We start from the raw sequence: 115,343 nt of genomic DNA, 5'->3' as shown, positions 1-115,343 counted from the left end.
CCGAGGCGGTGATCACGTCCAGATCGCCGGTCTGGCTACCGGCATATGTCGCCAGATAATCGCCGGCCGGATCGTTGACCACGCTGGCATTTGCTGGCGCCGCACCGAACAACATCATGGCGGCAAATAGTGTTTGGGTAATGTTTAATCTCATACTTCTATCCTCTGTCGATAAGATCAATAAGGTGCAGCTAAGCAGCGGCAAGCCGTTGATTAGCTGCTGTTTTAGTTCGCTTAGGAACGTTTTGCTGTTGCGTAGGCATTGACCGAATGCCTAGCGTGAATGCGGCTGCGTCCTGAGCCAACTTAGGGGAGTGGATCAAGGCAAACTGCATTCAATTGTGAATTCCGCTAAACGGCCGCAAGGTTCAATGCGTTTGCAATTAATTTTGCCGCAGGGCTAAAAACCGGTCGACTAGGGGCTGTTGCCGTTTTACATGGGCAACCAAATGAAAGCGCAGGCCAAAGCGACGACACTTTCAAAATTGCGTTTCAATTTGTCATATCGCGTCGCGATGGCTCTGAAATGTTTCAGTCGCGCAAATACATTTTCAACGAGGTGGCGATACTTGTAGAGGCACCAGTCCATTTCGTCATTCCCAATGGTTGAGTTCTGTTTTCTAGGAATGATAGGCACACTCCCTTTGTCTCGAATTTGAATACGTAAAGACTCACTGTCATAGCCTTTATCAGCAATCATGTGGGCAGCCAAAGGGAGTTTAGCCACCAATTCCGGCGCTTCTTTACAGTCGTGCACCTCGCCCCCCGTCACCGAGAAATGAATGGGCAGCCCGCAAGCATCAACGGCCATATGGATTTTGGTGGTGTTGCCCGCGACGGATTTTCCAATGGCTGTTTCCTGCTCATGGGCCGCGCCACTACTATGTTGATGAGCCTTCACAATACTGCCGTCGATAAATGCCCATTCCAAATCCGGTTCCACCACCAGTCCCCGAAAGATACCCATCAATTTTTCCTGAAGCGACCACGCGTTGAATCGTTTATACACGGCATTCCATTTGCCAAACGTTATAGGCAAGTCTCGCCAGGGGCAGCCTACTCGCAAGCGATAAAAAATCCCCTCTACCGTTTGTCGTAGCGAAGGCTTGTCATAAATCCCCAGGCTCAACATGATGGCTTTGAATTTATTCCAGTATTCATCCGTAAACAACTGTCGTGGCATCGCTTGAGTATAGGTTGATTGAAAAACTCAAGCATTTGGGCTATTCAGTTCGATTTCAAGGCTATCATCCCAAAACGGCAACAGCCTCTAGTTCTACTTTGTCAGATTACAAAAAAGGTTCGTCATACCCGCTGGGAAGCGGGTATCCAGTGCCATGGATGGTAAGCTTCGATCCGTCCATGGCGTCTGGATTTCGGCAATCCCTGCCGAAACGACGGACTTAGAGATGTAGTTCGAGTAATCTGACAAAGTAGAACTAGGTGCTCTGTGAAATTAGCGGTGCAGCACGATCAGATATTCGCTAAACCTGGTGGAACGCAGTTGTAGAGAGATTTCCAGCGCGGCCAGCACCGACAGGGCTTGATCGGTACGAAACACGCCATTGACGCGGCGCTGAGCAAGTTCGGCATCGTTGATAAGCAAAAAACCGCGATGATAGCGGTTCAGCTCGGCAACCACTTCACCCAAAGGCCGATTCTCGAACACTAGTTTGCCGCGCTGCCACGCGGTAACGGTTTGGCTATCGATGCTTTGCAAATCACCTAGCCCGGATTCCGCGCTATAGGCTAATTGCTGGCCCTCGGCGACCACGGCGTGTAGCGCTTTGCCATCGGCTTGTTCCAAATCTACCGCCACGCTGTGTTGTGTGACGCTAACCTCGGCTTTACCGTCACGCAGCCGCACATTAAAAGCCGTACCCAGCGCGGTGACTCTGCCGTGTTCGCTATCTACCCGGAATGGCCGGGCTTTATCGGGGCTGACTTCAAACCAGGCTTCGCCTTGCAGTAAAGTCAATTGCCGCTGTTCGCCGTCGATATGCACTTCCAAGGCGCTATTGCCGTTGAGGTGCACCGTCGAGCCGTCGCTAAGATGCACGTCGCGCATCTCGCCGAAACCGGTATGAAAATCGGCGCGCACTATAATCCATAAGGGATTGAGCAACCACAAGGCTAGACAGCCGCCCGCCAATGTTGGCAGCGCCCATTGCCATCGCCACAAAGCCGGCTTGGGTTTACTTGTGGCTGGTATGGCTATTTTCGGTGCGATAGCATCCAGCGCGCCCCATAATTCGCCCAGCTGATCGTAAGCTTGGCGATGCATGGGATCGGCGGCTAACCAAGTGTTGAATTCCGCTTGTTCATCCGGACTACAGTTGCCGCTATCCAGCCTGACCCACCAAGCGCGGGCTACAGCTTTAATCTCGGCAGAAATTTTCATTGCGTATGTCCGTTTCGCAGCAACATGCAGCAAGGCATTCTGCTACTTAGCGGTAAACGATAAAGCCTAAGGATTTTCATCGGGCGCGATTCAGGGTTGGTGGCTTGCCATTATAGGACGCATAACCCGGTGAAAACAGGAGCGAATCGTTTAAAGATCGTCGAATTCTTGCAGCGCCGCTAAAGCATTGCGCAGATGTTTTTCCACCATATTGCGGGATATGCCCAATCGCTGGGCAATTTCGGCGTGACTAAGCTCCTCGAATTTGCGCAGCACGAAAACCATTCGGCATTTGGCCGGCAGGCTATCGATTGCAGAGACCAACAAGTCCAAACGTTCGCGGGCCAGGTTGATTTGTTCGGGATCGATACCGTCGCTTACTTGCAAGGATGCGTCAGCGGTATCGCCGGTTTCCAGGTGCTGGTTGCGGGTGTTACGGCGGCGCTCGTAATCGGTAGCCAGATTGGCAGCGATGCGGTGCAGCAAAGCGCGCGGGTTATCGGCCTGTTGCCACAAATTGCCGGTAAACATGCGCTGGTAGGTTTCCTGCACAATGTCGGCGGCAGTATCCAGGCAACCACAGCGTCTGAACATCACCCGGCGCAATTCCTCGTCGTAAGTTTCAATCAGGCGGGAGATATGAAGAGCATTGCTCATGGTCAGGATGTGCGGAATTTGGCGTCGATAATTGAGCGAGCAACCACAATTCATGCCAGAACGGTTGCAATGGCTATTTTTGCGGTAGTTGGCTATCAATCGAACGTTTTTTGACCGCACATACCAGCCTTAAAACTGCGGGATATGGCTTACTGGAATCATTTATTTAACATAGTTATATTTAAGTTTTACGCCCCTTATTTGCTCAGTAATTGCCGTCCCCGACGTTTTTGTAGCCAGCGAATCACCCCAGTGATAAACAACACAGGGCAAGCCAGACCGGTGATAAACACCAAAATTCGTCCGGTCATGCCGAAAGCCTGGCCGGAGTGCAGTGGCCATTGCCAATGGGTAAACACTTCACCGGCAGTCGCGGTTGGCAGACTGGGATCGTCCAAGTCCAGAATCTTGCCGCTATAGCGGTCAATCACCGTGCAACGCCTTTGCAGGATACTTCCGGGCGCGTCGACGCCGTCCTGGCACACCGTGTAAGTCTGGCTGGGATTCGGCGCGCCGTAAATCCAGTGCGGCCGGCCCGTTGGGTATTGTTTCAACGCCATCGCCACGGCTTCATCCATGCCAATGGTCGGGGCGTTTGGCGCGGGCGAGGTGGATTGAAACCAATAGCGGTAAGTCACCGGCGAAAAGACTTCCAGTACCGGCACCACGTTATGCGGCAATACCATGTATATCCCGGAAAACAGCACCGGCAGCATCACCAGCAAGGTGTAAAAGCCGCTGGTTTTATGCAGGTCGTAATTGAAGCGCGCCTTGCCGGCGCCGGCCTTGAAAACCAGCGCCTGGCGCCATTTGCCGGTCAGCGGCCACCAGACGATCAGGCCGGTCAAGGTCGAAATAATCAGCAGTGCCGCCGAGATGCCGACAATCGCCGCGCTGATTTCCTCGGACGGAATCAGCAGAGCGTAATGGAGTTCGAACATCAGGCCGATAAAGGTGTTGGGCAGCCAGTTGTCGGATCGGCCCTGCAACTGCTTGCCGGTGACCCGCGCCGTGTAAGGGTCGACTGCCACCAGCCAGCGTTCAACGCTGTCCGCGCTTGGAACGGTAAAGTTCAACTTGAACGTTGCCTCCGAGTTGCGCGGATAGGTAGAGAAGGTATGCTTCGCGGCTGGCGGCATCGCCTGCTTGCCGACCGCGAAAATTTCCGCCAAGGGCCGATATTCTGCATGCTCCGGTGGCTTCACCGTCAACATGTGAGGATGCAAGCATTCGTCGATTTCGGCATGAAACACCAAGATGCTACCGGTGATGCCGTAAATCGACAAAAGCAAGCCCAGCGTCAGCCCCAGCCACAAATGCACTTGCAGCCACAGCTTGCGGCGGGATTTAAGTTTCATCAACACGAAATTTACGATCATGCTCAATTTTTTCAGTAAGTTGCTTGGCAACATCCAGATCGTTGTTACGTTTCGTAAAACGGAATCGGGCGAATTTAAAGCCCTCAAACCGCCGAACACGCTTTGCTATTTATTAATATTCCAATCTGATCGAACCCATTGCAAACAACGGACTGCCCGGATAAACGCCTGTACGCGGTGAAGTATTCAAATTGGGGTCGGTCGATTCGTAATAGGTTTTGTCCAACAAGTTACGAATATTAAATTGTGCGGTCAATTTCGAATCGCCTACTTTCCATTGGTACGCGGTAAAGGCATCGAGGCGCACATAGCCGGGCAGTTGAAAGGAGTTTTCGTTATCGCCTTCCCGCTGACCCGCCGCATAGGCGCCGATACCGAAACTCAAACCTCTGAATAGCGGATTTCGCTTAATATCGTATTTCAACCAAATACTCCCAGCATGCTCGGGTACATTGGGCATGCGTTTACCTTCATAACCATTCAATTGATCATTTAGAGTCCGGTTATCCGCAATAATTCTTGCATCGGTATACGCGTAATTACCGATCATGCTCAATTCTTCGGTGAGTTGTCCGGCAACATCCAGTTCAATGCCTTGACTTCTTTGTTTGCCTATTGCCACGCTATCATTCAAGTCCGGTGTCGTCAGGTCAGGTGTTAACAGGTTTTCTTTGCTCAAATGGTAGTAGGCGACGGTGGTAGACAGGCGTTTATCAAACCACTCGGTCTTGAAACCTGCCTCGAATTGCTCGCCAATTTGCGGGGCAAAGGCAGCACCGGTAGACGATACGCCATTATTCGCGCCGAATGAATTGGTCCAATTTCCATAAAGGCTTAGCCAATTCAAAGGCTGATATAGAAGGCCGACCCGAGGGCTAAAACCTTCGTTTTTACGTATCAGAGTCGGTGAAGAGTTTTTCAGGGCATTATCGGCTGCCGCGAAAGACTCTCTATAGGCATTGCCGCTTTCCGTCCAGTCATAACGACCGCCGCCCAAGATATGCAATGTATCCCAAAGCGTAATATGGTCCTGAAAGTAAGCGCCGTGCCATTCATCCTTAAAAACAGCAAAATTGCTGCCCTCATCAAAAGGATCAATACTCAAAAGCGCATTACTGAATACCGCTGGATCGATGCCGTAACTGGGACCCGGATTATAGATATTGATATCCAGACTCGGATTTGCAACGCTGTAAAAACCTTGCGTGTGATATTTGGTGAATGATCGCAGATAGTCATAGCCAACCAGTATTTCATGGTTAGTAGAGCCCAGTTGGAACTTGCCGGTTAAATCGAGATTGGTGGCATAAGATTCGGTATCCTGGCTCTGAAAGTAGATATTGCGTTGCAGCATTCCGGTTGCTTCATTCAGTGCAGTTGCGTTAGGTGCCGGATTGATGAAAGTTTCGCGCGAATTTGTATTTTGCATCAAAAAACGGTTGTGGATAATCCACGATTCATTAAGGCGATGCGTCAACTCGGTATTCAAATTGACTTTCGAGGCATGGTCCACCGGATCGTTGGGATCACGGAGAGACCGGCTGACCGGGATGGCGGCGGGGCGCGTACCGACTACCGGAACCCCCAAGTCCGCTTGATAATCCTGATCGAGACCTTCCACTTCGACGGTAAAGTCGGTGGCATCGGTTGGTCGCCAAGTCATGCTGCCATCGGCCATGGTGCGGTCTTTAAAAACAAAGTCGCGGAAAGAATTACTGCTCAGATGTGAGCCGTTGAATCGGTACAGCAGATCGCCTTCTTTAGTCACCGGTCCGGTGGCATCCCACTGGGTACGATAGAAATCGTAGGAACCGAATTGCTGTTCCAAGGAATAATACGGCGTGTCGAGCGGTTTTTTTGTGGTCAGGTTGATCAAGCCGCCAGGTTCAATGCGTCCGAATAAAATGGAGGCAGGGCCTTTCAACACTTCCAGGCGCTCAAGATTGGCGGTATCGAAAAAGCTGGGAAAATTGGCATTTGTGCCGTTGGCAACCAAGCCGTTGCGAAAAAATTTGGGCTGTCTAAACCCTCTAACAAGAAATCCAACATCATTTCCCAAGGTAGGTTGCGGTCTTACACTGCTGACATTTTCCAACGCATCCTTAATCGTCACGGATTTTTGGTCATTCATCACAGCCCGCGGCACCACTTGAATCGACACCGGCGTCTCCATAATCGGCGTATCGGTCTTGGTAGCTGTGCTACTGTTGGGTAGCGCGTAATTTGTATCGAAAGGGTTGTTGGGATCATAACTTGTTTTACCAGTCACCGTTACACTCGGCAAGGTAGTCGTACCTGTCGCCGTCTGAGGTTCCAGCGCAGCGGCTTTTTCCAAAGTGACGGTGTTACCATTGCTGAACCGGTAGTGCAGCCCGGAACCGCGCAGCAAGTTCTGCAAAGCCTGTTCCGCTGTATAGCTACCTTTCACCTCCGGCGCGGAAATTCGTTCGGCAATGTCGCCTTCATACAGCACTTGCAAGCCGGTGAGCGCGGAAAAACGCGTCAATGCGGAGGACAGCGCTTGGGAGCGAATATCAAAGGTTTGCGCGGCTTGCTCAGCGGCTATGGCCACAGCGGAAGTCAACAGGCCGGCAGCAAGTGCTGCGTAGAGCGGGGCACGGCAAGCGGGTGCGGGATATTTCATGCGTCTATCTCCTTCGTCGATGAATGGTATTACCGACAAAGACGACGCGGGTTCGGGCTTACCCTTAGTGGCGAGAAAAATATTTTTATAATCGCAGGCTAACGGCGCAAGGTGCACCCATCTATTACGTCAATACAACAACACCCAATCGCCCGGCATCCGCAAGGCCTTGGCTTGAAGCGTGGTTGTCAACGCGGCCAGCACGGCATCGGGGTCGGCGTTGTTGAAGACACCGTTGACCACCCGTTCGGCCAACCGCGGATTGACCGCGACAATCCGGCCTTGCCGATAGCGGTTAACTTCCTCCAACACTTGCGTCAAAGGCTGGCGGTGAAACACGGTTTGGCGTCGCCGCCAGGCCAGCGCATCGTCGTTGTCGAGCCGGGCAACGGCTTGCAGCCGGCCTTGCCGATACTCGGCTTGCTCGGTGGCGTGCACCAACGCCTTGGCGCTATCGGCGCCGACCTCCACGGTGCCTTCGCTGACGACGACGCGTAGCTCGCCGGCTTGTTTGCGAACGCTGTAGGCGGTGCCGACGGCGCGCGCGGTCGCATGGCCGCCGTCGACGACAAAAGGCCGTTGCTTATTAGGCGCGACTTCGAAATAGGCTTCGCCGCGCAGCAATTCGATCTCCCGCAAGTTGTCGCTGTAACGGACCGCCAATGCCGTATCGGTATTCAAGGTCAGCCGCGAGCCGTCTTCCAGATCGATGCTGAGTTGTTGGCCAGCTACGGTATGGTAATCGCTACGCCAGTTTTGCCAGTGCTCCGGCAGTCGCCAGCCGGCCACCAGCAATAACAACCCAAGACAGCCCAAGGCAACCCGGTGCAGGTTTCGGCCGCTAGCCGGCGGCGGCAAACACCCCTCACCCTGCCCTCTCGGCAACTGTTCCAGACGTTGCCCTACCTCCTGCATCCATGCAGTCGTCCCAGCGGGAGAGGGTTCCGCTTCAGTTTTAGCGGCCTCCGCTTGTAGCCGTAGCTGAACCCGCTCCGCCGGTTGTTGCAGCAAGTCCCATAGATTGCAGGATTTGTCGTAGGCTGCGGCGTGCCGGGGATCGGCGTGATACCAAGTTTCAAATTGGCGACGCGCTTCGTCGCTGACGTCATCCGCTTGCAAGCGCGCAAACCAGGCGAGTGCCTGGTCAGAAAGCGAATCGGAAGACGCGGATTGGAACTTATCGGACATGGTTAGCTGAACGAAGAGGTGAGCCGAGACGGGCATGATGCCATGTTTTCAGAACAGGGTTAATTTGCATGATACGAGCCACTTGGAGCATCAAAGGAAATCGATGCGGTCTTTGAAATGCTTCAAGGCCTTATGCATATGACTTTCCACAGTGCGCGCCGATATGCCCAACTCGGCGGCGATTTCTGAGTAACGCTTGCCTTCCACTCGGCATAACAAGAACACCTTGCGGCATTGCGGCGGCAACTCGTAGATGAGTGTTTCGAACAATTCCATTTGTTGCTGCCCCTCCAGCGTATTGTCCGGTTGCGGTTGGCCGCAAGCAATGTCCTCGCCCACCAGACCGCCGTCGCGTCGTTCTTGCCGAGCCCGACTGCGCAAGTGGTCCAAAGCAAGATTGTCGGCGACGCGAAACACGAACGCCCGCTGATTGGCGATCTCGCCGGCAGCGGAATAGTGGGCGATGCGTAAATAGGTTTCTTGAATCAAATCCGCCGCGGTTTCGGCACAATTGACCTTATGCGTCAAAAATTGCTGGAGATCCTTCTGGTAGAGCAGAAAGCTAGCAAGTAAATCGGAATCGGTGATTGCATCCATGAACACATAGTCGACAGTGAAACGTCTTCTGCTACCGCAAATTTTAAGCCACTAGCCTGTGACGCCAGCGTTATGAAGGGATTGCGCCATCAGTTGGCGGCATTGACGGCAAAAATCCTGGAAGCGCAGCGCGCAAAATGCGGCATATGCCACACTTTTAAATTCGTGCTTCCAGCTTCAACTCGCGGCTGGAACAGCGGCAAATTCATACACCAAACATCCACCCACTGTTAAGCCCTGGTGGTTATCAGCAGCTAAAAACTAGTCGTTTTCAGCGCTGGCGACTTTGCTGGACTGTGGCTTTCTGCCGCCAGCGAATCACCCCGGTCACGAACAACACCGGGCAGGCCAGTCCGGTGATAAACACCAAAATCCGCCCGGTCATGCCGAAGGCCTGGCCGGAATGCAAAGGCCATTGCCAGTGCGTGAAGATTTCGCCGGCCGTGGCAGTCGGCAGACTGGGATCGTCCAAGTCCAGAATCTTGCCGCTGTAGCGGTCGATCACCGTGCAACGGCGTTGCAAGAGGCTGCCGGGTGCGTCGACGCCGTCCTGGCAAACCGTGTAGGTTTGAGTCGGCTCCGCCGCGCCGTAAATCCAGTGCGGACGACCTTGGGGGTATTGTTTAAAGGCAATCGCCACCGCGTCATCCATGCCGATGGCCGGGGCATTTGGATAAGGCGGTTGGGATTGAAACCAGTAGCGGTAAGTCACGGGCGAGAACAGTTCCAGCACCGGCACCACGTTGTGCGGCAGCACCATGTAAATCCCGGAAAACAGTACCGGCACCATCACCAACAGCGTGTAAAAGCCGCTGGTTTTATGCAGGTCGTAATTGAAGCGGACTTTGCCGGCCTTGGCCTTAAAAGTCAGGGCATTGCGCCAATGCCCGGTCAGCGGCCACCAGACGATCAGGCCGGTCAGCGTCGAGATGTTCAGCAAGGCCGCCGAGACACCGACGATCACCGTGCTGACTTCTTCGGACGGAATCAGCAGCGCGTAATGCAATTCAAACATCAGGCCGATAAAGGTGGCCGGTAACCAGTCTGCCGATCTGCTTTGCAGTTGCTTGCCGGTGACCCGCGCCGTGTAAGGATTAACCGCCACCAGCCAGCGTTCCGTTCCAGCGGGCGTATCGACCGAAAAGTAGAGTTTAAATGCCGCGAACTCATTGCGCGGGTAAGTCGCAAAAACAGGCTTGGCCCGCGTCGGCATCGCATCCCGGCCCGCCGAAAAAACCTCGGACAACGGCCGATAGGCTGCCTGAGACGGCATCTTCACCAGCAACACATCAGCTTGCAGCCACTCGGCAATTTCAGTTTGAAATACCAGGATACTACCCGTGACACCATAGATCGACAGTAGCAGCCCCAGACTCAAACCCAAGTAAAGATGCACGCCCAGCCAGCGTTTTCGGCGCCTTTTCAGCTTGGTTAGCGTCAGGCTTGATGGCGAGGCGTGATCGATCAAGTCGCTTTGATTTGTCTCGGTGTTCATCGTTACCCGACGAATACTGGATAGATGGCTTTTGCCGCGCATATCTCGGTTTGGCATATGGCTATTCGCTCCTTGTTCACCCGTTTATCCGCCTAAAACTCCAGCCGCACCGTTCCCATTGCGGTGAGCGGCGCGCCAGGGTAAATACCGACACGCGGCGGGGCATTTTGGAAAGGATCGGTGGATTCGTAATAGGTTTTATCCAGCAGATTGCGGACATTAAATTGGGTGATCAACCGAGATTTGCCAAGATGATAGGTATAGCTGGCAAAGGCATCCAATCTGGCATAGCCGGGTAATACAAAGGTATTGTCGTTATCGCCTTGCCGTTGTCCGGCTGCAAACATGCCCAAGCCAAAACTCAAACCGTTCAACGGTTCGTAGTGATGAATATCGTATTTGAGCCACAGACTGCCGGAATGCTCTGGCACATTGTTCAGACGGTTGCCCTGCAGACCGGAAAAGTCTTTGGTAATACGAGCATCGGTAAAGGCATAGTTGCCGATGATACTGAACTCGTCGGTAAGCCGTCCGGCTATATCCAGTTCGATACCTCGGCTGCGAGCTTTGCCGATAGCCGCACTGGCGAACGGGTCCGGGCTGTTGAAATCGCGGGTCATCAAGTTTTCTTTGGTCAAATGGTAATACGCCAAGGTCGTGGACAAGCGCTGATCGAAAAACTCGGTTTTAAACCCGGCTTCGAATTGTTCGCCGATTTCCGGGTTGATCGTTGCGCCGGAGGCTGTTATGCCATTGTTGGCACCGAATGAAGTGGTCCAATTGCCGTAGATACTGGCCCAGGCCCAGGGTTGATAGAGAACCCCCACCCTTGGGCTAAAGCCTTCATCCCGGCGCGAAGGTAAGGCGGCATCGGCGGCGCTAGCCGAATCACCTATGCCCAAGCCGGTTCTTGCCCAATCGTAGCGACCACCGCCCAGGATATGCACTTTATCCCACAGGGTGATGTGATCCTGAAAATACGCGCCATACCAGTCGTCCCGGAACAGGTAATGGTTGGCGCCGTCGTCGGAAGGCGTTGCCAGCGCGTTGGCGTAATAGGCTGGATCGATACCGTATTGGGGATTATAAATATCGATATCCAAACCCGGCACCGGATCCATGTAGTTGCCGAAGAACTCGTAGGTACCGACCGCACGCAAATAATCAACGCCGATCAAGGTCTGATGGCTGAATCCCCATAAGTTGAATTTCCCGGTCAAGTCCAGATTGGTCGTATACGTTTCACTGTCGGAGGTTTGAGAAAATATATTCCGCGCATAACGGCGATTACCCGAATTCGGATCAAAAAACTGTTCGACAGTAAAGCCGTTGGCGGGTTTGACCGAGGTATTTTTGTCATATACAAATGAGGCCAGGAAGCGATTGCGCAAGGTCCAGTTTTCATTGAAGGCGTGCGTTAGGTTGAAGCCTAGGTTCACCTTGGAGTTAGTATCGACCGGATCGTTGGGGTCGATGAAAGAGCGGCTAATGGGAATAGCCGCCGGGCGATTGCCGATAGCAAATAGCCCCCTGTCAACCTGAGTGTCCTCGTGCAAGGCTTCCAAATCTAATGATAGCTCTGTGGCATCGCTGGGCCGCCAGGTCACGGATGGATTGACCAGAATCCTGTCATTGAAATTAAAATCCCGAAACGATTTGTTGTTTTGATAAGCACCGGAAAAACGATAGCTCAATGATTTATTGCCGGGGATCGGGCCGGTGGCATCCCATTCGGTACGATAAAAATCGTAAGCGCCGAAACGTTGCTCCACTGAGTAATAAGCCTCGTCCCGAGGTTTTTTGGTGACCAGGTTGATTAAGCCGCCGGGCTCGATACGGCCAAACAACACCGCTGCCGGGCCTTTCAGTACCTCGACGCTCTCAAGATTCGCTGTTTCGTATTGAGCGCCTTCCCCGATATTCAAGCCGCTGGATATTAGGCCATTGCGATAAACCCGGCCATTCCTAAAGCCACGGACGATGTAGGCATTACTCAGGCCCAAGGACGATTGCGGACGTATGCTGCTGACGTTTTCGAGCGCGTCTTTAATGGTCGTGGTTTTTTGATCGTTCATCACCGCCCTAGGCACTACCTGAATCGATACCGGGGTTTCCATGATCGGCGTATCTGTTTTGGTCGCGGCGCTGGCGCTGGTGCGGTTGTAGTCGGGATTATAAGGATCGCTGTCGGCATAGCTGGATTTACCTGTTACCGTCACAGCCGGCATAGTCGTAGCCGTTAGCGGTTCAGTTACCACGATTTTTTCCAATTTCACGGTATTGCCATTATTGAATTGGTAGCTTATCCCGGAACCCTTTAGTAAGCGTGTCAACGCGGCTTCTAATGAATACTGTCCGCTAACGCCCGGCGAACCGATACCCTTGACCAGCTCCGAGTTGTAAACAAACTGCACCCCGGATTGCTCAGCCAAAGCACTGAGTGCGGAATACAAGGGCTGCGCAGGAATGTTGTAGTTGATATTGTTGCTGCTGGCTGTTGGGTTTTCGGCCAGGGCGATCAGCGGTGCGGCGATGGTGATTAACCCCAAACAAAGCAGCAATGTGCCTAGGGTGGATGCGCTTTTGCTTGGGGCCTTGCTCGTCCTGGATGGGGTTCCGGTTTTTCTCATGATGCGTCCTCAGTAAAGGTCTGTTTTAGCTGAGAACGATTGATGGGTGGCGATGCCGTACTCACTCATGCGCGACAAATTGTCGCAACCCCTAAAAGCCGCTTATCCGGACTGCAAAAACACAAACGGCCCCGCTTCCACCACTTTGACGGGCAAAGTTTGTTGTAACGCCGCGAGCCAGGCATCGATCTCCCGGATGTCGAGCGCAATATTGACTTCCCGTTCGCCCAGCTTGTCATCCAGCAGGCGGATTTGGCTGCGCCGGTAGCGATTAATTTCCGCAATGACTTGTTTCAGCGGCACGAAATTCATCAATAAACGGCCACGGCGCCAGGCATCGGCATTTTGCAATTCCACGGTTTGCACGCTCCCGAGCTCTTCGGCGCTAAAGCTTATTTGCTGGCCCGGCTGGAGCGTGACACTGTCGATATGAGCGCCTTGCGCGGATGGCTGGCTGCTGCGTACCTTGCCTTGCAGCAGCGTCACCGAGCCGGCTTGGCCGTCGTATCGAACGACAAAGCGGGTACCCAAGGCTTCGGTAGTGGTGCCGCCGGCTGTGACGCGAAACGGCTTGCTGGTATCGTGTGCGACATCAAATTCGGCTTCGCCGCGCAGCAATAAGACGCGGCGTTCGTTGCCACTGATTGTCACATCCATAGCGGTGTCGGTATTCAGATGCGCGACGCTACCGTCGGCCAGCGTGATAGAGGTCTGCTCGCCGATGCGTGTACGGTAGTCGGCCAGCGGATGTTGCAGATAATCCGGATAAAAACCGTTCATCAAAGCCAACAGCACTGAAGCGGCTGCGGCAAAGCCCAATCCGCGCCGTGCCCAGGCAGCCCGTCGACGCTTGGCAGCCAGCTCGCGGCGTCTCTGCCGGTCAGCCAGCAGGGGCTGCGGCAGTTGTTGCCAAAGATTTTCGACGTCGCGATAGGCTTGCTCATGCTCAGGGCCTTGCCGCCGCCAACGCGCGAATTCGGCCAACACAGTCTCGTCGGCGGCAGCGGAGGTCAGGCGCAAATGCCAGGCAACGGCTTGCTGTTGCAAGGTTTCGCGGGGGACTGAGGGCTGTTCGTTCATCGGGGCCATGACTTTGAAGACGGGATATTTACTATAACGATCCGCAGGGCTTAAAGCCATACTATGCACCCTCGCTACCGACGGCCTGCCGGCATTGCAGCAACGCTTTAGCCAACTGCTTTTCCACCCAGCTGGTGGATATTTTTAATTGTTTGGCTATTTCGGCGTGGCTTAAACCCTCGATTCGGCTTAAATACAAAATCTCCGCGCATTGATCAGGTAGTTCCGCCAAAGCGATTTGAATCTGTTGCAATTGGTCCCGAGCTTGTACGGCCCGTTCAGGCGCAGCGGAATCGTCGATGTCGGATTCATCGCCCAGATATTGGCCCAATAACTCGCCACGGCGCTTTTGGGTGCGCAGATGATCGAGCGATAAATTGGAGGCCACGGTAAACAGCCAGGCTCGCACTTCTATCTCGCTGGCGGGCGGCGGTTTAAGCAACGTCAGCCTCAGGAAGAGATCCTGAATCAAATCGGCGGCGGTGTCCTGACAGCGTATGCGTTGCTGCAAAAAGCGCTGGATTTGCGGACGGCTGTTTAGAAAAATCCGGTAAATATCGTGATCTGAAAATGCCATGCGCGGAAGATTGGGCCATGATCGCGTTAATCGTGGCAATCGGCGCAGCAGAGTTTGTGCCAGAACCGCGTCTTTATATCCGTACGACGGACTAAGCCTTGGTTTTACTCAGAGTTTTTCTTGATGGTCGGCCGGAAGTAGCCGGGATAACCGAATAAACTGTGTGATATGCCACATCAATTAGGCATATCACCTGCTTTTTAGTCGCGTAAAAGAGTGCAGGCCGGGCTAAAAAGCCATGGGTGAAAAGAAGGATGTTTTTCGTGAAAACCCGGTTAAATCAAACCCTCGCGGTAGCGACAGCTTATTTTGCAGAACATCAAATCCGCGTGGGCACAAAAACCGTGCCCACCCTACGAAACTGGGTTGTATTCGAGCGACGACGAGCTTTCCTCCCATATGCCGCGCCGAGCACCGGAGCTTTTATCGAGAACAGCCCGAAGGGGCTCCGCAGGGATGCGGTGCGTCGGCGGAGGGGCTGGGAAGCCCCTTCTGCCGACCCTCGATAAAAGCTCCGGAGCGCAGGACTAAAGCGGCATCCGGGCCGCCTTTTCTTTGGATACTTTCTTTTGGCGGAGCAAAAGAAAGTATCTCGGTTGTCGGTCCGAGAACCGACATTAAATCTAGCCGTCGCGCCAGCGACTCATTATTTTGTAAGACGCCAAATCGGCATGGGCACAAAAACTGCACCCATCTTACAAAACTAGCAAACCAGTGATTAGCCGGATGGCTCCGAATTTTCATTCCCAAAAACGAACCGATTTCGATAGTCGAGTAGCCTTTGCCCTCGGTCTCGGCATACGTCAAGCATTTCATCATCTTCGATAGTAAATACAATGGAGAAGGTTGATAGCTCTTTATACAACGGCTTAGAGTAAGGCAACGATTGCCCGAACTCGCCGTCAATCTGAAAATGCACTGATGTCCTTGATAGATTCACAACCATATCCATCGAGCGAATAAGAAAAGTCGAGTGCCCGGAGTTGTCACTTTCTACTGCTGCGTAACCACGGAGACAATCCACCGATCCCAGGTGACTCCCTTGACAACTCAAACGGTATTCTGGTTGCTTGTGGACGTCGTAGAGCCATTGTTCCAGGACCCCGGAATTGAACAGCTCGAATCGAAATATAGCACCGTATGGGCTGGTATCGCCGTAAGGCCGAGAGATCGCGAAATTTGTCGGAAATAAGTGAACACTGGGGCTCTCGTAGGATAATTCCGGATGTTGATCGACAATGACTTGGCCAGTCACAATAGTTGACATTGTTTCTTCTCCATAAGAGTAGTTAGCAAGTCGCCTGGATGAAGCAAAGCGTAATCCAGGGCTTAGGCCATTAATCCCGGATTGCATCCGGGCTACACATACTCACCCACAAACCTCCACCTCAAACACCGTCCCCTTCACCGCCACCACCTTAACTTTCACCCCCATCGGACTATCTTCGCCGTGTACTTTCCAAACCGTATCATCGACCTTAATCTTGCCCTGGCCGTTTTCGATAGGCGCGATCAGAAAAAAGGTGCGGCCGATATATTGAGCACCACGCTGATTTAATAACGGATGATCCGTAACGGCGACCGCCCGGTTCCGGGCATATTTGCGCCAGGCCAGCACCGACAACACCGCTAGCAAGGAAAACATCAGTAACTGCACGTTGAACGGTGTAGCCGGCACTAACAGCACCACCGCGCCGACGATAAACGCCGATACCGCCAACCAAAGAAAAAAGAAGCCGGTGACGACGATTTCCAAACCCAGAAAACCGACCGCCAGCACCCACCAATACCAAAACACCACATCTTGCTCTGACATCATCAAGCCTTTTTATTCAGTGCTTCTTTAGCCAGTTCGCCGATGCCGCCCAGTGCACCGATCACGCTGGAAGCTTCCAGCGGCATGAAGATCAGCTTGCTGTTGTTGGCTGAGGCCACTTCTTTTAAAGACTCGATATATTTTTGCGCCACGAAGTAATTGATGGCTTGCACGTCACCCTTGGAGATGGCCTCGGAAACCACCATCGTCGCCTTGGCTTCGGCTTCCGCCAGACGCTCTCTAGCTTCCGCGTCGCGGAACGCGGCTTCCTTCCGCCCTTCGGCGTCAAGGATCGCGCCTTGTTTCAGGCCTTCGGCTTTAAGAATTTCCGCTTGCCGCATGCCTTCCGCTTCCAGAATCTGCGCGCGTTTTTCTCGTTCGGCTTTCATTTGTCTGGCCATGGAATCGACCAAATCTTTGGGCGGCGCGATGTCCTTGATTTCGATGCGGGTGACTTTAATCCCCCATGGCGAAGTAGCTTCGTCGACCACGTTTAACAACCGGGCGTTGATTTCATCACGGCGCGACAGCAGTTCGTCCAAGTCCATCGAGCCCATCACGGTACGGATGTTGGTCATCACCAGATTAATGATCGCCATATCCAGATAAGTAATCTCATAGGCAGCCTTGGCGGCGTCCATGATCTGGTAAAACACCACGCCGTCGACTCGGACCATGGCGTTATCCTTAGTGATAACTTCCTGCGAAGGCACGTCCAGTACCTGTTCCATCACATTCAGCTTACGGCCGATCCGGTCGATGATCGGCATGATGATATTTAAGCCGGGCGTCAAAGTCGCGGTATATTTACCGAAGCGCTCGACGGTGTACTCCATGCCTTGCGGCACGGACTTGACGCTCATGAACACCATTAAAATGGCGAACACCAACAACACTGTTACGAATAAACCAAAGCCGCCCATAGCGCCTCCTAACTGGTGAAAATGAATTGTTTATTGCCAACGGTCACGCAGCTAATAATAATGTATGTCTCTTTAACTTGCTGGAAACAGGGTTCCGATTCATGAATACTTTGATCTACTACAGTTTTAACGTAATGATATTGGCGGTGGTTATATTGATTGTCGGCCTGATCAAACCCAAGTGGATACTGCTGTGGATGGACAAACCCGGCCGCCTGCCTATCATGGCCATCGCCGGCGCAATCTTCATGGCCGGTGCGGTCATGTTTGGCGAAGGCAATAAACAGAAACAGCAGGAACAAGCCGCCGCTGCCGCCGCACAACCCGCAAAAAATGCCGTGGAAGAAGTGCCGGATTTGCATTAACCCCCCGCTTACACGCGGATACTGCCGACCAGGTTTTTTAGCGCCTGCAAATCGTCCGCATCCGCCTTAGCTTCATAACGTAATCGAATAAAAATAGCGGTAATTCCTTCTATCTGCTCCGCCAAATCCGGGCGGGCGCTTTTGCCCCGCGCCGCAATGGTTTGCGGGCCGTCGCCAATGTCCACGTCAACCCCGGCTTTACTTAACTTGTTACAAAACTGCCGATACAGCACTAGCGCCGGATCTTGGCGGCGACGGCTGGTTCGCAAAAGTCGCCACGACAATACACCACCGACCACAGCAACGCTACTCAGCAGCCAGTAAGCCAGCTTGATGAAATTATCGATACCTAAGCTCTGTAAAAACGCCTGCTGATTGGCCGTGTCGTAATTGATGATCCAGCGTTGCCAGTTGTAGTCGACGCTTTGCCACAGCTGTTGGCTACGTTGCAGCCACGACAGGGTCCGGGCATCGAACTGCACCGGACTGAAATTGACCATGCCGCTGGCGATTTGTAAATCGACATCCACGCCGCGTTCTATCCGTTCCGGGGCAACAGCCGCCGTTGGGTCGAATCTGACCCAGCCGCGCCCTTCCAGCCAGGCTTCCGCCCAGGCATGCGCATCAGCTTGCCTGATCTCCAGAAAGCCGCCGACGGCATTCATCTGCCCGCCTTGATAGCCGCCCACCACCCGCGCCGGAATCTCCGCTACTCGCAGCAAATACACAAAGGCCGTGGCGTAATGGCTGCAAAACCCGGCGCGGCGCTCAAATAAAAAAGTCTCGATGGGCTTATCCGGCATCGCCTCCGGGCTAAGGGTGTAATGAAAGTTTTCCTGGCGAAAATGCTGCAACAAATTGGCGATAAACAACTCGGGGCCTGCTGGCCGGCCTTGCAACTGCTTAACCAATTCGACGATTTTTTCCGAAGGTTTGCCGGGTAGTTGCAAATTTTCCCGGCGCTCGGATTTGCTGATGCCGCCGGAGTTAAAAGTAGGCGAGGAACTAATCCGATATTCGGCGCGGTCGCCGGGGTTTTTATTGCTGATCAACTGATATAAACCGTTGCGGCGCAAACCGTTTGCAAACTGCGCGGGCATCTCCAGCGCAAACACCCAATGCTGTTTTTGCGGCTCCATCATCAGCGTGTAATCGTATGTCGGACCGCTAAATACGGGTTGATCCGGGGTATTTTCCCGGCCCAACACCGGCGGCACCGTCCAGCGTACGCCATCGGTATTGGCATAAACCGGCCCCCGCCAATAGCGTTGGGAAGCCGGCGGCAATTCGCCGTCGAATTTGACCCGGAATACCAGTTCCGGCGACAAACTTAATTCGGCAATGGAGCCGGGCTCCAAGGTATCGCTCAAACCGCTTTTGGCTTGGGCGTCGTCGTCCAGCCAGCTCCAGCGCGGTGCTTCCAAACGCGGAAACAACACAAATAACACCAAGGCCAGCGGCAGGCTTTGCAGAATAATTGCCGCAGCCGCTTTTAAGGCCGGCAGGGTTTGCGGCGCCTGGCTGTTTTGGGTAATCAAGGTTGCCAGTAACACCCCGCATACCAGCAGGATGTAAAACGCCATCAAGATGCTTTCTTCGTATAAAAACTGGGTAACCGCGACGATGAAAGCCAGATACACGATCACATACACATCGCGCTTGCCGTGAATTTCCAGCAATTTCAAACCCAAGGCCACCACGAACAAGCCGGTGCCGGCATCGCGGCCGAATACCGAATGTTGCTGACTATAGAGCAGTCCGATACCCACCAACATCAGCAAAAATACCGCAAACCGGTTCGGTAAATAGTGTGGCCGCCACACGGCAAGCAAGCGCCATAGCAGCATAAGCATGAAAAATCCGAATAAGATCGGCGGAATATGCCAGGCATGCGGCAGTGTGATCAGCCCTATCGAGCCAAGCATAAACAACATCAATCGCGTAGACGGCAGAAACGGCATAGTCAAAACAACGCCAGCGCTTGCAGACATTTTCGGTAATGCGCGACACCGTTGTCCGGCGGCACACGCAGTCCGGGCAGCACCAAGCCGTAACGCAAACCGGCCTGTTCGGCATCCACCAGCCAGCGGCATAATTGGCTGAGGCGTTCTTCCGTGTGGTGTCCGGGCGCGTGTTGATAATCCAACCACAATTCGCTGGAACTGGCGCCGCTGTATTGCTTGCTGTGCACGCCCTGGCCCTTGGCAAAGGCTTTCCAATGGATTTGCCGAATCGCGTCGCCCTGTTGATAGGCTCTTACGCCATCAAACTCGTCGCCATTTCGGCGATGCTGGCCGGGCCGCTCCTGTCCACCGTCGCTATCCGGAAATGGCAGTTGCCGACTGGCTGGCTGTGGATACACCAGCAAAGGACTATCGAAACGTAAGGGCGCCCAGGCCCGAAATAAGCCTAAGGGATAGGTGCTGGAAAGTGTGAGCGTGCCCGGTAACTGCCAGCCGCGTTGCTGGGTGGCTTGATACAAGGTGACGGTTTGGCATTGCTCTGCGGCCAAACTCAGGGATAACTCGGACTGCAATGCCAGGTCCACCGCAAAACGCGGCTGCGAACCGGGATTACTGATCTGGAAACTAAACGGCCCGGCTTGGCCGGCAAACACCGCTTGTTGCCGGGCAGGTTGAATCGCCAATCCGGCCAGCGATTTGAAGCTGTGCAGGATGGTCACGAAAAAGATGCTGGCCAGTAAAAACCCGAGCAAATAGGCCAGATTGTTGTTGTAGACAAAGCCGATCAGTACTAGCAACAGAATCAACAGCACAAAAGCCAAGCCGCGTTGTGTCGGCAAAATAAACACCCGCCGCTGCGTCAACACAATCGGCCCGGCGGTCGGTGCCTCGCCGTTAAAAAAACGCGACAGTTTAAAGCGCTGTTTTAAGGATAATGCCGCCTCGCTCAAAGCACGGACACATGCTTTAGAATGGGCGCGACGGTGGCCGCAGAATCGTTGGCACCCGCATTCAAGCGATGGCCGGCCACCGCCGGCAATACCGCTTGCAGGTCTTCCGGCAACACCGCATAGCGCTTATCGATATAAGCCCAGGCCTTGGCGGCGGCCACCAAGCCCAAGCCGGCACGCGGCGACAGGCCGCTGGCAAAATCATTGGATTGCCGGCTGAAGGCCAGTATGGCTTGCAGATAATCCAGCAAGGCCGGCGACACATGCACTTCATCTGTCTCCTGTTGCAAGCCGGCCAATTGTTCCGGCAGTAACGCAACCGGCAGTTTATCGATCAACACATGCCGGGGTTGGCCGCTCAACAACTCGCGTTCGGCCTGACGGTTGGGATAGCCTAACTCGATACGCATTAAAAAGCGGTCGACTTGCGATTCCGGTAGGGGAAAGGTGCCGATCTGATGCGCCGGATTTTGGGTGGCGATGACAAAAAACGGTTGCGGTAAGGGATAGGTGCGGCCTTCGACGGTCACTTGCCGTTCTTCCATCGCCTCCAACAACGCGCTTTGCGCCTTGGGCGTGGCCCGGTTGATTTCGTCGGCCAAAATCATTTGTTTGAAAATCGGCCCCGGATGAAAACTGAATAGCTGTTGATGCGCGTCGAACACCGAGGAGCCGACGATGTCGGCCGGTAAAATATCGCTAGTGAATTGTATCCGCTGATATTCCAAACCGAATAAACGCGCCAAGGTGTGCGCTAAGGTGGTTTTGCCGACGCCGGGAATATCCTCAATCAACAAATGACCTCTGGCCAACAGGCAGCAAACCGCTAGGCGAATTTGTGGTTGTTTACCGAGAATGATTTGATTGGCTGCGGCGAGTAAGCGATCGAGAGCAAGGTCCATTGTGCAAAAGGTAAGAAATGTCGATGTCTGGAGTATAGATCAGCTTAGTTGCACCTGCCATCGGCTTCATTGTATAAACCAGCGATTAAGTGCCCGGTCCGATACGGCCGGTTAACCGACCATGCAGCCCCGCTGCGGAGAGTGCCATGAAAGAATATGACGAAGTTCGCGACCAGTTGTTAAATATGCTGGAAGAACTGGACGATAGACTAGGGAAAATTACCAACGATGTCAGACACACCGACCAGCCGCTGGCTCAGGATTTTTCCGAACAGGCTACCGAAACCGAAAACGACGAGGTATTGGATGCGCTGGGCAATGCAGCCCGCGACGAAGTTGAGAAAATCAGACAAGCCATTTCCCGCATTGATGCCGGTACTTACGGGATTTGCCTGGGCTGTGGCGAACCGATCAAAAAAGAACGCTTGGCGGTACTGCCTTATGCCAAGCTCTGCATGCATTGTGCGGAACACAACCCGCAGTCTTGATCTATTTTTCCGCAAAGCAAGTGCCCAACCCGTTTCATGCTATCGCCCAAAACGCAAAAAAAAGCCCGGTGCGAGACCGGACTTTTTTATCGTCTCGGCGGTATGCAAAACCACCGATTAAGCGCACCCTAGGCTTTGTTGCGACGCAAACCTAACATGCCCAACAAAGCGCTACCGAACAGCCAGACTGCGCCGGGCACAGGTACTGCGGCAACTTGTTGCAATTGCAAGGAGCTGCCAGCCAAATCGGCATCGGTAAAGCCGAATACGAAGAACTTGTTCGGTCCGGCGACACCGGCGACAAAATCGTTGTCGTTGGCTATCCACAAGGTATGTAGTTTTTGGCCCAAGCCATTGATGACATCGTCACCAAAACTAGCGCCTTCCAGTTTAGCGGGGATGGCGGTGACAGCAATGCCCTGACTGACCAGCTCCGCCTTGATGTCCAGGAACAGAGACTTGCCCACCGCATAACTCAATAGATTTGATTCGCCACTGATGCTCAGCGGGCCAATATCGGTGGCGCTACCCAAATCGATCTTGAACAGTTTTTTCTCCGCGGCAGACGTGCCGTCGCCCAAGCCCTTGCCGTCCCGTTCCAGAACCAGAAACTCGTGATCGTTAATAGCCAGAATTTCGCTGCTGTTGTAGCTCTTGGAACCGTCCTTATTGTCGTAAACATATTGATGGGTGGTGTTGCCCGTCGCAATGTCTATGGTAACAATGCGATTGGCTCGACCGCCATCACCGCCATCCTGTATCAATGGACTTTGCTCGAAACCGACCAGGGTTTTACCGTCCGGCGTAATCGCCAAACCTTCCATGCCTTTGTTGGCAACACGGCCGCTGGTATTGCTGCTGATTTCGGTAGCACCTTGCGACGAAAGATTGCCGACGGCAAAAGATGCCGGCAAGTTGAAGGTGCGAGTACGTTGTCCCGTGGCGCGGTCGAACTCATAAACATAAGGACCGTATTCGTCGGAAATATAGACTTTGGTACCGTCATTGGAAACCCGAATGCCCTCCGGATCCAATCGAGCGTTATCCGGATTGGTGGAGATGCCGGCGGCGAAATTGTCCGAGCGACCGTCGAAATAATATTTATTGCTGCTGTTGATCGACGGCGTCACTGCACCGTAATTCAATGCGGTCGGGCTATACAACAGGGTGGTTTGCGTCAGGGTGGGCGTCAACGTAAAAGCTGAAGTCCCAGGCGTCGCCACCAAATTCATGGCAACTGTTTGGAAGCGGGAAATATAGGACGTGGTATTGTCGACACTGGTGCCGCCGGCCCAAGCCGTGGCATTCGGTCCACGATCCGGCAAAGCCAGGAAGGTATTATTGCCGGCATAAGCTAAACCTGAACCAATGCCGCCCAGAATATTCGCTGGGTCGCCGGTTTCCACCGTGCCGCTCAAGCCTGACAAATCGGTTGGATTACTTAAGGTACCGACAGCCAATAATGTGGGTGCGGCCTGAGCCGAAGCCCCCGTCATACAAGCTAATATGAATGAAGAAAGAAGTGTTTTTTTCATGATTGCGTCAAAAATCTTTGTGAAAAATAGAAACTGTGGTTTTGAACAAAATGCTGTAGATCAGCCAAGTTCTGCGTATTGACTCCGACAATTCATCGGCTGCGTTTGAATATTAAATGTGATTTGTTACACAGTTCTTACAGTCGCCACTGACCGCGGCGGGTAAAGACCAGGCAGGCATCGTTTTAACGGCCGTTAATGGGCGTCCAAACCAGATAACGAGCCGGCGAATAACTCAGTCTGTTTAATCATTGTGTACTATCCTTGCCGACGATCATTCCTTTTATTGCTGGGACATAAATCATGGATATCGCCGAACTATTGACCTTTTCCGTCAAAAACAAAGCCTCCGACTTGCATCTTTCCGCCGGCCTGCCGCCGATGATCCGGGTGGACGGCGACATCCGCCGCATCAATATTCCGTCCTTGAGCCACAAGGAAGTTCACGCGCTGATTTATGACATCATGAACGACAAACAGCGCCGCGATTACGAAGAGTTTCTGGAAACCGACTTTTCCTTCGCGCTGCCCGGCGTAGCCCGCTTCCGGGTCAACGCCTTCAATCAGGATAGAGGCGCCGCAGCGGTGTTCAGGACCATTCCTTCTAAAGTATTAACTCTGGAAGACCTGGACGCCCCGAAGTTCTTCGCGGAGCTTTGTACTAGACCGCGCGGCCTGATTTTGGTAACCGGCCCAACCGGCTCCGGTAAATCCACTACGCTGGCGGCGATGGTGAACCATATTAATTCCAACGATTACGCACACATCCTGACGGTCGAAGACCCCATCGAGTTTGTCCACGAAAGCCAAAAATGCTTGATCAACCAACGCGAGGTCCACCGCGATACGCTAGGTTTTAACGAAGCCTTACGCTCGGCCTTGCGGGAAGACCCGGACATCATCCTAGTTGGTGAGATGCGGGACTTGGAAACCATCCGCTTAGCCTTGACCGCCTCGGAAACCGGTCACTTGGTATTCGGCACGCTGCATACCACCTCCGCCGCGAAAACCATAGACCGGATTATCGACGTGTTCCCCGCCGCAGAAAAAGACATGATTCGAGCTATGTTATCCGAATCCTTGCAGGCGGTTATCTCGCAAACGCTGTTGAAAAAAGTCGGCGGCGGCCGGATTGCCGCGCACGAAATCATGGTCGGCACCCCGGCGATCCGCAATCTGATACGCGAAGCCAAGGTGGCGCAGATGTATTCCGCCATCCAAACCGGCCGTAAGGACGGTATGCAGACACTGGATCAAAACTTGAAGGAAATGGTTGATAAAGGCTTGATTACCGCGAAAGGTGCGATGGTTAAAGCCGTAAACAAAGATATGTTCCGTTAATTTTAAGGAGGCGTCATGGACTTTAAAGCCCTATTGGCCCTAATGGTTGAAAAGAAAGCGTCCGACCTGTTCATTACCGCCGGCCGGCCGCCATCGATGAAAGTTAACGGCAAAGTCGTCGAAGTATCCAAGAGCATACTAAACAGCGAGCAGACCATGATGCTGGTACTCAGCATAATGTCGCAGCGCCAGCGCGATGAATTTGAAAACACCCACGAATGCCAGTTTGCATTAAGCGCCCACAGCCTGGGGCGGTTCCGGGTCAGCGCCTTCACCCAACGCGATTCGGCCGGCATGGTGTTGCGCCGTATCGAAACCACCATCCCCAGTGCAGAGGACTTGCATCTACCGCCGGTGTTGAAAGAACTGATCATGTACAAACGTGGTCTGGTGATGTTCGTTGGTGCCACCGGCACCGGTAAATCCACCTCGCTGGCAGCCCTGATTCGGCACCGTAATGAAAACAGCAGCGGCCATATCATTTCCATCGAAGACCCTATCGAGTTTATCCACCCGCATAAAGGCTGCATCATCACCCAGCGCGAAGTGGGGCTGGATACCGAATCCTTCGAAGTGGCGCTAAAAAACACCCTGCGGCAAGCGCCGGATGTGATTCTGATCGGCGAGGTCAGAAGCAGGGATACCATGCAACACGCCATCACCTTCGCGGAAACCGGACATTTGTGCGTTTGCACCCTGCATGCCAACAACGCCAACCAGGCTATAGATAGGATTCTGCATTTCTTCCCGGAAGAAATGCACAGCCAACTGTTCATGGATTTGTCGCTGAACCTGCGCGGTATCGTCGCCCAACAATTGATTCAACGCGCCGACGGCAAGGGTCGCTATCCGGCTATCGAGATTTTGCTGAATACCCCGCTGGCATCCGACATGATCCGCAAGGGCGAAGTGCATAAATTAAAAGAACTGATGAAAGGCTCACGTGAGCACGGCATGCAAACTTTCGATCAAGCGCTTTACGATCTGTATACAGCGGGTAAAATTGGTTACGATGACGCCTTGCACGCTGCCGACTCCCGTAACGAGGTGCGCCTGATGATCAAATTGGGCGCCGAGAACGTCAATTTCGAAATCGCCGGCATGAGCCTGGCCGAAAATGACGACGAGGGAGGCAGTCTTTTTAAATAACCCTGGATAAAGCTCGCTTGTTTACTATTAACACCCGTAAAGTTTCGCTACAAAACACCGGTTCGGCACTGTTAATTACATTGCTGACCGGCTGCACCTCGCAGCCGCCGGCCGGCGACAAAACCAACAATCGCGTCCGAACACCCACCCAACAAACAGCCCCCAACCAATCGCGCCAAGCCACGCCGGACTTGCGACCATTCGCCAGCGTCGGCGGCTACCATGCCGCATCAGTCAGCGGCGATTACGCCGGTTACCCCGCCTTGAATCAGTTCATCGAGCAGATGGTGCAGAAACACGGTTTCAATCGCGAGTATCTGCAAGGCCTGTTCTCACAAGCCAAACGCAAGCAATGGACCCTGGATTATTTGGCCAAATCCGATCAGGGCATGAAAGGCAAACCCAGCAAAGGCGGCTGGACCCGCTATCGCGCGCAATTTCTGGACGACCGGCATATCAACGCCGGCATCAGCTTCTGGCAACAACATCACGCAACGCTGCAACGCGCCAGCCAACAATACGGCGTGCCGGCCGAATACATCCTGGGCATCATGGCGGTGGAAACCACCTTTGGCAGCTTCGTCGGCAACCATAGAATCATCGACGCGCTAACTACCTTGGGCTTTGATTACCAGCGGCGTGGCGAGTATTTCCGCACTGAATTGGAAAATTTTCTGGTGATGAGCCGTAGCGAAGGTCTGGACCCCGGCAAGCCGGTCGGCTCGTTCGCCGGCGCAATGGGCTTGGGCCAGTTCATGCCCAGTAGCTTTCTGCAGTGGGCGGTGGACTTTAACGGCGACGGTCGCCGCGACCTGTGGAACCCGGAAGACGTGATCGGCAGCGTCGCCAATTATTTTGCCCAACACGGCTGGCAAGCCGGCCAACCCATCGTTTCGGCCACGCGCGGCAGCTTCATCGGCATCAACAGCCTGGAACCCGGCGCCGATCATGCTTATCCCTTGGATACCTTGGTTAAAGCAGGTGTGGAACCGGCTGACACATGTGCTTGTGATTATCCGTTGCGGCTGTTATTGCTCCGGCATCAAAGTAAGGATGAGTATTTGTTGGGCCACCCTAACTTTTACGCGATTACCCGGTATAACCAGAGTACGCATTATGCGATGGCAGTTCATGAGTTGGCGTTGGCGATTAAGCGGGGGTATCAGAGGGTGGCTGTTAATCGGTCTGATGCTGGGTAGGGATTTGGTATTGTGTCGCTGGCGCGACGGCTTGATTTAATGTCGGGTCTCGGCCCGACAGCCGAGATACTTTTCTTTGCTTGTCCAAAGAAAAGTATCCAAAAGAAAAGACACCCGGATGCCGCTTTTTCCCTGCGCTCCTCGCTTTTGAACGGGGTTGCCGAAAGGGGCTTCCTGCCCCTTCGGCAACGCGCCGCATCCATGCGGCGCCCCTAACGGGCTAATCCGTTCAAAAGCTCCGGTGCTCGGCGCGGCATACGGGAGAAAACCAGTCCCCGGCTATCGGACAAAAAACAATTCGGCGTTACCTACAAAACTGGCGCTGGATTCGATGCCTTAATGAAGGCCACTAATTTACTAAGTTGTACGCGAAGGTCCAGAACAGATAAGTCTGGTTGGAACTCTGAAACAATATGTCTCGCTATTTCAACCTTTGGTGCCTGCGCTTCTCGCCCTTTCTTCGATTTTATCTTTAGGACATTGTCATACGTGCCAAAGCTGGACATCGGAGTCACATTTGGATTAACAGCAGATAATGCAGCTTGAATTTGTGAGCTCGGCAAATAATTTTCAATTTCGCGCCCCTTAGTAATCCATGCATGACCGGGTCCCTTATCAAACTCGTCTTGTAACCGACGTTTTGTTTCATTTATTCTCGCACCGCGCTTATCTCGGTCACTGTCGAGAATCATCACGCCGCGTCTATTCAATCGCCGGAGTGAAATAAATTCGCTCACTAATGTTTCGTCATCATCGTTCGATAAATGAGATGCTAAGCGACCACCATAAAACATTATTGAGTAATGAATTCCTTCCGCGAAATTTGGCTCAAGCGAATTTATCCAATAATTCAGATATACCCTATCCGACGGCCCTTCGACCCATATGACACAATTTGCTTGGAGTAAGTCAGAGGGATGAAACCCGAGATCTTCGCAAATAGCAGACTTCTGATTGTTAGAAGTTGCCCTTTCGACAATGGAGCAGCCGTTATCAAGCCGAATATGGTAAATCTCGGCGTCTGGGGTATCCATTAGTGCTGCCGAATGCGTGCTGATGATGTATTGGTTACTTGTAAACTCGGACAAATAACGCATCAACTTTCGTTGAAGTATCGGGTTGGAGGGCATCCCGAATTTTGTGTAAACGGGTTTAAGTTATCGGTTAGGGATTCGGTCTTCGAACTGAATACTAAACCGGTTTAATGCGGCTTTCCAGTCATAGACGGGCATGGTCCACTTTTGGCTGATATTCTTCAATGCCAGATAGAGCAACTTGGATAATGCGTCATCGCTGGGGAAGATCGCGCGATTTTTTATGATTTTTCTCAGGCTTCGGTTCACCGATTCGATGGTATTAGTGGTGTAGATCACCTTGCGAATCTCGGGCGGATAGTCGAAAAACGGGATGATACGGTCCCAGTTTCGTCGCCAGATCGGGGCAATGGTGGGATAGGCTTCGTGCCAGTTGGCCTCGAATTCGGCCAGTTTTTGTTCGGCTTCCCTGACGGTAGCGGCTTGATAGATACGCTTGAGGTCGTCGGCGACCGACTGGCGCCTTTTGTAGCTGACGTAGTTAAGGCTGTTACGGACCAAGTGCACGATGCACAACTGCACAGTGGCTTTGGGAAACACGGTTTCGATCGCTTCCGGAAACCCCTTTAGACCGTCGACACAGGCGATAAAAATGTCGTTGACGCCACGGTTCTTGAGCTCGGTGACCACTTGCAGCCAAAATTTGGCGCCTTCGCTTTGGGCAATCCATAGCCCCAGCACCTCTTTGTGTCCGTCCAGATTGACACCAATAGCCAGATAGACCGCCTTGATCCGCACACTGCCACTGTCCCGCACTTTGGTGTGTAGGCAGTCGAGGTAGACGATGGGGTAAATCGGATCCAGCGGACGGGTTTGCCAGGCGCTCACCTCCTCAAGGACCGCGTCGGTCACCGAGGAAATCAAGGTGGGCGACACCTCCGTGTGATAGATCTCCAATAGATGGGCCTGGATTTCCCGTACCGTCAGGCCGCGGGCGTACAACGAGATGATCTTGTCGTCGAAGCCCGTCCAGCGCCGTTGATGCTTGGCGATAATCTGGGGTTCGAATTCGCCATGACGGTCACGGGGAATCTCGATGGGTAAGTCGCCGAAGTCGCCTTTGAGCGTTTTCCGGCTCTTGCCGTTACGGGCATTGCTATTGGCGTTGGTCACCGCCTCATGCTTGCCGTGGCCCAAATGCGCGGTCATTTCCGCTTCCAGGGCGCGTTCGACAATGGCTTTGGTCAACTGCTTTAACAGTCCATTGGCACCGATCAGGTCTTCGGGTGTTTGATAGTTCGACATCAAGGCATCGAGTAATTCATCAGGAATGGCTTTGGGTGATACGGTCATTTTTTCATCCTCTTCAGGATCGGTAGTTTCCTACCTCATGGCCGTTTACACAAAAATTCTTACACCCTCTCGGGTTGAGGTGAATTTCCGGCTCTTCAATACAGATAATGTGTTCCGAAAGTACCGTTGCGGCAGCAGCAAGAATTATCACTTCATGGATACCGGAGCCTAACGAACTAAGAGGTAAAGTCTTGCCATCCATGTGGACAAGAATTGTCTCGCGATCATGGGGAACTTCGATTGATGCAGTCGGATTGTCAATCACATTACCAACGAACCTTGTAATTTCGTCAAACTTGATGCGGTCAGGCTGGCTATGTACATCCGGGTTTTGCAAGCGCGCCAATCTTTCTATAATTCCCGCCCCATTAAACCCATCAGACTCAGAGCCTTTTGCGCCAATTTCCCTAACTGCGGGAATCAAAGCCATTTGAATATTTGGAAAATTGGGCGCAAGCATGGCAAGTACATCGGGTTCCCACGTATTGATCCGGTCACCCCCAGACATTCTGGCCAATACGTTCCAGATTGCATAGAACTCCTGATTTGCCAAAGACTTGGCCGCTTCCTTCCATAATTCAAGCTCACCGCGACGATTAGAGGGGCGAACAAAACTCCATGCCAGCTCAGTACCGTCTAATTTTTGTTTCTCGGAAAACAGTTTTGAAAGCGCTAACTTAACATTGATATGTTGAAGGGTGTCATTCAATCCCGCGAACAGGTTGTGACTACTTCGTAATTTCTGAATTCCGTCTGTTCCTGTTTCGAGTTCTTCTCCCCATCCGATTAGTAGCTCTGCAAAGTCTGGGAGATGAGTGTCCAATGGATTAGCCGCAGGAGCTTTAGGCTGAGGTCCCTTCGGGTAAATTTCCATCAAAAACCTTATAACGTTTGATTTACCAGCGTTATTTCTACCTATCAGCAGATTAATCTTGCTTAACCTATCAAAGTATTGAGGCTGCTCACCAAAACTCCTATACCCGGCGAGCGCAAAGTTTTTCAGGACTAATGTCATATATTTGATTAGACAGGCATTAAATGGCAGATTTTAGCAATTAGCTGAAGTGAACGCAGCGGAAGCCAAGAGGTTTATCTCGTTCCCACGCGCCGCGTGGGAATGCAAGCCTGCCGCGCTGCGGTCAGCTAAAACCAATATCGATAAACCGGTAGCAATCCATCCCGCCCAGCATAATTCCAGGCACTCGAATAACGCCAATGCTCCGGTAGATCAACATAACCGCGTTTGACCGGATTCAGGTGGATATAGTCCAATTTCTGCCTCAAAACGTCGGGGTTATCGATCAACTGCGGATGACTTCCTTCCTCCCACAACTGATATTCCCTGTCAGCTTTGTGCGCTTTGCGGAACCAGCGTAACTGCTGCAATAAGCGTTCGGCATTGATAGATTCCAGATAATCGATCAACTGCCGGGCAGTGTATGATTTGAAGTGGGCCAATTGTTCGGTTAAATCGTCCGTTTGTACCAGCAGGTGCAAATGGTTTTCCAGAATGACGTAGCCGTATATTCGCCAATTGTACTGTTGTTGGCGGTAAATCAAGGCGTTCAGAACGATTTGCACGGTAGCCGGACGCGTGAATAACGGAATCCAGTTCAGTACGGTACAGGTTAAGAAATGCGGCTGCTGGGATTGAAGAATGCGGTAACGGCTGCGGCCCATGGGTTTGACCTCTTTTGGTAGCTTGGTCTAATGTTACCGCTGGCGCGGATAGTCTGCATTCCCACGCGGCGCGTGGGAACGAGAGACCTGTTTGTCATCAACCGACTTTCAATTCCGGGACGGTTTTCTCCCGTATGCCGCGCCGAGCACCGGAGCTTTTGGCAAGAATAGCCCGAAGGGGTGCGGCATGGATGCCGCACGTCGGCGGAGGGGCAGGAAGCCCCTTCTGCCGACCCTCGTCAAAAGCGAGGAGCACAGGGAATAAGCGGCATCCGGGCCGCCTTTTCTTTGGATACTTTCTTTTGGCGGAGCAAAAGAAAGTATCTCGGCCGTCGGGCCGAGACCCGACATTAAAACCATCCGTCGCACCAGCGACACAAAAACAACGTCGGAACTAACTTATTCAGTAACCCCAGGGTTATCCAACAACTCAAACTCCTCCCCCTCCCGAGCCAAACAAACCGAAACCTCACCAGATTGCAATAGCGATGCAAAAATCGCTTCCAAATCCGCATCACTCCGCGTCGGTTCATGATGCGTCAAAAATAAGCGTTTAGCTCCCGCTTGCGCCGCAAAATTCATCGCCGAACGATAGGTGCCATGGCCCCAGCCATGCCGGTTGGCATATTCGACATCGGTGTAAGAACTATCCGTGATCAAGGCATCGACCCCTGCCATTGCCGCAATCACTTCTTCTTGTTTTTGTTCGATCAATTCCTGCATGGCCGGATAACCAGGATGATCGGGAGCATAGGGATTAAGTTGCGGCTCGTAATCCCCGGTAAAAAACAAAGAACTGCCATCGACGTCGTCCAGACGATAGCCAAAGTTATATACCGGATGATTCAGCACAGTCGGGGTTACCCGCACACTGCCGACAGTAATCGGTGCGCCGGCCTTCAGTGTGAAATAGTGGATTTGGGCGTTTAACTGCGCTTCGCTAATGGGAAAATAGCTGTGCTGCAGTTGTACCCGCATGGCGCGTTCTATGCCTTGATGAGTCAATGGCTCTAGGCCGCCGTATATGTTGACTATGTTGCCGGCGTTGAACATGGGCAGAAAAAACGGCAAGCCCTGGATATGATCCCAATGGGTATGGGTAATCAAAATATGCGCAGTCAAGGCTTGATTGGTTAGGCTTTGTGCTAAGGCGTGAATACCAGTACCGGCATCCAAAATAATTAAATCGCCGGCACTGCTGGTCACTTCTATACAGGTGGTGTTGCCACCATATTTGACCGTGCTTGGCCCCGGCGTAGGGATTGAGCCACGCACGCCCCAAAACTTGAATTTCATGTTTTATCCGCCTCTGCAACACTCAATGGGCTTCGTCCCAATTCTCGCCGCTGCCCACTTCCACCAGCAAGGGTACATACAGCGCGGCAGCGCTGGACATGATGCCGCGGATGGTTTCCATATGTTCGGTCAAGCGCACTTCGGCTACCTCGAACACCAGTTCGTCGTGTACTTGCATTATCATTTTCACGTCCGGATTATCGGCGCCTATCCAGGCGTCGCAAGCCAGCATCGCCCGCTTGATGATGTCGGCGGCCGTGCCTTGCATCGGTGCGTTGATCGCGGTGCGCTCGGCATATTGGCGCATCGCGGCGTTGCGAGAGTTGATCTCCGGAAGATACAAGCGCCGGCCGAAGATGGTTTCCACGTAGCCTTGCTGCTTAGCCAGTTCCCGGGTGTTGTCCATGTATTGTTTCACGCCGGGATAACGGCTGAAGTACAGATCGATATAGGCCTGGGCTTGATTGCGCGGCAAGCCCAATTGCTGCGCCAAACCAAACGCCGACATGCCGTAGATCAAACCAAAATTGATGGCTTTGGCCGAGCGGCGCAAATCGTGAGTAACTTGCTCCAGCTCCACTTCAAACACTTCCGCCGCCGTGGCGCTATGCACGTCCACACCTTGCGAAAACGCCGCCAGCAGGCCGGCATCGCCGGACAAATGCGCCATGATCCGCAGTTCGATCTGTGAATAGTCGGCAGCGACTATCTTATAGCCGGGAGGAGCAATAAAGGCCTGGCGGATCTTCCGGCCTTCTTCGCTACGGATGGGAATGTTTTGCAGATTAGGGTCGGACGAGGACAAGCGCCCGGTCGCCGCTACCGCCTGATGATAAGAGGTATGCACCCGGCCGGTGCGGTCGTTGACCTGCTGCGGCAATTTGTCTGTGTAAGTGGATTTGAGCTTGCTCATGCTACGAAAATCCAGAATTAGCTTGGGTAAGGCGTAATCCACCGCCAGTTCCTGCAGCACCGATTCGTCGGTAGACGGCTGGCCTTTCGGGGTTTTTTTCAATACCGGCAGGTTTAAGCGGTCGTACAAGATTTCCTGTATCTGCTTGGGCGAACCAAGATTAAATGCCGAGCCGGCCAGATCGTGGGCTTGCTGTTCGATACCTATCATCCGGTTTGCGAGCTCCAAGCTTTGTTGGTCCAGCATCGCGCTGTCGATCAACACGCCGTTTTCCTCGATGCGCGCCAACACGCTGATCAGCGGCACCTCAATTTCCTTATATAAGGCCCACAAGCGCGGATGCTGTTGCAATTGTTTGGACAAGGTTTGGTGCAATCGCAAGGTGATGTCGGCATCCTCCGCGGCGTATTCGCTGGCTTGTTCGATAGCCACTTCGGCAAAGCCGATCTGCTTGGCGCCCTTGCCGGCCACGTCTTCGAAATGAATGGTATCCTCGCCCAGGTAATGCTTGGCCAGATCGTCCATATTATGTTTAGTCGCGGTGCTGTTCAACACATACGATTCCAGCATGGTGTCCTGTTGGATGCCGCGCAGCGCGATGCCGTGATTGGCCAGCACATGGGCATCGTACTTCAGGTTTTGGCCCAGCTTGGCTTTGTTGGGGTCTTCCAGTAAGGGTTTTAAGGCAGCCAATACGGCTTGCCGATCAAGTTGGGTTGGTACGCCAGGATAATCGTGCGCGACAGGCAAATAGGCGGCCTGGCCGGCGTCTACCGCGAAAGACACGCCGACGATGTGTGCATCGCTGTAATTCAGGCTGGTGGTTTCGGTGTCGAAGGCAAACAGCTCGGCTTGCTTAAGTTTAGCCCGCCAGATATCAAAATCGGCTTGGCTGAGGATAGTTTGATAATCCCTAGCTAGCGTAGCGTTTGGCTCATTCTCTCCAGCAGGAGAAGGCTGGATTGAGGATTCCGAAGAATCGTTTTTTGCCTTTCCCCTCACCCCTCCCTCTCCCGCTGGAGAGGGGGTTGAGCTGTCGCCGTTCAAAGTTTTCAGCCAACTGCTAAAGCCCAAATGCCCCAACTGGTTTTTCAGCGCGGCAATGTCGGGCTGTTTGCGTTTTAAATCTTCCAGGCTGTAATGCAAAGCTACATCGCAGCGGATGGTGGTCAGTTCCCGAGACAGCGGCAACTGGCCCAAGGCCTCGCGTAAATTGTCGCCGATTTTGCCTTTGATCTCGTCGGCACGGGCGATCAGATTGTCCAGTGTGTCGTATTCCTGCAGCCACTTGGCAGCGGTTTTCGGCCCCACTTTTGGTACGCCGGGGATGTTGTCCACCGCGTCACCCATTAGCGCCAGATAATCGATGATTTGCTCCGGCTTCACGCCAAACTTATCCTGCACACCCTGAATATCCATGCGGGTGTTGGTCATGGTGTTTTCCAAGGTGATTTGCTCGTTCACCAACTGCGCCATGTCCTTATCGCCGGTGGAAATGATCACTTCAAAGCCCTGGCGCGCGGCGTTCTGCGCCAGACTGCCCAACACGTCGTCGGCTTCCACGCCGTGTTCGATAATCAGAGGCAAACCCAGCGAGCGGATTAAGTCGTGCAAGGGGGCAATTTGTACGCGCAAATCGTCCGGCATCGGCGGCCGATGGGCTTTGTATTGGTCGTACAGGTCATTCCGAAAAGTTTTACCGGGCGCGTCGAATACCACCGTGACATAAGGCGTGTCGTAATCGTTGATCAGCTTGCGCAACATATTGGAAACGCCGTAAACAGCGTTAGTCGGTTCGCCCTGGGCATTGGTCAAGGGCGGCACTGCGTGAAAGGCGCGAAACAGAAACGACGAGCCGTCGACCAGGATCAGTTTGTTAGGAGCGGAATCGGACATGGAGAGTGAACAAGCAACAGTAAGGTTCCTGCAACGATACAGGGCCGCGCTGATGGCTGCAAGTGTGGTATTACCAGTTGGCGCCGGGATGCTTGACTGGCAGGCCGGCTATCGACTATGTTGCATCACACCGTTTTAAAACCGTTTTCCTCGTGAGTTCAGCCATGGCATTACCAACTCAGCGCCGCATCAGCCCGGAAGAATATCTACAAAGCGAGCGGGTTTCTAATATCAAGCATCAACTAATCGATGGCATGCCGCATCAAATGCCGGACGTCAGTTCCAATCACAATTTACTGACTGGCAATATTGCGTGCGAACTCAAACAGCAGCTAAAAGACACGTCATGTAGAACGCTAGTATCCGACATGAAACTACGCGTGGCCGACGATTTTTTCTACCCCGATGTGATGGTGGTTTGCAGCGAGGATAACCTCGATCCTTATTATAAAACCGCGCCTACTATCATCATCGAGGTACTGTCCAAGACCACCCGCAAATTCGATCAAACCGCCAAACGCCTGCGCTGCCAGAACATCCCCAGCCTGCAAGAATATGTCTTGATAGAACAAGACAAAGGCGAGATCCAACTGTTCAGCCTCGCGCACCACTGGCAGTCGTTTTACTATTACCTGGGCGACCGGATTAGCTTTGCATCCTTAGGTATCAGCATCGCTGTCGAAGACATTTACGAGCGCGTCGACAACGAAGACGTCCTGAGTTTCTTGCAGCAAAAACAGCAAGACGCCTCGCAATCTGCCTCTTAGGCTTAATCCTGCAACACCGCTTTTTGCAGTCTGGCCCGGCGCTTTTTCAGCCAAATGACTACGCCTGTCACCGAGAGCATCACTATCGTCAAACCCAGTACGCAGACGAAAATCCGGTACGGCATGCCAAACACGTTGGCCATGTGCAAGGCCGCCAACCAGTTGGTCACTGTATTGCCGGCATATTGGCCGCTGGGCAGTATCAGCAATTTTTCAGCACCGGTAGTGGCGTCGATTACCATTCGGGTAGTGCCATGCTTGTCCTGTATATCCAGACTACTGCGCACCTGATAAACATAAAACCCTTTGGCCGTGTTATATCGAAAGCCTGACGGAGACTGAATCACAAATCCTTGATCACGCGACGCTTTTTCCATCTGTTCGACGGCTATCCGGTAAGCGTCAGACCAAGCAATTGCTGGCTGCTTCAAAGGTGTGTCGAGATCAGGAAAATCGATCCACGGCTCATGATAATCGGTAAATACCGCTCGGGTGATCGGCGCGTAAACAGTATCGGCCAGATTCATGTAAACGCTGGACCAGGCGAACACCAACAGCATTGCCCACACCCACAAACCACCGGCCCGATGCAAGTCAAAGTTTATTCGGAAGCTGGAACCGCGCGATTTGATTTTCCAGGCTGGCGCCCAGCGTTGCCAAAAAGAACGCGGATTTCCGTGAGTAGCGGGCGACGCGTTTCGTTTTGCTGCCGGCAGCGTCAGATAAAACCCCACAAAGCTATCCAGCGTCCACACCAGAGCGGTAATGCCTAAAATCCAGCCGCCGACTTCATCCAAGGCCAATGCGTAATGCAGCTTGTAAACAAACGGCATCAGGTTGATCCAGCCTTCGGAAATTGCTCCCCAAGTACGGCGGCCCAGTTCTTCGCCGGTGTAAGGGTTGAGAATCAGCTGGGTAAAACCGAGTTGGTAAGGCTGACTGGTGGTCGGATCGGTGAGCGGCGCCACATCGACATGCACGGCATCGTGTTCCAACCAGATCGAATTAATCCTGCCTTGCGGCACCAAAAGTTCCGCCTTGGCTTTTAGCAAAGGCGGACTCAAGCGTGGTAAAGCCGATGCGGGCGCAGACAACTGCGGACTGATCAACTGCTCCAATTCGCCATAAAACGCCAGCAAACTGCCGGTCAGACCGACGATAATCAAGAACACCGTCATCGCCAAACCGGCGTAACGGTGCACCAATACCCAAAAGGGACGAACTTTCATAACGGCTCCAGGATGTCAAATAGCATGCGGCAATCGTTGCCGTCATGATGTAAGACGTATGAAGCGCGCAAAAACCCCACCGCAAATTGCAATTCGTTATTCCAGCGGGTGCGTGATGGCTTAACCCTGTTTACGCACGCTCCGGTTCCGGCTCATCGACCAAGGCTGCGATGACCAAATCGCCGCTAACATTTAACGTAGTGCGGCACATGTCCAGGAAACGGTCCACACCCAAAATCAAACCCATGCCCTCTGGCGGAATGCCGACCTGTTGCGTCAAAATCATGATCAAGGGCAAGGAGCCGCCCGGCACGCCGGCGGTGCCGATACCGGCCAGGATAGACATCAACACCACTTGCACCTGTTGCGCCAGCGATAAATCGACGCCGTAAACTTGCGCCAGGAACAGCACGGTAATGCCTTCGAACAAGGCCGTGCCGTTCTGGTTGGCGGTAGAGCCTATCGTCAACACGAAGCGCGCCACTTCCGGCCGCAGTTTTAAATCCTGTTCCGCCAATTCCAGCGAGCGTGGCAAGGTGGCGTTAGAAGAGGCGGTGGCGAAGGCGTAAAGATAAACATCCCGGCATTGCCGAAAAAAGTTCAAGGGCTTGATGCGGGTAAAAAAACGCAGCAGCATGCTGTAAACCACGGCTTGTTGCACCAGTAAGCCGGTCACCACCACCAGCACATAAAACCCCAGCGAGAATAAAATGTGGTGACCAAATTTAAATGTCGATTGAAACACCAGCGCAAACACCGCAATCGGTGCCAGTTTCATCGCGGTATCGACTACCAACAAGCAAGCGGCGTAGGTTTCTTCCAATAATTCCACCCAGCGCGACGGCTTGCCGCCATTGGTCGCCGCCAGTGCCGCGCCGAAAGCCAAGGAAAAAAACATCAAAGACAGCATCTCGCCTTCCAAAGCCTGGGTAGCGCTGGCGAAGGGGTTTTTGGGGATGATCTCCAACAAGGATTGCACCACCGGCTTGGCTTGCGCCACGTTTTGCTGGATTTTGTTTACGCCGCTGCTATCGCCCAACATCTGCGAAATATCCAAACCAACACCAGGCTGCGCCAGATTAACCAAAGAAATCCCCACCGCCACCGATGCCGAACTGGCCAGCAAGGTAAAAAACAAGGTGCGCTGGGCCACCCGCGCCAATCCATGATGATTGCTCAGCTGATACACACCCAGCATCAAACCGCTCATCACCATCGGCACCACGATCATGAAAATCAGCCGCAAAAATATCTGGCCGATGGGTTCCATCAAGTAACGGTTAAATATTTGCAATGCCTCGCTGTCGGCATAGCCATGACAGATCAAACCGGCGCAAGCGCCCAGCACTAAACTCAGCAGTAATCGGTGGTGGTTTTTCATGACGGATTAAGAAAAGTTAGCGGGGATGCTTTGATCTTAGGGGTTTTGCGGGTGCTTTGCTTGATTTCTCGCCGCTAGGCTCTATCCATCGGTGCATAGGGTGCAATAGGCGACAGCCGTATTGCACCGGGGGTTAGCCTTAGAGTCGGTGCAATACGCTGCGCAATTGCACCCTATGTAAATAGTTACAGGCCTAACGCCATCCTTCATCGACATCCAGGAAATCCGAATCATTCGACCAATTGCTTGGATACAGTCCACGCGCCACGTAAAGGTGAAATGTCGAATACGGCCAATCGGCGACTTGTTTAACCAAGCCATGTTTTAACGGGTTGATGTGGCAATAGTCGATATGGTTTGCGTAATCGGCTTCATCGAGAATCATATGCTCCCAAAATCGGCGTTGCCAAATGCCACGTTCGCCTCTGGCAACACGCACCGCAGACCGTTTTTCCGTGGCCGGCAAAGCTTTGGAAAATGCTTGTTTGATGACTCGCCAACGGTTAGCGTTATCTTCATCACCATCGGGCAGAGTCCAAACGCAATGCAAATGGTCCGGCAAAACCACCCAGGCATCGATGTGAAACGGCCAACGTTTACGAGTTTGCTTAACAGCCTCTCGAAGCAGGTCGATATGCCGAATCAATAGATCGTTAGACTGCCGTTCCAACAGATTGACGGTAAAAAAATAAGTCCCACCAGGAATACGGTAACGGCGATAGTTGGACATAAATGATCCATATCCGACGAAAAGGTAGAGGACTACAGCGTAATACGCTTTTTATATTACCGGGTAGGATCGTATAAGGTGCAATAGCGTCAGCGTATTGCACCAATTCGCAAACCAACACTCGGTGCAATACGGCTAACGCCTATTGCACCCTATTATTGCGGCTTATCGTGTTGTGGCCGGCAAAGCTTTTGAAAATGCTTGTTTGATGACTCGCCAGCGGTTAGCGTTATCTTCATCACCATCGGGCAGCGTCCAAACACAATGCAAATGGTCCGGCAACACCACCCAGGCATCGATGTGAAACGGCCAACGTTTACGGGTTTGCTTAACAGCCTCTCGAAGCGTATCGATATGCCGAATCAATAGATCGTTAGACTGCCGTTCCAACAGATTGACGGTAAAAAAATAAGTCCCGCCAGGAATACGGTAACGGCGATAGTTGGACATAAGTGATCCATATCCGACGAAAAGGTAGAGGGCTACAGCGTAATCCGCTTTTTATATTACCAGCTCGGATTGTATAGGGTGCAATAGCGTCAGCGTATTGCACCAATTCGAAAGCCAACACTCGGTGCAATGAGGCTAACGCCTATTGCACCCTATTATTGCGGCTTATCGTGTTGGTTATTGCGCCTTACGGCCTTATGAGTGTGGCTTATCGGGTTGACGCAATCCCGTCACCCCGATCCGATCAGCCTTGTTCATCGGTTGATATGACGTACGGTGCGATAATGCCTTCACCTTGTACCCCATAAATTCGGCTTATCGGCTTGAAGGAAGTCGTTGACTATTTATCTCAATAGTTTATAAATAACTCAAGCAACAAGTGGTTTGGAGTGCCATTAATGAGAAATACTTTAAAGTATCTGAGTGTTTATTTTGCCCTTAGCTCATACGGATTATGTGATAGCGAAACCCCGGAACAGTTTTGCGAAAAGTATATTGATTCCCTTAGAAATGAGGGTTTGATGGCCGCCCCGAGATTTATACATTCAGAAGAGCTTCAGCGGTTCAAATCCATGTTTATAACTATTTTTGACCCTAACCATGAATTTTTGAATCAGAAAGATATACTTAAATTTTTTTTTGGAGCTGATGCTACATACGATACGGTTGCTTCTACTACTCCTTATAATTTGCTGAGCAGAGTAATCTATTTATCTACCCCCCATACAAAAGGATTTATTTTATCGCCTAAAATTCTCGGCTCAGTTACAAGAAACGAAGACAATTCCGCATATGTGGTTATACAAATAGATTCAAATATTGCGAAACCTGAAGTAGAGATTCTCAGCCTAAGGCGCGAGGGAGCAGACTGGAAGCTACTGTTATCAAGTGAATTTGAATCAATGCTAAAAAATAAATTATTTATTAACTCGAAGGAACGATCTTAAAAATAAATCACTTGAATTTGGTTATCTTCGTTCCTTTAGTCAAGTAAAACCATGCATAAAACAATTAACTAATGTTAAGATTTATAAAAAGAAATAGCGTTATAATACAGTGGCTTTCCGGACTCGGAATTCCTGTTGCACTTATTGTATCCAGCTGGTTAGTAACTACATCAATTGAACAATCAAAAGTCGATTCAGATTATGTTCGCATTGCGCTCAACATTTTATCCACCGAACAAAAGCCAGACGATAAACTCGGTAATTTAAATAATAACCCAGGTAGAAGCGACCAATTAGCTCTTAGAGAATGGGCCATAAGGCTGTTGAATAAAAAGTCTCCAGAAAAATTTACAGATGAGGAACAAAAAGCTCTTTTAATGGGCCAACTAAGTTCTTCACGAATTATGAATAAGACAATCCAGTCCCTCGGGCTCGGCAAATTTTTGGTGCCCGATGCTACAGAAAATGAATAGGTCGTAAGTCGAAACACGCTAGCGGTTTCGCATAATGAAACCGGCGGGCCGTCTAACGGCTCCGCCCTACTTAACACTAATCCGCCCCGCCAAACTATTCCCCTGCACCGCCTCGTTATACATATCAATACCGCTGGCCGGCGGGATTGAAGCGTTGCCGGCTCGGGCGACGCGCCAGACTTGGTACAAGGTCAATTCGCCGCCTGCTCGCAGTTTGGCGACGCGGACGATGCGGTCCGGGTAGCGTTGGGTTTCTTTGATGTTGGCCCAGTAGCTGTCGTCCTTGGCTTGGATTTTGGCGTCGGCCAGGTAGGTTTCGTCGTTTTCCTGACCTTCCGCCAGACTAGGGATGCCGTCTTCGATCACAACATACTCGCTGCCGGGTGCCGGCCGGCCGGCGCCGGCGCTGCGTTTGACGCGCACTTCGCTGACCACCACATCGCCGGGTTTCAAGGCCTGGCTCATATCGATCAACTCGCTGCCCTTGGCGGTGATGCGGCGGAAGTTGCGCTGCACCTCCAGGCCGGCGACACGGGCGGCAACAGCCGGATACGGCACTTCAACACCGACTGTGGCACTGGCGACTTCGTCGGCACTCAGCTCGGCAAGCTGGATTTCACTGAGGTCCGGGGTATCGCCAAAGCGGTTAAAGCTGCCCAGATAGCCGCTGGGGATACGCTGCAAGCTGCCCAGCACAAAGCCGTCTTTGCTACTAACCGTGATGTTACGCGCGCTCTGCTTGGCGGCTGCCGCCGCTTCCTTGCTCAGCAGTTCGCGACTGTTGAAAATCACCTGCGCGGTATCATAAGTGGATTGCCAATAGCCGTTTTGCTGGGTTTGCAGCAGCAGGCGTTTCAGCTTGGCTTCCAACGCCGGCGGCAAGGCCTGCACATCGTTTAACACGCCCAAGCCAGACGAGACCAAGCTGGGCAGCCCAAAGCCAAAACCCAAGCTGTTATACAAAGCGCCATCTTGACGCTGATAACTAGCCGGGTCGATGGCATCCAACGCTAGTTGTAAGCGTTTGACCAAGTCGTTTTTCAGCTGTGGCCGGTCTTTGAACTGTTGATTAAAACTGTGCCAGTTTTGATTTTCGTAAGCCTTGACCATGCGCAGCGCGGCGACCAAGTCGTCGGCCCCGGCGTGCGCATTAGCCAGAACTTTTTCGACAAAATCGGCTTGCTGTTGCCAGGGCGCGTTGTAGGAGTAACCCACCGTCGCGAAACCGCTCAACACAAAACCATCCAGCAGGGTATTGCCTTCGCCGTGCAGATTTAGCCATTCCATGCCTTTGTAGTAGGCGTTATTCACCCCCTCCAGTTGCAGTTCGTTGGCGTATTTCAAGGCTTGCAGCGCGATCAAAGTCACTGGCACCGTGGCTTCACTGTCGCTAGTCCACAAGGCAAAACCGCCGTCGGATTTTTGATTTTGAATCAATTTGCGCACACCCAGCGCCGCATTCTGTTTGGCACGTTGCAAAGTCTTTTCCAGCGGTCCCAATTGCTCGGGCTGCAGGCCGGCGCGGGCGATTAAATCCAGCAACACCAGATTCGGCACGGTGCTGTGCGCCAGCTGCTCGGTGCAGCCGTAAGGATATTGCACCAGCATGGCCGCGGCTTGCAGCGCGGCGCCCAACAGACCGGAATTGACCCGCACCGTCACTTGCCGCGGCTCGGCTTGCGCGGGCAAAGCTATGCGCAACAGATTGTCCTGTTGCACGCTGCTAAACACCTGCGGCAGCGCGGCGGCTTTCAACGGAATCTCAAATTCCTCGGCACCGCCTACCCGCACGCCGGCCGGCGCCGTCAAGCCCACCTTCAGCGCTGGCGCACCTTGCCGGTCGTTAGCGCTTAAGCGTAGCGGCCACAGTTGCTCGGCTTTTGCAGCCAGTTCGGCTTGCGGCGCGGTTTCGCCGCTTTGCAAAGGCAGGGTGTCCGGCAGGCTGATGCTGCCGGACAGTTTCACCGGCTGGGCCAAGTGGTTGGTCAGTTTCACCGCCACGTCCACTTCATCGCCCTGTCGCAAAAACTGCGGGCCGACCATATCCACTGCCACATCGGTGACGCTGCGGAACTGGCCGGTGGCTTCGCCGATGCGGCCGTCTTTGTCGCTGGCGACCGCTGTGACCAGCCATTCGGTAACGTTGGCCGGCATGTCCACATCAATCGTCGCAGTGCCTTTGGCATCGGTAATTACATGTGGAAACCAGCCGGCGGTGTCGCGCATGGCTTTTTTCGCCAACTTGCTTTGGCTTTTCAAGGCGCTGAGCGAGAAATTGGGTTTGCGCAGCAAATCGGCGTAGCCGTAGCCTTGCAGATCGTCGGAATAGAAAGTCGCTAAATTGCTGCGTTGCAGCGGGTAGAAAAAGTCGAAAATGCCGGGCCGGAACTCGGCTTGCACCGCATACACGGCGCGATCGACGATGGACACTGCGATTTCGGTATTCGCTGCCGGGCTGCCGTCCGCGCGTTTGACTTGCAACTTGATTTGGGTGGGTTTCAGCGGCTCGGTTTCGGCTTTTTCCGGCTCGATGGCAATCTGCAGACGCTTTTCCCAAGGCACAATTCTAAAACCCAGGGTTTGTTCCTTGTATTTGCCGCCAGCTACCGGCACGGTCACGGTGTGGTAAAAGCCGGTGCCGTATTCGGGTTTGGCAGTCACCTCAAACCAGCGGCTGCGGCCTTGGGCTTGGGCGCTACGGCTATCGAACAAACGCGCGCCGGCCACGGTTTCCCAGATCTCGCCGCTTTCGTTGTTACCCCAGGCCTTGGGCAATAAGGCAAACACCTTGGCTTGCTCGCCGGGGCTGAGGATGGTGGTGGGTGTGTACAATTCCAGTTCTGGATTGTCCGCCACCGCCTCGCCGCCATTGCCGGCCACGATTAAAGTGCTGGGTTGTGAGCTGGCTGGATGGCTAAGATTTTTGCCATCCAGGCTTTCCAAGCGGGCCACGGCGGTCAGCCGGCCGAATTCCTTTAGGGCCGGGATGGTGAGCTTTTGCTGGCCGCGCTCGTCGGTGGCAAAATCCAATTTCACCAAGCTGCGCTTGCCGCTGCCGGGTTGTTCCAACATCACGTCGACCACACCACCGGCTTTGGCCGCTGGCTTGCCGTCGGCATAGCTGGATTGCAATAGCAGCTGCAAATCCTGATCGCCCACCGCCGCCACGGTTTTATTAAAACGTACCGCCGGTTGCGCTTCCGACAGTGTGGCGTAGATGCTATCGGTCAAAATCGCATTGCCGCCGACCGCATCCTGGGCGCGCACCATCAAGGAATAAATCCATTCCTGATCCGGCGTTTCTTTGTCTGAGGTGGGCACGGTAAATTCAAAGCTGCCGTCGCCACTTTCGTCCAGCTTGGCGGCGGTTTCCCAGGGGTTGCTGGCATCGACTGCCTGCCGCTCTTCAATAGAGCTGTACAAGCGTTGCGGTTGGGTCAACGGCGCGGCGGATTTAACCTGGCCGAAATAATCGTTGCCGGCCGATAAACCCGCGCCGGCCTCGGTGACAAACTGCGGTGCTTCAAACTTTTTCCGGTACAGAAACACTTCGAATTTGACGTTCTGCGGCACGCCGCCGCTGTAGCGTTTGGCGCGGAATTTTAACTTGAACGGTTGGCCAGCCTGCACCAGCGGGCTGCGATCCAGCCATTCCAGGTAAAAGGTGGGTTTGATGTAATCGCGCACCCGAAATTCGCCGCCGTAAGCTTTGTGATCGATCTCCGCCAACAAACGATACAAGCCCGGCGTCTGGCTGGCATCGAGATCGAAACTGCCGGAAAACGAACCGAAGTCGGTCAACTGCGTTTGAGCTTGCAAGCCGGTGGCGTTGCCGTCGGCACGAATCAGCGACACATCGGTTTGTTTGGATTGAAAGGCCGGAATCCGCAACTGGCCGTCCTGCAAATTGCGGACGATGCCTTTGTAATAAAACGTCTCGCCAGGCTTGAAGATCGGCCGGTCAGTCATCACGAATACCGCGTCGTCCTTGGCTTGCGTCGGCAAAAAGTCGGTAGCGGTCAACGCGGTACGCGCCGCTTCGCCGGGTTTAGCGGCCGGCGCATCGACCCGTACCAGCAATTTGCCATCCAACACGCCATCGGGATTATTAGAGCTCAGCTCGCCGGCAGCGTTGGTACTGGCCGGCAAGGTTTGCCAGCGGCCGCGACCATCGCGATAACTGACTTTGGCACCAGCCAGCGGCTGCAAGTCGCGGTTCATGGCCCGCACCAGCAGCTGCTCGCTGGATTGCTTGACCTGCACCGCCAGACTGCTGACCTGAATCAGACACTGCGCTTCGTTCTTGCCTTGCACCGCTTGCAACAAATAAATGCCGTCCGGCAATGGGTCGAGCGCGACTTGCCGCACTTTATAACGATGCTCGCTCCAGGTGTCTTCGTTAAACCACCAACCCAAATCATGGGTTTGCTGGCCGTTGCGCAGCAAATCCAGATAGTTTTCCTTCACGACGCTAAACCCTTTCGGCGGCGCCACTAAAACCTGCTGCGGCACCGCCACCAAAGGCTTTTCGGTGACAGTCAGCACCGAGCCGCTGAAGTTGGTTTCTTTTAAAGACTTGCGAAACTCGACATCCAGCATGCCGCGCAACAACTTTAACGGCGATTGCGCATTGTTCAGACCCTTGGCGAAGTAATGCCCGGGATTAAGCTCGCTAACCGGCTGCTCGTAACTGCGGCTGACGTTGAATTGGCCGTCCAGGAAGGATTCCAGATTATTGGCTTTCAGCACCCGCAATAGCATGGGCTGGTCAGTAAGGGTGTAGTCCAGGCGGATATTGGGCGCTTCGCTGTTGGTGAAGCTGCGTTCGGCGGTTAAGTAGAATGGGCTGCCGGCCCATGAAGCGGTAGCGGTTAGTAATGTTACTAGCCGCAAGAAATGGCTGATGGCTTTAAGTAGCGCGCTGGGATTTTGTGTCGCTGTCGCGACGGGTATTTTGATGTCAGTTCGCGGACCGACAGCCGCGATACTTTTCTTTGCTTCTCCAAAGAAAAGTATCCAAAAGAAAGGCCACCCGGATGCCGCTTTGATCCTGCGCGCCGCAGCTTTTGCCGAGGGTTTTCGGAAGGGGCTTCCCAACCCCTCCGAAAACGAGCTGCATCCCTGCCGCTCCCCTAGCGGGCTATTTTCGCCAAAAGCCTCGGTGCTCGGCGCGGCATGCGGGTTTAAGCCAACTCGAATTGGAAAGCGCTTATTAATTTCGTAGGCTTTTATAGTAAAATTTGAATCGGAGTTTCTTTTAGTCATATGGTGTCTATTTATTCTTTAAATAAAAGTGCTCGCACAACCAGCAATAAAAACGCAGGAATAAAGCAATCAAATAAAATAACCCAAAAATAATTTAAAATTACATACCCTATAAAAGATTGGCCATACACTCTTAAATCAAGAAAATGATCTATTAGCGTAGGGATTGGCGAAATAAGCAAAGAAATACCAACTGACGCCCAAGCCATTCTCTGAGTTTTAGACGTTAACACCAAAGGAATTAAACATAAAAATGCGATATATTTTGGAGCATCAATAGGGCTTGGCAAAAAATAAGTCCAATTTGGAAGGTGAACAGTTTTTGAAAATAGGAATAAGTCAGACCAAAACCAAATTTCATAACTGAGTGTTACGGTACTAAAAGTGAAACCCGCTATATGAGCTTGAATTGACATATAAATCAAAGCAATCTAACAGGTAATAACATTTATTTTAAAGCTCTGCTTTAAGCAATACCTTTGAAAGTCAGAAGGGATATCTATCCCGTATGCCGCGCCGAGCACCGGAGCTTTTGGTGGGAATAGCCCGCAGGGGCGATGCACGGATGCATCGCGTTGCCGAAGGGGCAGGAAGCCCCTTTCGGCAACCCCCGCCAAAAGCGAGGAGCGCAGGGAATAAGCGGCATTCGGGTCGCCTTTTCTTTGGATACTTTCTTTTGGCGATGCAAAAGAAAGTATCTCGGCTGTCGGGCCGAGAACCGACATTAAAACACCCGTCGCGCTAGCGACACCTCTCCCGAACAACTCAAAAACACGTAAAAACCAACTCATTTCCCACCTTCCTGAGCTACCAACCTACCTTCCAAAACAGCACCAGCATCCCCCTCAACCCGCCCCGTATAACTCAAAATCGGCAAGCTATAAAACAACTTATCCCCCTCCTGCCGCATTGCCGCCTTGGCGGCTTCATAGTCTTGTTGCCAGCGCGGCGCAAACTCGTTGGCTTCTTGGGCAACGCCCGCGCCGCCGGCCAGAAACAGTTCGCGCGCGGCCGCGCCGGGATTGACGAAGGCTGTCAGTTGCGCGGCTTGCATGCGCTGTTTCTCGATGCCGCGTTGCCAATCTAAAGGGCTCAAAGACTGTTTGTTACAGGCGTCTTTCATCCGAATCAGCAGGCTCTCCGAGCTGGCGGCCAGGAACAAGCTGCCACCGGCACATTCCGCGCCGAAATCCGGATTTTTTAAATATTGTGCATAAGCAGCGCTGGCTTGCGGCTGCTGGGGATTGGCGACGATAACGCCGACCGCGCCGGTCGGGCTGTCGGCGGTGAAATCCCAAACAAAGCCCACGCCGGCCGACGCGGTACCGGGGGGCGTCGCAGACGGGCCGTTTGCTGCCAATGCTTGCCAGTCTTTGGTAGTCAGATCGGGTGACAGCGCCAAGCTGGCGGCGACGCCGGCAAAGGCATCGTGCGGGATGCTGGCTAATACGCCTTCAAACAACTGGCTGTGCAATTGGGATTGCCAGGCGGCGGCCGGAAGCGTCATCGAACCCAATTGGCCGTCTTTTAGCGCAAAATCCCATTGCAGCGGATAGCTTGCCGAGCCGGTCAGCACCGGCAGCAAATTCTCGATAAAGGCTTCGCTGCGTAAGGTCAAACTGAGCGGCGCTTCGCTGCGGCGGCTTTGCGGGGAGATGCTGTCGATGACGTTGAGCAAGGCTTCCAGGCTTTGCGCCAGATAAATCCGTTCCCGGAATTGGGTGAAGAACAGTTTTTGCAAACCAATGCGGGTTTCCAGGATCGGTTCCGGCAATTTGTTAAGGCGGTAACCACTAGTTGCCAACACGCCGGCCAAGGCCGGCATGGCTTGATCGGCAAACTGGCTATCGCTACGCGAGTAACTGATCACCCAGCCCTGGCTGGCGTGGGCCATGTCGTAATGCAGCTCGGCATTGGCGGCGATGGCGTCGCGCAGCAGTTGCGCCAGAAACTCGCCTTGCAGACCTTCCAGATTGAGTTGCTCGGCTTTGACTTTCAGGCTTTGCAACAAGCCAAAAAACAGGCCTTGCACAAAGCGATTGCCGACCAAGCTTTGCACGCGCGGCTGCGCATCCCACCAGTTTAAAAACGCTTCGCCCTGATTGAAATTCAGGGTAAAAGCCACCGGATGTTTCTTTACATACCAAGTTGCCTGCTTTGGACAATCGGCCGGGCGCTGCACAGTCACGTCCATCGTAGTACCGGAGCCAACATCGCCGCCGGTCAAGGCCGGGCAATGCTCGTCGCCGGCCGGCACTTCGTCATTACTGCCCACCAGCGAAGTACCGGCATCCAAATCATTGTTGGCGGAATCGCGCAATTTTACGGTCAAATCCAACAGCGGTAGACCGGCGCGCATCAAGCGGCTTATTGGTTGCCGGGAATAATCCTGGTAGCCAACGATGCCGGCGGTAACAGTCAGCACCGCCGCCGAGGCAATCACGGTCAGGCGTTTTGCGGGGCTAAGCGGTTCCATTCGTACACTCCAAGGAAATAGGGGTTTTCCGGGCGGGGGATCCACACCGGATCGGGCGATTGCAATAATTCGGCGACGCTGACTACTCGCACTTGGGCTGCTTCGCCTTGCGCACCGTTGTGGTACACCGCCAGATTCTGAGGGTGGCCGGCGGCGAACAGCATCAAGTGGTATGGCTCGTCGTTGACCAAGGGTTTTTGGTAGACCAGCAAATCCCCGCTTCGCGCCGCCGCCAAGTCCCTGGATTTCAAGCGAAAGTTGTAGCCGATCAGCGTTTCGGCGTCGGCGAAGTGGCCGTAACGCGGTTGACCGTTAGTCAGACCGGTTTGCCAGATTTGCGGGTAGTCCGGGATGGCTTTGCGGGCCTGTTCGGATAAAGGCGGCAATTTTAGTTTGGCCGGCACGCCGAGTTTGGCGGTGCGAGCCGCGTCGCGCGGCTCCAGAGCGGTGCGATAGGCAAAACGTACCAGGCCGGCGCAATCGCGTTGTTTGGGTTCCCAGAGTGGGCTGAGTTTGCGGGCTTGCAGCAAGGCAACGTCGGTGACGACTTGGCGCAGGGCGTCGGCGTCTTGCGGCGGCAAATAGCTCAATTCTTCTGCGCTGTCCTCAGCCTCGCCTTCGCGCTTAGGTTCGTGTTTGATGTATTCCTTTACTTCTACTGGCATGTCACGCTCGGCATCTTGGCCGGGGACGTAGATTTTTGCTGGTTGGCGGTTGCCTTGGATCACTACGTAAGCCAGGGTTTTGGTTTCGCCGGGCCGGGCCAGCGGTTTTTGCACGCGGCGCCGACTTTCTGTGGGCAAGCCTTCGTCCAGGATAATATCCAGATTGGCTAGGGTATGTTGCACCGCGCCACCGGGCCAATAATTGGTGTCGATGCGGAACACGCCGAGCGGCGGGGCTGGATGCACGTAAAGATAAGGCCCGTAGCCGGGCTGATCGAAGTTGTCGCCGTTTTGGTTTAAGAAGAAGATGCCGCCGCTGTTGGAATTGGTGTCAGCCCAATACACATGGCTATTGTCCGGCTCGTAAATATGCAAATCGGTATAAACGCCGTCGCTGTCGCTGGTAAGGACCACTTTTAAACCAATCGAAGAAATTACCGCATCGACCGTGGTTGACGCCTTGGCGACGCCGGCGCTGTTGGCGCATTCGGCGATGACGGTATTTTTGCCTTTGGCGGCCGGAAAGGCGCGGGAGAAGCTGCCGTTGCTGTTACGCACGTAATAGCGCACGCCGTTGATGTTCACCACAATCGGATCGGCGCTGGGGTCTGAGCAGGTGCCGGCTACGGTGATTTGCAAACCGCTGGTCCAGCCGCCAGCTGGTGTACTCAGAGTCAGTGTTGGTGCTGTGGCTGGCTCGGTAGTGACTGGATGCTGTTGCCCTCGGCGGGCCAGAATCTCGGGGTCGTCGCTGGGTGCCGCGTGGCTTTGAGTCGATAAGACCATGAGCAAGGCGGCAATCCCGCCCAGCCAGCGAATATCGAACAAGTGAGGTATCCGCATCAAGGCCTCCATCGCGCTACCGGATTTAGTAAGTGCTGGAAATGTAGCAAGCAAATCGGCTAACGGCAAATCTGCTGGACAGCTTTCTTAAAAAGCTGATTGGTAAAGGCCCAAAATTTTACGCCTCCACGCTACCTTGCAAGCGTGTAATCGAGGCGTCCTTGGCCTGCGGGTCGACGTGAAACGCCAGCGCCACCGGTTTGTGCAGCAAGCCTGCTTCGCCGGACGCGTTGGGATTGAGTTGGCGCTTTTCCACAAAATCGATCATGCGTCTTAGGTGATAAACCAGTAGTACGCGATTGGTTTCACTGCCTTTGTAGATTAAATAGCCCACATTGTCTTCGCTCAAGTCCGGGTTGCGCACGATGAGTGCTGTCAAACTCTGTTCACAGTCACCCGCCAGGCTTTTCAGCACCGAATCCGGGTGGAGGCGGATCAATTCCAATAGATGCGGTACCAGGGCGCTAGCGAGCTGCTGTTGCTGCAATTGCTCCAGCTCGGCATCGCTGAGCAAAACACTTTCCGCCACCAAATAATGCCTGTCGCGCTCGCCGTCGTTGGCAAACAGCGAAATTTTTGCCACTGCGGTGTCCTCCAAGGCGTTCAGGAACTCTTGCGGGGAACGGATGTGCTTGTCGATGGTAACCACCCAGGGCAAAGCCCGACCGGTGGCCTCAAAACGCGATTTGACGCTGCCGATAACGCCGGAACGCGACAGCTCTTGCTCTCGGCCGACCGGCTTTACCAGAAAGGCATCGACGCCGACAATCTGGGTGCGAAAGCCGGCGGCCTGAAAGCGTTTGATGGCGGTTGAATAGCGTGGATAGTAAGGAATGCCGGTGCCGTCGTACAGAATATTGATTCTTAGTTCCAGCGCTCGCTGCGCCACCAGGTCGCGCAGCCGGTTGGCGAACGGTTCGACGTAAACATAATCGTCGCTGTGGTGGTTGGCCGCCGTCAGCAGTCGGTACAAATCGCTGAGTTTTCTAAATTCGTCCAAGGAGGCGATGACAAAATTGTCGCCACATAGCGCGGTGGCGATTTCCTCCACTGCCGTTTTTCCCGCGCCGGCACCGCCCATGCTCATCAGAAACTGCGGTCGGTCTGCCGGGGTTTTGCCGGCAAAAATCGCATCCCTGGCCGCCAATAAAATACGGGTGATCTTGGCCAAGCGCTCGTAGGCAATTTCCACAGTGCGGCGCAAACGGGTTTCGCTGTGGGCGGCGATCAGCATTTTCTGTTTTAAGGCGGAGTTGTCGGCTAATAAAAACAGATTGGCCTGCTCACCGCCGCATTGTTTTAGTAAATCCATCAGCTCGGCCTGGCTGGGCGAGCGCAATCCGGTCAGCATGTTCACGTCCAAGCAAAATAAGGGCGCGACGCCGTCTTCGCGGATCGGAATGGCGTCGATCTCGGTTTTACCGGGTGCGCGTAAGTCTTCGGTACCCGGCAAGTAGCCGATGATGTGCGCGGAAACGCTTAAGGGATTGTCGGCAAAATGTTGGCCGGCGATCAGTTGTTCGGCGGTAATACTGCTCAGCGGCACCAGGCCGCCGGTCACCGTCATCAGGCATTCGACGCCATCGGCCGTGGTATGCGACAGAAACGGAATGCCTAGCAGAAAGCGTTTATTCTCCGGCCATTTGCCATAACGGTTGGCGTGGTTGTGCAGATTTTTGATCCGCCTGGGATCGAGCGCATGGGCAAAGGCACGGGCTAGTGCCCGGTGTTGGCTGCTCGGGTCATGTAATACCAATGCGTCTTCGGCGGTTAGTCGCCGAAAATCAATGCCTTGTTCGTAGACGGCCTTGAAGGCAGGCAGATTTCCCAATGCGGTGATGAAAAAATCCAGCGTCATGCGATTGCCATAACCGTACGGCCGAATCACCCGCAAGGACTGATAAAAACTGGCTAATCGTTCGGCGATGTCGTCGCTATGGATGACAAAGCCGTTGTTATCGAAAATCGCGCTGTCACTATTGCTGTCGCCGTCCAACACCAATCTTTCGATAGCGACACGGAACTGCTTGCGCTTGTCGGCATCCGGCATCGTGCCGGGCCTATGGATGACGGTCGGCTGCTCCTTCCAATCGCTGAACATCTCGCGATGAATGCGCGAGTACAAGCTGGTCATATAAGTCACCCGCTTGGTCTGATCGTGTGAGACGGTGATTTCCAGTTCTTGCAGCAAAGTCGACAATAAACCGGCGCCTTGGGCGATGGCCAGCGCGGTACGCAGGCGTTTTAGCGGTCTGTAACCCGGAATGTTCCGGCTGGGGTTTTGCATAATCCACCCTCTTATTTTTTATAGTTATTGTTTTATGGGGTGATCTTAACTGGATATTGAGGGAGAGGGAATTTTGGTTGTATACGTTTTGCTGTCGCGACGGGTGTTTATATGTCGGTGCAGGGAGCGACGGGCGAGATATTTGGATTGGAGCTAGGTAAGCCGAAAAGCTAGGGTTGCAGCTTTTGCGGCCTAACAAATGGATTGGGATGAAGCGGGGAGAATGAAAGTGGAAACCGCGATTGGTTTCCACTCTATCTAACAAAAAGCCGTAGTCGCTAGTAGGCTGCTACGGCTTAATTCTTTAGATTATGGTTACTTCTTCGGCTTGTGGGCCTTTAGGGCCGCGGCCCAATTTGAATTGTACGTGCTGACCTTCATCCAGCGTTCTATAGCTGTTGTTTGGGTTCAGAATGTTTTTGAAATGTACGAAAACGTCAGGGCCTTGTTTTTGTTCGATAAAGCCGAAGCCTTTGTCAGAGTTAAACCATTTTACGACGCCAGTTGTCATTGTAGACATAATAAGTCCTATTAAAAATTTTTAGATAATGCCCTAGCTAAAGTAAGGCGGGTAACGCTGGTAAATGTGGAAATTACTTAATGAAAAACAAGGACGAAGAGCTACTGAAGAGACATCGAGCTGGTAAACAAAGGGTAAATCGTATTTTCTAGCTGGAGTGCATTCTAAGCTGATTCGACTGATTGTCAATTTAAATCGTAAAATCGGTTATTTGGCAATTTGCAGGATCGACCATGCATAGCGTAAACCCTTAGCTCCCAATGGATCTGTTATTGAAACGATGCCGCAGAAGGCTGTATTTACTTGATGTCGGTGCCGCAATTCTGTTCTTCGGTGCATTTACGCAGCAAACTGAATTGCGACAAACCGCGACAGTTGCCGTTAGCCAACTAGCGGCGCAAGGCTACCGGATACCTAGCGAAGACGATCCGCTGCGCGTGTTTCCTGCATTGACCAGCGGAGCGTTCAGCGGCAGTCACGCCGGCGGCTGGCGGCCGGGCAGCATTTATCTACGACAACAACCGCAAGGTGGGCTGAGCGAGATGGTTTATCTGCGTCATGAGCTGTTTCACGAAGTTAGTCATCGCAGTTGTGGTGGCCGGACGCCCTCTTGGGCGGAAGAGGCGGCGGCAATGCATTTCAGCGGTGAGTTGTTGGGCATTGAACCCGGAAATTGGCCCAGTGAACTTGAGCTGCAAAGCCTCAAAAACCGCGTACGGCAGGATGCCGAATTAGATGGCAACGACCGCGCGGTGCTGGCTCGCCTGGTGGTTAATGCCGGCTGGCCCAGTGAGCCATGTGCTGTGTCGGCAAAGTTAAGCGAAATACTAGGCGCGGCGTTCGACGGAGCTGGTGACAGCTCTTATCTGTTGATGAGCTTACTGTCCGGGCGAACATTGGACAGCGGCGGGGATCAAGTTAGTCGTTTACCTCCTGGGTCGTTGTTGAAAATTCCGTATGCTGCGGCATTAGCACAAGCCGATCCAGAGCTGCTGGCTGCAGAGTTGGCGGCCAGCGATACCGACAAGTTGTTGCAGCGTAGCGAGCAATTTCAAATCGAGCGTTATCGTTTGTTACTGTCGCCGATACGAGAGCAAAAATCTCCAGTGCTAGCTGCTCCATTTGACCGACAAGCCTGGCGATCTTATTTAGGCGAACGTAACGCTGACGGCAATTTTGCCTTGCAAGCCAGTTTGCCGGAGCTGGCCTTGACCATGCGGGCGGCCCTGCTTTCCAAGCCCGATTATTTCCGTGGCTTGAGCCAAAACGGCATCTTGCCCAATTCAACCTTGGCAGGGCAAAGCCAGACGGATAAAAAGTTATTGCGCCAACTGCAAGTTTTAGCAAAAACCGGCACGGTTTCTAATGTTGATGGTCAGCCCTTAGTCGGTCACTTGTTACTGGTCTGGCCGGCAGCCCATCCGGTGTTTCTGGCGATTTTTCGGCAACGCGGCGTCAGTGGCGCCGCAGTGTTGAGCAAAGCCGCAACCTTGCTAAAAATTTGGCAGCGAGCCTATCCGGCCCGTTTTGCTGCGGTCAAAGTTAGCTTGTTAACGCCTACAGATCCAGATAGTTGGGATGCAGAACCGGACTGCCCATTAGTGGACTCCCAATACGGACGCTTTACAACTTGCGGTGGATTTAAGATCGTTTCCACCGCGCGTGGCAGCAGATCCGAGCGGGTAGTAAAAGGCATTCTGCGGCCAACAGGCAAGCATGGGCCGACCGTGTTGGAAACCGATGTCGATAGTTATGTCGATGGTGTATTGGCGGCCGAGGCCCAAAATCTGAATGGCAGCGCCCGCGAAGCGATGCGGGCAGTGATTGCCTGGAACGGTAGTCACGGTAGCCATAGGCATAACGAGTCAAGCTCGCTATGCGACACCACGCATTGCATGGTCTTTCTCGGCGAACTACCCGGCGATAAACCGCGCCGTAGCGGTCATATCGATATTGAACTAATGCAACTTTTGGATCAGCTGGCGGCGGAGTCAGGACTAAATTGGTTGCCGTTTGCCAACGGCGGCGATCAGCACTGGCAACGACAACTCTCAACCGACGAGTTACGACGGGTATTTGCGGAAAATCAAATTCTGGATATTCGCCGCGAACGGCGCAAGGACGGCGAAATATTGATCAGATTGTTTTATTCGGCCAGCGAAGAAATGCTGGGTTGCGAGATTTTTCGTAACACATTGAAGCTTCCTTCTTGTCCTGATTCGGTAAAAGCGCTGGATAGCCAGACTTGGCAATTTGCAGGCATAGGAGCCGGACACGGGCAGGGCTTATCCATCGCCAGAGCTCACGCTTTGGCGACGGGCGGTCGAACTGCGGAGCAGATTTTACGGGATGCTTATGGGCAGAGCCGTTAGGTCGGGCAGTTAAGGCCAGACCTAACGCTTTATTTCGTTAGTGTCGATCAAGTGACAACGTCAGGCTCGGCTCTACCGGTGCGTTTTTTCACTTCGCACAGCTGTTCGGCGATGGTTATTAATTCCACCAACGCCACTTGCGCGTCTTGATCGTGCTTTCTGACATCACGCTCGTAGCGTTCCAAATAAATACGCAAAGTCGCGCCAACCGTGCCGGTACCGGACAGACGGAACACGATGCGCGAGCCGTTCACAAAGCCGATGCGGATGCCTTGGTTACTGCTGACACTACCGTCGACCGGATCGGTGTAACTGAATTCGTCGGCAAATTTGACTTCGTAATCGCCCCAGCTTTTACCGGGTAAGCTACTTAACAGACTACGCAAATGTTCGACTATGCCGTTGGCAATGTCGGAATCGACCGCTTCGTAATCGTGACGACAGTATATGTCACGGCCGTATTTTTGCCAGTGTTCATGGACAATGTCTTCCACCGATTCGCGTTTGCGCGCGATCAAATTCAACCAAAACAACACAGCCCATAAGCCGTCTTTCTCGCGGACATGATTGGAGCCGGAACCGAAACTTTCCTCGCCGCAGATGGTGATTTTGTCGGCATCCAGCAAGTTGCCGAAGAATTTCCAACCGGTCGGCGTCTCGTAGCAAGGCAGGCTCAGCTTATCGGCAACACGGTCAACCGCCTGACTGGTCGGCATCGAGCGCGCCACGCCGCTAATGCCTTTGGCATAAGCCGGAATTAGTTTGGCGTTGGCCGCCATGATCGCCAGGCTGTCGCTGGGAGTGACGAAGATATTGGCTCCCATCACCATATTCCGATCGCCATCGCCGTCCGAGGCGGCGCCGAAAGTAGGCGCGTCAGCACCGAACATGATTTCACAGAGTTCGTGGGCATGGGCCATGTTGGGGTCGGGATGACCGCCGCCGAAATCTTCCAGCGGTACCGCATTAAACACCGAGCCGGGCGCCGCACCCAGAGTATCTTCGAGAATATGCTTGGCATAAGGACCGGTGATCGCGTGCATCGCATCGAAGCGTAGCGTGATAAAGCCGTTATGGATGCTTTGTTTGAGGAGATCGAAATCGAATATCTTGGCCATTAACTCGGCGTAATCGGCCACCGAATCGATAATCCGAATGTTTACACCGTTCTTTTCAACATTACCGATTTTGTCCAGATCGACATCGCCGAAACGGGCTTTTTTATAGCCGGTAATGGTTTTGGTGTTCTCGTAAAGCTTGTCTGTGAACTTTTCCGGGGCCGGACCACCGTTGCCGACATTATATTTGATGCCGAAATCTTCTTCTGGACCGCCGGGATTGTGACTAGCTGATAGAACAATGCCTCCGAAAGCATTGTATTTCCTGATAATATTCGATGCGGCAGGAGTAGACAACAGGCCTCCTTGGCCTATAATGAGCTCACCGAAACCGTTGGCCGCCGCCATTTTAATAATAATCTGAATGGCTTTGCGGTTAAAGTAGCGGCCATCGCCGCCAATCACCAGAGTTTGACCTTGAAAATCTTCAAGGCAGTCGAAGATTGATTGGACGAAGTTTTCCAGATATTTGGGTTGTTGGAATACTTTGACTTTCTTGCGTAAGCCCGATGTGCCGGGCTTTTGATCGTCGTAGGGGGTGGTTTTGGTGATTGTTGTTGTCATATGCTACCCTTTGTAATACCACGGTTCGAAAGGGTTAAATTACACCAAAACTTTGATTATTTACAGATTGCCATGCTAAAGAAAAAATTATTCGGTGTTTTGATTGTGATGGGCTGTACGGTATCGACACACGGCTTTGCCAGCGAGAATGTTTGGTTACTGGTCGATACACAGACACAGAGCATGGAAGTCAGAAAGGGCGACAAGACTGTTGCCGTGCTGGAAAATATCGCCATTGGCCGTAACGGAGCGGGCGAAAAAAATCACCGCGGCGACGACATCACGCCGCTCGGTAACTATCGGATTGGTTGGATCAACGACAAAAGCGCTTTTCGCAAGTTCTTCGGCCTGACCTATCCTAATGTAGACAATGCGGATAACGCCTTGAAAAAAGGCAAAATCGATCTCGATACTTACGAATCAATTGCCAGAGCGCATTCTGCCGGACAAATTCCGCCGCAAAATACCGATCTCGGTGGGCAAATCGGTATTCATGGTTTGGGCAGCGGTAGTCTGTCCATCCACAGATCCATGAATTGGACACACGGATGTATCGCGTTGACTAACGATCAAATCGATCAGTTGAGCCAATGGGTAGAAAAAGGGACACTCGTAACGGTGAAATAATGTTGGTATAATCCAAAAAAATGTTGGACAATTACCACCGTTTTTCATTTTTTATTTTTTGAAACCACAATCAAGGGGAAAACCATGATGAGAGCTATTAAATTATCAGCAGTTGTTGCAATTGCAGCTTTGGCAACCGGTTGCGCAAGCACTTCAGACCTGGAAGCTTTGGACGCAAGAGTAGGCAGCTTGGAAGGTAAAGTTGCCACTGCATCTGCTGACGCTGCTTCTGCAAAAGCTGCTGCTGCTGAAGCTGCTGCAAAAGCTGCTGCTGCTGAAGCTGCTGCTAACCGTGCGGCCCAATATGCTCAAGACACCAACAGCAAATTGGACCGTATGTTCAAAAAATCACAACACAAATAAGCTTTATTGCTGTTGTTGATTTTAAAAAGCCCGTGAGCCGCAAGGCCACGGGCTTTTTTATTGCCTCTAACTTTTAGTTTGGCACGGCTTGGCTTTGCACGGAGGGCGGTGTTTGGGTCGGACGCTCATAAATAGCCACAGGGATACCCGTTGCCTTTTCGACCGCCGCTTTCAATACCGATCCTTTGACCACCGGCATTTGACCGCCATTAGCCTGCTCGATCAGATTCAGCGCAGAATGTAAGCGTTGCTCATAAGTAGCTGGCGTCTCTTCCATCTCCGGATACACTTCCATGTATAAAGTATCGTGATACCAACCGACCTTGATCGGCTGATTGACGATATTCACTGTTGCGCCAACTTTGACCATCGGGAAAAATTGCTCGATGTCGGCGGGATACATACGCATACAACCGTGGCTGACACGCATCCCAACACCATTAACGACATTGGTGCTATGAATTAAATAACCGGGTATTCCAAGACGAAAAGCAAATAAGCCTAGAGGATTGTTCGGACCCGGCGGGTAGTAAGGGTCCAGCACATCGCCGTCGGCCAAGTGTTCGGCAACAATGGATGGCGGCGGCGTCCAGGAGGGGTTCTCGGTTTTTCCGGTGATACGCGTTTTGCCCAACGGCGTTTTCCAGTTATCTTCCCTGCCGATACCAATGGCGTAAGTCTCAATTCTGCGCGGATCCGCGAAATAGTAAATCCGCATTTCCGGCAGATTAACGACTATGCCTTCCCGCGGCGCATTCGGCAGCAAAAAGCTACTGGGTATTCGCACCTTTGTACCGCCACGCGGCAGCCAACGATCCACATAAGGGTTGGCCAGGACTATCTCGTCCTGACCCAACCGGAAGTTGACCGCAATATCAATCAGCGTATCCTCCTCTTTGGCCGCGACATATTTGACTTCGTGCGGTGGGTTGCCGATCAAACTGTCGCCTGGTTTGTCAGGCGGCGCCAAAGTCAGCGCCGATGCCGCTGTACTGGCAGTCAGCAACAAGCAGGATAACAAACGGGTTTTCATCAGGCGTTACCTTCGGCAGTAAATAATTCAAGCAGACGCGGCAAGAATTGCGCAAGTTCCGCAGTCATAATGGAGAAATCGGCATCAAATTGTTCGACGTCGTCGAATGCTTCGATATCGGCGGCTTGCTCCTGGATCAGATCGAGAAACTTCAGACGCTTCACCGCCAAACTTTCGTCCAGCACAAACGAAATGCGTTCGGCCCAGCTCATAGCCAGCTTAATCACTTGTTTGCCGCTATCCAGATGGTTTTTAATTTCCGGCAAGGCCAGGTCGTGTCGCTTACAGCGAATAATCGAGCCTTCTTCTTCCGGCGAACGCAGCTCGCATTCGTCTTCAATCAAAATATCTTTTGGCGAAGTGTTGTCGATCAACCATTGCGTCATCACGCTGGCCGGCTTAGCGGTGGCGGTGATTGGCACTATCGGCAGGGTCCCCAGACATTTGCGCAACTGGCTGAGCATGTCTTCGGCTTTTTTAGCCGATGCGGCATCCACCACCAACCAGCCGCCCTGGCAATCAATATAAGCATAAGTTTTGCGGGAAAATGAAAACGCGCGCGGCAGCAGTTCGAATATCAATTCGTCCTTGATCCGACTGCGCTCCTTCCCTGGTAATTTACGGGCTTCGCGTTCTTCTATTTCGTTGATTCGCTCTTGCAGCATCTCGTTGATCACCGACGCCGGCACAACTTTTTCTTCCTTTTTGCCGCAAAGCATCAAGAAGCCGTTATTGGCATGAACCAACATATCCGAGGCCCTACCTAGCGGCGAAGTCCAGCCGAAACTAAACTCGTCGTGGCTACCGCAGGAATGAAACGGTTGCTGTTGCAGTTGTTGCTCCAAGGCAGTGGCATCCAAGGTAAAGGGCTCGGTAAAACGGTAGACAGCAAGATTTTTAAACCACATGAAACGACTCTTTTTTAAAAACCATCCATTATCGCAAATTTGAGCAGTCCATAGAACCTGCTCCGCGTAAAGCCTAGGCAAAAATCCAGTTTGGCAGCAAATTTGCACAACGTGTAAACGAGTTATGCACATTAATTTGTTTACGACAAGCGCATAAAAACACTTGACAAAATAACTTGTTGAAAAACAAGACATATTGCTATCATATTGATTTTTATGAATAAATTATGATGAGCTAATGTTGTACAATTTGACAGCACCCCAGTGTTACCGGGGAATGACAAGGGCTTTCGACATTTTATACACAGAGTTATCCACAGCTTCTGTGAATAACTGGTTTTTTCCTGTCACAATAGTCACTTAGCGGCCAATCCCAAGAAAAACTTTTAAATTGCCGCGAGAAGCAATGCCTTGTTGCATGGCAAGGTTTGTTAGAATGCCCCATGGGCGAGTCGATAGCGGCTTCCATCTCACTCAAACAAAGCGGTCAATCATGCTGTCAACCCGGGAAAACCTGATACTCGGCGCCTTGGCGCTTCTGCTTTTGTTCTGGATGCAGCCCGGCATCAAAGCCGCACTGGCGCGCAGCAAACAAACACCGTCCGACTGGCCCAGCGTTATCGTGCCGATATTGATGGTGGTGATGTTCGTGCTTTTCTTAATAGCAATGGTTTGACATGAACGACGAAGATTACCAAGAAGAATACGAAGAAGAGTATTACGACGAAACCGAGGGCGAAAGCGAAGATGCAGAAGCCGAGCATTATGCGGTACGCCCCAACAAGACCCGGATCAAAAAAGAAATTGCCGAAGTGCTTGTGATGGCTGAGGAAATTTGCGCGCTATCCCCAACGCATATCGCCGAATTCGAATTGCCGGAGAGCATAGAACAAGCCCTGCGCGACGCCGGCAAGATGGGGCAAAACTCCGCCAGAAAGCGCTTGTTGAAATATATCACCGCGCAACTCAGAAAGCTGGATACCGCCGCGATTCATGAAAAACTGGCGCGGATGAAAAACCGCAGCGCCCATGCGGTCAGAGAACATCATCAGGCCGAACGCTGGCGCGATTTGCTGCTGGCAGCCAATGGTAATCAGCAACTGACCCAATTTATGGAAGAATTTCCGGGCGCGGATAGCCAACATTTGCGCCAATTGCAACGCAACGCACAGAAAGAAGCCAAGGAAGCCAAGCCGCCGAAGTCTGCGCGCTTGTTATACAAGTATCTGAAAGAACTGATTGCCGACGCTTCCGGCCTGCCGCAGGATGAAGAGGACGAGCGGGATAATGAGGACGCAGAAGATTAACGTAGAAGGGCTTGGCGGTGCGAAGCGGTGCTAACTCCCCAACGCCCGCATTTGGCCCAAGATCCAGCCTTGGCGCTTATAGACATAAGCGCTGGGCTGATCGGCTTTTAGCAATATCGGATTCGGTAAAGTAGCGGCCAACAGCGCCGCTTGATTGGACGACAATTGTTGCGCGGAAATGCCGAAATAACGGCGACTGGCCGCTTCGATACCAAACAAATGATCGCCGAATTCGGCAATATTCAAGTACATTTCCAGAATTCGCTGTTTGTCCCAAACCGCTTCTATCAACAGCGTAAACCATATCTCCAAAGCTTTGCGGCCGAAGTTTTTGGCCGGACTCAAAAATAAATTCTTCGCTACTTGCTGGCTAATCGTGCTGGCCCCGCGTAATTTGCCGCCGCGCAAATATTGGTTAAAGGCTTTACCGATGGCATCGACATCAAAGCCGTTGTGCTGATAAAACAATTGATCTTCGGACGCGACCACTGCAGCAAAAGCGTGCGGAGAAATATGCCGGCGGCTGACCCAGCGTTGATCAATACCTTTATAACGACGGCCTTCCGCTAGATCGTCGATATGCTGATGCAGCATAAATGCCGACGTCGGTGCCGGCAGAAACCGCAATGCGCCTACCAGCACTAGCGAGCTGAGGATAAAAAACAGCAAGGCATAAGCCAGGCCGCGTTTGCAAAGTTGTGGCAATGACAAAGCCGTTCTGGATTGGCGCCAAAGTTGGCGATAGCGGGCCGGGTGGCGGAAGTGCTTCACGGGCGATTCGGGCGTTGTGGCAGGGATCATCATTATCCATGATTGAACGCGGAATTGATCAACTGTGGTTTTTAGGGGAAATAACACAAAGCAAAGCCTTAATTGCGGTAAATAACATAGAAATTAAATTGCCTACTATTGGTTTTATCTTAAACGCCTTGAAATATAAGGCTCGCACAATTTGGCACAAATATTGTTATATTAATGGCGGTGTCAAGGATGTTAAGTTCTCTCCCCCGTGAACATGGAAAACAAGACGCCAGGGATTACCTGGATAAAAGCGCGGAAAAAACGCTTTTATCCGGGCAGGGACGATTAGTATATTGCTCATATTCTTCTTTTCTTCGCTTTCCCCAAGCAATCTTAAAGCGATCTTTGCTGCTGTAAGCCAGCATTGCCCCGGCCCGAATGCTTTTTGTTGCCATACGCTTTATCACTATTCGCGGTCAGGCCATATGATTTCTGGTCGCGGTTAAACGCGCAAAATGGCGGTCAAACTCAATTTAAATGAATTCTATAGTCCGGCGGCGATGCCTTGATGGCTTTGCTGTAAGCGTTCGAAGTGAGGCCAGGAGTGCAAATCCCGACCTACACTGGACCTGCCTAGATTGTGTTAATACTCGATTTTTATAGCACCCATGAATGTACGGGGTGCCCCATAGTAGGTAGGACCATAACTGTATATTGACGCCGTATAGGTCTTATCGAGCAGGTTATCGACATTAAGCTGAGCAGTAATTTTGGACTTCCCTACTTTCCAGGCTTGGCTTCCCATCAGATTGAGAGTGGCATAGCCCGGTGCCTGGGCGCTTTCGTCGTAGCCAATTTCCCGCTGACTCAACGCTTTTACGCCGGCACCGACTTTCAAGCCTTGCAAGTCGCCGCCTTGGATTTCATAGGTCGTCCATAAGCTGCCGTTATGTTTAGGAGCGTTGTTCAAGCGCAATCCGGTATTGCCTGCGTCCGAACCATCAAAGGAGTCCTTGGTGGTTTTGGCAAACGGCGTATAAGCATAGCCGCCTATCACATTCCATCCCGGCAATATCTCTCCGCTTACATCAAACTCGATACCTCTGCTTTCTGCAGCTCCAATGGCTTTGGTCGTTAAGGGGTCAACTTGCATCGGCACATTTTGTTTTTTTAGATCAAAATAAGCCACGGATGCCATGAATCGACCGTCAAACAATTCGGTTTTGACGCCGGTTTCCCACTGCTGAGCGGTTTGTGGAGGAAGTGGCTTATTCCACATAAATGCATTGGATTGACCAAAGTTTTCGGTATAACTACCGTAAAAAGATAGTTCAGGTAAGGGTTGCCAAACTATCCCGCCACGCGGTGATACGCGATCTTCACTGGTACTTTGAATCGGACCACCCCATAGTCCGCTACTGGTGCCAGTGGTTTCGGCACTGTCATAACGTAAACCACCCATGACATGAACGTGGTAAGGCAGTTCAATTTGATCCTGGGCATACAGTCCAAACCACGGCAAACTGTAATTTGAGTAAGAAATAGCATCAGCCGGAATGACTGGAGGAGCAGCCCTATGGATAGGATTATAGATATTGCTAGTATCAAATTGATTCGGCCCATCGCCAAATCCGGACGAACTTGCCCGATAATCAGTTCGATAATAATCGCCGCCAACCAACAGGGTATGCTTCAGCGCTCCGGTATCGAATTTTCCGGTCAATTCCAAGGCGTTGAAAAAATTATGTTGGTAATCGCCACCATCGGTATTTTGTGCAAAAAATATTCGTCTCACATCACCATTCGGTTGTACGCTCGGCGTTCCCGCAAAAATGCCTGACATTGTTAATTCGTGATTACTGAAATTAAACCGATGCCGTAATTTCCAGTCATCATTAAATGCATGCTCGGTATTCAGCGACAACATCACATATTCATCTTCCTGAAAATTCCAGGGATCGCCGAGATTCAGTGCGCGAGAAATGGAAGCTGGTCGATTACCTTGGAGTGGTACCTTTCCGAGCCCCATTTCTTTAATATCACTATATTCCAGTTTCAAAGTCGAGGTTGTCCTGTCACTGATATTCCAACGTAAACTTGGGGCTACCAACAGTCGTTCGTTGCCGCCAAATTCCTGGAAGCTATGATTGCTTTGGTAACCCAGGTTAAAACGATAAGCCAAGTCTTTGTTGGCGGTGAGCGGACCGGTGGCATCAACACTGGTGCGATACATGTCGAAGGAGCCAAACTGCTGGCGCAGACTGTAATACGGTGTATCCAAAGGCTGTTTGGTGACAAAATTGACCAAGCCGCCCGGTTCGGAACGGCCATAAAGCAATGAGCCAGGGCCTTTTAATACTTCCACTCGTTCGATGTTAGCCAAATCCTCGGTATGCGCCCACTGACTTTGATTTAAAAAACCATCCCGATAAACATTGTAGTTGCCAAAACCACGCATAAAAAACATGCCCGAACCGCCAAGACCACTGGTTACACCACTGACATTGCTGAGGGCTTGGTCGACGGTAATAGCCTGCTGGTCTTTTAATACCTGTTGCGGCACAACCTTGACCGACATCGGCGTTTGCATCAGCGGCGTGTCGGTCTTGGTTGCTGTTATCGCATTGGGGCGCATGTAGTCTTTGTTGTATGGGTCTTCGCCGTCAAAGCTGCTGGGGGTTTTGCCGACCACATTTACCGCCGGCAAAGCCGTAGGTTCCTGCTTGTAATTCAATTGCTGCCTTTCTATCAGCACGTTGCCGTTCTCGGCGACGCGGTAACTCAGGCCGCTGTTGCTCAGTAACTGTTTCAATGCCGCTTCCGGCGTGTAATTGCCGCTGATACCCTTGCTTTGCAAGCCCTCGGCGATAGCGGCGTCGTAGACCAATTGCAAGCCGCCGGATTCCGCCAAACGGTTTAGCGCGGTTGACAAGGAGCCGGCAGGGATGTTGAAAGCTCGACTGGCACTATCTGCCACTGCTGCGCCGGAAACCGCCAGTAGCGCGCCAAAAACCAGTACCGAAGCATGTCCTGGCAAGCCGCCGTTAAATGTGTTTTTTAACGTCATGAATTTCCCTCGATGTTGTTAAATGATGACTATCGTTGTTTTGACGCACGACAGGCATAAAACAGGAGGTGAGGGATGAAAAATCTTTGCAACTATTTAGCAAATCTTTAGATTCAATGCCGCCATCATTCCCAGGTCGGCCATAAGCCTTTGGACCACTTTATTCGGTTATCGACTCTTGAATTGCTGTACAAGCAATGCGAATAAAAAATAGGCGAGATGACTCAGAGAGTGCGGCATTTAACCTATTTATTGCCATCAAAGTATTGGCTCCAGGCTTGGCGAGGAACAGATCAATCACTAGCAAGCTGAGCCAACGGCACGAGTGGCCTGGCTTTTGCCGCACTCGCGGCGGTTAAGGTTTTACCTGGCATGAATCTGGCGTTACTTTTTGATTCAAAACTCTCCGATTCTGGCAATTCCCACAACATGGATTTGGATATTAGTTCGCTTTACCGCCTGTATTGCAAGGAGCTGCTGCACCATTTGCTGCGGATAGTCAAATGCCCGGAAACCGCGGAAGATTTGCTGCAAGAAAGCTATCTGATTTTGGCCCGCACCGCCAACGATACGCCCATAGACCACCCGCGCGGATTTTTATACCGCACCGCCAGCAATCTGGCGATGGATCACCTGCGCCACCATAAAGTCGTCGAGCGTCATCAGGAAGCGGCGCGGCATCTGGATGAGCCGCAACTGGCCGGAGTGGAAAACGAATTAGCCGATCAGCAATGGCGCGCCTTGTTGCACCAAACCATTCACGAATTGCCGCCGCGCTGCCGCGATGCATTTATCCTGCATAAAATTCATGGATTGAGTTATCGGGAAGTGGCTAATTTTCTGAATATTTCCGAGAGCGCCGTGGAGAAACACATCCTCAAAGGCTTGCTGTATTGCCGCAAACAGCTAGGTAATCATTTTGGCCGCCCCTATCGGACCGACTGAGGTTTTAGCCGCCTTAACCGTCTTACCGATATTCCAAAGCATACGCCTACCCTAGCGCCTTATAATGCAGCCATGACCGAAAACCAGTCCTCTCCAGACTCTGACAACCCCGACACCATTAGCGAGCAGGCGATGGCGTGGTTTGTGCGGCTGCGTGCCGAGTCGGTGGCGGTAGACGAACGCAGGCTATTTCAAATCTGGCATCAAGCCGACCCGGCTCACCGCCAGGCCTACGCCGAAATCTCTGCGTTTTGGGAGGATGCCGATTTCCGCGCAACGCTGGACACTGCAACATTGTCGCCACAGTTTTCGCCGCGCAATAATCCCCCCAAAAACCTTCGGCGGCGGTCCGGCATCCGCCCCGACGCCAAACTGCTGCTAGCCGCAGCTGCCAGCTTGATCATCGCTGCGATTGTTTATCAACCGGCTTTAAGCTGTTGGCGGGCGGACTACTGCACCACCGTCGGCGAAATAAAAACCGTACAGCTCAGCGACGGCAGCCAAGTCACCTTAAATTCCGGCACCGCTCTTAACGTTAACATGCGTAATGGTCAGCGCCATGTCCAGCTCGACCGGGGCGAAGCATTTTTTGACGTGCAACCCGACCCCCAACATCCTTTTCAAGTGGACGGCCGCTACAGCAATACGCGGGTACTGGGCACACGTTTTGTGGTTAGAGAAGACGCCGACAACGACATTATCAGCGTGGTGAGCGGGGTGGTGGAAGTCAGTCGGGATCGACAAAATCCGGCCACCTTAAAAGTCAATGACAGCATCGCGGTCGACGCTCGCCACCAAAGCGAAGTCAGCCACCAGCCAACCGGCAACGCCACGGCGTGGTTAAAAGGCAGCGCCTCGTTCGACAACGCTCCGCTCAAGGCGGTGATTGCGGAAATTGGCCGCTATCGGCGTGGCAGCCTGATAATCCGCAATCAGGCATTGCAGGATCTTAAAGTCAGCGGCCGCTTCGATATTCGCGACACCGATAAGACCCTGGAATCGTTGCAACAAACCCTACCTATCCGAATTTACCGATTAACACCGTGGCTGGTAGTGATCGCTTAAACCTCAAAAAGCCTATCGCCTAGCCAAAACAGCCGACAAAGCCCTCCGTTTTTCAGCCGCCGTCTTTGACACGAAAAATAGTTTTACCGTCAAGCTGAGGAAAAACTCGCTTCGCCCGTCTCCATTGCAACCCCAAACTTTGGGGGGATCAATTCATTCGCTTAGGGAGAATCAAATGGCATCTTATCCGTTCCATGCCTCCGGCATGGGCAAACCGACCCGATACAACCTTTGGCCTTTGTCGCTGACAATCGCCGCCGCGCTCAGCGCCCCGACCGTGATTGCCGCCGAACAAAACATCGCTTTCGACATTCCTGCGCAAAGCTTAAGCGGCGCATTAAATGCCTTTGCCGACACCGCCAATGTACAGCTCAGTTATCCCGCAGAAATGGCGGCAGGCTTGAAATCGCCCGGTGTTAGCGGCCAATTGACGGTCCGGCAAGCTTTACAAAAACTGCTGGCCGGCACCGGCGTGGTAGCCGGTGCCACCGGTAACGGCACCATTACGCTGCAAAAAGCACCGGATTCACACAACGATGTGTCAACTTTGTCGGCGGTCACCGTGTCCGGCAATCGCCAGTATGCCAACGCAGCCGACCCTTACAGCAAGGATTACGCAGTAACCAACGCCTTTGCCGCCACCAAGACCGACACCCCGCTGATAGAAACACCTATTTCGATTCAGGTCGTACCGAGATCGGTGATGGACGACCAGAAATCCGGCAAGGTTAAAGACGTGTTGGAAAACGTTAGCGGCGTGCGTCCCCAGCCGTCATTAGGCGGTGGCGTCGGCTTCATTGTCCGCGGTTTTAATACTAATAACGTTTATCGGAACGGCCTGTTACAAGACGGTGGCTATTTCGGCGACATGGACTCTGGAAATTTGGAGAACATCGAGGTCATTAAAGGCCCATCACAACTCTACGGTCGGACTGAACCGGGCGGCATGATCAACCTGACGACCAAAAAACCCTTGGACCACCCCTATTACTCCTTGGAGCAACAGTTTGGGTCCTACGATTTGTATCGCACCCAATGGGATGCCGGTGGGCCGATTAACGGCGATAAATCACTGCTGTACCGCTTTTCCGGCGCGTACCAAAGCAACGGCTCGTTCCGTGATTTTGTGTCCGTGGACAGAATGCTGTTCAATCCCAGCATCACCTGGCGCCCCAGCGACGCTACCGACATTACTGTCGACATTGAAGGCAGCGAAAAAAACGCACCGGCGGATTTCGGTATCCCAGCTATAGGCAAACGCCCGGCCAACATCCCGATCAGTCGCAACTTGGGCGATCCGAATACCCCGACGGGTGACCAATCCAGCATCAAAATCGGCAGCGAAGTTAACCACCGCTTTAACGATGACTGGGCGATACATAACCGTTTTCTGGCCAGCCTATCCGACAGCACGACCACCTTCGTCAATCCGGCGCCGGCTTTCGACCCTGGATTGGCGTTGAATCAAGCCACCGGCATTCTGCAGCGCAACATCTTTCGGCAGACCACAGAACAGGAACATTACGCAACTAACCTGGATGTTACCGGCAAATTCGCTATCGGCGAAACCAAACACGACGTATTGTTCGGTTTCGATTTTTACCGCACCTTTAACCGATATGGCACCTCAGGACAATGGGTTGACGCGAATCCGGCCCTGGCAATCGACATCAATAACCCATTTCCCAGTTACGGCATCTCGCCGGCGACGTTCGACGCCGCTTACTTGAGCGATACCGAGCCGGGCTTGAATCGCAGCGTGATATACAACAATTGGTACGGCGCCTATTTCCAAGACCAAATCACGCTTTGGGACAGACTGCATATCATGGGCGGTGGCCGTTACGACTGGGCGGAAACCGGACGCGGCAATGCCGCCAGCTTTGCGGACGCCGACGTACTGGTGAAGCCTAACACCCGTAAAGACGAGGGGTTCAGCCCGCGAGTGGGCATACTCTACGAAGCATTCGACCAATTGAGCGTATACGGCAATTGGATAACTTCGCTCGGCGCCAATAATGCACCAGCTTCCAACGGCACCCGCTTCGATCCGCAAATCGGCGAGCAATTCGAAGCAGGCATAAAGACCCAATTGTTTGATCAACGCCTGGTGGCCACCTTGGCGTACTACCATTTGACCAAGGATAACATCCTGGTCAACGATCTGAGCACGGCCAATCTCTACGACAAAATTGCCAATCTACAACGCAGTCAAGGTATCGAGCTGGACATGACCGGGTATCTGAGCAATAACGTCAGCCTGATCGGCAGCTACGCCTTTACCGATGCCCGTATCATCAAGGACTACAACGGCGGCACCCAGGGCAACCGCTTGAACAATGTACCCGAACATTCCGGCAGCCTATGGCTCAAGTACGACATGAACGGCTATGCGGCGCGGGATGGCTTTAGCGCCGGTCTGGGCGGCGTGGCCGCCGGCACGCGCGAAGGCGATAACGCCAATAGCTTCCAGATGCCGGGTTATGTCAGGATGGACGCCTTCATCGCTTATAAGCAAAAAGTCGGTGGCTCGCGCATAAGTGCACAGTTTAATATTCGCAACCTACTCGACAAACGCTACTACGAATCCACCGACCCCGACTCCAACGTCGCGCCGGGGCTGGGGGTTTATCCGGGCGCGCCGCTGACCGCAATCGGCTCAATTCGAGTGGAATATTGAGTTCAAACCCGCTAAATTGCTCAGCTAACTCAATCTTGTCGAGAAGCGCGCCATGTCCAAAATAATTTTAAAGTCCGTCGCCGGCTTTTTACTGTATTGCGGCATCTGCCAGGGTGTGTCGGCAAAGCCGTTGCCGTTCCGTGAGCTGGAGTTGCCGGTGTCGGGCTTTAGCCAGCAGCATCACCTGGAAAAAACGGCGGATGGGCGGTTACTGCTCAGTTGGGTGGAAACCGATATGGGGACCAGTACGGCGAAATTTGCCGTTTTGGAAGAGCAAGGTTGGAGCATGCCGTTAACGGTGGTCAAGGTCGAGGGTAAATTGGCTGACCCGCCGGTAGTACTAGGCCTGAGCGACGGCAGCCTAGCGGCGGCCTGGATGCCGTATGTTGCAAATTCCACGGACCGTTACGCGGCAGACATTTACCTGGCTAGATCGATAGATGGCGGCTTAAGCTGGAGCCCACAGCTAAAACCTTACGGAGATGCTGCACGTATCTACGATGCGCAAATGTCTTTGGCCGCGCTACCCGATGCACGACTGGCGCTGGTCTGGACCGATATGCGCCACGCCAGCCACGACCCTACCGCCGATAAGAAAACCAACCGCTACCAACTGATGGCGAGCGTGATCGACAAAAATTGGCGGGCCGGCCCCGAGCTAACGCTGGATGACGATGTTTGCTCCTGCTGCCGCAGCTTTACCGACGCACAGGGTGAGCAATTGGTCACGGTCTACCGTGATCATGCCGTCGGCGAAATTCGCGACATCAGCGCGGTGCGCTGGCAAGCCGGCGGCAATCCGCAAATCGCTAACGTGCATGCAGACGGCTGGGTGATCGGCGGTTGCCCCAGTAATGGGCCATCCATTGATCTGACTCCCACCGCCGGCGTGGCGGCTTGGTTCACTGCCGCCGACGGCAAAGGCCGGGTGAAGCTGGCCTTCTCCACCGACAACGGCGTACATTTTAATCAGCCTATCGAGCTGGATGCGGACGCCAGCGGCTATGCCAACGCCTTGCTGCTGGACGATGGCTCGGCCCTGGTCAGCTGGCGCGGCCGCAATGGACCAGAGGATGAGCTAAAGGTTGCTAAAGTGACGCCTGACGGCAAAATCAGCCGGCAAATCACCGTGTATGGTGGCGGTTTTCCGAAATGGCCGAGCAAATATCCGGGCATGACTCGCGTCGGTAAACAAGCATTTGTAAGCTGGACCGATCCGGTTCAGAAGAAAGTGCGGCTGGTCACTTTATCCGTCGACTAAAGAAAACCCTAAAAATAGCAGCGTAACCTTGAGAAATTCCGTTCTCCCTGAACCCTTCGGCTGCGCTCGACACGGGCTTGTTCAAGTAGCAACGGAATTTTTCGGCATTATGCTGGGAAAACCGCTGTTCAAACGTCTTATCTGTAAAGCCATTCGTTTACAGGCCAATAGCGATGAACAGCGTTGCTTCCAACACCCGATTAAACAATCTCCCAAACTGCAAAACCCAAAGCCTGCACCGTCTAAAAAGTCCGCCGCAAATTCTGGCTGCAAGTGCATTTGTGGTTGGGTTTGGGTCTGGGGTTTATTTCAATCTGCCGGATCAATTCAGTTGGCTGGTGGAATGCTTTTCACCGCTAACGCCGGAGCCAATTGTACAAGCCACACCCAATGCGACAAACCCGGTATCGTTGGACTTAGCCTTGCAACAGGCGCGACAAACTTATCCGGGCGGCACAGCCTAATACTTCTCACTTGGCGGCGCCGAACAAAGCCCATTCACCGCCTGCTTTCAGAATGTGCCGGACCTTAGGCCTTATCTGCTCTCCGAACGCTGTCTGCTGCTTGATCGTCGCGATGGCAAGCTGCTGCAAATCAAGGACGCTGCGCACGGCAGCAGCGGCGATTTGTTCAAGCAATGGCAATAGCCGCTGCATTCCGGGCAGGCTTTTGGTTGGACCGGGCTGATTTGTCGATTGCTGTTCGTGACCGGCTTAATCCCTTGGTTGCAAAAACGTTGGTCCGCTCAATTCAAACGACCGTTCCTGACCGTGTGAAATGACACAGTTTATGAAGTTGTAAGCCTGAGTATTGCTCACCAACTTTTCCCAATAGCCCTTAGCGGTTTTCACCATCCCTCAATCCCTGCGGGCTTTCCGGATAGACTTACGCTAAAAACCTGTCCCCTTCTATGTTCGGGCGTAAATATTGCTTGATTAAACGCTACATTTGGCCGCCTATATAATCTGTCCCATGCTCGAATTGACTGCCGCCGACATTGCCGACCTGATGCACAAGCACCGCCACGAACTATTGCGGTTTTTATCTCAACGCATTAGTTGTACGGATACGGCGCAGGATATTTTTCAAGAAACCTTCATTCGCTATGCCGGTTACGGTGACAAAGATAGCGTGGAAAATCCCCGCGCCTTCATTTTCCGAATCGCTGCCAATCTGGCTACCGATTATCTGCGCAGCCACAGCCGAGATGTGGAAGCCGCCGCGAATGAAGAGGCTGAAGTAGGCGTACAATCTTCGCTATCCGCCGAACGGACCGTCATGTCGCAGCAACAACTAGAGCAACTGATCACTGCCTTGGATGATCTATCGCCCAAATGCCGGGAAGTGTTTGTCCTGCTCAAACTCAAGCATTGCAGTTACGCGGAAGTGGAACAAAGGCTGGGCATATCGCAAACCATGATCTTCAAATATCTAACCCAGGCCATGCGCCATTGCCGGGAGAAGGTCGGCGATTTGGATTGACCGGGTTTATTTATTAAGCCGTCCATTACAACTCCCGGCACTTCGTTGGCCCTGAGTCCTTCAGCACACCTAGGGCCAGCGGCATTTGGGGCCTGGGTAATAGTTTGCCAATCGGACCTGAGTTTATCCAACGAGCGTTTTATAATCCGAATACCGAGCTGACCGCACCGCCAATTTTGATATGAACCATGCCTTCCCACCTTTTCCCGACGCCAGCGCCGATGAGCAAGCCGAATATTGGCTAGCCTTGCGCGAATCGCCGTTCTACGACAGCGAGCAGGAAAAATTGTGGCAGGCCTGGTTGGCGGCCAGCCGGGAGAACCTGGAAGCCTGGCAACAGACGCAGCGTTTTTTTCGGCGGGTGGAGACCTTGAACCCGGCCCACCTAAGCCGGATCGAGCGACGAGTGCAAAAAGCCAGCGGAACAGCGGCTGCCAAAGCCGGACGGGGTCTATGGGCCTGGCCAATTGCCGCGTGCCTGATGCTGGCATTGTGTTTGGGCTGGGCGTTTAACGCCGGCTACTTTGCCGACTTCCGCACCGGCACCGGCGAACTGCGCAAGATTCAATTGAGCGACGGCTCGACGGTGATCTTGAATACCGCTTCCTCGCTGTCGGTGGCGTTTTCCGAGCGGCAGCGCGTCATTCACCTGCACGGCGGCGAAGCCTATTTCAAGGTGGCTGCCGACGCAGCCAGACCGTTCGAAGTGCTTAGTAGCGGCGGTCGCGTCAGGGCCTTGGGCACGGCTTTCGACATCAAACAGTGGCAGGGCAACCTGGCAGTGACGGTCTACGAACACAGCGTCCGCGTCGCCTTCAGTGGAGGCGAAACCCTGGAACGCTTGGCGGAAGGCCAGCGCGTCGTCTCCGCTGGCGGTAAAACCGGTGTGCCGGAAGCCGTGAATCTGAAACAAGCCGCCGCCTGGCAGGAGCGGCGCCTGGTGTTTAAGGAAAAACCGCTGCAACAAGTCATCGACGATCTAAACCGCTACCGCCCCGGAAAAATCCTGATCGCCGATTCGGCCCTCGCCGGGCATTTGGTGACCGGCGTGTTCGACGCCAACGAACCGGAAGCCGCGCTGAGTGTGATCGAGAAAACCTTGTCCGTCAGCGAAACCCGTTTGACCGACGCGCTGGTGGTTTTGCGCCGAAATCAACTCTAGGCCACGACCAACGCCGATTTCATCTCGAGACCGGCATCACGGCAAAGCACAGCTGTCTAACTGATCACTAAAATATTTTCTCACCCAGGTTGTAAAACCTATCCCTCCCTTCGTCTTTGCTTACGAACCCATGTGGATACGACGTCGGAACACCTTCCTTCGCCAACCGCCATTTTCGTAGTCAAAACGCCAGGAGGCCAAATGAGTCAGCGCACAGCAACGCCCTTTAACCCGTTCTGTTTAACCGTTTTTGCCGTAGCGATGAGCGTCAGCCCATGGTGCGCAGCAGAAAGCACCATCGATTTCGCTATTCCGTCTGCACCATTGGCCGACGCCCTGCTGCAATTTTCCGAAATCAGCGGTATCAAGGTGTTTTTCAGTACCGATGTTGCAAAAGATTTGCGCAGCAGCGAAGTCAAAGGCAATTACAGTGCCGACCAAGCCTTGCAAAAACTTCTGAGCGGAAGCGGCTTGCGCTATCGCTTTAGCGATGCCAACACCATTACCTTGGAGCACGATCCAACCGGCATACAAAAACCCGGTAGCGACGGTTCTTCGACATTACCGGCAGTGTCAGTAGTGGGGAAAGTCGCTTACGATGCCACCGATCCCTATAACCCGGATTACAGCTTGCCCAACGCTATTACGGCGACTAAAACCGATACGCCGATTATGAAAACGCCCATGAATATTCAAGTCGTGCCTAAAGCTTTAATGAACGACCAGCAGAATATTAACATTATCGATGCTATCACCAAGAATGTCAGTGGTATTCAGGCGAATCACGACTCAGGCAATATTTACGAAAATTTTACTGTTCGAGGCTTTGGTAGTGGTGACATTTACCGTAATGGCTTGCTGCGCGGTTTTGGGACTTATGATCTGGCTAATATCGAACAATTTGAAGTCATCAAAGGTCCCGCGTCTATGCTGTACGGTCGAGGCCAACCCGGTGGTTTGGTCAATTATGTCACTAAAAAGGGGCTAAACACGCCTTACTATTCTTTGCAGCAACAATTTGGTTCGTATGACCAATATCGCACCACTGCCGATGCCACAGGCTCTATCGATAAGAATGGTGAATTACGCTATCGCGTCAATTTTTCTTATCAGGATATTGGTTCATTTAAACAGTTCATCAACGATGAACGCTACTTCATCGCACCAACATTAAGCTGGCGACCCAATGATCGTTTTGAGGCGAATCTTGAAGTGGAACATAAACACGAAAGAAGAGTAGATGATTGGGGAATCCCCGCCATCGGCAATCGCCCCGCCCCCGTCCCTTTAAGTCGTAGTTACCAAGATAGTGCTAAAAAAGTTGAAATGGATACGACGTTGGTCGCTTATGACTGGGCATTTAAGTTTGATGACAATTGGAAAGTAAAAAATCGTTTTCTTTGGGAGAACTGGGATACCTTATATAACGAAGTTGGTACTGAAAGCTTGCAAGCGGATAACCGCACTCTGGATAGATTTTATAGAAAAGGCCCCGCGACCCAGGAAACTTATTCAACTAACTTAGATTTAACAGGAAAATTCAATCTGTTCGGCTCTGAACATGAAGTCCTTTTAGGTGGCGATTATTACCACAACACCTTTGCTACCTTGGGTGTCCGCTACCTTAATGCGCCAATAGCACCAAGCATTGATATTTTTAACCCTGTTTATCACGTCGTTGATGAAGGGGCCGCCAATGCAATGGCTCCTGGTAGACACTTTGCTCGCAAAGAGGAACGATTTGGCGTTTACTTCCAAGATTCGATCGCCTTGTTTGAAAAGCTGCATATTATGGGAGGGGGGCGCTATGATTGGGTTACCTATGGCACGGGTTTCAGTCCCACGTCTTTTGCCTTGGCAAAGGCTAATTTCAGTGATCAAGAAGATCAAAAATTTAGCCCACGCGTTGGCATCCTGTACCAACCTTGGAACTGGCTGTCTTTGTACAGTAGTTACTCGGAATCGTTGGGCTTTGCAAACCAAGGACAAGCATTTTCCGGCCAAAGTTTTAAACCGGAAGAGGCAGAACAATACGAAACGGGCTTCAAAACTGAATTCTTCGATCAGCGGCTCTCCAGTACAGTATCGTTTTACCACTTAACGAAAACGAATACGATAACTAATGACCCAGCTCACCCCGGATATGTCATTGCCGCCGGTAAGGCAAGGGGACGAGGGATTGAGGTCGATATAAAAGGCCAAATAACCGAATATCTAAATTTGCTTACTACTTATGCCTTTACGGATATTCGTTACGTTAACGCCGATGCACCATTGTTAGGCCAGCGTCCAATCAATGTTCCAGAGCATCAAGCCAGTTTATGGGGAACGTATCAGTTTACAAATCACTTTAAAGCGGGACTCGGCGGTGTCTTGGTAGGGAAACGCAATGGCGACAATTACAATCCCGTTGATTTGCCGGGATATATCACAATGGATGCCATGGCAGCTTATACGTTACCCGTAGGCAAAACGCACCTGACGACCCAATTGAACATTAACAATCTGTTGGATAAAGGCTATTACACGGGGACGGGTGGGGGGCGCGACTCAATCACGACCGGCAACCCACTTTCGGTGATGGGATCGATAAGACTGCAGTATTGACCGATAAGCCGTCGTGCATATTCTGTTCAATATCCTCTTGCACTAAGTACGTAGATTGGGTTGCTTTCCGCAACCCAACAATTAGCTAATCACCATAGCTATTAATCGTTAAAAACCCCCATGGTTCTATCCCTACAATCGCGCCGCAAATTTTGGCTTAAGGTTCATTTTTACCTTGGCTTATTTGCCGGCGCTATCTTCGTTTTGATTGGCCTTAGCGGTAGCTTGCTGGCTTTTGAATATCCGCTGGACGAATGGCTGAATCCCGGGTTGATGACTGCGCCGACAACCGAGGAACATAAAAACCTGTTGCCGCTGGACGAGATTGTCAGGGCGGGTTTGAATGCCTTGCCCGCCGACGGTAAAGCCGGCGCCATCGGCTTTCCCAGATATTCCGACTTGACTTATGAACTGTGGTTTGAACAGCCTTCCCCTAATGCCCAGCACTTTGAAAGCCATCAATTGTTTATCAATCCCTATACCGGCAAAGTTAACGGCCAACGCCTGAAAGTGGATTTCCAGCGCGGCTGGCGAGGACCATTGATGGATGTAATCCTACGTTTGCATTACAGTCTGGCTCTAGGTTCGCTGGGCATGAATGCCGTTGGCTTTATAGGCCTGGGGTTGCTGTTTTCACTATTGAGCGGTTTGATTTTATGGTGGCCGCTTTCTGGGAAATATCGAAAAGCGCTGACGATCAAACGCAACGCCAGCGCAGAACGGCGTAATTTCGATTTGCACAAAACCTTTGGCTTTTACTCCGCCATTATCCTGTTGTTTTTGACGCTGTCCGGCGTGTTTCTGATTTTTCCAGATTATGGCCGAATCTTGGTGAACATTTTCTCGCCCGTATCGGAAGCTTACCCAAGCTACCAAAGCGATACGGATCAAGGAGGCAAGACTCCGCTCAGTCTTGCCCAAGTCATCGCGATCACCGATGCGCTGTTTCCCGATGGCGAATATCGCTGGATCGGTTTTCCGATGGATCAGCGGGGTGTGTACCATGTCGGCAAGCGCGCCGCTGACGCAATCAACTCAAGGCAGCCCTACCGCCAACTTTGGATAGATCAATACAGCGGCAAAATCATCCATACCCGCGAAGCGGTCACTCGTTCGTCGGGCGACATCTTTATCGAATGGCTTTATCCGCTGCATACCGGCGAAGCATTCGGCTTGATCGGACAATCGATGATTTTCCTTATGGGCTTACTGCCATTACTGCTATATGTCACCGGAGTTATTCGCTGGCGGCAAAAGCGGAGAGCTGGCCAAAATATCCGCAAAGATTCTACTGTGTGATATGCCACGACTTTTCAAAAACTGCGGTATATCACGCATCACTCAAGAAGTCGGTTAAACCAAGCGCCAAAGCAAGGTATCCCTGCGGGCGGCGCAATCCCGCCCAATCCGCTGCATCAGCTTATTGTTTCAGCATGATGGCGTGAACATTGCTGGTTTCGCGCCAGCCGTTCCACCCCAAACAATCGCTAATGCCCAAAGACCTTTCCGGATTCCTGCACACGCTGTTTCTGCAACACGCGCACGAAATAGGCAGCTTTGTGCGTGGGCGCTGGCCGCGAGAGCCCGATGTAAGCGACATTGTGCAGGAAACTTTTCTGCGCTTATCGCAATATCCCGAGCCGCAAACCATCCAAAATCCGCGGGCGTTTTTATTTCAGACCGCCGCCAATCTGACTGTCGACCGCCATCGCCGCCGCGAAACGCGCGAGCGTTTCGATGAGCCCGACGCCGACATCGAGCATGTTGCCGACCAGCGCCTATCGCCGGAGCATTATTGGCAAACTCATCAACAATTGGAGAAATTCTCCAGCTGGCTGGACGAATTGCCGGAATTGCGCCGCCATGCCTTTGTGTTATACCGGATAGAAGGCTGTTCACATGCCGAAATTGCCCAGCGCTTGGGCATTTCGGTACGTTGCTCTGAACGTTATGTGATGCTGGCGATGCAACATATCAGCGCCAAACTCAGCGCTGAACCGGAGCATGCTTGGCGGTAATTGCCGTCTAGCCCGTCTATGACAATGTCCGGTAAACTGTTCTTTTGACAAACACATTTCAGCCACTCAGCGTGTCAGACAGCGAATCTACCAGCCAAACCCTGCGCGACCAAGCGATAGCCTGGCTGCTACGCTTGCGCGATGCGCCGGAAGACGCAGCAAGCCAACGCGAATTTGCAGACTGGCTGGCCGCCAACCCCGCTCACGAAGCGGCCTATCGGCAGGTGCAAGCGCAATGGGCCTGGCTGGAGCCTTTCAAGCAGCACAGCTTTCCGGCGCGCGACGCAGCCTTGCGTTATCGGCCAGCTACGCGTCCGTCTGTCAGGCGAAAATGGCTGGCTTACGCTGCGGCGGCGACCGTGTTGTTGACGCTCGGTTTGGCGATATTTTCCCCGCAAGGCTGGTACGGCCTGCCGCACAGCTACAGCACCGGCAAAGGCCAACGGCAGATCTTAGCGTTGTCGGATGGCACCGAGCTGGAATTGAATACCGACACGGAAGTACGAGTCCATTTCAACCATGCACAGCGCCAGGTGGACATGATTCGCGGCGAAGCCTTCTTTAAGGTGGCTCACGATGCCGAAAGGCCGTTTCGTGTGCAGGCGGGCAATCTCAGCGTGCGCGACATAGGCACGGCTTTTGATGTGTATAAGCAAGCCGACCGGGTCAGCGTGGCGGTACAAGAAGGCATAGTGGAAATGCTCAGCGAGGACGATCGCCGCGAACTGCATGCCGGGCAGCAATTAGCTTATAGCGACGACCAACGTTTTGTCGCAGCCGCGCCTGGCGATATTGCCGCAGCGACGGCCTGGCGCCAAGGGCAGCTGATTTTTAACGGCCGACGCCTGGCCGAAGTATTGGCTGAAATCGCTCGTTATCACGACGTCCAAATCCGCCTGCCCGACCCTAAACTGGCGGATCTTCGCGTCAACGGCAGTTTTCGCACCGAGCAACTGGACAGTATGTTGAATGCAGTGGCCACGCTATTGCCGATCAGTGTCAAACGAGTCGGCGAGCGCGAGATCGTGCTGGAAGCGGTTTCGGGCCAGCGCTAAAGAAAATTGGGACCACGGGTTGCTGTCGCTCCACCTAATGCTACTGTGTCAGATTACTCGAACGACCTTTCTAAGCCCGTCGTTTCGGCAGGGATTGCCGAAATCCAGACTCCATGGATGGATCGAAACTTACCAGCCATGGCACTGGGCACCCACTTCCCTGCGGGTATGACGCACCTTTTTTAGTAAGCTGACAAAGTAGAATCAGGGCTGTAAATTAATTGCCGTTTGGCTGGCGGCTTTTTTTCACTACCGCGTCTATGCCCATGAACCCTAAATTAATGGAGACATGGAGCATGACATTCACAATCAAACGTCTAGCCGCCGCTATCGCGCTGCTCTCGGCCCAAGCCTACGCCGAGGATGGCAAACAGCATTTCGATATACCGGCGCAAGCCCTAGCAGGTGCCTTACAACAACTATCCGCGCAATCCGGCACCGCGATGCTGTATGCGGAACACTCCACCAACGGCAAAACCAGCCCGGCGCTGCAAGGCGATTACACGATAGAGGAAGCTGTTCGTAAATTGTTGAACGGCAGCGGCTTAACTCACAGTATCAATGGCGACGGCACAGTGACCCTTAAACCGGCTTCAGGTGCCGGAGACGCCACGATGATGGGCGCGGTGACAGTGGTCGGCAAGGCGGCCTATGATGCTACGGATCCGTATAATCCGGATTACAACCGCCCCAACGCCACGACCGCCACCAAGACCGATACTCCGATCATGGAAACCCCGGTTTCGATACAGGTAGTGCCTAAGGCCGTGCTGGCGGATAAACAATCGATGACTTTGCCCGACGCAGTAAACGGCCATGTCAGCGGCGTATTGGGCCGCACGGGCGGAGGATTTTTGTATGACAACTTTATTATTCGCGGTATGGCTGGCTCGGGCTTTGGCGATGCCTATCGCAACGGCCTGTTCAATCGCCAGGATATTTACGACATTGCCAATATCGAGCAAGTCGAGATTCTCAAGGGCCCGGCCGCGGTACTGTATGGCCGAATCGAACCGGGCGGGCTAATCAATTATGTAACCAAGAAACCGCTGAATACTGCGTACTATTCTCTGCAACAACAGTTCGGCTCTTACGACCAATATCGTACCTTGATCGATGCCACGGGGCCGCTTGACGATAATAAGACGCTACTCTATCGATTCAATGGCTCTTACACGGATAATCAGTCGTTCCGGGATTTTGTCGGTAACGAACGAGTGTTTGTGGCGCCGGTTGTTACCTGGCGGCCGAATGAAAAGTTCGAAACTAATCTCGAGCTGGAATATAAACATGATAATTTCAACGCCGATTTCGGGCTTCCCGCGATTGGCAACCGCCCGGCAGCCATTCCCTTCGACCGCAGTCTAAAGGACGGATTTCAGCGCCAAACCGTAGAAAGTACCTTGGTGGGTTACGACTGGACTTACCGCTTTAACGACGATTGGAAAATCACCCAGCGTTATCTGTTTAAGGATTGGTCGCTAAGCGGTCCGGCCATTTTCAACGGTGGCTTACAGGCTAACAACCGCATTCTGAATCGTTCCGCCTCCGTGGGTGTACAAGATGTAATGACCCATTCCGGCAACATCGATTTGAACGGTAAATTCGAACTCCTGGGCAGCAAGCATAATCTGTTGGTTGGTGTCGACGGCTTTCACGCCACGACCGAGGCGCCATCGGCAAATGGCTCAGCTGCGTCTATCGACATATATAATCCGGTTTATGGGCAAGTAAACTTTGCCGCCTTGTCGACCTACAACAGATTCTTTTATCGTGAGGAATCATGGGTGGGCGCATACGCCCAGGACCAGATGACGCTATTTGATAAGCTGCACATTTTGTTGGGCGGTCGTTACGACAATGTCACCACGGGAGCCATTGCCTCGACTGCGTCCCTGGATGCGGCCAAAGCCGGACGGATAGAGCGGGAAGACAACGCTTTTAGCCCGAGAGCCGGTATTCTTTACCAAGTCCAGGATTGGCTGTCGGTTTACGGCAGTTACACTAAGTCTTTCAGTGCTAACAATGGTGTGAGTGTCGGCGGTACAAGTTTTGAGCCGCAGATAGGCAAGCAATACGAAATAGGCCTGAAGACAGAGTCGCATGACAAACGTTTTTCATCGACCCTGGCGTTTTTTCATTTAACCAAGAGCAATCTGCTAACCGACGATCCTAATGAAGCCAATCCCGACTACCAGATTCTGGCCGGAAAAATCCGCAGTAAAGGTATTGAATTGGATCTGGCCGGGCAAATTACCGAGCAACTGCATTTATTGGGGACGTATGCCTATACCCAGGTCAACTATGTGCAAAGCTTCAGCGGACTAAAAGGCAATCGCTTGGAGAATGTACCCGAGCACCAGGGCAGCCTGTGGGGCACCTGGCAGTTTACCGGTACCTTTAAGGCGGGCTTAGGTGCCGTTGCCGTTGGTAGCCGGCCGTGTGACACCGCCAATACCTGCTCGTTGCCCGGCTACGCTCGCGTGGATGCGATGGCGGCGTATAGCCCTCGCATTGGTCAACACAAGCTTACTTTACAAATGAACATCAACAATCTTTTGGATAAGGATTATTACGCAAACACGTCCGGTGGCCGTCACACCAGTATTCCCGGCTCACCCATCAGCGTATTGGGTTCGTTGAAATATGAGTTTTAAGTGACCACTAACTTGCTGTGATCGGGTTGTATTACACCTAATACTCAGAAGCATGCGGAGTTTGCCAATTCGCTTGAAAAATCTTTCGGGCTTAAGCTGGACAGTGGTTGCCGCCCCGGTCCGAAAGTTTCAAACTCAGTTTACAACTTTTTAATAACGTGCCGGACGGGTTTGCCGGACCAGGCCGCCCGGCATCTGCTGGGGACGACAACTTACTCATGTTGTCAGTCGCCAGGTGCTTCAAGCCTTGCCTTCCCTGAATTCATTCATATCGCGATTATCGACCCGGTCGTAAATGTCTTCGACGTTTAAGGTCAAAGCGATGGATTCGAAAGTCACCGCATCACCCAAAAAATAATATTCCGACAGCCAGTGCTTGTTCCGGCGCAGTACCTGAACCGAAACGATGTCCTGTTCAATCAACACATACTCCTGCAAGGACGGCAAATTGATGTAACGCAGCAGTTTGGTGGTGGTATCGGTTTTGCGGGTCGAGCGCGATAACACTTCGACGATAATCACGGGAGATGTGGAGAAAACATCGTCGCCGGCCATTTTGCTGCAATCCACCAGCACATCGGGATAAACGTAATCCTTACCCATCCGCACTTTGATGTCGGCCATGAACGTTGCACAGGGCGTACCCTCAAGGTGGTTGCCGAATTTACGGAGAATATTGGCCGAGATACAGTTGTGGTTATAGCCGGCCCCGGCCATCGCATAAATCCGGCCGTCGATATATTCGCGCTTAACGTCGGAATGGATCTCCGTGGTCAGATACTCCTCTTCGCTCAGATAAAAACTGTCTTGATCTTGCTGTAACGCCATGACTCGCTCCCAACTATGCTTGCGTTGCTTGATGATATTGTTAGGGACCTGGCCTGGGAATACAAGGGGGAATTCTCGGCTAACGGCAGCGGGATGGATCGCCGGATTACTTAGGCTTGATCACGCCGCGCTCGGCAATGGGCTCTGAGATTGACAATGTGGAAAACTGTGTGATTTGACGTATCTACAAGCGATTTTGCGTGATCTAACGCACCCGGTTCGACGAAAGCTCCCGCAGCCCATCATAAGCAGACACTTTTACGTGTAGTTCAAACAATTGTTTGCAAACGGTTTAATCGCAGCCAAAACCTATCTATCGATTTGAATTCGGCCAGCTGGAATGTTTTTTGCGGGTGATTCCATTCGGCCAACACCACCAAACCGGAATTGGTCCGGCTGCCATGCCGTTAAGTCCAGCCAAGCTTGGTAGCTTGCCTAACCGTTATCTTTTTCGTCACCGAGTCTTGTTAGTGCCTAAATCCAAACCCTCGCTGTTTGATCGGCTGTTTCAGCGGCATAGCCAGGAACTACGAGCCTTTGCCGGCCTGCGCGGCGGCAATGAGTTTGCCGAAGATTTGGTGCAGGAAGCGTATTTGCGCTTGATGCAACATCCCGAACCGGAATCGATCGACAATGCCAGAGCCTTCCTGTACCGGACAATTGCCAATCTCAGCGTCGACCAACACCGCCGCCAGAGTGTTCGCGACCGTTTTCATATCGAAACCGACGACGACCAGGCACTACATGACATAACGGCCGCCGAGCCGCTGCCCGAGGATCAATTGGCCTCCGAACAGGAACTGCAATCCTTGAATAGGATTTTATTGGAACTGCCGGAGACTGCCCGCAACGCCTTCGTGTTGTACCGGCTGGAAGGGCTGTCGCACAAGGAAATCGGCCATCGGCTGGGGATTTCCGAACGCAATTCCGTCAGGCTGGTCGGCTTCGCCGCGCAGCATGTGCTGCTGCGCTTCGACTCTACGGATGACTAGGCCCGTGACTGCTGGGTTTTTTCATTGTTTCTGATGCCGGATTTTAAATGTCGGGCGGCTAAAGGATAGAATGCCTGTGCTTAGCGCAACCCATCGCCCCCTTTTTAACATGCCCAAAACCGAAGCCTCGTCCGATCTGCAACAGCAAGCCATAGAGTGGATTCTGCGGCTGGATTCGGCTACCTGCACGCCTGAAGAGCGCCAGGCCTTCCGGGAATGGCTGGCACAAGGCGAGGACAGACAACGCATTTACCGGCAATTGGCCGACAAATGGCGCAAGCTGGATCGTTTCAAGGGCGGGGATTTTCCGGTGCGCAGGCAAGCGTTGAGTTACCGGGTGCCGCGCAAGCGTATGCGCCGTTTTACCGAACTGGCACTGGCCGCTTGTTTGTTGCTGGGTTTGGGCCTGGGTACTTTCTCCGAACAGGGCTGGTACGGTCATCGCAGCCACTATGAGACCGAACGCGGCGGCCGCCGGACCGTGCAACTGGCCGACGGCTCGCGTCTGGAGCTGAGCGGCAATACCGAGTTGAATCTGCGGGTCAACCGTTGGCGGCGTTCGGTCGAACTGGTCAAGGGCGAGGCATTTTTTAGTGTGGCTCACAACCCGCAACAACCTTTTGAGGTTAAGGCCGGCAACGGCACTATCGTCGACATCGGTACCCAATTCGACGTAAAGGTGCAAAACCGGCAGGTAGCCGTTGCGGTGGTGGACGGCGCCGTTAAAGTAGAAACCAAGGGCAGCCGGGAAATCAACGCCAATCAAGTACTCGGCTATGATTCTCAAGGCAATTTTCAGGACAGCCCGGACAGTCCGGCCAATCTCACTGCCTGGCTGCGCGGCCAACTGGTGTTCGAAAACCGGCGGCTGGACGACGTGTTAAGCGAACTGGAACGCTTTCACGACACACGTTTGACTTTGGCCGACCCAAGCTTGGCCAAGCTAAAGGTCAGCGGTACCTTCCATATCGGGAATCTCGACGGCGCGCTGAATATTATCGTGATGACCCTGCCAGTGAATATTCAGCGTCCGGCGCCAGGGCAGGCGTTATTGGTCAGACGCTGACCCCGATAGGCCCCGCTTTTCTTCCCGAATAAATTTTGGCGTCTTTTTCGGCGTGGTGCGTTTCATTCTGGAAACCCACGCAAAAGGAGAAGATGGATGAAGTTTTTAACACAACCGCTATTGTTCGGCGCCCTGTTGGCTACTGCTTGCGAAGTGCGGGCTACCGAAACCACCTACAGCTTTGACATCCCGGCCCAGGAATTGGCGGCGGCGTTGCCAAAACTGGCGGCGCAATCCGGCGTACAAATTTTTTACGCTCACGATAGCGTGGCCGGCCGCAATGGATCGGCGTTACGAGGCACAATGACACTAAACGAGGCTCTGAGCAGGCTGTTATCCGCCAGCGGCCTGAGTTTTGCGATTGCCGGCGACGGTTCGGTATCGATCAAGGCGGCGGGCAAGGACGCGACAATGTTACAACCGGTGAATGTTATCGGTCAGACGGTTTACGACGCCACCGATCCCTACAATACCGATTACAACCGCCCCAACGCCACGACCGCCACCAAGACCGATACCCCTATCATGGAAACGCCGGTTTCCATACAGGTAATTCCCAAAGCCGTGTTGGCGGACAAACAGTCGATGACCTTGCCCGACGCGGTCAACGGCCATGTCAGCGGCGTGTTGGGCCGCACCGGCGGTGGCTATCTGTACGATAACTTTATCATTCGCGGCCTGGCCGGCTCCGGGTTTGGCGATGCCTACCGCAATGGTTTGTTCAATCGTCAGGATATTTACGACATCGCCAACATCGAACAGGTTGAAATCCTCAAGGGGCCGGCGGCGGTACTGTATGGCCGTATCGAGCCCGGCGGCTTGGTGAACTATGTGACCAAGAAACCGCGCGACACTCCGTACTATTCTTTGCAGCAGCAGTTTGGCTCCTACGACCAATACCGCACCTTGATCGACGCCACCGGACCGCTGGACGACGATAAGACGCTACTGTATCGGCTAAATGGCTCTTACACCGACAATCAGTCGTTCCGAGACTTTGTCGGCAACGAGCGCTTCTTTGTTGCGCCAATTATCACCTGGCGGCCCAACGAAAAATTCGAGACCAATCTCGAGTTGGAATACAAGCATGATAACTTTAACTCCGACTACGGTATTCCGGCCATTGGTGGGCGTCCCGCGGATATTCCGATCACTCGCACGCTGAAGGATGGGCTGCAGCGGATGTTAATGGAAAGTACCCTGGTCGGCTTCGATTGGACCTACCATTTCAACGACGATTGGAAAATCACCCAGCGCTACTTGTTCAAAGATTGGTCGTTGACCGGTCCAACGCTCTTCAATTTTGGCGGCTTAGAGTTGGTAAATAACCGCTATATGCTCAAGCGCTCGGCACAGATAGCGGGACAAGATGTTATGACACATTCCGGTAATATCGATTTGAACGGGAAGTTCGAAATCCTGGGCAGCAAACATAATCTGTTAATCGGTGTTGATGGTTTTCGCGCCACAACCGATGCGTCTTCAATAAGTGGCCCGGCAGCTGCTATCGACATATTCGACCCAGTGTACGGTCAAGTCGATTTTGCCTCGCTAACGACGCCGAATGGTTTCTTCTATCGCAAGGAATCCTGGGTGGGAGCCTATGTTCAGGATCAGATTACCTTCTTCGACAAACTACATCTATTGCTGGGTGGCCGCTACGACAACGTCACCACTGGCTCGCAATTCTCCGCCAATTCCTTGGCCACAGCTCGAGCCGAGCGGCTAGAGCGTGAAGATAATGCCTTTAGTCCCAGAGTCGGTTTGTTATACCAACTTCAGGACTGGCTATCGATTTACGGAAGTTACACAAAGTCGTTCTCCGCCAATAACGGCGTAAGCGCCAGCAATCAGCGCTTTGAACCGCAGATAGGCAAACAATACGAAATCGGACTAAAAATGGAGTCGCAAGATAAGCGCTTTTCGTCGACACTGGCGTTTTTCGAATTAACCAAAAGCAATCTGCTGACCGACGACCCTAACCAAGCCGACACGAATTTCCAGATACTCGCGGGAAAAATCAGAAGTAAAGGTATCGAGTTGGACTTGGCTGGACAAGTTACCGATCAACTTCATCTATTGGCGACCTACGCCTACACTCAAGCCAATTACATCGAAGATTTCGACGGCTTGCAGGGCAATCGGCTGGAGAATGTGCCCAGGCATCAAGGGAGTTTGTGGGGCAATTGGCAATTCGATGAAGCCTTTAAAGCTGGCTTGGGCGTGGTGGCCGTTGGCAGCCGACCGGGCGACTCCGACAATACCTTCGTCCTGCCGGGCTATGCTCGCTTGGATGCGATGGCCGCTTACACTCATCGCATCGAACAACACAGACTGACCGCCCAGTTGAATATCAACAATCTATTAGACAAAGAGTATTACGCTAACTCGGATGGCGGTAGCCGCGGGGCTATCCCCGGCTATCCAATCAATGTGATGGGTTCGTTGAAATATGAGTTCTAAATCGGCCTTATCCGCCTGTCAATATTCTATACGAACGGGTGGTCGCGCCCGTTCGGCACTACTCATGCAGGGGCTGGGCCCGATAGCTCCGAGCCGCGAAAAACTGTTGAGACGTGTCAGAACTCCAACGCTAATTTGCCGTAAACACCACGGGAAATGGCGCTGGGTTGAACGAAACCGGATTCATCCCGATATTCCAAGCGTCTATTGTCCAGCAAATTTTGCCCTACTATCGACATTTCCAACGACGGGACAGGTTTCCAGGCTAGACGCGTATCGAAAGTGACATGCGGATTAAGCTGTTGAATACTGGCTCCCGGCGAAATATTGTTTAAGTCGAGAGCACTGGAAGAGCTGGTGTAACGAAGCCAAAAATCGACAGTGACATTATCCGCCGGATCGATAACCGCGCGCAGCGACAGGCTATGTTGGGGGCTGATAGCTGTCGAACTCAGTAAGTCATTATTCACCGAGGTATTGAGGAAGCTGTAATTGGTATCCCAACGCCACCGATCCGTCATTTGCCAAACCGTGGCTACTTCGAAGCCGTAAGTGCTGGCCTTACCCAAATTGACGAAATCAATCGGCTGGACCAAATGAAGTGAAGGAGTGGCAGACAAGTAAGAATTGCCCACAGAATAACTACGCATATTGTTGTAGTCGTTGTAAAAGCCCGCAATATCGATAGAAAACTGATTCGATAAGGTAAAGCGGTAGCCAAGCTCATATGACAGTTCCACTTCGGCTTTAAAATTTGGCATACCGTTATTGATAATGGCGACAGGTAAGGATTGTCCTCCCAGTAAGGGAATCTGCGGGCTCAACGAAACACCCTGCAAAGCGTGTATGTTTTGCTCGATTCTGGACGGCGTTCTGACCGCCCTGGAAAAGGAAACCCAAAAGCGTTGCTGGAGCGAGGGTGCCCACATCAGTTTCGCGGTTGGTTGACCTTCAAATCCTGAGTAATCGTTATGTTCGAATTTTGAGCCTATCGTCAGCCAAAGTGTTTCATCAATCAACGTGGCTTCGTCCTGCAAAAAAGCGGTGTACAACTGGGTGTTGCGCTTGTTCGGCGTAATATCGATAAGGCTAGTGCTCTCAAAATTGTCCAGATTGGCGCGATAGCCTAGGCCCCAAAGAGCATTATGTTTTGGATTCACTCTAAAACTATTTTGAAAATCCAAATTTAAAGTATCCAACAATTGCCGCGAAACCAGATAATCGTCACGTTTACTATGATCGTAATAAAACTGTAAGTTATATTCCGCCGTGGTGGAAAAAGTATGGGTAAAACGAGAGTTGATATTCCAACCCGATGAAGTATTCGAATTATTTTGAATATTTTCTTGAAAAGGCGGATTCAAGGTAGGAATCGTCAAAGCCTGCTCAACAGTATTACGGTATATATCGCCTTGTACGGTCAATTCGTCCCGATTGGAAAAGCGCGTATCTACCCGAAAACCGCCTTGTTGCATATCCCAACCGTCATTGGCCTTACCAGTGCCATCGGGTTTTTTGTAATTATCGCGGGCAAACCCTTTGATATAAACCCGTCCGTAAGTGTCTTGATTTAACTGCTTACCGTAACGCAGAGCGCCAAAACCGTTTTCTTGGCTACCGCCGCCCGCGGTTAATAAACCGCCCTGCGATTTACTCGCCTCTTTGCTGATAATGTTAATAACCCCATTCACCGCATTGGCGCCCCAAAGGGTCGCGGCGGGACCGCGAATTACTTCGATACGCTCGACATCTTCCAGCATAACATCCTGAGTATCCCAATATACGCCGGAAAAGCTCGGGTTATAGACGCTACGCCCATCAATCAAGACCAGTAATTTGTTGGCAAACACGCCGTTAAAACCGCGGATGCCCACCGCCCATTTATTGGCATTGGCTCTGGCGACTTCTACTCCGGGCGCCAAACGCAGTGCTTCCGGCACGCTGGTGACACCGGAACGTTTAATATCGTCATTACTGATCACAAACACAGCCGTTGGCGCGTTGGCTACCGTTTCCGCTTTTTTGGACGCAGAGGTTACTCGAGTTTTTTTTGCGTTTGAAATGACATGGACATTCAGTAAGTCGACCATATCTATATCCGTTGCATCTTGCCCTATTTCATCCGACCAAACGGGTTCGGCCCAAGTCAACGAAGAGACACACACGAGTAAAACTATAAGACACGGTACGTATTTCAATTTAATTGGATAAATTTTTAATGAAGGTATGCACCTTATCGAGGCCAATAATTCCGGCAGGGAAATTTCTCGAAATAGTAATTAAAATGATCAAATGTAAATAGAAAACCAAATCCGTGCAGCCACCCTAGCGCACGACTTCAAGAGACTGACGGGTGAAATCAGAAGCAATCTTTACATTGCGACAAGTCATGAAGAATAGTCGATTGTTAGAGTAATTAAAGATCGATCTCGAAAAACAGCTTGCGGAAATCGCGCCTCAAGAACTTTTCTTCGGCTGGTATTTCTGTGATCGGCAGCCGCTATACGGATATGGCAAAATTGTGGCATATACCGCGGGCCATGGATCAAATGCCCGATTATCGGCCGGCATCGAGACGGCATGTTTTACCCGCACCCCTAATCGCTATTGAGCTGTCTCCATCATGGCGCCGGTTTTGCATATCGGTTGATACCTACGCGCCGCTTTAACCGATGTTCAAATTTTCTCCAGACTTTGCCACAGACTTGATTCAGCAACACCGCGACGAGTTGCTGGGATTCCTGTCGCATCGCGTTAGCTGCCCGGACACCGCCGCCGATATTTTACAGGATGCGTTTTTTCGGCTGACTCAATTCGAATCCGATGACCAAATCCATAATCCGCGCGCCTTTCTGTACAAAATCGTCGACAATCTGGCCATCGACCATTTACGCAAGAGCCAGCGGGAGCAAGCGCGCCATGCAGACGAGGAAGAATTGCTCGATCACGCCGATGCCGCGCCGGGCGTGGAACGACAGCTCTACAGCCAACAACAGCTTGAGCATTTGAAACAGGCTATCTCCGAATTGCCACCGCGTTGCCGGGAAGTGTTTATCCTGCATAAATTCAAGCACAACACGTATTCGGAGATCATGCGCGAGTTGGGGATTGCGGAAAACACCGTGCTCAAACATATCGTCAAAGCGCTGGAGCACTGCCGGCGGCGGATGCGGGAGCTGGAAGCGGATGGCGGAAACCAAGCGTGATAGCTATCGACATGCCATCGGTTCAAGCCAAAAATGGATACTGCGCCACGAATTGATCGTCTCCTGATAAAGTTCGCACTTATGCCCATATCCGATTCCGAATTACACCAAGCCGAACAAGAAGCCCTGCTCTGGCAAGCACGGCTTAGTTCCGATCTCATCACCCATAATCAACGTGCCGAGTTTCAGCAATGGCTGACTAAATCGCCGGAAAACCGCGCGGCCTGGCAGGACGTCAACGCCTTCTGGACCGGGCTGGACAGCCTGACGCCGGCCGATATCGGCTTGGAGCCGGCCAAACCGGTACTGCCGTTTGCAAAACCGCGACGGCTATCGGTCAAAACCGGCTTGGCCCTCGCCGCCTCGCTGCTGCTGACGCTGACCGCCGTTTATCAACAGTTGGATTTTTATCCGGCCGATTACCGCAGCAGTACCGGCCAACAAAGCGAAATCGCACTAAGCGACGGTTCGACGTTGTTACTGAATACCTCCAGCGCGGTGTCCGTGGATTTTTCCGCGCAACAACGTCTGGTGACACTGCAACGCGGCGAGGCATTTTTCACGGTAGCCGCCGACGCGAAACGGCCGTTTGTAGTAAAAACCGGTGCCGGCGAGGTACAAGCACTGGGCACCGCATTCGATGTAAAACTACGGGATGACGGCGAGGTTGACGTCACGGTGTTTGAACACGCAGTGAAAGTCAGTAGTGCCGACGGCCAAATCCAAGCAAGATTGGCGGCAGCCGAACATCTGCAATTTGGCCGCTACCATCTGAGTGCGGCAACCCCGGTCAACTTAAGCCGAGCCGGCGCCTGGCACCAGCAACGCATCGTGTTTCAGGATAAGCCTCTGTCGGAAGTTGCCGCCGAATTGGAGCGCTACCGCCCCGGCAAAATTCTTATCGTTAGTGACGGCATCAAAAATCTGCCGATTACCGGCGTTTTCGGTGCCGCCGACACCGATCTGGCTTTACAGGCCTTAGAACAAAGTCTGCAGATCAAGGTACGGAAAATCACCGACCGTTTGGTGCTGCTGTCCGCCAAATAAGCGTAACCAGTAGGCCGGTTTTTAAAAAACTTTAATCCGCAATGGATACTCCACCCAACTTACATCGTCTTTATCTCCAAGTGGCCTGATTTGCCTCGCCGGCAAGCAGGGCGCCGACCTTTTCATGGATTCGACAATTGGAGTAACGATGATCAGCAAAGCCAAGTGCAGCCCCCTAGGACAGACACGTTCTAGCCGAGATTTCCGGGACATTAAACCCGGACCGCTATCGACAGCCATCTGCGCCGGGCTGCTGGCATTGAGCATGCCAATGCACACCGCCGCTGCCGCGCCGGATAAAACGGCTAGCGAGCAGACTTTTGACTTTACGATTCCGGCCGGTTCATTGTCCGACGCTTTACTGCAATTTTCCGAAACCAGCGGCCAACGCGTACTTTTCAATGCCGATCTGGTGCGCGGCCTAAACAGTAAGGGATTACAAGGGCGATTCGCAGCGCAGCAGGCCCTGGATAAGCTGCTGTCCGGCAGCGGCCTGACACCCAGACAGACCGGCAGCGGCAGCCTGACTCTAGAAAAACAAGCCGACCGCTCAGAGCCCACCCAAAACCCGGCCACGCTGACGGCGGTTACCGTAATCGGTAAAAGTGCCTACGAAGATAACGATCCCTACAACCCCAGCTACACGCGCCGAGCGACCGCGACTGCCACCAAAACCGACACGCCTCTGATGGAAACGCCGGTGAACATTCAGGTCATACCGAAAGCAGTATTGAACGATCAGCAGATTATCCAAATGACCGATGCCTTAAAGAATGTGGCCGGTGCCACGTTTAGCAATGGCTCCGGCGCATTGTCCGACGACATTTTTATACGTGGATTTCGTAGCCGTACTTATTTCCGTAACGGCTTGCGGAGCGGCGATGCTTATAGCTCGGTGGGGAATCGACAAATGGCCAACGTGGAGCAGCTGGAAGTGCTCAAAGGCCCGGCCGCTGTTATGTACGGTCGAATGGAGCCGGGCGGCATGGTCAACGTCGTGACCAAACGCCCGCTAAATACGCCCTATTACGCGTTACAACAGCAGTTCGGCTCCTTTGATCTGTATCGAACCACCTTGGATGCCACCGGACCATTGACCCAGGATGATACCTTGCTGTACCGATTTAACGGCTCGTTCGAGAGCAGCGGCTCTTTTCGCGAATTTGTTGACAAAGAACGGACGTTTATCGCACCGATGATTAGCTGGAACATCAGCCCGCGGACCCAAGTCAGTCTGGAAATGGAATACCGCCACGACAACCTGATTTATGACAACAACACTTGGCCCTTTGTCGACGGCCAGTTTATCGGTATGGCCAGATCACGTAATCTGATGGAACCGGCACGAGTGAATGTCGAGGAAAAGCTGATCGGGCTGGATTGGTCGCATCAATTCAACGACGATTGGAATATCAAGCAGCGCTTTGTAGCCAATCTACAGGACCGGGCGGAGAACTGGATAATGGGGGCGTCGGATACCTTGACGCCGGACAATCTGTTAGCGCGCCAGCAATACGATGTAAGGACTCAGGACAATACCTATTACACGACGTTGGATGTCACCGGCCATTTCAAAACCGGCCCGTTGGCCCATACCGTGCTGATGGGCGGAGATTACTATCGTACCGACATTGTCAGCAATCCTTATATCGCCACGTTGGCGCCGATCAATATCTCCAATCCGGTGCACAACTCCTCGCCAATCACGCCTTTTAGCCCGGCCGGCTGGGCCAGCAACAACAGCGCGGATTTTGTCGGCCTGTATGCCCAGGATCAGATCAAATTGCCTTACGGTTTTCATGTGATGGGCGGTTTTCGTTACCAGTACGTCAAGCAATGGGATAACCTAAACCACACCGAACAGCCGGCAGACGACGATGTCACGCCCAGGGTCGGTGTACTGTGGCAGGCGCAAGATTGGCTGAGTCTTTACGGTAACTATATCGAGAATTTCGGCGTTTCCAACCAGTGGGCTACGACACTCACCGGCAAGCCGCTACAGCCGGAAAGCGCGCAACAATGGGAAGTGGGCGGCAAATTCGAGTTTTTCGACGGCAAACTCAGCGCGACGCTGGCGTACTACGACATCACCAAACAAAATGTCGTCACTCGCGACCCCACTGACGTTACCGGCAATTTTTCGATAGCGGCCGGCGAAGTGCGCAGCAAGGGGCCTGAGGTCGATATTCGTGGCGAAATGTTACCGGGTTGGAATCTGATCGCCACCTATGCCAATTTCGATACTCGGGTGACCAAGGACAACAGCGGCCTGGAAGGCAATCGGCTTTTCGCTGTACCTAGAAACGTCGGCAGTTTATGGTCGACCTACGATTTCCAGCAAAGCGATTTACGCGGATTAAAAGTCGGCGGCGGCATCAGTATGCGCGACGGCGCCACCGACGGCTCCAGCAATGGCTATCAAACCGCCGGCTATGCGACAGTCGATCTGTTGGCCGCGTATGCCTGGAAAGTCGAAAAATCCAAAATCACCGCGCAACTCAATGTCAACAATCTGCTGGACAAAACCTACTTTCCGGACGCCTACTGGAGCGGCGCCAGCAGTTCGCGAACCATCGGCACGCCGCGCTCTCTGTTGGGTTCGATCAAAGTCGAGTTTTAAGAAACTACGCGAAGGCGCGAAATTAGCAGGATTTTAACCCCACCTCAACGCTTCAAACCCACTGTCCAATTCCGCCAAAACATGACGGACGGGTTTTTAAAAACCCGTCCGTCCGTGCAGTCGCATTCAGAAAATTAGACTCAAACGTCCCGGCGGGTTAATCCCGCCGAAATCTGATTTTTCGATCAGGCTGTCGTCGAAATATTGCTGCCTTCGGATTCTCGATCTTGACCGCCGTAGGCGTGAAGCAATTGCATCATTTGTTTCATGAAGTGTTTGTCGACATCGTCCGTGGTGCTGGCGGACGAGGTTGAGGTCGCGGCGTCGGTCGAGCTCCCAGCTGTTGTAGTCGACGAATTTTTCGACTCTTCGTAGGCTCTGGCTTCGCTAGCGGTGACCTTGCCATCGCCATTGCTGTCGGCGGCGTCGAAGTTAGACGCTATATCGCTCATCAATTCCGAGCGCTTGCTATCTGAACTGCTCAGGTCATTCGATATGCTGGTCAATTGATCCTTGGTAAAACCCTGATCGCCTTCTTGGCCTCCGGGTGGAGGTGGCGGCATATCCCCTTGTCCTTGCATACGCATTCTCGGAAACGGGCCGTCCAGTTCGGAAGCCATTTTTTCCAGCGTCGCCTGCATTTCCGCCTGGGTGACTTTGCCGTCGCCGTTGCCATCCAGTTTGGAAAACATATCATCGGCACTACTGCTCGACGAACTGTCCGAGCCCGACACGCTGCTTAGCGCAGCCTGTAAATCGCTCTTTTCGATATAGCCCTGGCCCTTTGTATCCAGCTTGGAAAACAAATCCTCGGCCATTTTGGCCGGATCGGGCTTTTGCATGGCTTTCATGCCACCGTACATCATTCCCGAGCCGGAACTGTTAACGCTGTTGATGCTGCTCATTGTTGTATCCTCATCTAGTAATGGTAAACCTGGCAGGCCTTGGCGCGGCTTGCCGTTTGCAAAATACGGGACGACCGTTTGACGCGCTGCGATTCCGCATCAACGCTAGTGCAAACTATCGGCCTAAAACCGGCCACCGACAGGGTGGTTTTGGTAAAGATGAGTAAAAGCTTGTTAAGAAATTGCCGGAAAATAGTGCGGCCATAGCGACAAACCTTAGGTTTCGGGCTAATAACCGGATTGGCGGCAATCGATTTGCCACCAGCCGGCAAGGCTTTGCCGCCTGCTTACATGCCGTGTTTATTCTTCGCGCTAATCTGAGTATGGCTTGGCAATCCACCTGCGTCGATGTAGGCTAACAACTATGCCTCTTATTCGCGCACTCGTTCCATGAAAAGCAAAACTCTGCTCGTTGTCGCCTTATTGATAGCCCTCGCGGCAAGCATTCTCTATAGCCGCCGCCCGCAGCCAGTTGAAGTGGAGGTGTATACATTGGCGGAAGGCGAAGTGCGGGCGACAGTGGCGAATACGCGGGTGGGGACCGTTAAAGCTTGTCGACGCGCATATTTAGCGCCGGCGACCGGCGGACAGGTGGCCCAGTTGCTAGTTAAGGAAGGCGATAAGGTTAAACAGGGCCAGGTATTGCTTGAGGTGTGGAATCAAGATTTAAAAGCCCAAGTCGAGCTGCAAAAAGCGCAGATCAAGGCCAGCCGGGCCAGCGCCGATCAGACCTGCCAACTAGCAGGTGGCGCAGAGCGGGAAGCGGCACGGATGACAGAATTACAAAAACACAAAAACGTGGTGTCTGTGGAGCAAGTCGACAAGTCGGTGACCGGGGGCAAGTCGCAACGCGCGGCCTGTCGCGCCGGAATGCAAGCCATTGAAGTAACCGAAGCGCAGTTGGGCGTGGCGGAAGCCGCGGTGCAGCGCACATTGGTAAAAGCGCCGTTCGACGGCACAGTCGCGGAAGTTAATGCCGAGTTGGGCGAGTTCGTGACGCCGTCGCCGCCGGGGATTCCGACCTTGCCGCCTATCGATTTGTTGGATGTCAGCTGTTTGACTGTCTCGGCGCCTATCGATGAAGTGGATGCGGCCAGCATCAAGACCGGCATGAGCGCTTGCGTGTCGCTGGATGCGTTTCCGGACAAGCGTTGTTCCGGCATCGTGACCCGCGTCGCGCCCTATGTGTTGGAAAAGGAAAAACAGGCGCGTACGGTGGAAGTTGAAGTAACTCTTCGGGATCCCAAAGATCTGGCGGAATTGTTGCCGGGTTACAGTGCCGACATCGAAGTTTTACTTAATCAAAAAGACCACACGCTACGTTTGCCGGCCGAGGCAATTCTGGACAATCATCGCGTCTTGTTGATAGACGACGACAATGTGTTGCGTGAACAAAGCTTCCAGCCCGGTCTGTCCAACTGGAGTTTCACCGAAGTGCTGTCCGGTCTTAAGGTTGGCGACAAGGTGGTCACTTCAGTCGGTAAAGAAGGCGTTGCGGCTGGCGTGACGGTCAGCGTCAAACCATGATTCAACTCAGCGGTATCCGCCGGGTGTTTCAGGTGGGCGAGCAAACCGTGCAGGCTCTGAACGGCATAGACCTGGCTATCGGCCCCGGCGAGTATGTATCGGTGATGGGGCCGTCCGGCTCCGGCAAATCGACGCTGTTAAACATTGTTGCTTTGCTCGACCAGCCGTCGTCCGGCCAATATCTGTTGAACGGCACCGATGTCACCCGGCAAAGCGACGACGAGCTGGCGCGGATTCGTCGCGATAATATCGGCTTTGTGTTTCAGTTTTTTCATTTGATCCCCAGGCTCACCGCTGCGGAAAATATCGAGATGCCGATGATCTTGGCTGGCATCGATAGCAAGCAGCGCAAGCAACGGGTTTGGCAGGCGCTGGCCTCGGTGAATTTATTGGATAGAGCCGAGCATAAGCCCAATCAGTTGTCCGGCGGCCAGCTGCAGCGCATCGCCATTGCCAGGGCGATGATCATGCAACCGGGCATTCTATTGGCGGACGAGCCAACCGGTAATCTGGACAGCAAATCCGGGCAGGACATTATCGAGTTACTGGAGAATCTGAATCGGCAAGGTGTGACCTTGATTATCATCACTCACGATCAAAACATCGGCGAAAGGGCCAAGCGGCAACTGCGTATTGTCGATGGGCAGCTGGCAGGCGGTACATCTTAGCTTTGCTGGGCTACTGAAGTAAAATAAAGCCTTACAACTCACCAGGTTGGAGAAGTTTTAATCCTCACCTTTGGGCTAGCTATCCTGTAAAATCAGGCGATTTTATCCACCTAGCGGAAATTTCAAGTGACTCAGGCTAAATATCGTTCTATTTTCACTCCCGCCAGCGCTACACAACGGCAGGAAAATTTTGCCGATTATTGGTTGTTTACCCAACAACATGGCGGCGAGCTGTTGGAAGCAGACAAGGATTTGGCCAAAAAGCGCGAGCGTCTGGCCTATTTTCAAACTAATCCGGTGCGCTTACACAAACCTCTGGCAGATCCGGACGCGTTTTATAGAAATTACGTGAATATGGTGGACGATCCCAAGTCCCTGGACAAGCTGACCTTATTGCTCTGCGGCATTTATAAGTTCGCGCGTCACGAATGGGTGGGTATCAAAGGTGCGTGGGAGGTAGTGCCGGATATGGCCAATTCCCATAGCGTGGAGGATAAGATTTCCCGTGTGCATTTGGCGGAAGAGTTTTGCCATTGGCGCTTGTTCGATGAGATGCTGAAAACCTGCGGCTTGGAGCGAGTAGTTTGGGAACCGCTGACCCCGTTTAAGGAAATGATATACGAGCAGTTTCCCAAGTTGCCGGGGGTGTTAATGGATACGCCGGCCTTTGTCACAGAGTTGATGGGTGTCAGTTTTTATTGTCACTTGTATGAGCTATTTGACGAGTTGTTGGCGGACGAGCCGGAAGTCCGGGATCGCCTGAAAGCCTTGCTGGACGAAATCACCATCGACGAAGTCGCGCATGTCGGCCAACGGCGAAATTTCATCGGCCCCGTGGGTATTAAAATAGCGCGCTTGCTGGTTAAGCCGTTTTACACCCTGTTTTACCGGGATATTCCGGAAGTGGGCGAACTGTTTGACGTCAAACGAATGATCGCCCACGGCGAGGCTTTCGACTTCAACCAATTGCCCGACTATATGATCGCCCGCAGTTGGATCCCGTCCTATTGCAAGGTTGCGGTTTAAATCTGAGCTTAGTGTTTGGTGGCGGCCCCGTTTAGCGGTGGCCGCCAACCCAACAGCTTAGCTTTAGCGTAGAAACGGCAACACAACACCAAATAACAAGATCAGGGCAGCACCGAGCAAGGCGGTTTGGCCGGGGATTTGTTCGAACAGCACGATGCTCCAAGCCAGGCTTAATACCGGAGCTAAATAACCAATCGAGCTAACCAAGGCCGCCGGTGCCGATTGATAGGCGCGGGTCATATAATGTTGCGCGCCGCTACCCGATAGGCCAACCAATAATAGCAATCCCCAGCTTTCCGGCGTACCGGGCAAGCGATAGCCGAACTCCACAAAATACAGAGCGTGGAGCACAAGGCCGACCAGACAAAAATAAAAGATCACTGTTTGCGGCGTATTACTGCGCCCGGCGCGCGCAACCATCAAATAAGCCAACGCCGACAGCAATCCAGCCAGCAAAGCCATGGTTTGACCGAACAGGTTATGGCTGTTGTGCACATCAAATAGCAAAGATACCCCGCAGAACGAACCGATAATCGCCAACCAGACCAATAGCGAATTCTTCTGGCCCAGTACCAGCGGCCCTAATAGCATCACAAACACGCCACTGCTGGCGGTTAGGAAAGCACTCTCGCCGGGGCCGATGCGGGCAATGGCTGCAAACGATAGCATCAAGGCCGTGCTGCCGAATAAGCCGCGTAACCACAGCGATGGCCGGCCATCGCCAAACAGGCCGGTCAATTTGCGGTCAATCAGCGCCGGGATTGCCAGAATTAGCAAATTGGTCAGGATGCGGATAAAGCTGATCATGCTGGAAGGCAAACCGGTATCCAATAAGCCGATTGCGTACGCACCGGCATTCATAAACGAAAACAACACACAAGCGACCAGCATATAGATCAAGCCGCGGCGGCTGGTTTGCGAGGGGTTTGGTTTAAGCGTTGGCTTGGACTGCGGCTGATCGGCGTTTGCGGGCACTGGCAATGGGGCTAAATTAACTCTGCTCGGCACGAGCGTAGCCGGATGTATCGAAAAGCCTCGAATCTCCATGTTCCCGGATCGGGGGCTTCGATACGCCCGGCGGTATTTTTAAGCGTCGTGAGTATAGTAAACCCTTGCCCTTAGGATTTGTTCTTTTTGGTGATATTTCCGGGAGAGATACCGAAATATTTTCTAAAAGCGGTGCTGAAATTACTGGCGTGATTATAACCAACAGAGTTTGCGGCAACATCGATATGACAGCGACCTGATTCTAATAAACGATAGGCGGTTTTCATTCTAATCTCAAGCAATAAACCGTATGGTGTAGTATTAAAAGAATGATGAAATAATTGCTTTAATTTAAATTGATTAGTACCGACCCGCTTTGCCAACTCCGCCACCGAGGGCGGGGCTTTAAATTCATTAAGTAGAATGGTGCGAGCGGCTTGAGCCATGGCCGTATCCTGTTGAGTAAATGCCAGCCTGCTTTTCTGACTATCTTGCCAGAGATGACTCATTTCGGCGGCTAAGATAGACATGGCTTGAGCATGCATAAATATGTGTTTTACCGGGCTGTCAACGTCATAATTTAATAACTGCCGGGTGGCAATTAATCCGGCATTTGAAATGGGTTTATAAGCTAATAAATTCATGCCGTTTTTATTAATAAGCCGCTCAGTGGCATTTTCGCCTAAATATCTATTCAACCAGGCTTTACTCATCGAAAAGCGCACCTGAGACATGGCATTATTGGCTTGATATTGGCGTTCGCCAATACTGGCGTTAAATAAGCTTATTGAGGTAAAGCCTTCTTTAAAAAGAATCTCCCGGCCTTGCATATCCACAAAGCGAGATTGGCCCTGCATGCCCAAAGTGACGACCAAACGGGGCTCTTGCTGATCCACTCTGGTCAGGATTGCTAAATCTTGATTGGGTTGAAAATGAGTTTCGATATAGCTCAGATCAGGATCAAGCTGGAATATCGCCGAATAGCCCTTGCCCAGATTATCCGGCAGCGATTGTTTCAGTAAAAGCCCTTGCTGTTGCGACAGCAAGTCGTCGTGTTTAATGCGCGAGCGTCCCGCTATTTTTGTATTCATCGCAATTTTGTTGGCGGCTAACAAGGGCTGAAATTATTTAAACTATGTTATTTAGCGCAATTAATAACAAACTAAATAGCTCGTGGCATTTAACCTCGCCGAGGTGGTTGGCTTATTTAAGTCGGACAGTCAGAAAATTATTGTGTATGACGCTACTTATAGCATAAAAAATATTCCCTTTCGCATATGAAAGTCGGCAAGCCGGCGGGAAGCTTTTCGTTAAAATTAGGCCCGACATTAACTCTATATTTTTGGACGCCTGTTGATAAATGTTCAAATTGTCCGGAGATTTAATTTTGCCGATTTTCAACCTGGAATTGCCATGAAATACTCAGCGTTACCGCTACTTGATTTACCTAAGCCTTCGTTGATTTTTTTGGCGCTGCTGCATTCCGCAGTCGCGATGGCGGAGCAAAACACCGAAGAGCTTGAGATCACGGAGGTGGTGGCTAATCCCATCATAGAAGAAACCCACGTGGACTCGTTTTCCGACGTGTCGGCCGTGGTGACCGAAGATCAAATTCGCGATCAGAATGCGCTGGATTTGGCGTCCGTGTTGAAAAGAACGCCGGGTGTGCAAATTTCGCGCTATAACCCGGTCGGCGCCTTCGGTGGCGATCAAGGCGGCGCGGTATCGATTCGGGGCCAAGGCACGGGCCGGCCGGGCAGCGAGATCAAAACCTATATCGACGATATTCCTATGTATATGGCGACCTGGAATCATCCTTTATTAGATTTGCTACCCGTCAACGGCATGCAATCGATCACCGTGTATAAAGGTCCGCAACCGCATATCAACGGTAATAACTTTGGTTCGATCAATCTGCAAACCAAAACGGCTACCGAAGATGGTATACACGGCAGCGGTCGTTTATCCGGCGGTTTTTTCGGCACGTTTACCGAACAAGCCGATGTACAGGGCAAGTATGGCGATTTTGATTTCTCGCTAGCACAAGGCTATGCCAGATCGGACGGCCACCGGGAAAACGGTTTTGGTGAATTGCGTAATGTGCTGGGCAAGGCCGGTTATCAAATTAATCCAAATTGGCGCTCCGACGTGACCTTTTTGTACGCCGACAACAAAGCCGGCGACCCCGGCCAATACGGTGTGACGCCGCCAATCGGCGAGTATGATACGGTGGCGGGCATGGTCGCGGCGAGTGTCAGTCATGAGCACGGCGATTGGCGCGGCAAATTTAGCCTTTACCACAATGGCGGCGACGGCGATTGGTTGAGACAAAACACGTATTTCACCGGTTTTGCCGATACCCGCTCTAATCTGCTCAGCCAATACAGCATGGACGGCTTTCGCTGGAAAGAACAATTCTCGCCGTGGCAGGGCGGCACTATCCTCGCCGGTATCGATACCGAATGGCTGAACGGCAAAGTGACCAATCTTGGGGCACAAACTAATAACCAGGTGTATCAATTCGCCACACCGGCCTTCCGTTTAACCAGCCCTTATCTGGCATTGAATCACGAATTTGTATTGAGTAAAGACTGGGTGATGATTCCTTCCATGGGCGTGCGCTTTTACGAGCATAGCCATTACAAATCCAAGGCATCGCCGCATGCAGGTTTGTCTTTTGTTTCCAAGGATTTGACTTTATTTGGTAACGTGTCCAATGGCGTGAATTACCCCGGCATCGATGCTGCCGCTAACTCCGGCGCCTTAGCCAATGTACCTTTAAATATGTTCTCCGGCGGGTTTCTACCCAACTTTTCAGCTAATGGTTGGCAAAACTTGTCGCCGGAAAATGTCGATCATGCCGAAGTGGGTTTGAAAGCCTCGCCATTTAACGGTACGCAAATCGACTTGAGTTTTTTCATCGATAACGTCAAAAATCGTTATGTGTTCGATTTAACTCAGGGGGCGTATTTGAATTATGGTTCGTACTGGATGCGTGGTTTGGAAGCTTCCGTGAAACAGGAATTGTTTGCCGATTGGAGCATGTTTGCGGGATTGACCTTGTTAAACCCCAGCATTCCGAATTTACCGTACACGCCGGAGCAAGCAGTCACGGCCGGTATCAACGGTCCCATCGGTCCATTGCGTTTTTCCTTTGATTTGCAATACCAAGCGCGGACCTGGGCTTTAAATCGGGCCCGTAATCTAGGCGAAGTGAATAATCAACGCGTCGAGGCATTTACCGTGGCGAACACCCGGTTGGCCTACCCTGTCCCGGAGTTAGGTAAAAAAGGCGAGCTGTTTGTCAGCGTAGAAAACCTGTTTGACAAACGTTATGCGTATCGTCCGGGCTATCAAATGCCGGGCATTTGGGGGCAAATCGGTATTGCCGCCAGCTTTTAAACGATTCTATCCATTCAAGCACAGCGGTGCCGGCTGAAAACCGGCGCTGCTTTTTTGCGAAAATCATCCCAGCCATGAATAGTCAATCCGGTTTTTCCCCTTGTTTAACATTATTAGCGGTTCTAGCGCTGACATCGCCGGGCGGCGCAGCGGTCGCCCAAGAGGCGCCGGTGCTCATCACGGCGGCGCGGGTTTTCGACGGCTACACGATCAGAAACGATGCTGCAGTACTGATTGCCGACGGTAAAGTCGCCAGGATAGACAGTCGGGAAGCTTTTAACGAAATCAACGTAAACACACTGGATCTAGGCGATGCCACGCTACTGCCGGGCTTCATCGAGTTGCACGCCCATTTGAGTTATCAGCAGGTCCCTGCGGATACGGTACTACGCCATGGCATCACCACGGTGCGCGATGTCGGCGGGCCACTGCATCAGCCACAGGGCGGCGACGGCCGCTTGCGGTTATTGACCTCCGGGCCGATTCTCACCGCACCGGCCGGCTATCCGATACCTAGCCTGGGCGAAACCGACATTGCGATGCCGGTAGCCAATGAGCAGCAGGCGCGGGAAGCTGTGCGTAAACTGGTAGCCGGCGGCGCGGTAGTGATTAAAGTCGCGTTGGAACCGGGCGGGGAAGCCGGTGCGCCGTGGTCGGGAGGGCATGCGCATAGCCACGGGCACCAGCATGGACATGGTGCTGTGCCAGCATCCGCAAGTTGGCCGTTGTTGCCGGCAAACGTTGTCAAAGCCATTGTTGACGAAGCGCATTTGCTGGGCCGCAAGGTCAGCGCTCATCTTGCCGAGCCCAAAGGCGCGCAGTTGGCCTTGGATGCCGGCATCGACGAATGGGCGCACACACCCTGCGAAACACTGCCGGACGCGCAATTACAACGCGCCGCGGCGCAGCAAGTCAGAATCGTCAGCACCATAGACACCTTGTCGAAATGTCCGGGTGTGAATAGCAATGTCAAACGTTTGGCCGAGCTGGACGCGGTGTTTTTATACGGTGCAGAAATCGCTCATCCCGACATCCCTTGGGGCATAGACGGCCAGGAATTACTTTATTTGCAACATCTGGCCGGCATGGCGCCGCTGGAGATAATTCGTACCGTAACTTCCAAGGCCGGCCAGTATCTAAATATCCCCTTGCTCGGCACCTTGCTGCCCGGCGCGCCGGCGGATGTAATTGCGGTAAAGGCCGACCCGACCCAGAAGCTCAAATTGTTGGAATATCCGGATTTCGTGATGTCCGGCGGTAAAATAGTGCTGAATCAATTCGAAAAGTAAGGGCAGCCTACTGCAAGTTACGGCCGATTCGCGATTCGGCATTGGGTATTGCGGGTGGTTCCGGCTAAACTGCCGGGTAACGCTTCTAGCCAATCGCCATGCTCAGTAAAGATCTCATCCTTCAGGCCGGCAAGGCCATCCAGACCCAACCTCTGCGCGCCGCGCTGATTATCTTGGCGATGAGCATCGGCGTGGCTTCAGTGAATGTATTGACCGCGTTGGGCGACAGCGCGCGCAATTATGTGGTGCACGAATTCGAATCGCTGGGTACGCATCTGGTCATCGTCCTGCCGGGCCGCACCGAAACCACCGGCGGCCATCCGCCGCTGTTCGGCGAAACGCCGCGCGATTTGACGCTGGACGATGCCGCCGCTTTATTCCGCAGCCGACAAGTGGCGGCGATTGCGCCGGTTAGCATTGGCTCCGCGCCGGTATCGGTCGGTGGCTTGGAGCGGGAAACCAATATCATGGGCTCTACGCATGCCTTGCTGCGTGTACGGCATTTGACGATGGCTCAAGGCAAGTTTCTGCCGGCGGCCGACGCCGATAAGGAAATCTCGGTGTGCGTGATCGGCAAAAAAATCAGCGAGGAACTGTTTGCGCACCAGCAAGCGGTCGGGCAATGGCTGCGCATCAACGATCGGCGCTTTCGGGTGATTGGCGTGTTGGCCAAGGAAGGGCAATCGATAGGCACCGGCTTTGACGAACTAATCATTGTGCCGGTGGCTTCCGCACAAGCTTTGTTCGACAGCCATTCTTTGTTTCGGATTTTAATTGAAGCGCATTCTGAAGCGGCTATGTATAAGGCGGTTGACGAGGTCCGCAATATCATAAAACTGCGCCACGAAGGCGAGGATGACGTGACGGTGATTACTCAGGATAGCGTGGTCAATACCTTCGACAAAATCCTCACCGCGCTGACTTTCACGGTAGCCGGTATTGCGGCGGTCAGCCTGGCGGTGGCGGGGGTGCTGGTGATGAATGTGATGCTGGTCAGCGTCAGCCAACGCACCTCGGAAATTGGTTTGCTGAAAGCCTTGGGGGCTACGCAAGGCCAGTTACAACGCTGGTTTTTATGCGAAGCGGCCTTGTTGTCGCTGGCCGGGGCGTTGGTCGGCAGCGTGCTCGGCCAGTTCGGTATTTTGATCTTGCAGTGGTTGTATCCGAATTTTCCGGTCGCTCTGCCTATTTGGGCCAGACTGTCGGCCTTGGCTGTGGCGTTAGCGACCGGCTTGATTTTTGGGGTGTTGCCGGCCCGCAAGGCAGCGCGACTGGACCCGGTCGCGGCTTTGGCGAGGCGCTAAGATGAACTGGCTGGATTTAGCCAAACTGGCGTTAGGCAGCATTAGCAGCCATAAGCAGCGCTCGTTGTTGACCGCCCTGGGCCTGATCATCGGTATTGCGGCCGTGGTGATTTTGACTTCCATCGGCCGGGGTATTCATAGTTTCGTGTTGGCGGAGTTTACCCAATTCGGCACGCATTTGATCGCGGTTTATCCCGGCAAGACCACCACTTTTGGTTTATCCGGCGCGACTATCAGTACGGTGCGGCCCTTGTCTACGGCCGATGCCGCCAGTCTGGAAAATATGGATCATGTGTTGGCCGCCATGCCTATGGTACAGGGCAATGCTCGTATCGAGGCCGGTGCAAAGCAGCGCCGGGCCAATGTGTTCGGCGTCGGTGCGGCCTTACCGCAGGTATGGCAGTTGAAAGTCGATAGCGGCCGCTTTCTCCCCAATGACGGCCTGGATAATCCACGGGCGTTCGCGGTGTTGGGCAGCAAGATGCGCACCGAGTTATTCGGCAACAGCAATCCGTTGGGGCAGCGCATCCGTATCGGCAGTGACCGATTTCGGGTTATCGGCGCGATGCAGGCCAAAGGCCAGATGTTGGGTTTTGATTTGGACGATACGGTATTTATCGCCAGTGGCAAGGCCATGGAGATGTTCGATCGACAAAGTTTGATGGAAATCGATTTGCTATACAGCAACGAGACCAGTGCGGAAGCAGTCGAACAAGCCATCAAACGCCGCTTGATAGCGCGACACGGTGCGGAGGATTTTACGATTGTCACCCAAAACCAAATGCTGGAAAAAATGGACTCGGTGCTCAGCGTGTTAACCTTGGCGGTGGCGGCGCTGGGTAGTATTTCGCTGCTAGTCGGCTCGGTCGGTATCCTCACCATTATGACCATCGCAGTGTCGGAACGGATATCGGAGATTGGCCTGTTGCGAGCCATCGGTGCCGAGCGCGGGACGGTGTTTAACTTGTTTCTCGGCGAAGCGATGTTGCTGAGCTTGGTCGGCGGAACGGGTGGCGTATTATTGGGCGTGGCGCTGGTGAAGCTCGCTGCCGCTTTCGTTCCCGCGCTACCGGTACAATTGGCCTGGAACTACATCGTTGCCGCGTTTGCGATTTCCTTGTTTATCGGCGTCGCGGCCGGCGTGGTACCGGCTATTAAAGCCGCCAGATTGAATCCACTGGAAGCTTTGAGGGCTGAGTAATCGGCAGGGTCGCTTCTTGGTGCTATCTAGATGCTCAGCTCAGCTTTATTGCTACAGTCGGGATGGAGCAGGCAGGCCTGGTCTGCCAAAACGCGAGCATAGGCTATGCTTAGCTAGCAATTTTAGCCAATGTCATGCCAAGAGGTCTTTATGCTGAATATTAGTAATTATTACGAGCGATTGGTGATAGACCAACTTTGGAAGCTTGCCGAGCAGGCCGACGAGCCGTTCAGTCAGGCATTTCAGGAAGACGTCGCCTGTCTGGCACTGAACAAGTTACCGCCTTGCTATGTGCGTAACACCATCGATAAAGGCATTAATGTCAACGAAAGACAGTATCAGGAGATGGCCAGTGCTGTCGATCTTGCGGTGGAGCAGGCAATTGAACAAGTCCTGCGCCGGCCTCGCGAACATCGGAATGATTGAGCCGGTACCGACCGCTGAGCTTGGCGTTTCATTTCCCTTAGTCTGGCGAATAAAGCCCTATAAAATGATGAAAAATTCTTTGCTATTTTTACTGATGACTTGCGGTTTGCTTGCCTGCGACTCGTCGTCGGCACCTGATAAAGCAAATCCGCCGGCAGTAGAGCAGCCGCTTACAAACGCCATCAAACAACCCATGGATAAAGCCAGGGATGCGGAAAAGCAGATTTTTGAAAGTGCGGACCGGCAGAAACAGCAAGCAGACGAGATGTAATGTGGAGCAGAGATTCGATAACCGAACTAATCGATCTCTGCTCCAAGAACCCTGCAAATGGCGCGAGCAGAGCGGGTCGGATTTACTTCAGTTTAGGGCAGTCGACGTAATCGGGATGCGCGGAAATAACCACGGCAACCCGATGATTTTGATCGGGCGTATTATCCGGTCCGCTCGCTTCGCCGATCGCTTTGGAGATCAGTTGCGTGGCTCTGGCGCCGTTTTTAATCAGCAGCTCGCTGACGGTGTTAGCCCTTTTTTCCGACAGAGCCTGATTGGCGGCTGGTTTGCCCACGGTGTCAGTGGAAGCGGTGATAGTCGCGCTTGCATCGGGGTGGTCGTGTAAGAAGTGACCGATATGATTGATGGTGTCTTCCTTGGTTTTAAACGGCACATGACTGCCGGTTTTGAAGTAAGCTACCGTTTCGTGTATGGTTTCCACGTGATGGTGATTATGTGAATGCACCTCGGTCAGCCATTGGCAATACTCTTTTTCCGATGCCAAAACGTGTGCTGCAGCTGATTTTGCAGCTTCTTGCGCTTTCAGGCTCTCGTCGATGTTCCAGTAGTAATCGTTCTGCCAGTGTTTCAACACATGATTGGCCGTTTTTAAGTCTTGTTCAGCCTCTGAAGCATGCAGCAAGGCTTGACCGTAATGACCTTTGGATGCCGCATCAATTTCAGCGCTGAGTCCAGCCACATCTTTTTTCGGGGTTGAACAGGCTGTCAGCGATAGCGCCAGAATGGCAAGCGGGATGTATACGTATTTTCTTTTCATGATCTTATCCTCAATATCGAGCGGTATCGTCCGCGTTACTTGCCATGATCCAGCGTGTCGGAATAGCCGTGATCCAGCGGGCCGAAATGAGTCCAGTAGCCGGGGAAATGTAGGCCAAAGTAACGGGTATCTTCGCTAAAACGATCCCAGACGTATGGCGGAGAGATAAATTCATCGGTGGGTATCGGCGAGGCAATCAGTTCCGCCACGCCTATCACGGTGCGGCTAACTGTGTGAGCCACGCCGCGTAGCAGGCCCCAACTAGAGCCAAGCAGGATGTTTTGGTCGTGAGTGATGTTGGTAATGTTTTTAGGGATTTCGATAAAACTGAAGGCGGTGTTAGCGAAGCCTTGGCTAACTCTGGAAGTAAATCCTGCCAGATAACCCGGATGGTTTTCGTCCGCATTGGCCGTTTGGCTTGCCAATAATGCACCTGACAACAAACAGGTGGTGAGGAATTTATTTTTATTCATGTTAGATACTCCCGTGGTGTGACAAATTTAATTCTACGTATCATGCCTAAGCATAGCAGCAGAATGCCGAAAACACTGGAAGCTGGACAGTAACTCACGGCGTGAATAAATGCAAATACCTTATGACGTCAAGTATACGTTTCACTTGGGTTTGCAAGCCTAGTTAGCGGGTGTCGATTTCAACTCGATTGCGGCCGTTTTTCTTAGCGCGGTAAAGGGCGTCGTCGGCAGCTTGAATAATAGCTTCCAAAGACGTGTCGGTGATTACCCTGCACGAACAGACGCCAATCGAAATGGTGGTGGGTATGCGCCGATTTTGGTATTGAAACATATGCCCCAACACCGTATGTCTGATGCGTTCGGCCAAAATGGCTGCCGCTTCGCTGGAGATCTCCCGCAGCAACATAATAAATTCCTCGCCACCGTAACGCGCCAAAAAATCCTCTTGGCGCATTTCCGCATTCAGAATCTTCGCCAAATCTTTAAGGACCTGGTCGCCTGCAAGGTGGCCGAAGTTGTCGTTAGTTCGCTTGAAATGGTCGGCGTCGCACATCATCACGGTCAACCGCGTTTGGTTGCGTTTACAAAAAGCCAGCTCCTGTTGGGCGCGCAGCATGAAGGCATTGCGGTTCAGAATGTTGGTCATCGCATCCAGATTGGCCGCTACGTAAAGCGCCTGTTCCGATTTGGCTTCGCTAAATCTTTTGTAATCGATTTTCAGATAGGTGTCGCCTAGCCGGATTCTGTCGAGTAGTTCGAGTTTATGTTTTACGACACGCTTGCCGTTGACGTAGGAGCCGTTGGTTGAGTTTAAATCTTCCAGCAGAATATGCTGGCTATGCACCCATAGCATACCGTGGCGCCGGGAGACTTTCGGGTCGGGAATCATGATATCCACGGCCGGTTCGCGACCCAGCACGTGCTGGTGATTGTGTAATTTGAATTGTTTGCCTTGTTCGCTACCGGATAAAACCACTAAATACGGCTCCAGCTCCGAAAGGTCACGACTATTTTCGGATAATTTGCCAACTAAAGTGTTCAATGCTGTTAACTGGGTTTTGTCGGAAGGTGTGCTCATCGGGTGATTCCTAATCGTCTCCTGGCGTGAGCATTGAAATAAACTGGACGTCACTCGGCCAATTGCGAGACTATTTTGCCAAGCCGGCGAGCACTGTAGGAAGCCTCCTACAAGACTCAGTGTCGCAGATAGCCAGACAGCTATCAAGGGCTGCGAATTTCAGCCGGAAATGGCCAAGCGATTGAGATAAATGCGTAGAGTGGGAAAGTAGTGTGGTTGGTGGAGCCGAAGCGCGGATTGGCTTCGGCTCGCTTACGGATCAAGCGAAGGCTTTTTTGAAAAACTCCGGCATGGCCAAGCTCGCTTTGTGAATGTCGTTGTTGTAATAAACTGTTTCAAACCCTTTGTTGGCGGCATCTTGCTCGCGGAAGCCGGACAGTTGGGTTTTGCTGGCCATTGTTGCGCTCCACCAACCGGACGGATAAATGCATTGTGGGAAGAACACGGTTTGCTGATGGTTGAAACCGGCGGCGGCCATTTCAGCGCGCATTTCCTTCAAGATTTTCATATGCAACAAGGCGGATTCGCTTTGCTGCACCACAATGCCGTTTTCGCTCAAGGCTTTGTAGCAATCCTTGTAAAAATCGGCACTGAACAAGCCTTCCGCCGGCCCGACCGGGTCGGTGCTGTCAACGATGATAATGTCCACACTATTGGGCGCGGCGTCTTTCACCCATTTGATGCCGTCGATGAATTTCAGGTCGGCGCGCGGATCGTTGTTGGATTCACATAACTCGGGGAAATAGATTTCCGCCAAGCGGGTGACACGCTCGTCGATGTCGATTTGCACGGCTTTTTCCACGCCCGGGTGTTTCAATACTTCCCTTAAGGTGCCGCAGTCGCCGCCACCGATAATCAACACGTTTTTCGGGTTGGGATGGGTGAACAACACCGGGTGGCTGATCATCTCGTGATAAAAGAAATTATCGCGGGTGGAGACCATGGTGCAGCCGTCGATCACCATCAAATTGCCGAACTGCTCGGTTTCGTAGATTTCCAGAAACTGAAACTTGGAGTGCTCCTCGTGCAGTTTACCTTTGATTTTTAACGAGAAGGCCGAGCCGGAGGGCTCTTGGGCTTCGCTGAACCATTGATCGTCTAACATATTGAAAGTCCTGTTTAGAATCGTAAGGCCAGACATTATACTGAAAGAACCAGGGCAAATTATGACAGCTACGTGACTGTACTGATTTGCAAGACTGGTTTGGTGAAGAGATCCGGGGCGGGATACAATCGAATTAGTTACTAAGTGAGACAGGACGACGATATGGCAGTAGCGGAAAAATTAAATCTCAGCGTGGCGGACTACCTGCAAGGCGAGTTAGTCAGCGATATCAAATATGAATATATCAATGGTGACGTGTATGCAATGGTGGGTGTTAAACGTGCTCATGACACCGTTACCACCAATTTGATCGCGTTTTTGCACGCCCATTTGCGCGGCTCATCTTGCCGGGTTCACTCGGGAGAAATGAAAGTCCGCGTACATACCGCGGAAGACGACTGTTTTTTCTACCCCGATCTGCATGTCACCTGTTCGGCAACCGACACGGAGGAGTTGTTTAATAGCCACCCCAAGTTGATCATCGAAGTGCTGTCCGATGCCACCGAGCGCTACGACAGAGCCGAAAAATTCCACCACTACCGCAAACTGGCCAGTCTGGAAGAATATGTGTTAATTGCCCAAGACACCCCGCGCGTGGAATGTTACCGACGCAGCGAGGCTTGGGATTTGCAGCTGTATCAGCAAGGCGAGCAAGCGGTTTTTCAATCGTTGGGTTTGCAGCTAGCAGTTGCGGATATTTATGAAGGGGTGTTTGCCGGTTAACCTGAGGTTTATTTCTGGTATTTCTGGTTCCCAAACTCCAGTTTGGAAACCCAGATCTCGGAAGCCCCAGCTTCCATTCAGCAGGCTAAATCCCATGCCCAGAAGCCGCTATCGAGTCGTCCAAAACCCCAGTCCGCATTTTCTAACGGCGACGATCAACTCTTGGCTACCGCTGTTTACCCGCCCCGAGACAGTAAACATTGTCCTGGATTCCTGGCGTTTCTACAGTAAGACAGCGGTTTCCAGCTTTACGGCTAAGTCATCCTGGAAAACCACCTGCATCTGATCGCCACATCACCCGACCTGAGCCGGGACATGCAGCGCTGCAAAGCCTACACCGCCCGGCAAATCATCGCCCATCTGCAGCAAAGCCGCTCGGGCCGACTGTTGGCGCTGCTGAAACGTCCGCATAAAACCGACAGCGATTATCAAGTATGGGAAGAAGGCAACCATCCGCAGCTGATCGAAAACGAAGCCGTGATGCGGCAGAAATTGGATTACATTCATCAAAATCCGGTCACGATTTACCCGAGCATTGGCGCTATTCCAGCGCCAGAAACTATGCAGGAATGATAGGCTTGATTGAGCTGGTTAGGCGTTGGTGAATGATTAGGGACGCTGCGTTTCTGAGATGAGGGCAAGCTGGAGCTTGGGCACCAGCGATCAGGAAAGGCGCTGGCTGAGCGGAGCCGAAGCCGGGTGATCTGGTTTTCTGGTTGTTGTCTGGTTCATTTGGTTCTTCTGGATCCCAACCAGGAGTATGGGAACCAGGAAACCTTTAGCGGCGAATTGATGTTGTCTCCAAAAAGTCATAAAAGTCGCGGCGTTATCCTTTAAAATTGCAGCTTTAACGACAGTTAGGATAGAACGCGTGCCAACACAAGCCTGGTCGATAGAACAATCCAAGCAGCTTTACGCTATCCAGCAATGGGGTAATGGTTATTTTTCGATTAACAACCAGGGCCATGTCTGCGTGAAACCGCAGGCCGATTGCGCTACCGAAATCGATTTGTTTGACATCGCCCAAGCCTTGCGGGACAAAGGCCTGAACTTTCCGGTGCTGGTGCGCTTTACCGATATTTTACGAGACCGCATCCGGCAGCTGCAGCAGGCCTTCGACCAAGCCAGAGTCGCGAACCATTACAGCGGCCATTACACGCCGGTCTATCCGATCAAGGTTAATCAGCAAGGCAATGTGGTGGAAAGCATCGTTGCCGCCGAGCATATCGGCCTGGAGGCTGGCAGCAAACCGGAGTTATTGGCGATTTTAGGACTGGCTAAACCTGGCGGCACCATCGTCTGCAACGGTTACAAGGACCGGGCTTATATCCGCATGGCTTTGATGGGCCAGTTGATGGGTTTGTCGGTGTTCATCGTTATCGAAAAGCCCTCCGAGTTGGAGATGATTATCGAAGAAGCCGCTAAGTTACAGGTAACGCCGTTGATTGGCTTACGGGTGCGGCTATCGACCATCAGCGCCGGCAAATGGCAAAACAGCGGCGGCGAGAAATCCAAGTTTGGCCTGCATGCCAGCGAAGTGTTGCAGCTGATTGCCCGCTTGCAGCAATTGAATATGCTGAATTGTTTGCAGTTGATGCATTTCCATATGGGTTCGCAGATTGCCAATATCCACGACATCAAACTGGCCTTGAAAGAAGCCGGCCAGTTTTATCTGCAATTGCATCAATTGGGTGCCAATATCACCACGGTCGATGCCGGCGGCGGTTTGGGTGTGGATTACGACGGCAGCGGTTCGCGGCGCGAATGTTCGATTAATTACAGCGTCAACGAGTACGCGGAAAACATCGTCCGCGCCTTTGCGGACATGGCACAGCAACACGGCTTGCCGCAGCCCAATATCATCACCGAATCCGGCCGGGCCATCACCGCGCACCACGCGGTGTTGATTACCAACGTCACCGAAGTGGAAAGCCTGCAAGGTGCGGCGACAGCGGTGGCGATTAGCGGGCAAAATATCGCCGAGGCTTATCACAACGCCCAGTTCAACATGGCCGAAGCCCGCGCCCAATTCGTGCAGGGCGATTTGTCGCTAACCGAACTTGCCGAAGCCGAAAAGTACTATGTCAGTTTGTGTCAGCAAATTCAGCGCGAGTTGAATCTGGATAACCACCATCACCGCGAAATTTTGCAGGAACTGGATGAAAAACTGGCTGACAAGGTGTTTTGCAATTTTTCCTTGTTTCAATCGATGCCGGACATATGGGGCATAGACCAGATTTTTCCGATCATGCCCATTCATCAGTTGGAGAAACAGCCGAACCGACGGGCCGTTCTGCAAGACTTAACTTGTGATTCCGACGGTCGTATCGATCAATACGTCGATCATCAGAACATCGCGAATACCATGCCGTTGCATACCATTGCCGAAGATCAGGACTACCTGATCGGCTTTTTCATGGTGGGCGCTTATCAGGAAATCTTGGGCGACATGCACAATCTATTCGGCGATACGCATTCGATCAACATCGAACTGGACGACCAAGGCTATCGATTCGGCGATTTCATGGAAGGCGAGGATGTTAGCGAGTTGCTGGATTACGTGCATATCAATACCGACGCGCTAAAACTTGCTTACCGGCAGAAACTTGATGGTAGCGGATTGACGGCCCAGCAAAAGGCTTGTTTCGAACAAGAATTGCTCGCGGGCTTGAACGCCTATACTTACCTGGAAAAGTAAGCTAGGCGATAGAAGGATCGATGATGTTACTGCGCCCCAGGCGCTTAAGGAGTCGAGGGCGAGCATGAAAATAGTTCTGATGGTTGTGGCATTGCTATTCGGCGGCATAGCATGCAATAAACCCAAGCCAGCCTTGGGCAAGCTGCCGGATAACGCGGTCATTCTGGCGTTTGGCGATAGCCTGACTTATGGCACCGGTGCGTCGGCGCAGCATGATTACCCCAGCATACTCACGCAACTGACCGGCCGCGAGGTCATTAATGAAGGAGTCCCCGGAGAAATCAGCAGCGCAGGCCGGCAACGCTTACCGGCGTTGCTGGATGAGTATCGGCCCAACCTATTAATTTTGATCCACGGTGGCAACGATATTTTGCAGCAAATCGCGGCGGAACAAACGCGTGATAATCTCAAAGCCATGATAGCCGAAGCCAGGCATCGCAATATTCCGGTAGTTATCTTCGGTGTGCCGGCGTTTGGGGTCGTGTTTTTACATAGTGCGAAAGTTTATGAAGAGCTGGCCGCCTCCGAAGGTGTGCCGAGCGATCTGGACAGCTTGCCTAAAATCCTGGCAAATAACGAGCTTAAGTCGGATACGGTTCATCCTAATGACAGGGGCTATCGGCTTTTGGCGGAAAATGTGGTCGCGTTATTACAAAAACACGGAGCGCTGTAATCGTCCGCGCGGTCTGTTAGTGCCCAACTAAGACGCTATAATGGTCCAGACAACATTTCCGGGGGATATA

Annotated in this window: 98 protein-coding genes (1 of these 98 only partly in view); 47 read left to right on the top strand and 51 right to left on the bottom strand. The window is 52.6% G+C overall.

Translation table 11 applies throughout. From position 1 onward, the window contains the following. The 14 genes from EBA_RS00700 to EBA_RS00635 form a co-directional block, all read right to left on the bottom strand. On the bottom strand, nt 1-154 hold the beginning of the coding sequence (locus tag EBA_RS00700; protein WP_192372305.1) for a hypothetical protein. Its footprint begins 506 nt before the window's first position; only the first 154 of its 660 coding nucleotides appear in the window; its start codon is at nt 152-154; its stop codon lies beyond the left edge, outside the window. Nucleotides 155-433: 279 nt separating this feature from the next. Then, nucleotides 434-1,183 carry an IS5 family transposase gene (locus EBA_RS00695; protein ID WP_192372303.1) on the bottom strand — a complete coding sequence of 250 codons (750 nt, stop codon included), beginning with the start codon at nt 1,181-1,183 and terminating at the stop codon, nt 434-436. A 273-nt stretch (nt 1,184-1,456) separates the two neighbouring features. Next, on the bottom strand, nt 1,457-2,401 hold the full coding sequence (locus tag EBA_RS00690) for a FecR family protein (RefSeq protein ID WP_192372301.1): 945 nt from the start codon (nt 2,399-2,401) through the stop codon (nt 1,457-1,459). A gap of 150 nt (nt 2,402-2,551) precedes the next feature. Continuing rightward, nucleotides 2,552-3,058 carry an RNA polymerase sigma factor gene (locus EBA_RS00685; protein ID WP_192372299.1) on the bottom strand — a complete coding sequence of 169 codons (507 nt, stop codon included), beginning with the start codon at nt 3,056-3,058 and terminating at the stop codon, nt 2,552-2,554. Between the two features lie 197 nt (nt 3,059-3,255). Then, nucleotides 3,256-4,437 carry a PepSY-associated TM helix domain-containing protein gene (locus EBA_RS00680; protein WP_225615808.1) on the bottom strand — a complete coding sequence of 394 codons (1,182 nt, stop codon included), beginning with the start codon at nt 4,435-4,437 and terminating at the stop codon, nt 3,256-3,258. Between the two features lie 112 nt (nt 4,438-4,549). Beyond that, complete coding sequence (locus tag EBA_RS00675; RefSeq protein ID WP_192372295.1) at nt 4,550-7,081, bottom strand: TonB-dependent siderophore receptor; 2,532 nt, start codon at nt 7,079-7,081, stop codon at nt 4,550-4,552. A gap of 129 nt (nt 7,082-7,210) precedes the next feature. Next, nucleotides 7,211-8,269, bottom strand: coding sequence for a FecR family protein (locus tag EBA_RS00670; protein WP_192372293.1), 1,059 nt, complete (start codon nt 8,267-8,269; stop codon nt 7,211-7,213). Between the two features lie 90 nt (nt 8,270-8,359). Continuing rightward, a complete protein-coding gene (locus EBA_RS00665; RefSeq protein ID WP_192372291.1) occupies nt 8,360-8,866 on the bottom strand; it encodes an RNA polymerase sigma factor in 507 nt (168 codons plus the stop codon). Nucleotides 8,867-9,137: 271 nt separating this feature from the next. Next, nucleotides 9,138-10,361 (bottom strand): PepSY-associated TM helix domain-containing protein, encoded by a 1,224-nt coding sequence (locus EBA_RS00660; protein WP_192377120.1) that lies wholly within the window; start codon nt 10,359-10,361, stop codon nt 9,138-9,140. Between the two features lie 92 nt (nt 10,362-10,453). Further along, nucleotides 10,454-12,991, bottom strand: a complete 2,538-nt coding sequence (locus tag EBA_RS00655) for a TonB-dependent siderophore receptor (RefSeq protein WP_192372289.1) — start codon at nt 12,989-12,991, stop codon at nt 10,454-10,456. A 102-nt stretch (nt 12,992-13,093) separates the two neighbouring features. Continuing rightward, entirely contained in the window at nt 13,094-14,131 is a 1,038-nt protein-coding gene (locus EBA_RS00650; protein ID WP_225615806.1) for a FecR family protein, read from the bottom strand. 1 nt (nt 14,132) lies between these two features. After that, the gene (locus EBA_RS00645; protein WP_192372287.1) at nt 14,133-14,648 is read right to left on the bottom strand and encodes an RNA polymerase sigma factor; all 516 of its coding nucleotides are present in this window, start codon (nt 14,646-14,648) and stop codon (nt 14,133-14,135) included. A gap of 1,369 nt (nt 14,649-16,017) precedes the next feature. Then, nucleotides 16,018-16,464, bottom strand: coding sequence for an NfeD family protein (locus EBA_RS00640; protein ID WP_192372285.1), 447 nt, complete (start codon nt 16,462-16,464; stop codon nt 16,018-16,020). 2 nt (nt 16,465-16,466) lie between these two features. After that, nucleotides 16,467-17,387, bottom strand: coding sequence for an SPFH domain-containing protein (locus tag EBA_RS00635; RefSeq protein WP_192372283.1), 921 nt, complete (start codon nt 17,385-17,387; stop codon nt 16,467-16,469). A gap of 101 nt (nt 17,388-17,488) precedes the next feature. On the opposite strand from EBA_RS00635, the gene EBA_RS00630 reads away from it, so the two are divergent. Beyond that, entirely contained in the window at nt 17,489-17,752 is a 264-nt protein-coding gene (locus EBA_RS00630) for a hypothetical protein (RefSeq protein WP_192372281.1), read from the top strand. Between the two features lie 8 nt (nt 17,753-17,760). On the opposite strand, the gene EBA_RS00625 is transcribed toward EBA_RS00630, so the two are convergent. The 3 genes from EBA_RS00625 to EBA_RS00615 are packed head-to-tail and all read right to left on the bottom strand — an operon-like array spanning nt 17,761 to nt 21,568. Continuing rightward, the gene (locus EBA_RS00625; RefSeq protein WP_225615804.1) at nt 17,761-19,743 is read right to left on the bottom strand and encodes a transglutaminase TgpA family protein; all 1,983 of its coding nucleotides are present in this window, start codon (nt 19,741-19,743) and stop codon (nt 17,761-17,763) included. Then, nucleotides 19,716-20,666, bottom strand: a complete 951-nt coding sequence (locus EBA_RS00620; protein WP_192372279.1) for a DUF58 domain-containing protein — start codon at nt 20,664-20,666, stop codon at nt 19,716-19,718. The genes EBA_RS00625 and EBA_RS00620 overlap by 28 nt, the downstream gene beginning before the upstream one ends. Next, entirely contained in the window at nt 20,663-21,568 is a 906-nt protein-coding gene (locus tag EBA_RS00615) for an AAA family ATPase (protein WP_192372277.1), read from the bottom strand. Before EBA_RS00615 ends, EBA_RS00620 begins: the two co-directional genes overlap by 4 nt. Before the next feature lie 146 nt (nt 21,569-21,714). On the opposite strand from EBA_RS00615, the gene EBA_RS00610 reads away from it, so the two are divergent. Next, nucleotides 21,715-22,056 (top strand): TraR/DksA family transcriptional regulator, encoded by a 342-nt coding sequence (locus EBA_RS00610; protein ID WP_192372275.1) that lies wholly within the window; start codon nt 21,715-21,717, stop codon nt 22,054-22,056. A 128-nt stretch (nt 22,057-22,184) separates the two neighbouring features. Here the strand turns inward: EBA_RS00610 and EBA_RS00605 are convergent, their stop codons facing one another. Continuing rightward, nucleotides 22,185-23,591 (bottom strand): esterase-like activity of phytase family protein, encoded by a 1,407-nt coding sequence (locus EBA_RS00605; protein ID WP_192372273.1) that lies wholly within the window; start codon nt 23,589-23,591, stop codon nt 22,185-22,187. A gap of 303 nt (nt 23,592-23,894) precedes the next feature. Between EBA_RS00605 and EBA_RS00600 the strand changes: the two genes are divergently transcribed. From EBA_RS00600 to mltB, 3 genes are read left to right on the top strand one after another with little or no spacing between them, the layout of a single operon-like run. Then, on the top strand, nt 23,895-24,932 hold the full coding sequence (locus EBA_RS00600; RefSeq protein ID WP_192372271.1) for a type IV pilus twitching motility protein PilT: 1,038 nt from the start codon (nt 23,895-23,897) through the stop codon (nt 24,930-24,932). A 15-nt stretch (nt 24,933-24,947) separates the two neighbouring features. Further along, complete coding sequence (locus EBA_RS00595) at nt 24,948-26,081, top strand: PilT/PilU family type 4a pilus ATPase (RefSeq protein ID WP_192372269.1); 1,134 nt, start codon at nt 24,948-24,950, stop codon at nt 26,079-26,081. Nucleotides 26,082-26,098: 17 nt separating this feature from the next. Beyond that, complete coding sequence (mltB, locus tag EBA_RS00590) at nt 26,099-27,280, top strand: lytic murein transglycosylase B (protein ID WP_192372267.1); 1,182 nt, start codon at nt 26,099-26,101, stop codon at nt 27,278-27,280. 308 nt (nt 27,281-27,588) lie between these two features. Here the strand turns inward: mltB and EBA_RS00585 are convergent, their stop codons facing one another. The 6 genes from EBA_RS00585 to polA all read right to left on the bottom strand — a co-directional run bounded on the left by EBA_RS00585 (nt 27,589) and on the right by polA (nt 35,452). Further along, nucleotides 27,589-28,314: an OLD family protein gene (locus EBA_RS00585; RefSeq protein ID WP_192372265.1), complete on the bottom strand. Its 726-nt coding sequence runs from the start codon at nt 28,312-28,314 to the stop codon at nt 27,589-27,591. A gap of 123 nt (nt 28,315-28,437) precedes the next feature. Next, nucleotides 28,438-29,667, bottom strand: a complete 1,230-nt coding sequence (locus EBA_RS00580) for an IS256 family transposase (RefSeq protein WP_192372263.1) — start codon at nt 29,665-29,667, stop codon at nt 28,438-28,440. Nucleotides 29,668-29,680: 13 nt separating this feature from the next. Continuing rightward, on the bottom strand, nt 29,681-30,682 hold the full coding sequence (locus EBA_RS00575; protein WP_192372260.1) for an AAA family ATPase: 1,002 nt from the start codon (nt 30,680-30,682) through the stop codon (nt 29,681-29,683). A 128-nt stretch (nt 30,683-30,810) separates the two neighbouring features. Beyond that, a complete protein-coding gene (locus tag EBA_RS00570; RefSeq protein ID WP_192372258.1) occupies nt 30,811-31,347 on the bottom strand; it encodes an REP-associated tyrosine transposase in 537 nt (178 codons plus the stop codon). 399 nt (nt 31,348-31,746) lie between these two features. After that, entirely contained in the window at nt 31,747-32,643 is an 897-nt protein-coding gene (locus tag EBA_RS00565; RefSeq protein ID WP_192372256.1) for an MBL fold metallo-hydrolase, read from the bottom strand. Nucleotides 32,644-32,665: 22 nt separating this feature from the next. Then, nucleotides 32,666-35,452 (bottom strand): DNA polymerase I, encoded by a 2,787-nt coding sequence (gene polA, locus EBA_RS00560; RefSeq protein WP_192372254.1) that lies wholly within the window; start codon nt 35,450-35,452, stop codon nt 32,666-32,668. Between the two features lie 164 nt (nt 35,453-35,616). Here polA and EBA_RS00555 point away from each other — a divergent pair, with 164 nt between their 5' ends. Then, nucleotides 35,617-36,219 carry a Uma2 family endonuclease gene (locus EBA_RS00555; protein WP_192372252.1) on the top strand — a complete coding sequence of 201 codons (603 nt, stop codon included), beginning with the start codon at nt 35,617-35,619 and terminating at the stop codon, nt 36,217-36,219. 2 nt (nt 36,220-36,221) lie between these two features. Here EBA_RS00555 and EBA_RS00550 read toward each other — a convergent pair whose 3' ends face one another. The 4 genes from EBA_RS00550 to EBA_RS00535 all read right to left on the bottom strand — a co-directional run bounded on the left by EBA_RS00550 (nt 36,222) and on the right by EBA_RS00535 (nt 40,009). Further along, nucleotides 36,222-37,448: a PepSY-associated TM helix domain-containing protein gene (locus EBA_RS00550; RefSeq protein ID WP_192372250.1), complete on the bottom strand. Its 1,227-nt coding sequence runs from the start codon at nt 37,446-37,448 to the stop codon at nt 36,222-36,224. Between the two features lie 130 nt (nt 37,449-37,578). Beyond that, the gene (locus EBA_RS00545) at nt 37,579-38,829 is read right to left on the bottom strand and encodes a dicarboxylate/amino acid:cation symporter (RefSeq protein WP_192372248.1); all 1,251 of its coding nucleotides are present in this window, start codon (nt 38,827-38,829) and stop codon (nt 37,579-37,581) included. Nucleotides 38,830-39,022: 193 nt separating this feature from the next. Beyond that, nucleotides 39,023-39,559, bottom strand: a complete 537-nt coding sequence (locus tag EBA_RS00540) for an REP-associated tyrosine transposase (protein ID WP_192372246.1) — start codon at nt 39,557-39,559, stop codon at nt 39,023-39,025. 165 nt (nt 39,560-39,724) lie between these two features. After that, nucleotides 39,725-40,009, bottom strand: a complete 285-nt coding sequence (locus EBA_RS00535) for an REP-associated tyrosine transposase (RefSeq protein ID WP_223146628.1) — start codon at nt 40,007-40,009, stop codon at nt 39,725-39,727. Between the two features lie 398 nt (nt 40,010-40,407). On the opposite strand from EBA_RS00535, the gene EBA_RS00530 reads away from it, so the two are divergent. Then, nucleotides 40,408-40,956, top strand: a complete 549-nt coding sequence (locus EBA_RS00530; protein ID WP_192372244.1) for a hypothetical protein — start codon at nt 40,408-40,410, stop codon at nt 40,954-40,956. A 71-nt stretch (nt 40,957-41,027) separates the two neighbouring features. Then, nucleotides 41,028-41,429, top strand: coding sequence for a hypothetical protein (locus tag EBA_RS00525; protein WP_192372242.1), 402 nt, complete (start codon nt 41,028-41,030; stop codon nt 41,427-41,429). A 66-nt stretch (nt 41,430-41,495) separates the two neighbouring features. Here EBA_RS00525 and EBA_RS00520 read toward each other — a convergent pair whose 3' ends face one another. Further along, nucleotides 41,496-46,322, bottom strand: coding sequence for an MG2 domain-containing protein (locus EBA_RS00520; RefSeq protein WP_225615802.1), 4,827 nt, complete (start codon nt 46,320-46,322; stop codon nt 41,496-41,498). Between the two features lie 10 nt (nt 46,323-46,332). Here EBA_RS00520 and EBA_RS00515 point away from each other — a divergent pair, with 10 nt between their 5' ends. Continuing rightward, nucleotides 46,333-46,653, top strand: a complete 321-nt coding sequence (locus tag EBA_RS00515; protein ID WP_192377390.1) for a hypothetical protein — start codon at nt 46,333-46,335, stop codon at nt 46,651-46,653. A gap of 52 nt (nt 46,654-46,705) precedes the next feature. Here EBA_RS00515 and EBA_RS00510 read toward each other — a convergent pair whose 3' ends face one another. The 6 genes from EBA_RS00510 to EBA_RS00485 all read right to left on the bottom strand — a co-directional run bounded on the left by EBA_RS00510 (nt 46,706) and on the right by EBA_RS00485 (nt 53,476). Continuing rightward, nucleotides 46,706-47,110, bottom strand: a complete 405-nt coding sequence (locus EBA_RS00510) for a hypothetical protein (RefSeq protein WP_192372240.1) — start codon at nt 47,108-47,110, stop codon at nt 46,706-46,708. 15 nt (nt 47,111-47,125) lie between these two features. Continuing rightward, a complete protein-coding gene (locus EBA_RS00505) occupies nt 47,126-47,485 on the bottom strand; it encodes a hypothetical protein (protein ID WP_192372238.1) in 360 nt (119 codons plus the stop codon). Continuing rightward, a complete protein-coding gene (locus EBA_RS00500; RefSeq protein WP_192372236.1) occupies nt 47,482-49,170 on the bottom strand; it encodes a hypothetical protein in 1,689 nt (562 codons plus the stop codon). The genes EBA_RS00505 and EBA_RS00500 overlap by 4 nt, the downstream gene beginning before the upstream one ends. Further along, a complete protein-coding gene (locus EBA_RS00495; protein ID WP_192372234.1) occupies nt 49,140-50,678 on the bottom strand; it encodes a DUF1175 family protein in 1,539 nt (512 codons plus the stop codon). The genes EBA_RS00500 and EBA_RS00495 overlap by 31 nt, the downstream gene beginning before the upstream one ends. 118 nt (nt 50,679-50,796) lie before the next feature. Then, a complete protein-coding gene (locus tag EBA_RS00490; RefSeq protein WP_192372233.1) occupies nt 50,797-52,965 on the bottom strand; it encodes a zeta toxin family protein in 2,169 nt (722 codons plus the stop codon). Nucleotides 52,966-53,269: 304 nt separating this feature from the next. After that, entirely contained in the window at nt 53,270-53,476 is a 207-nt protein-coding gene (locus EBA_RS00485) for a cold-shock protein (protein ID WP_192377116.1), read from the bottom strand. 281 nt (nt 53,477-53,757) lie between these two features. On the opposite strand from EBA_RS00485, the gene EBA_RS00480 reads away from it, so the two are divergent. Then, the gene (locus EBA_RS00480) at nt 53,758-55,857 is read left to right on the top strand and encodes a hypothetical protein (protein WP_225615800.1); all 2,100 of its coding nucleotides are present in this window, start codon (nt 53,758-53,760) and stop codon (nt 55,855-55,857) included. 47 nt (nt 55,858-55,904) lie between these two features. Here the strand turns inward: EBA_RS00480 and EBA_RS00475 are convergent, their stop codons facing one another. Continuing rightward, nucleotides 55,905-57,539 carry an alpha-D-glucose phosphate-specific phosphoglucomutase gene (locus EBA_RS00475; protein WP_192372229.1) on the bottom strand — a complete coding sequence of 545 codons (1,635 nt, stop codon included), beginning with the start codon at nt 57,537-57,539 and terminating at the stop codon, nt 55,905-55,907. A gap of 72 nt (nt 57,540-57,611) precedes the next feature. Between EBA_RS00475 and EBA_RS00470 the strand changes: the two genes are divergently transcribed. Next, nucleotides 57,612-58,166 carry a L,D-transpeptidase family protein gene (locus tag EBA_RS00470; protein WP_225615798.1) on the top strand — a complete coding sequence of 185 codons (555 nt, stop codon included), beginning with the start codon at nt 57,612-57,614 and terminating at the stop codon, nt 58,164-58,166. 84 nt (nt 58,167-58,250) lie between these two features. Then, nucleotides 58,251-58,529, top strand: a complete 279-nt coding sequence (locus EBA_RS00465) for an Lpp/OprI family alanine-zipper lipoprotein (protein WP_192372225.1) — start codon at nt 58,251-58,253, stop codon at nt 58,527-58,529. A gap of 73 nt (nt 58,530-58,602) precedes the next feature. Here the strand turns inward: EBA_RS00465 and EBA_RS00460 are convergent, their stop codons facing one another. Both EBA_RS00460 and rdgC read right to left on the bottom strand, forming a co-directional pair. Beyond that, on the bottom strand, nt 58,603-59,562 hold the full coding sequence (locus EBA_RS00460; protein ID WP_192372223.1) for a L,D-transpeptidase family protein: 960 nt from the start codon (nt 59,560-59,562) through the stop codon (nt 58,603-58,605). Then, on the bottom strand, nt 59,562-60,470 hold the full coding sequence (gene rdgC / locus EBA_RS00455; protein ID WP_192372221.1) for a recombination-associated protein RdgC: 909 nt from the start codon (nt 60,468-60,470) through the stop codon (nt 59,562-59,564). The genes EBA_RS00460 and rdgC overlap by 1 nt, the downstream gene beginning before the upstream one ends. Before the next feature lie 493 nt (nt 60,471-60,963). Here rdgC and EBA_RS00450 point away from each other — a divergent pair, with 493 nt between their 5' ends. Continuing rightward, nucleotides 60,964-61,146, top strand: a complete 183-nt coding sequence (locus EBA_RS00450) for a hypothetical protein (protein WP_192372219.1) — start codon at nt 60,964-60,966, stop codon at nt 61,144-61,146. 1 nt (nt 61,147) lies between these two features. Then, nucleotides 61,148-61,777 (top strand): ribosome biogenesis factor YjgA, encoded by a 630-nt coding sequence (gene yjgA / locus EBA_RS00445; RefSeq protein WP_192372217.1) that lies wholly within the window; start codon nt 61,148-61,150, stop codon nt 61,775-61,777. A gap of 30 nt (nt 61,778-61,807) precedes the next feature. On the opposite strand, the gene mtgA is transcribed toward yjgA, so the two are convergent. Then, a complete protein-coding gene (mtgA, locus tag EBA_RS00440) occupies nt 61,808-62,488 on the bottom strand; it encodes a monofunctional biosynthetic peptidoglycan transglycosylase (protein WP_225615795.1) in 681 nt (226 codons plus the stop codon). On the opposite strand from mtgA, the gene EBA_RS00435 reads away from it, so the two are divergent. Beyond that, nucleotides 62,482-62,790 carry a hypothetical protein gene (locus tag EBA_RS00435; protein ID WP_192377389.1) on the top strand — a complete coding sequence of 103 codons (309 nt, stop codon included), beginning with the start codon at nt 62,482-62,484 and terminating at the stop codon, nt 62,788-62,790. The two genes, mtgA and EBA_RS00435, sit on opposite strands and share 7 nt — an antisense overlap. A gap of 24 nt (nt 62,791-62,814) precedes the next feature. Here the strand turns inward: EBA_RS00435 and EBA_RS00430 are convergent, their stop codons facing one another. Then, nucleotides 62,815-62,973, bottom strand: coding sequence for a hypothetical protein (locus EBA_RS00430; protein WP_192372215.1), 159 nt, complete (start codon nt 62,971-62,973; stop codon nt 62,815-62,817). Between the two features lie 188 nt (nt 62,974-63,161). Continuing rightward, the gene (locus tag EBA_RS00425) at nt 63,162-65,585 is read right to left on the bottom strand and encodes a TonB-dependent siderophore receptor (RefSeq protein WP_192372213.1); all 2,424 of its coding nucleotides are present in this window, start codon (nt 65,583-65,585) and stop codon (nt 63,162-63,164) included. A gap of 429 nt (nt 65,586-66,014) precedes the next feature. Between EBA_RS00425 and EBA_RS00420 the strand changes: the two genes are divergently transcribed. The 5 genes from EBA_RS00420 to EBA_RS00400 all read left to right on the top strand — a co-directional run bounded on the left by EBA_RS00420 (nt 66,015) and on the right by EBA_RS00400 (nt 72,000). Next, nucleotides 66,015-66,530 (top strand): RNA polymerase sigma factor, encoded by a 516-nt coding sequence (locus EBA_RS00420; protein WP_192372211.1) that lies wholly within the window; start codon nt 66,015-66,017, stop codon nt 66,528-66,530. Between the two features lie 72 nt (nt 66,531-66,602). Further along, entirely contained in the window at nt 66,603-67,595 is a 993-nt protein-coding gene (locus EBA_RS00415) for a FecR family protein (RefSeq protein WP_192372209.1), read from the top strand. 175 nt (nt 67,596-67,770) lie between these two features. Beyond that, nucleotides 67,771-70,275, top strand: a complete 2,505-nt coding sequence (locus tag EBA_RS00410; RefSeq protein WP_192372207.1) for a TonB-dependent siderophore receptor — start codon at nt 67,771-67,773, stop codon at nt 70,273-70,275. Between the two features lie 52 nt (nt 70,276-70,327). Then, nucleotides 70,328-71,536, top strand: a complete 1,209-nt coding sequence (locus EBA_RS00405; protein ID WP_192372205.1) for a sialidase family protein — start codon at nt 70,328-70,330, stop codon at nt 71,534-71,536. Nucleotides 71,537-71,709: 173 nt separating this feature from the next. Beyond that, nucleotides 71,710-72,000 carry a hypothetical protein gene (locus tag EBA_RS00400; protein WP_192372202.1) on the top strand — a complete coding sequence of 97 codons (291 nt, stop codon included), beginning with the start codon at nt 71,710-71,712 and terminating at the stop codon, nt 71,998-72,000. A 6-nt stretch (nt 72,001-72,006) separates the two neighbouring features. On the opposite strand, the gene EBA_RS00395 is transcribed toward EBA_RS00400, so the two are convergent. Continuing rightward, complete coding sequence (locus EBA_RS00395) at nt 72,007-72,174, bottom strand: hypothetical protein (RefSeq protein ID WP_192372200.1); 168 nt, start codon at nt 72,172-72,174, stop codon at nt 72,007-72,009. 334 nt (nt 72,175-72,508) lie between these two features. Between EBA_RS00395 and EBA_RS00390 the strand changes: the two genes are divergently transcribed. The 7 genes from EBA_RS00390 to EBA_RS00360 all read left to right on the top strand — a co-directional run bounded on the left by EBA_RS00390 (nt 72,509) and on the right by EBA_RS00360 (nt 82,517). Next, complete coding sequence (locus EBA_RS00390; RefSeq protein ID WP_192372198.1) at nt 72,509-73,018, top strand: RNA polymerase sigma factor; 510 nt, start codon at nt 72,509-72,511, stop codon at nt 73,016-73,018. Between the two features lie 181 nt (nt 73,019-73,199). Beyond that, on the top strand, nt 73,200-74,180 hold the full coding sequence (locus EBA_RS00385) for a FecR family protein (RefSeq protein ID WP_192372196.1): 981 nt from the start codon (nt 73,200-73,202) through the stop codon (nt 74,178-74,180). A 201-nt stretch (nt 74,181-74,381) separates the two neighbouring features. Beyond that, nucleotides 74,382-76,787 carry a TonB-dependent siderophore receptor gene (locus EBA_RS00380; protein ID WP_192372194.1) on the top strand — a complete coding sequence of 802 codons (2,406 nt, stop codon included), beginning with the start codon at nt 74,382-74,384 and terminating at the stop codon, nt 76,785-76,787. A 120-nt stretch (nt 76,788-76,907) separates the two neighbouring features. Further along, the gene (locus EBA_RS00375) at nt 76,908-78,086 is read left to right on the top strand and encodes a PepSY-associated TM helix domain-containing protein (RefSeq protein WP_192372192.1); all 1,179 of its coding nucleotides are present in this window, start codon (nt 76,908-76,910) and stop codon (nt 78,084-78,086) included. 191 nt (nt 78,087-78,277) lie between these two features. Further along, a complete protein-coding gene (locus EBA_RS00370; RefSeq protein WP_192372190.1) occupies nt 78,278-78,805 on the top strand; it encodes an RNA polymerase sigma factor in 528 nt (175 codons plus the stop codon). A 71-nt stretch (nt 78,806-78,876) separates the two neighbouring features. Then, nucleotides 78,877-79,860 (top strand): FecR family protein, encoded by a 984-nt coding sequence (locus tag EBA_RS00365; protein WP_229427814.1) that lies wholly within the window; start codon nt 78,877-78,879, stop codon nt 79,858-79,860. Nucleotides 79,861-80,156: 296 nt separating this feature from the next. Continuing rightward, complete coding sequence (locus EBA_RS00360) at nt 80,157-82,517, top strand: TonB-dependent siderophore receptor (RefSeq protein ID WP_192372186.1); 2,361 nt, start codon at nt 80,157-80,159, stop codon at nt 82,515-82,517. A gap of 240 nt (nt 82,518-82,757) precedes the next feature. On the opposite strand, the gene EBA_RS00355 is transcribed toward EBA_RS00360, so the two are convergent. Further along, a complete protein-coding gene (locus EBA_RS00355; protein ID WP_192372184.1) occupies nt 82,758-83,345 on the bottom strand; it encodes a Uma2 family endonuclease in 588 nt (195 codons plus the stop codon). Nucleotides 83,346-83,815: 470 nt separating this feature from the next. Here EBA_RS00355 and EBA_RS00350 point away from each other — a divergent pair, with 470 nt between their 5' ends. The 3 genes from EBA_RS00350 to EBA_RS00340 all read left to right on the top strand — a co-directional run bounded on the left by EBA_RS00350 (nt 83,816) and on the right by EBA_RS00340 (nt 87,866). Then, nucleotides 83,816-84,337: an RNA polymerase sigma factor gene (locus tag EBA_RS00350; protein WP_229427813.1), complete on the top strand. Its 522-nt coding sequence runs from the start codon at nt 83,816-83,818 to the stop codon at nt 84,335-84,337. A gap of 109 nt (nt 84,338-84,446) precedes the next feature. Then, nucleotides 84,447-85,403: a FecR family protein gene (locus EBA_RS00345; RefSeq protein ID WP_192372182.1), complete on the top strand. Its 957-nt coding sequence runs from the start codon at nt 84,447-84,449 to the stop codon at nt 85,401-85,403. A 96-nt stretch (nt 85,404-85,499) separates the two neighbouring features. Beyond that, entirely contained in the window at nt 85,500-87,866 is a 2,367-nt protein-coding gene (locus tag EBA_RS00340; RefSeq protein WP_192372180.1) for a TonB-dependent siderophore receptor, read from the top strand. A gap of 116 nt (nt 87,867-87,982) precedes the next feature. Here the strand turns inward: EBA_RS00340 and EBA_RS00335 are convergent, their stop codons facing one another. Then, the gene (locus EBA_RS00335) at nt 87,983-89,956 is read right to left on the bottom strand and encodes a TonB-dependent receptor plug domain-containing protein (protein WP_192372178.1); all 1,974 of its coding nucleotides are present in this window, start codon (nt 89,954-89,956) and stop codon (nt 87,983-87,985) included. Nucleotides 89,957-90,538: 582 nt separating this feature from the next. Between EBA_RS00335 and EBA_RS00330 the strand changes: the two genes are divergently transcribed. The 3 genes from EBA_RS00330 (at nt 90,539) to EBA_RS00320 (ending at nt 94,739) form a co-directional block, all read left to right on the top strand. Further along, nucleotides 90,539-91,072, top strand: a complete 534-nt coding sequence (locus tag EBA_RS00330) for an RNA polymerase sigma factor (protein WP_192372176.1) — start codon at nt 90,539-90,541, stop codon at nt 91,070-91,072. Nucleotides 91,073-91,153: 81 nt separating this feature from the next. Further along, a complete protein-coding gene (locus EBA_RS00325) occupies nt 91,154-92,119 on the top strand; it encodes a FecR family protein (RefSeq protein ID WP_225615793.1) in 966 nt (321 codons plus the stop codon). Nucleotides 92,120-92,267: 148 nt separating this feature from the next. After that, entirely contained in the window at nt 92,268-94,739 is a 2,472-nt protein-coding gene (locus EBA_RS00320; protein WP_192372174.1) for a TonB-dependent siderophore receptor, read from the top strand. A 185-nt stretch (nt 94,740-94,924) separates the two neighbouring features. Here the strand turns inward: EBA_RS00320 and EBA_RS00315 are convergent, their stop codons facing one another. Further along, on the bottom strand, nt 94,925-95,644 hold the full coding sequence (locus tag EBA_RS00315; RefSeq protein WP_223146626.1) for an EF-hand domain-containing protein: 720 nt from the start codon (nt 95,642-95,644) through the stop codon (nt 94,925-94,927). Between the two features lie 390 nt (nt 95,645-96,034). On the opposite strand from EBA_RS00315, the gene EBA_RS00310 reads away from it, so the two are divergent. The 3 genes from EBA_RS00310 (at nt 96,035) to EBA_RS00300 (ending at nt 98,865) form a co-directional block, all read left to right on the top strand. Next, a complete protein-coding gene (locus tag EBA_RS00310; RefSeq protein ID WP_192372172.1) occupies nt 96,035-97,171 on the top strand; it encodes an efflux RND transporter periplasmic adaptor subunit in 1,137 nt (378 codons plus the stop codon). Next, nucleotides 97,168-97,839, top strand: coding sequence for an ABC transporter ATP-binding protein (locus tag EBA_RS00305; protein WP_192372170.1), 672 nt, complete (start codon nt 97,168-97,170; stop codon nt 97,837-97,839). Before EBA_RS00310 ends, EBA_RS00305 begins: the two co-directional genes overlap by 4 nt. Before the next feature lie 126 nt (nt 97,840-97,965). Next, nucleotides 97,966-98,865 (top strand): hypothetical protein, encoded by a 900-nt coding sequence (locus tag EBA_RS00300; RefSeq protein ID WP_192372168.1) that lies wholly within the window; start codon nt 97,966-97,968, stop codon nt 98,863-98,865. 63 nt (nt 98,866-98,928) lie between these two features. Here EBA_RS00300 and EBA_RS00295 read toward each other — a convergent pair whose 3' ends face one another. After that, entirely contained in the window at nt 98,929-99,840 is a 912-nt protein-coding gene (locus tag EBA_RS00295; protein WP_229427812.1) for a DMT family transporter, read from the bottom strand. A gap of 143 nt (nt 99,841-99,983) precedes the next feature. After that, nucleotides 99,984-100,967, bottom strand: coding sequence for a helix-turn-helix transcriptional regulator (locus EBA_RS00290; protein ID WP_225615791.1), 984 nt, complete (start codon nt 100,965-100,967; stop codon nt 99,984-99,986). A gap of 298 nt (nt 100,968-101,265) precedes the next feature. Between EBA_RS00290 and EBA_RS00285 the strand changes: the two genes are divergently transcribed. From EBA_RS00285 to EBA_RS00260, 6 genes are all read left to right on the top strand, one after another. Further along, nucleotides 101,266-103,254 carry a TonB-dependent receptor gene (locus tag EBA_RS00285; protein WP_192372166.1) on the top strand — a complete coding sequence of 663 codons (1,989 nt, stop codon included), beginning with the start codon at nt 101,266-101,268 and terminating at the stop codon, nt 103,252-103,254. A 74-nt stretch (nt 103,255-103,328) separates the two neighbouring features. Continuing rightward, nucleotides 103,329-104,543, top strand: coding sequence for an amidohydrolase family protein (locus tag EBA_RS00280; protein ID WP_192372163.1), 1,215 nt, complete (start codon nt 103,329-103,331; stop codon nt 104,541-104,543). A 98-nt stretch (nt 104,544-104,641) separates the two neighbouring features. Continuing rightward, nucleotides 104,642-105,847, top strand: a complete 1,206-nt coding sequence (locus EBA_RS00275) for an ABC transporter permease (protein ID WP_192372161.1) — start codon at nt 104,642-104,644, stop codon at nt 105,845-105,847. Between the two features lies 1 nt (nt 105,848). Then, nucleotides 105,849-107,048: an ABC transporter permease gene (locus tag EBA_RS00270; RefSeq protein WP_192372159.1), complete on the top strand. Its 1,200-nt coding sequence runs from the start codon at nt 105,849-105,851 to the stop codon at nt 107,046-107,048. A 150-nt stretch (nt 107,049-107,198) separates the two neighbouring features. Continuing rightward, nucleotides 107,199-107,474 (top strand): late competence development ComFB family protein, encoded by a 276-nt coding sequence (locus tag EBA_RS00265; RefSeq protein ID WP_192372157.1) that lies wholly within the window; start codon nt 107,199-107,201, stop codon nt 107,472-107,474. Between the two features lie 64 nt (nt 107,475-107,538). Then, nucleotides 107,539-107,745, top strand: a complete 207-nt coding sequence (locus EBA_RS00260; RefSeq protein WP_192372156.1) for a hypothetical protein — start codon at nt 107,539-107,541, stop codon at nt 107,743-107,745. Between the two features lie 82 nt (nt 107,746-107,827). On the opposite strand, the gene EBA_RS00255 is transcribed toward EBA_RS00260, so the two are convergent. From EBA_RS00255 to speE, 4 genes are all read right to left on the bottom strand, one after another. Then, a complete protein-coding gene (locus tag EBA_RS00255) occupies nt 107,828-108,523 on the bottom strand; it encodes an OmpA family protein (RefSeq protein ID WP_192372154.1) in 696 nt (231 codons plus the stop codon). 35 nt (nt 108,524-108,558) lie between these two features. Next, the gene (locus tag EBA_RS00250) at nt 108,559-108,996 is read right to left on the bottom strand and encodes an exosortase system-associated protein, TIGR04073 family (RefSeq protein ID WP_192372152.1); all 438 of its coding nucleotides are present in this window, start codon (nt 108,994-108,996) and stop codon (nt 108,559-108,561) included. 163 nt (nt 108,997-109,159) lie between these two features. Further along, complete coding sequence (locus EBA_RS00245) at nt 109,160-110,074, bottom strand: GGDEF domain-containing protein (protein WP_192372150.1); 915 nt, start codon at nt 110,072-110,074, stop codon at nt 109,160-109,162. Nucleotides 110,075-110,333: 259 nt separating this feature from the next. After that, a complete protein-coding gene (gene speE / locus EBA_RS00240; protein ID WP_192372148.1) occupies nt 110,334-111,179 on the bottom strand; it encodes a polyamine aminopropyltransferase in 846 nt (281 codons plus the stop codon). A 162-nt stretch (nt 111,180-111,341) separates the two neighbouring features. Here speE and EBA_RS00235 point away from each other — a divergent pair, with 162 nt between their 5' ends. From EBA_RS00235 to EBA_RS00220, 5 genes are all read left to right on the top strand, one after another. Further along, a complete protein-coding gene (locus EBA_RS00235; RefSeq protein WP_192372146.1) occupies nt 111,342-111,902 on the top strand; it encodes a Uma2 family endonuclease in 561 nt (186 codons plus the stop codon). Between the two features lie 94 nt (nt 111,903-111,996). After that, a complete protein-coding gene (locus EBA_RS24820) occupies nt 111,997-112,188 on the top strand; it encodes a hypothetical protein (RefSeq protein WP_407663521.1) in 192 nt (63 codons plus the stop codon). Nucleotides 112,189-112,217: 29 nt separating this feature from the next. Then, a complete protein-coding gene (locus EBA_RS24815; protein WP_407663520.1) occupies nt 112,218-112,475 on the top strand; it encodes a hypothetical protein in 258 nt (85 codons plus the stop codon). Between the two features lie 298 nt (nt 112,476-112,773). Further along, the gene (speA, locus tag EBA_RS00225) at nt 112,774-114,600 is read left to right on the top strand and encodes a biosynthetic arginine decarboxylase (RefSeq protein ID WP_192372144.1); all 1,827 of its coding nucleotides are present in this window, start codon (nt 112,774-112,776) and stop codon (nt 114,598-114,600) included. A gap of 64 nt (nt 114,601-114,664) precedes the next feature. Beyond that, entirely contained in the window at nt 114,665-115,273 is a 609-nt protein-coding gene (locus EBA_RS00220) for a GDSL-type esterase/lipase family protein (protein WP_192372141.1), read from the top strand. Nucleotides 115,274-115,343: the final 70 nt, after the last annotated feature.

This window comes from Methylomonas albis (genome assembly GCF_014850955.1).
Taxonomy (GTDB): domain Bacteria; phylum Pseudomonadota; class Gammaproteobacteria; order Methylococcales; family Methylomonadaceae; genus Methylomonas; species Methylomonas albis.
This window is presented reverse-complemented; position numbering and strand designations above follow the sequence as displayed.

What these genes read in the sequence shown, in the direction of transcription:
- EBA_RS00410 (WP_192372207.1), top strand. Translation starts at nt 67,771, where the DNA reads ATGGCATCTTATCCGTTCCATGCCTCCGGCATGGGCAAACCGACCCGA.
- EBA_RS00245 (WP_192372150.1), bottom strand. Translation starts at nt 110,074, where the DNA reads ATGAGCACACCTTCCGACAAAACCCAGTTAACAGCATTGAACACTTTA.
- EBA_RS00280 (WP_192372163.1), top strand. Translation starts at nt 103,329, where the DNA reads ATGAATAGTCAATCCGGTTTTTCCCCTTGTTTAACATTATTAGCGGTT.
- yjgA (WP_192372217.1), top strand. Translation starts at nt 61,148, where the DNA reads ATGAACGACGAAGATTACCAAGAAGAATACGAAGAAGAGTATTACGAC.
- EBA_RS00320 (WP_192372174.1), top strand. Translation starts at nt 92,268, where the DNA reads ATGATCAGCAAAGCCAAGTGCAGCCCCCTAGGACAGACACGTTCTAGC.
- EBA_RS00585 (WP_192372265.1), bottom strand. Translation starts at nt 28,314, where the DNA reads ATGGATACCCCAGACGCCGAGATTTACCATATTCGGCTTGATAACGGC.
- EBA_RS00375 (WP_192372192.1), top strand. Translation starts at nt 76,908, where the DNA reads ATGGTTCTATCCCTACAATCGCGCCGCAAATTTTGGCTTAAGGTTCAT.
- speE (WP_192372148.1), bottom strand. Translation starts at nt 111,179, where the DNA reads ATGTTAGACGATCAATGGTTCAGCGAAGCCCAAGAGCCCTCCGGCTCG.
- EBA_RS00260 (WP_192372156.1), top strand. Translation starts at nt 107,539, where the DNA reads ATGATGAAAAATTCTTTGCTATTTTTACTGATGACTTGCGGTTTGCTT.
- EBA_RS00475 (WP_192372229.1), bottom strand. Translation starts at nt 57,539, where the DNA reads ATGACAACAACAATCACCAAAACCACCCCCTACGACGATCAAAAGCCC.
- EBA_RS24820 (WP_407663521.1), top strand. Translation starts at nt 111,997, where the DNA reads ATGCCCAGAAGCCGCTATCGAGTCGTCCAAAACCCCAGTCCGCATTTT.
- EBA_RS00575 (WP_192372260.1), bottom strand. Translation starts at nt 30,682, where the DNA reads ATGACATTAGTCCTGAAAAACTTTGCGCTCGCCGGGTATAGGAGTTTT.
- EBA_RS00500 (WP_192372236.1), bottom strand. Translation starts at nt 49,170, where the DNA reads ATGGAACCGCTTAGCCCCGCAAAACGCCTGACCGTGATTGCCTCGGCG.
- EBA_RS00465 (WP_192372225.1), top strand. Translation starts at nt 58,251, where the DNA reads ATGATGAGAGCTATTAAATTATCAGCAGTTGTTGCAATTGCAGCTTTG.
- EBA_RS00470 (WP_225615798.1), top strand. Translation starts at nt 57,612, where the DNA reads ATGCTAAAGAAAAAATTATTCGGTGTTTTGATTGTGATGGGCTGTACG.
- polA (WP_192372254.1), bottom strand. Translation starts at nt 35,452, where the DNA reads ATGTCCGATTCCGCTCCTAACAAACTGATCCTGGTCGACGGCTCGTCG.
- EBA_RS00450 (WP_192372219.1), top strand. Translation starts at nt 60,964, where the DNA reads ATGCTGTCAACCCGGGAAAACCTGATACTCGGCGCCTTGGCGCTTCTG.
- EBA_RS00425 (WP_192372213.1), bottom strand. Translation starts at nt 65,585, where the DNA reads ATGACGTTAAAAAACACATTTAACGGCGGCTTGCCAGGACATGCTTCG.
- EBA_RS00515 (WP_192377390.1), top strand. Translation starts at nt 46,333, where the DNA reads ATGGCTTTAAGTAGCGCGCTGGGATTTTGTGTCGCTGTCGCGACGGGT.
- EBA_RS00355 (WP_192372184.1), bottom strand. Translation starts at nt 83,345, where the DNA reads ATGGCGTTACAGCAAGATCAAGACAGTTTTTATCTGAGCGAAGAGGAG.
- rdgC (WP_192372221.1), bottom strand. Translation starts at nt 60,470, where the DNA reads ATGTGGTTTAAAAATCTTGCTGTCTACCGTTTTACCGAGCCCTTTACC.
- EBA_RS00595 (WP_192372269.1), top strand. Translation starts at nt 24,948, where the DNA reads ATGGACTTTAAAGCCCTATTGGCCCTAATGGTTGAAAAGAAAGCGTCC.
- EBA_RS00460 (WP_192372223.1), bottom strand. Translation starts at nt 59,562, where the DNA reads ATGAAAACCCGTTTGTTATCCTGCTTGTTGCTGACTGCCAGTACAGCG.
- EBA_RS00435 (WP_192377389.1), top strand. Translation starts at nt 62,482, where the DNA reads ATGACAAAGCCGTTCTGGATTGGCGCCAAAGTTGGCGATAGCGGGCCG.
- EBA_RS00405 (WP_192372205.1), top strand. Translation starts at nt 70,328, where the DNA reads ATGTCCAAAATAATTTTAAAGTCCGTCGCCGGCTTTTTACTGTATTGC.
- EBA_RS00695 (WP_192372303.1), bottom strand. Translation starts at nt 1,183, where the DNA reads ATGCCACGACAGTTGTTTACGGATGAATACTGGAATAAATTCAAAGCC.
- EBA_RS00610 (WP_192372275.1), top strand. Translation starts at nt 21,715, where the DNA reads ATGAAAGAATATGACGAAGTTCGCGACCAGTTGTTAAATATGCTGGAA.
- EBA_RS00580 (WP_192372263.1), bottom strand. Translation starts at nt 29,667, where the DNA reads ATGACCGTATCACCCAAAGCCATTCCTGATGAATTACTCGATGCCTTG.
- EBA_RS00675 (WP_192372295.1), bottom strand. Translation starts at nt 7,081, where the DNA reads ATGAAATATCCCGCACCCGCTTGCCGTGCCCCGCTCTACGCAGCACTT.
- EBA_RS00325 (WP_225615793.1), top strand. Translation starts at nt 91,154, where the DNA reads ATGCCCATATCCGATTCCGAATTACACCAAGCCGAACAAGAAGCCCTG.
- EBA_RS00265 (WP_192372157.1), top strand. Translation starts at nt 107,199, where the DNA reads ATGCTGAATATTAGTAATTATTACGAGCGATTGGTGATAGACCAACTT.
- EBA_RS00285 (WP_192372166.1), top strand. Translation starts at nt 101,266, where the DNA reads ATGAAATACTCAGCGTTACCGCTACTTGATTTACCTAAGCCTTCGTTG.
- EBA_RS00565 (WP_192372256.1), bottom strand. Translation starts at nt 32,643, where the DNA reads ATGAAATTCAAGTTTTGGGGCGTGCGTGGCTCAATCCCTACGCCGGGG.
- EBA_RS00540 (WP_192372246.1), bottom strand. Translation starts at nt 39,559, where the DNA reads ATGTCCAACTATCGCCGTTACCGTATTCCTGGTGGGACTTATTTTTTT.
- EBA_RS00495 (WP_192372234.1), bottom strand. Translation starts at nt 50,678, where the DNA reads ATGCGGATACCTCACTTGTTCGATATTCGCTGGCTGGGCGGGATTGCC.
- EBA_RS00250 (WP_192372152.1), bottom strand. Translation starts at nt 108,996, where the DNA reads ATGAATAAAAATAAATTCCTCACCACCTGTTTGTTGTCAGGTGCATTA.
- EBA_RS00555 (WP_192372252.1), top strand. Translation starts at nt 35,617, where the DNA reads ATGGCATTACCAACTCAGCGCCGCATCAGCCCGGAAGAATATCTACAA.
- EBA_RS00490 (WP_192372233.1), bottom strand. Translation starts at nt 52,965, where the DNA reads ATGCAAAACCCCAGCCGGAACATTCCGGGTTACAGACCGCTAAAACGC.
- EBA_RS00335 (WP_192372178.1), bottom strand. Translation starts at nt 89,956, where the DNA reads ATGGTCGACTTACTGAATGTCCATGTCATTTCAAACGCAAAAAAAACT.
- EBA_RS00400 (WP_192372202.1), top strand. Translation starts at nt 71,710, where the DNA reads ATGAACAGCGTTGCTTCCAACACCCGATTAAACAATCTCCCAAACTGC.
- EBA_RS00650 (WP_225615806.1), bottom strand. Translation starts at nt 14,131, where the DNA reads ATGGCTTTAAGCCCTGCGGATCGTTATAGTAAATATCCCGTCTTCAAA.
- EBA_RS00345 (WP_192372182.1), top strand. Translation starts at nt 84,447, where the DNA reads ATGCCCAAAACCGAAGCCTCGTCCGATCTGCAACAGCAAGCCATAGAG.
- EBA_RS00305 (WP_192372170.1), top strand. Translation starts at nt 97,168, where the DNA reads ATGATTCAACTCAGCGGTATCCGCCGGGTGTTTCAGGTGGGCGAGCAA.
- EBA_RS00530 (WP_192372244.1), top strand. Translation starts at nt 40,408, where the DNA reads ATGAGAAATACTTTAAAGTATCTGAGTGTTTATTTTGCCCTTAGCTCA.
- EBA_RS00655 (WP_192372289.1), bottom strand. Translation starts at nt 12,991, where the DNA reads ATGAGAAAAACCGGAACCCCATCCAGGACGAGCAAGGCCCCAAGCAAA.
- EBA_RS00430 (WP_192372215.1), bottom strand. Translation starts at nt 62,973, where the DNA reads ATGGCAACAAAAAGCATTCGGGCCGGGGCAATGCTGGCTTACAGCAGC.
- EBA_RS00415 (WP_192372209.1), top strand. Translation starts at nt 66,603, where the DNA reads ATGACCGAAAACCAGTCCTCTCCAGACTCTGACAACCCCGACACCATT.
- EBA_RS00525 (WP_192372242.1), top strand. Translation starts at nt 41,028, where the DNA reads ATGTTAAGATTTATAAAAAGAAATAGCGTTATAATACAGTGGCTTTCC.
- EBA_RS00680 (WP_225615808.1), bottom strand. Translation starts at nt 4,437, where the DNA reads ATGATCGTAAATTTCGTGTTGATGAAACTTAAATCCCGCCGCAAGCTG.
- EBA_RS00315 (WP_223146626.1), bottom strand. Translation starts at nt 95,644, where the DNA reads ATGAGCAGCATCAACAGCGTTAACAGTTCCGGCTCGGGAATGATGTAC.
- EBA_RS00220 (WP_192372141.1), top strand. Translation starts at nt 114,665, where the DNA reads ATGAAAATAGTTCTGATGGTTGTGGCATTGCTATTCGGCGGCATAGCA.
- EBA_RS00510 (WP_192372240.1), bottom strand. Translation starts at nt 47,110, where the DNA reads ATGTCAATTCAAGCTCATATAGCGGGTTTCACTTTTAGTACCGTAACA.
- EBA_RS00660 (WP_192377120.1), bottom strand. Translation starts at nt 10,361, where the DNA reads ATGAACACCGAGACAAATCAAAGCGACTTGATCGATCACGCCTCGCCA.
- EBA_RS00235 (WP_192372146.1), top strand. Translation starts at nt 111,342, where the DNA reads ATGGCAGTAGCGGAAAAATTAAATCTCAGCGTGGCGGACTACCTGCAA.
- EBA_RS00380 (WP_192372194.1), top strand. Translation starts at nt 74,382, where the DNA reads ATGAGTCAGCGCACAGCAACGCCCTTTAACCCGTTCTGTTTAACCGTT.
- EBA_RS00360 (WP_192372186.1), top strand. Translation starts at nt 80,157, where the DNA reads ATGACATTCACAATCAAACGTCTAGCCGCCGCTATCGCGCTGCTCTCG.
- EBA_RS00275 (WP_192372161.1), top strand. Translation starts at nt 104,642, where the DNA reads ATGCTCAGTAAAGATCTCATCCTTCAGGCCGGCAAGGCCATCCAGACC.
- EBA_RS00385 (WP_192372196.1), top strand. Translation starts at nt 73,200, where the DNA reads ATGAACCATGCCTTCCCACCTTTTCCCGACGCCAGCGCCGATGAGCAA.
- EBA_RS00340 (WP_192372180.1), top strand. Translation starts at nt 85,500, where the DNA reads ATGAAGTTTTTAACACAACCGCTATTGTTCGGCGCCCTGTTGGCTACT.
- EBA_RS00685 (WP_192372299.1), bottom strand. Translation starts at nt 3,058, where the DNA reads ATGAGCAATGCTCTTCATATCTCCCGCCTGATTGAAACTTACGACGAG.
- EBA_RS00370 (WP_192372190.1), top strand. Translation starts at nt 78,278, where the DNA reads ATGCCCAAAGACCTTTCCGGATTCCTGCACACGCTGTTTCTGCAACAC.
- EBA_RS00485 (WP_192377116.1), bottom strand. Translation starts at nt 53,476, where the DNA reads ATGACAACTGGCGTCGTAAAATGGTTTAACTCTGACAAAGGCTTCGGC.
- EBA_RS00645 (WP_192372287.1), bottom strand. Translation starts at nt 14,648, where the DNA reads ATGGCATTTTCAGATCACGATATTTACCGGATTTTTCTAAACAGCCGT.
- EBA_RS00505 (WP_192372238.1), bottom strand. Translation starts at nt 47,485, where the DNA reads ATGAGTTGGTTTTTACGTGTTTTTGAGTTGTTCGGGAGAGGTGTCGCT.
- EBA_RS00570 (WP_192372258.1), bottom strand. Translation starts at nt 31,347, where the DNA reads ATGGGCCGCAGCCGTTACCGCATTCTTCAATCCCAGCAGCCGCATTTC.
- EBA_RS00600 (WP_192372271.1), top strand. Translation starts at nt 23,895, where the DNA reads ATGGATATCGCCGAACTATTGACCTTTTCCGTCAAAAACAAAGCCTCC.
- EBA_RS00255 (WP_192372154.1), bottom strand. Translation starts at nt 108,523, where the DNA reads ATGAAAAGAAAATACGTATACATCCCGCTTGCCATTCTGGCGCTATCG.
- EBA_RS00390 (WP_192372198.1), top strand. Translation starts at nt 72,509, where the DNA reads ATGCTCGAATTGACTGCCGCCGACATTGCCGACCTGATGCACAAGCAC.
- EBA_RS00535 (WP_223146628.1), bottom strand. Translation starts at nt 40,009, where the DNA reads ATGTCCAACTATCGCCGTTACCGTATTCCTGGCGGGACTTATTTTTTT.
- EBA_RS00270 (WP_192372159.1), top strand. Translation starts at nt 105,849, where the DNA reads ATGAACTGGCTGGATTTAGCCAAACTGGCGTTAGGCAGCATTAGCAGC.
- EBA_RS00605 (WP_192372273.1), bottom strand. Translation starts at nt 23,591, where the DNA reads ATGAAAAAAACACTTCTTTCTTCATTCATATTAGCTTGTATGACGGGG.
- EBA_RS00330 (WP_192372176.1), top strand. Translation starts at nt 90,539, where the DNA reads ATGTTCAAATTTTCTCCAGACTTTGCCACAGACTTGATTCAGCAACAC.
- EBA_RS00665 (WP_192372291.1), bottom strand. Translation starts at nt 8,866, where the DNA reads ATGGATGCAATCACCGATTCCGATTTACTTGCTAGCTTTCTGCTCTAC.
- EBA_RS00420 (WP_192372211.1), top strand. Translation starts at nt 66,015, where the DNA reads ATGGATTTGGATATTAGTTCGCTTTACCGCCTGTATTGCAAGGAGCTG.
- EBA_RS00545 (WP_192372248.1), bottom strand. Translation starts at nt 38,829, where the DNA reads ATGAAAAACCACCACCGATTACTGCTGAGTTTAGTGCTGGGCGCTTGC.
- EBA_RS00670 (WP_192372293.1), bottom strand. Translation starts at nt 8,269, where the DNA reads ATGTCCGATAAGTTCCAATCCGCGTCTTCCGATTCGCTTTCTGACCAG.
- EBA_RS24815 (WP_407663520.1), top strand. Translation starts at nt 112,218, where the DNA reads ATGCAGCGCTGCAAAGCCTACACCGCCCGGCAAATCATCGCCCATCTG.
- EBA_RS00310 (WP_192372172.1), top strand. Translation starts at nt 96,035, where the DNA reads ATGAAAAGCAAAACTCTGCTCGTTGTCGCCTTATTGATAGCCCTCGCG.
- EBA_RS00615 (WP_192372277.1), bottom strand. Translation starts at nt 21,568, where the DNA reads ATGGACCTTGCTCTCGATCGCTTACTCGCCGCAGCCAATCAAATCATT.
- EBA_RS00630 (WP_192372281.1), top strand. Translation starts at nt 17,489, where the DNA reads ATGAATACTTTGATCTACTACAGTTTTAACGTAATGATATTGGCGGTG.
- EBA_RS00625 (WP_225615804.1), bottom strand. Translation starts at nt 19,743, where the DNA reads ATGTCTGCAAGCGCTGGCGTTGTTTTGACTATGCCGTTTCTGCCGTCT.
- EBA_RS00635 (WP_192372283.1), bottom strand. Translation starts at nt 17,387, where the DNA reads ATGGGCGGCTTTGGTTTATTCGTAACAGTGTTGTTGGTGTTCGCCATT.
- EBA_RS00640 (WP_192372285.1), bottom strand. Translation starts at nt 16,464, where the DNA reads ATGTCAGAGCAAGATGTGGTGTTTTGGTATTGGTGGGTGCTGGCGGTC.
- EBA_RS00690 (WP_192372301.1), bottom strand. Translation starts at nt 2,401, where the DNA reads ATGAAAATTTCTGCCGAGATTAAAGCTGTAGCCCGCGCTTGGTGGGTC.
- EBA_RS00550 (WP_192372250.1), bottom strand. Translation starts at nt 37,448, where the DNA reads ATGAAAGTTCGTCCCTTTTGGGTATTGGTGCACCGTTACGCCGGTTTG.